General features: G+C 46.2%; 75 protein-coding genes and 2 pseudogenes. 47 read left to right on the forward strand and 30 right to left on the reverse strand.

Annotated features, from left to right (window positions below; translation table 11 throughout):
• Positions 1 to 66, reverse strand: a pseudogene (locus tag BHV73_RS11190) (30S ribosomal protein S6); the annotation flags it as partial.
• Between the two features lie 148 nt (positions 67 to 214).
• Between BHV73_RS11190 and BHV73_RS11195 the strand changes: the two are divergent.
• Both BHV73_RS11195 and BHV73_RS11200 read left to right on the forward strand, forming a co-directional pair.
• Positions 215 to 661, forward strand: coding sequence for a MarR family winged helix-turn-helix transcriptional regulator (locus BHV73_RS11195; RefSeq protein WP_009123072.1), 447 nt, complete (start codon positions 215 to 217; stop codon positions 659 to 661).
• A 247-nt stretch (positions 662 to 908) separates the two neighbouring features.
• Positions 909 to 1,085, forward strand: a complete 177-nt coding sequence (locus BHV73_RS11200) for a hypothetical protein (protein WP_005657360.1) — start codon at positions 909 to 911, stop codon at positions 1,083 to 1,085.
• Between the two features lie 82 nt (positions 1,086 to 1,167).
• Here BHV73_RS11200 and rprY read toward each other — a convergent pair whose 3' ends face one another.
• The 6 genes from rprY to mnmL form a co-directional block, all read right to left on the reverse strand.
• The gene (gene rprY, locus BHV73_RS11205) at positions 1,168 to 1,869 is read right to left on the reverse strand and encodes a response regulator transcription factor RprY (RefSeq protein ID WP_009123069.1); all 702 of its coding nucleotides are present in this window, start codon (positions 1,867 to 1,869) and stop codon (positions 1,168 to 1,170) included.
• A gap of 5 nt (positions 1,870 to 1,874) precedes the next feature.
• Positions 1,875 to 3,416, reverse strand: a complete 1,542-nt coding sequence (locus BHV73_RS11210; protein ID WP_009123068.1) for a sensor histidine kinase — start codon at positions 3,414 to 3,416, stop codon at positions 1,875 to 1,877.
• Between the two features lie 261 nt (positions 3,417 to 3,677).
• Positions 3,678 to 5,810, reverse strand: coding sequence for an elongation factor G2 (gene fusA2 / locus BHV73_RS11215; RefSeq protein WP_278423349.1), 2,133 nt, complete (start codon positions 5,808 to 5,810; stop codon positions 3,678 to 3,680).
• Positions 5,811 to 6,429: 619 nt separating this feature from the next.
• Positions 6,430 to 7,242 (reverse strand): glucosamine-6-phosphate deaminase, encoded by an 813-nt coding sequence (nagB, locus tag BHV73_RS11220; protein WP_009123066.1) that lies wholly within the window; start codon positions 7,240 to 7,242, stop codon positions 6,430 to 6,432.
• 40 nt (positions 7,243 to 7,282) lie between these two features.
• Positions 7,283 to 8,482, reverse strand: coding sequence for an FprA family A-type flavoprotein (locus BHV73_RS11225; protein ID WP_087412413.1), 1,200 nt, complete (start codon positions 8,480 to 8,482; stop codon positions 7,283 to 7,285).
• Positions 8,483 to 8,545: 63 nt separating this feature from the next.
• Positions 8,546 to 9,472: a tRNA modification radical SAM protein MnmL/YtqA gene (mnmL, locus tag BHV73_RS11230; RefSeq protein ID WP_087412319.1), complete on the reverse strand. Its 927-nt coding sequence runs from the start codon at positions 9,470 to 9,472 to the stop codon at positions 8,546 to 8,548.
• A 335-nt stretch (positions 9,473 to 9,807) separates the two neighbouring features.
• Here mnmL and BHV73_RS11235 point away from each other — a divergent pair, with 335 nt between their 5' ends.
• From BHV73_RS11235 to BHV73_RS11260, 6 genes are all read left to right on the forward strand, one after another.
• The gene (locus BHV73_RS11235; protein ID WP_009123062.1) at positions 9,808 to 10,767 is read left to right on the forward strand and encodes an ROK family protein; all 960 of its coding nucleotides are present in this window, start codon (positions 9,808 to 9,810) and stop codon (positions 10,765 to 10,767) included.
• Positions 10,760 to 11,911, forward strand: a complete 1,152-nt coding sequence (locus BHV73_RS11240) for an MFS transporter (protein WP_087412320.1) — start codon at positions 10,760 to 10,762, stop codon at positions 11,909 to 11,911. The genes BHV73_RS11235 and BHV73_RS11240 overlap by 8 nt, the downstream gene beginning before the upstream one ends.
• Positions 11,912 to 11,934: 23 nt before the next feature.
• Entirely contained in the window at positions 11,935 to 12,696 is a 762-nt protein-coding gene (locus tag BHV73_RS11245; RefSeq protein WP_009123060.1) for a sugar isomerase domain-containing protein, read from the forward strand.
• 185 nt (positions 12,697 to 12,881) lie between these two features.
• Positions 12,882 to 15,098 (forward strand): S9 family peptidase, encoded by a 2,217-nt coding sequence (locus tag BHV73_RS11250; protein WP_087412321.1) that lies wholly within the window; start codon positions 12,882 to 12,884, stop codon positions 15,096 to 15,098.
• The gene (gene lipA, locus BHV73_RS11255; RefSeq protein ID WP_087412322.1) at positions 15,099 to 15,968 is read left to right on the forward strand and encodes a lipoyl synthase; all 870 of its coding nucleotides are present in this window, start codon (positions 15,099 to 15,101) and stop codon (positions 15,966 to 15,968) included. It abuts the gene before it with no gap.
• Positions 15,969 to 16,022: 54 nt separating this feature from the next.
• A complete protein-coding gene (locus tag BHV73_RS11260; RefSeq protein WP_087412323.1) occupies positions 16,023 to 17,141 on the forward strand; it encodes a hypothetical protein in 1,119 nt (372 codons plus the stop codon).
• Here the strand turns inward: BHV73_RS11260 and BHV73_RS11265 are convergent.
• A complete protein-coding gene (locus tag BHV73_RS11265; protein ID WP_087412324.1) occupies positions 17,107 to 17,811 on the reverse strand; it encodes an SAM-dependent methyltransferase in 705 nt (234 codons plus the stop codon). The two genes, BHV73_RS11260 and BHV73_RS11265, sit on opposite strands and share 35 nt — an antisense overlap.
• Positions 17,812 to 17,948: 137 nt before the next feature.
• Positions 17,949 to 18,806, reverse strand: a complete 858-nt coding sequence (locus BHV73_RS11270) for an enoyl-ACP reductase FabI (protein ID WP_022218190.1) — start codon at positions 18,804 to 18,806, stop codon at positions 17,949 to 17,951.
• Between the two features lie 322 nt (positions 18,807 to 19,128).
• Here BHV73_RS11270 and BHV73_RS11275 point away from each other — a divergent pair, with 322 nt between their 5' ends.
• The 11 genes and pseudogenes from BHV73_RS11275 (at position 19,129) to BHV73_RS11325 (ending at position 37,293) form a co-directional block, all read left to right on the forward strand.
• Entirely contained in the window at positions 19,129 to 20,730 is a 1,602-nt protein-coding gene (locus BHV73_RS11275) for a glycoside hydrolase family 28 protein (RefSeq protein ID WP_087412325.1), read from the forward strand.
• Between the two features lie 108 nt (positions 20,731 to 20,838).
• The gene (locus BHV73_RS11280; protein WP_087412326.1) at positions 20,839 to 22,068 is read left to right on the forward strand and encodes a DUF4861 domain-containing protein; all 1,230 of its coding nucleotides are present in this window, start codon (positions 20,839 to 20,841) and stop codon (positions 22,066 to 22,068) included.
• Between the two features lie 23 nt (positions 22,069 to 22,091).
• A complete protein-coding gene (locus BHV73_RS11285; RefSeq protein WP_087412327.1) occupies positions 22,092 to 23,768 on the forward strand; it encodes a glycoside hydrolase family 43 protein in 1,677 nt (558 codons plus the stop codon).
• 54 nt (positions 23,769 to 23,822) lie between these two features.
• Complete coding sequence (locus BHV73_RS11290; RefSeq protein ID WP_087412328.1) at positions 23,823 to 24,473, forward strand: HAD family hydrolase; 651 nt, start codon at positions 23,823 to 23,825, stop codon at positions 24,471 to 24,473.
• Between the two features lie 7 nt (positions 24,474 to 24,480).
• Positions 24,481 to 26,961: a glycoside hydrolase family 95 protein gene (locus BHV73_RS11295; RefSeq protein WP_087412329.1), complete on the forward strand. Its 2,481-nt coding sequence runs from the start codon at positions 24,481 to 24,483 to the stop codon at positions 26,959 to 26,961.
• 194 nt (positions 26,962 to 27,155) lie between these two features.
• The gene (locus BHV73_RS11300; protein ID WP_229116230.1) at positions 27,156 to 28,628 is read left to right on the forward strand and encodes a pectate lyase; all 1,473 of its coding nucleotides are present in this window, start codon (positions 27,156 to 27,158) and stop codon (positions 28,626 to 28,628) included.
• Positions 28,629 to 28,662: 34 nt separating this feature from the next.
• The gene (locus BHV73_RS11305) at positions 28,663 to 28,950 is read left to right on the forward strand and encodes a hypothetical protein (RefSeq protein WP_286738355.1); all 288 of its coding nucleotides are present in this window, start codon (positions 28,663 to 28,665) and stop codon (positions 28,948 to 28,950) included.
• Positions 28,842 to 30,329: pseudogene (locus tag BHV73_RS11310) on the forward strand (pectate lyase); the annotation flags it as partial. The gene BHV73_RS11305 and the pseudogene BHV73_RS11310, both read left to right, overlap by 109 nt.
• Before the next feature lie 270 nt (positions 30,330 to 30,599).
• The gene (locus BHV73_RS11315) at positions 30,600 to 33,833 is read left to right on the forward strand and encodes a SusC/RagA family TonB-linked outer membrane protein (protein ID WP_164470620.1); all 3,234 of its coding nucleotides are present in this window, start codon (positions 30,600 to 30,602) and stop codon (positions 33,831 to 33,833) included.
• 17 nt (positions 33,834 to 33,850) lie between these two features.
• Positions 33,851 to 35,710: a RagB/SusD family nutrient uptake outer membrane protein gene (locus tag BHV73_RS11320; RefSeq protein WP_087412332.1), complete on the forward strand. Its 1,860-nt coding sequence runs from the start codon at positions 33,851 to 33,853 to the stop codon at positions 35,708 to 35,710.
• A gap of 20 nt (positions 35,711 to 35,730) precedes the next feature.
• The gene (locus BHV73_RS11325; protein WP_022218201.1) at positions 35,731 to 37,293 is read left to right on the forward strand and encodes a DUF5123 domain-containing protein; all 1,563 of its coding nucleotides are present in this window, start codon (positions 35,731 to 35,733) and stop codon (positions 37,291 to 37,293) included.
• A gap of 316 nt (positions 37,294 to 37,609) precedes the next feature.
• Here BHV73_RS11325 and BHV73_RS11330 read toward each other — a convergent pair whose 3' ends face one another.
• Positions 37,610 to 38,248, reverse strand: coding sequence for an HU family DNA-binding protein (locus BHV73_RS11330; RefSeq protein ID WP_087412333.1), 639 nt, complete (start codon positions 38,246 to 38,248; stop codon positions 37,610 to 37,612).
• A gap of 329 nt (positions 38,249 to 38,577) precedes the next feature.
• Between BHV73_RS11330 and BHV73_RS11335 the strand changes: the two genes are divergently transcribed.
• The 4 genes from BHV73_RS11335 to pelA all read left to right on the forward strand — a co-directional run bounded on the left by BHV73_RS11335 (position 38,578) and on the right by pelA (position 46,097).
• The gene (locus BHV73_RS11335) at positions 38,578 to 39,798 is read left to right on the forward strand and encodes a VapE domain-containing protein (RefSeq protein WP_087412334.1); all 1,221 of its coding nucleotides are present in this window, start codon (positions 38,578 to 38,580) and stop codon (positions 39,796 to 39,798) included.
• Positions 39,799 to 40,056: 258 nt separating this feature from the next.
• A complete protein-coding gene (locus BHV73_RS11340) occupies positions 40,057 to 43,266 on the forward strand; it encodes a SusC/RagA family TonB-linked outer membrane protein (protein ID WP_039951078.1) in 3,210 nt (1,069 codons plus the stop codon).
• Positions 43,267 to 43,278: 12 nt separating this feature from the next.
• A complete protein-coding gene (locus tag BHV73_RS11345) occupies positions 43,279 to 44,991 on the forward strand; it encodes a RagB/SusD family nutrient uptake outer membrane protein (protein ID WP_087412335.1) in 1,713 nt (570 codons plus the stop codon).
• A gap of 11 nt (positions 44,992 to 45,002) precedes the next feature.
• Entirely contained in the window at positions 45,003 to 46,097 is a 1,095-nt protein-coding gene (gene pelA, locus BHV73_RS11350) for a pectate lyase (RefSeq protein WP_009123040.1), read from the forward strand.
• A 302-nt stretch (positions 46,098 to 46,399) separates the two neighbouring features.
• Here pelA and BHV73_RS11355 read toward each other — a convergent pair whose 3' ends face one another.
• On the reverse strand, positions 46,400 to 50,878 hold the full coding sequence (locus BHV73_RS11355; protein ID WP_087412336.1) for a hybrid sensor histidine kinase/response regulator transcription factor: 4,479 nt from the start codon (positions 50,876 to 50,878) through the stop codon (positions 46,400 to 46,402).
• Between the two features lie 78 nt (positions 50,879 to 50,956).
• On the opposite strand from BHV73_RS11355, the gene BHV73_RS11360 reads away from it, so the two are divergent.
• Positions 50,957 to 52,120 carry a dienelactone hydrolase family protein gene (locus tag BHV73_RS11360; protein WP_087412337.1) on the forward strand — a complete coding sequence of 388 codons (1,164 nt, stop codon included), beginning with the start codon at positions 50,957 to 50,959 and terminating at the stop codon, positions 52,118 to 52,120.
• 46 nt (positions 52,121 to 52,166) lie between these two features.
• Here the strand turns inward: BHV73_RS11360 and BHV73_RS11365 are convergent, their stop codons facing one another.
• Together BHV73_RS11365 and BHV73_RS11370 are read right to left on the reverse strand one after the other, a co-directional pair.
• Positions 52,167 to 53,489, reverse strand: a complete 1,323-nt coding sequence (locus tag BHV73_RS11365) for an acetylxylan esterase (protein WP_087412338.1) — start codon at positions 53,487 to 53,489, stop codon at positions 52,167 to 52,169.
• A gap of 19 nt (positions 53,490 to 53,508) precedes the next feature.
• On the reverse strand, positions 53,509 to 55,275 hold the full coding sequence (locus BHV73_RS11370) for a pectinesterase family protein (protein WP_087412339.1): 1,767 nt from the start codon (positions 55,273 to 55,275) through the stop codon (positions 53,509 to 53,511).
• Positions 55,276 to 55,334: 59 nt separating this feature from the next.
• On the opposite strand from BHV73_RS11370, the gene BHV73_RS11375 reads away from it, so the two are divergent.
• Positions 55,335 to 55,682: a cupin domain-containing protein gene (locus BHV73_RS11375; protein ID WP_009123034.1), complete on the forward strand. Its 348-nt coding sequence runs from the start codon at positions 55,335 to 55,337 to the stop codon at positions 55,680 to 55,682.
• A gap of 7 nt (positions 55,683 to 55,689) precedes the next feature.
• On the opposite strand, the gene BHV73_RS11380 is transcribed toward BHV73_RS11375, so the two are convergent.
• Entirely contained in the window at positions 55,690 to 56,658 is a 969-nt protein-coding gene (locus BHV73_RS11380) for a pectinesterase family protein (protein WP_009123033.1), read from the reverse strand.
• Complete coding sequence (locus tag BHV73_RS11385; protein WP_039951076.1) at positions 56,658 to 57,881, reverse strand: glycoside hydrolase family 88/105 protein; 1,224 nt, start codon at positions 57,879 to 57,881, stop codon at positions 56,658 to 56,660. Before BHV73_RS11385 ends, BHV73_RS11380 begins: the two co-directional genes overlap by 1 nt.
• Positions 57,882 to 58,172: 291 nt before the next feature.
• Here BHV73_RS11385 and BHV73_RS11390 point away from each other — a divergent pair, with 291 nt between their 5' ends.
• The 3 genes from BHV73_RS11390 (at position 58,173) to BHV73_RS11400 (ending at position 62,135) form a co-directional block, all read left to right on the forward strand.
• Positions 58,173 to 59,546: a PTS galactitol transporter subunit IIC gene (locus BHV73_RS11390; protein ID WP_009123030.1), complete on the forward strand. Its 1,374-nt coding sequence runs from the start codon at positions 58,173 to 58,175 to the stop codon at positions 59,544 to 59,546.
• A 47-nt stretch (positions 59,547 to 59,593) separates the two neighbouring features.
• Entirely contained in the window at positions 59,594 to 60,550 is a 957-nt protein-coding gene (gene kduI / locus BHV73_RS11395) for a 5-dehydro-4-deoxy-D-glucuronate isomerase (protein WP_009123029.1), read from the forward strand.
• 142 nt (positions 60,551 to 60,692) lie between these two features.
• Entirely contained in the window at positions 60,693 to 62,135 is a 1,443-nt protein-coding gene (locus tag BHV73_RS11400) for an MFS transporter (protein WP_087412340.1), read from the forward strand.
• 296 nt (positions 62,136 to 62,431) lie between these two features.
• Here BHV73_RS11400 and BHV73_RS11405 read toward each other — a convergent pair whose 3' ends face one another.
• The 5 genes from BHV73_RS11405 to BHV73_RS11425 all read right to left on the reverse strand — a co-directional run bounded on the left by BHV73_RS11405 (position 62,432) and on the right by BHV73_RS11425 (position 70,534).
• A complete protein-coding gene (locus BHV73_RS11405) occupies positions 62,432 to 65,854 on the reverse strand; it encodes an AAA domain-containing protein (protein ID WP_087412341.1) in 3,423 nt (1,140 codons plus the stop codon).
• Complete coding sequence (gene tatC / locus BHV73_RS11410) at positions 65,851 to 66,675, reverse strand: twin-arginine translocase subunit TatC (protein WP_009123026.1); 825 nt, start codon at positions 66,673 to 66,675, stop codon at positions 65,851 to 65,853. The genes BHV73_RS11405 and tatC overlap by 4 nt, the downstream gene beginning before the upstream one ends.
• A 61-nt stretch (positions 66,676 to 66,736) precedes the next feature.
• Complete coding sequence (locus tag BHV73_RS11415; RefSeq protein ID WP_021939892.1) at positions 66,737 to 66,949, reverse strand: Sec-independent protein translocase subunit TatA/TatB; 213 nt, start codon at positions 66,947 to 66,949, stop codon at positions 66,737 to 66,739.
• Positions 66,950 to 67,082: 133 nt separating this feature from the next.
• Positions 67,083 to 69,569, reverse strand: coding sequence for a bifunctional UDP-N-acetylmuramoyl-tripeptide:D-alanyl-D-alanine ligase/alanine racemase (locus BHV73_RS11420; RefSeq protein ID WP_087412342.1), 2,487 nt, complete (start codon positions 69,567 to 69,569; stop codon positions 67,083 to 67,085).
• Complete coding sequence (locus BHV73_RS11425) at positions 69,545 to 70,534, reverse strand: GSCFA domain-containing protein (protein ID WP_087412343.1); 990 nt, start codon at positions 70,532 to 70,534, stop codon at positions 69,545 to 69,547. Before BHV73_RS11425 ends, BHV73_RS11420 begins: the two co-directional genes overlap by 25 nt.
• A gap of 169 nt (positions 70,535 to 70,703) precedes the next feature.
• Between BHV73_RS11425 and dxs the strand changes: the two genes are divergently transcribed.
• From dxs to BHV73_RS11495, 14 genes are all read left to right on the forward strand, one after another.
• The gene (gene dxs / locus BHV73_RS11430; RefSeq protein WP_087412415.1) at positions 70,704 to 72,611 is read left to right on the forward strand and encodes a 1-deoxy-D-xylulose-5-phosphate synthase; all 1,908 of its coding nucleotides are present in this window, start codon (positions 70,704 to 70,706) and stop codon (positions 72,609 to 72,611) included.
• Between the two features lie 91 nt (positions 72,612 to 72,702).
• A complete protein-coding gene (trkA, locus tag BHV73_RS11435) occupies positions 72,703 to 74,043 on the forward strand; it encodes a Trk system potassium transporter TrkA (protein ID WP_009123021.1) in 1,341 nt (446 codons plus the stop codon).
• A 5-nt stretch (positions 74,044 to 74,048) separates the two neighbouring features.
• Entirely contained in the window at positions 74,049 to 75,500 is a 1,452-nt protein-coding gene (locus BHV73_RS11440; RefSeq protein WP_286738368.1) for a TrkH family potassium uptake protein, read from the forward strand.
• A gap of 102 nt (positions 75,501 to 75,602) precedes the next feature.
• Entirely contained in the window at positions 75,603 to 75,974 is a 372-nt protein-coding gene (locus BHV73_RS11445) for a hypothetical protein (protein WP_022218226.1), read from the forward strand.
• Between the two features lie 75 nt (positions 75,975 to 76,049).
• On the forward strand, positions 76,050 to 76,400 hold the full coding sequence (locus BHV73_RS11450) for an NADH-quinone oxidoreductase subunit A (RefSeq protein ID WP_009123018.1): 351 nt from the start codon (positions 76,050 to 76,052) through the stop codon (positions 76,398 to 76,400).
• Positions 76,391 to 76,978 (forward strand): NADH-quinone oxidoreductase subunit B, encoded by a 588-nt coding sequence (locus tag BHV73_RS11455; RefSeq protein ID WP_022218227.1) that lies wholly within the window; start codon positions 76,391 to 76,393, stop codon positions 76,976 to 76,978. Before BHV73_RS11450 ends, BHV73_RS11455 begins: the two co-directional genes overlap by 10 nt.
• A gap of 2 nt (positions 76,979 to 76,980) precedes the next feature.
• Positions 76,981 to 78,576, forward strand: coding sequence for an NADH-quinone oxidoreductase subunit D (locus BHV73_RS11460; RefSeq protein WP_286738371.1), 1,596 nt, complete (start codon positions 76,981 to 76,983; stop codon positions 78,574 to 78,576).
• A 64-nt stretch (positions 78,577 to 78,640) separates the two neighbouring features.
• Positions 78,641 to 79,717: an NADH-quinone oxidoreductase subunit NuoH gene (nuoH, locus tag BHV73_RS11465; RefSeq protein ID WP_009123015.1), complete on the forward strand. Its 1,077-nt coding sequence runs from the start codon at positions 78,641 to 78,643 to the stop codon at positions 79,715 to 79,717.
• The gene (locus tag BHV73_RS11470; RefSeq protein WP_009123014.1) at positions 79,717 to 80,220 is read left to right on the forward strand and encodes a NuoI/complex I 23 kDa subunit family protein; all 504 of its coding nucleotides are present in this window, start codon (positions 79,717 to 79,719) and stop codon (positions 80,218 to 80,220) included. The genes nuoH and BHV73_RS11470 overlap by 1 nt, the downstream gene beginning before the upstream one ends.
• A gap of 29 nt (positions 80,221 to 80,249) precedes the next feature.
• Entirely contained in the window at positions 80,250 to 80,762 is a 513-nt protein-coding gene (locus BHV73_RS11475) for an NADH-quinone oxidoreductase subunit J family protein (RefSeq protein WP_009123013.1), read from the forward strand.
• Between the two features lie 5 nt (positions 80,763 to 80,767).
• Positions 80,768 to 81,076, forward strand: coding sequence for an NADH-quinone oxidoreductase subunit NuoK (gene nuoK / locus BHV73_RS11480; RefSeq protein ID WP_009123012.1), 309 nt, complete (start codon positions 80,768 to 80,770; stop codon positions 81,074 to 81,076).
• 76 nt (positions 81,077 to 81,152) lie between these two features.
• Entirely contained in the window at positions 81,153 to 83,069 is a 1,917-nt protein-coding gene (nuoL, locus tag BHV73_RS11485) for an NADH-quinone oxidoreductase subunit L (RefSeq protein ID WP_286738376.1), read from the forward strand.
• Positions 83,070 to 83,138: 69 nt separating this feature from the next.
• The gene (locus BHV73_RS11490) at positions 83,139 to 84,626 is read left to right on the forward strand and encodes a complex I subunit 4 family protein (protein WP_009123010.1); all 1,488 of its coding nucleotides are present in this window, start codon (positions 83,139 to 83,141) and stop codon (positions 84,624 to 84,626) included.
• 34 nt (positions 84,627 to 84,660) lie between these two features.
• The gene (locus tag BHV73_RS11495; protein WP_286738378.1) at positions 84,661 to 86,100 is read left to right on the forward strand and encodes an NADH-quinone oxidoreductase subunit N; all 1,440 of its coding nucleotides are present in this window, start codon (positions 84,661 to 84,663) and stop codon (positions 86,098 to 86,100) included.
• Between the two features lie 150 nt (positions 86,101 to 86,250).
• Here BHV73_RS11495 and BHV73_RS11500 read toward each other — a convergent pair whose 3' ends face one another.
• Positions 86,251 to 87,120 carry an AraC family transcriptional regulator gene (locus BHV73_RS11500; RefSeq protein ID WP_286738380.1) on the reverse strand — a complete coding sequence of 290 codons (870 nt, stop codon included), beginning with the start codon at positions 87,118 to 87,120 and terminating at the stop codon, positions 86,251 to 86,253.
• Positions 87,121 to 87,635: 515 nt separating this feature from the next.
• On the opposite strand from BHV73_RS11500, the gene uxuA reads away from it, so the two are divergent.
• Together uxuA and BHV73_RS11510 are read left to right on the forward strand one after the other, a co-directional pair.
• Positions 87,636 to 88,814, forward strand: a complete 1,179-nt coding sequence (uxuA, locus tag BHV73_RS11505) for a mannonate dehydratase (RefSeq protein WP_087425602.1) — start codon at positions 87,636 to 87,638, stop codon at positions 88,812 to 88,814.
• A 50-nt stretch (positions 88,815 to 88,864) separates the two neighbouring features.
• Positions 88,865 to 89,680: an SDR family oxidoreductase gene (locus tag BHV73_RS11510; protein ID WP_004289114.1), complete on the forward strand. Its 816-nt coding sequence runs from the start codon at positions 88,865 to 88,867 to the stop codon at positions 89,678 to 89,680.
• Between the two features lie 99 nt (positions 89,681 to 89,779).
• Here BHV73_RS11510 and BHV73_RS11515 read toward each other — a convergent pair whose 3' ends face one another.
• From BHV73_RS11515 to BHV73_RS11525, 3 genes are all read right to left on the reverse strand, one after another.
• Entirely contained in the window at positions 89,780 to 91,732 is a 1,953-nt protein-coding gene (locus BHV73_RS11515; protein ID WP_087412350.1) for a RagB/SusD family nutrient uptake outer membrane protein, read from the reverse strand.
• A 23-nt stretch (positions 91,733 to 91,755) separates the two neighbouring features.
• Positions 91,756 to 94,911, reverse strand: a complete 3,156-nt coding sequence (locus BHV73_RS11520) for a SusC/RagA family TonB-linked outer membrane protein (protein WP_087412417.1) — start codon at positions 94,909 to 94,911, stop codon at positions 91,756 to 91,758.
• A gap of 179 nt (positions 94,912 to 95,090) precedes the next feature.
• Complete coding sequence (locus BHV73_RS11525) at positions 95,091 to 97,517, reverse strand: sensor histidine kinase (protein ID WP_118467927.1); 2,427 nt, start codon at positions 97,515 to 97,517, stop codon at positions 95,091 to 95,093.
• 215 nt (positions 97,518 to 97,732) lie between these two features.
• Here BHV73_RS11525 and BHV73_RS11530 point away from each other — a divergent pair, with 215 nt between their 5' ends.
• A complete protein-coding gene (locus tag BHV73_RS11530) occupies positions 97,733 to 100,540 on the forward strand; it encodes a TonB-dependent receptor (RefSeq protein WP_286738384.1) in 2,808 nt (935 codons plus the stop codon).
• Positions 100,541 to 100,594: 54 nt separating this feature from the next.
• A complete protein-coding gene (locus tag BHV73_RS11535) occupies positions 100,595 to 102,112 on the forward strand; it encodes a beta-helix domain-containing protein (RefSeq protein ID WP_286738385.1) in 1,518 nt (505 codons plus the stop codon).
• 145 nt (positions 102,113 to 102,257) lie between these two features.
• On the opposite strand, the gene BHV73_RS11540 is transcribed toward BHV73_RS11535, so the two are convergent.
• The 3 genes from BHV73_RS11540 to BHV73_RS11550 are packed head-to-tail and all read right to left on the reverse strand — an operon-like array spanning position 102,258 to position 105,402.
• Entirely contained in the window at positions 102,258 to 103,511 is a 1,254-nt protein-coding gene (locus BHV73_RS11540; protein WP_009122999.1) for a mechanosensitive ion channel family protein, read from the reverse strand.
• 29 nt (positions 103,512 to 103,540) lie between these two features.
• Positions 103,541 to 104,545, reverse strand: coding sequence for a DUF4435 domain-containing protein (locus BHV73_RS11545; RefSeq protein WP_039951065.1), 1,005 nt, complete (start codon positions 104,543 to 104,545; stop codon positions 103,541 to 103,543).
• Positions 104,546 to 104,577: 32 nt separating this feature from the next.
• On the reverse strand, positions 104,578 to 105,402 hold the full coding sequence (locus BHV73_RS11550; protein ID WP_009122997.1) for an AAA family ATPase: 825 nt from the start codon (positions 105,400 to 105,402) through the stop codon (positions 104,578 to 104,580).
• Between the two features lie 97 nt (positions 105,403 to 105,499).
• Between BHV73_RS11550 and BHV73_RS11555 the strand changes: the two genes are divergently transcribed.
• Positions 105,500 to 106,411 carry a DMT family transporter gene (locus BHV73_RS11555; RefSeq protein WP_009122996.1) on the forward strand — a complete coding sequence of 304 codons (912 nt, stop codon included), beginning with the start codon at positions 105,500 to 105,502 and terminating at the stop codon, positions 106,409 to 106,411.
• Positions 106,412 to 106,544: 133 nt separating this feature from the next.
• On the opposite strand, the gene meaB is transcribed toward BHV73_RS11555, so the two are convergent.
• The 3 genes from meaB to BHV73_RS11570 form a co-directional block, all read right to left on the reverse strand.
• Positions 106,545 to 107,642 (reverse strand): methylmalonyl Co-A mutase-associated GTPase MeaB, encoded by a 1,098-nt coding sequence (meaB, locus tag BHV73_RS11560; protein WP_009122995.1) that lies wholly within the window; start codon positions 107,640 to 107,642, stop codon positions 106,545 to 106,547.
• A 13-nt stretch (positions 107,643 to 107,655) separates the two neighbouring features.
• On the reverse strand, positions 107,656 to 108,726 hold the full coding sequence (locus BHV73_RS11565; RefSeq protein ID WP_286738387.1) for a DUF1573 domain-containing protein: 1,071 nt from the start codon (positions 108,724 to 108,726) through the stop codon (positions 107,656 to 107,658).
• Positions 108,727 to 108,840: 114 nt separating this feature from the next.
• Positions 108,841 to 114,726, reverse strand: coding sequence for an alpha-2-macroglobulin family protein (locus tag BHV73_RS11570; RefSeq protein WP_286738388.1), 5,886 nt, complete (start codon positions 114,724 to 114,726; stop codon positions 108,841 to 108,843).
• Positions 114,727 to 115,343 lie beyond the last annotated feature (617 nt).

Raw genomic sequence — 115,343 nt, forward strand, 5'->3', positions numbered from 1 at the left:
CGCTTCCTTCATCTGAACATCAGACAAAACGGGAGTCAAAATGAAAACGGTTTCGTATTGATTCATACTCGTTTAATTAAATAAATAAATTATTCGTTTATTAAATGCGGGTGCAAAGGTAGACATTTTATTTTGAACTGCAAAAATAAGCGGACTTATTTTGTATTGTATCCAACTTATACTATATTTGCAAAGTTGTTTAAACAATAATTTCATGATAGAGCAATTTAACTTTGACATCCGGCTGATATTTGCCATCCTGAACGGCAAAGTATCTGCTGCCATTAACCGCAAATTATCACGTAACTTCAGGCAAAACGGTTTGGAAATCACTCCCGAGCAGTGGACTGTCCTCATCTTTTTATGGGAAAAAGACGGAGTGACGCAACAAGAGTTGTGTAATGCAACTTTTAAAGACAAGCCCAGTATGACCCGCCTCATAGATAACATGGAACGCCAGCATCTTGTTGTACGCATATCCGATAAAAAAGACCGTCGTACCAACCTGATACACCTTACCAAAGACGGTAAGGAGTTGGAGGAGCGCGCCCGCGTCATAGCCAATCAGACGCTAAAGGAAGCATTACAAGATATCACCATTGAAGAGTTAAGCGTCAGCCAGGAAGTACTGAGAAAAATCTTTTTCAATACGAAAGATTAAGAGAATGAAGAACGAAGGATGAAGAATTATTTGATGGGATATTGGCGCGGTGCAGTCATATGACATAGCCAAACTTTCATTCCTCATTCTCCATCCTTCATTCTTCATTTTTCATCCTTTATTCCTCATTCTTCATTAAATTAGGTCGAATAATAGTTTTTTTGCAAAAATAATTTCGCTTGTTAAAGAATTATGCTTTTCTTTGTGACAAGAATATGAAAATAATAATCTATTAAAATACACACACATGAAAGGCTTATTAAAAAATCTGGGATTGATATTAATCTTGGTAGGAGCTGTAATCTTGGTTGCATGTTCTTTTACCGGCAATGTAAACAACAACGCGATTCTGGGCACCAGCGCTGTTTTAATTGTGATAGGATTGATTTCTTACATTCTTATCAACAAGAGAATTGCGGATTAATACCGAGAAAAAGAAATAAAAAAAGGCGATTGCAATGCAACCGCCTTTTTTTATTTTCCGTTGTCCGAAAACCAAGTCCTGTTTAGGACTCGGCTTCCGGAGTAATCAGTTTATATCCCTTTCCGTGAATATTGATAATCTCGATAGACTCATCTTCTTTCAGATGCTTACGCAGTTTGGTGATATATACGTCCATGCTACGTGCATTGAAGTAGTTATCGTCAATCCAGATAGTCTTCAATGCAAAGTCACGTTGCAAAATCTCATTGGCATGCGCACAAAGCAAGCCCAACAATTCCGATTCTTTTGTAGTCAACTTAGTCTGTTTTTCAGGTGTTGACAGAATCTGCTTCTGGGTATCAAAGGTAAACTTACCAATCTTGTAGATACTGCTTTCCTTGTTCTTCTTGCCACGAACACGTCTCAAGATAGCTTCAATTCTGAAAGTCAGCTCTTCCATGCTGAACGGTTTGGTGATGTAATCGTCCGCACCGATTTTGAAACCTTCCAGAATATCTTCCTTCAAAGTTTTAGCCGTCAAGAAGATAACAGGGATTTCAGCATTTGCGGCACGAACTTCCTGCGCCAATGTAAAACCGTCTTTCTTCGGCATCATTACGTCAAACACACACAAGTCATATTTATTCTTCAGGAAAGCTTTGTATCCTGCTTCTCCATCGGGATATAACTCGGCAGCATAACCTTTGGCCTGTAAATATTCTCTTAAAAGCATGCCAAGATTCTCATCATCTTCGCACAATAAAATACGCAGTTTCTCATCCATATCAATCAATTTTTTAATAAAGGTAATGCAATAATAAATTTAGTTCCGACATTCAGTCCGCTTTCCGCCCGGATAGTTCCCTTATGGTCTTGAATAATCTTTCTTACATAAGCCAAACCAAGTCCGAAGCCTTTAACATCGTGCAGATTACCTGTATGCACGCGATAGAACTTGTCAAATATCTTTTTTAAGTTTTCTTTCTTAATACCTATACCGTTGTCTTGCACGGAAATCATCAGTTTGCCCGGTTCATTCCAGGTCTTCACCATTAATTGCAAGTCCACATCCGGTCTTTTATACTTCACCGCATTATCCATGAGATTGAAAATAACATTCGTGATATGCATTTCATCTGCAAAGATAATCGGGTCGGTCGCCGTCAAATCCGACTCAATTTTTCCATTGTACCGCTCCACTTTTAAAGCGAACGTATTGATTACTCCGGTAATCAGTTCATTGGCATCCAGTTCTTTCATTTTCAATGTCGCCTTCTGCCTGTCGAACATCGACATTTGGAGAACTTTCTCTACCTGGAACCTGAGTCGTTTCGTTTCATCATTAATGACGCCGGATATATGCTGGAACATTGCCGGCGATTTACCTACTGCCGGGTCCTTCAACATCTGTGCCGCCAACGAAATGGTTGAAATCGGCGTCTTGAACTCGTGCGTCATATTATTGATAAAGTCATTCTTCATCTCCGTCAGTTTCTTTTGGCGGAACACGATGTAAATCGTGAAGATGAACGTTATCAACAGAACGAAGGTAAATATCATCGACGGAATCATAAAGCTGACCGAATCGAAGATATAATCCCTTTTCCCCGGGAAATGTATCTTAACGATACTCATACGCGCAGGCGGATCGTTCAGGAATAAAGGCTGCGAGTAAGAACTCTCGCTACCGTCATCACTATAATCCGAACAGCGATAAACTTCCCTGCCGTCCCGGTCTATCACTTTGAAGTGATAGTTCAACTCGATACCGTTGTCAATCAGTCCCGATTTCAGATACTGGTCTAAATTCTTGAAATTCACCCGCTCCTCTATCGGCTTGTCACTGGCACGGTAAATCATCTGCCAAGCTACCTCATCCAGCAAAGCCCGTTGATACAGATAACGATTCTTGATGGCATCTGCCAGCGAACGTGACGTTTGAGGTATGGTTTTCGTTCCATGTTTACGCGAAATCATTGCCCTGGGCAGTTCCGACGCTTCGTTGGTAAATGTTTTCAGTTCGATAGCCGAATATCTGGTTCCGTCCGGCGATGTAACCGTAAAACGCTGCGTCTGCACCACTCCTTTACCTTGCGAGCTCTGCTCCCACGCTTTCTTCTCCGCTTCGGAGATATCCTCCCGCAACCAACGGTCAACCTCCGCGGACTCCACATCTTTTGAAGCAGCCATTAAAGCACGCTTCACCGATTCATCAAATTGCTCGTTACGCATCTTCACCATTTCCTCAATATAGCTGATCTGCAGATACAGCAAACTGATGAAAGAAAGGCCCATAACGACGCCTAATATCCATATTGTCGACTTTTTCATAGTCACAAAATTAACACTCCCTAATTAACACTCCTAACCAATTAACCTGATTTAACCGGGTGTTCTCGTTAATTAACCGTAGAAGGTTTTTTAAGTTGTATTACGAGCATTATAACAAAATGAGACACCTTTGGTTTGCAAATTTAATAAAAAATTAAATATTAACATTCACATTTCCCCATATTCTTAATCTGTGTTAATAAAAAAGCCGTCATTCCTCACGATGAGCGAACAACGGCTTCAACCATTTATTAAAAAATTCTATTCTTCAGCTTGTTTTGCTTCAAATTCCTTGATAAGTTTATCCTGTACATCACTCGGAACAAGCTCATAACTTGCAAACTTCATAATAAACGAAGCACGACCGCCTGTTAACGAACTCAATGCCGTAGAGTACGAGGACATTTCCTTCAAAGGCACTTTGGCAATCAGTTTTTCATAACCGGCTTCGCTGTTCATACCCATAATCATAGCGCGGCGTCCTTGCAGGTCACCCATCACATCACCCATCTTATCGGAAGGAACAAACACCTCTACATCATATATAGGTTCCAAAATCTTCGGACCGGCATTCTTAAACGCTTCACTGAACGCATTGCGTCCCGCCAGCATGAAAGAGATTTCATTGGAATCTACCGGGTGCATCTTACCGTCGTATACGATAACACGTACGTCACGGGCATACGAACCGGTCAGCGGACCTTGCTCCATACGCGACATGATACCTTTCAGAATAGCAGGCATAAAACGGGCATCGATGGAACCGCCCACAATACTGTTCACAAATACCAGCTTGCCGCCCCATTCCAATGGCACTTCCTCAACGCCTTTCACGTTCATCTTGAATTCCTGTCCGTTGAACTTATAAGTTTCCGGCATCGGCATACCTTCATAATAAGGTTCCACAATCAAGTGAACTTCACCGAACTGACCGGCTCCACCGGATTGTTTCTTATGGCGATAGTCGGCACGGGCAGCTTTCGTGATGGTTTCACGATACGGGATTCTCGGCTCTTCAAACTTAATCTGCAATTTCTCATTGTTCTCCAAACGCCACTTCAGTGTGCGCAGGTGGAATTCACCCTGCCCGTGCACAATGGTCTGACGCAGCTCCTTAGACTGGTCGATAACCCATGTAGGGTCTTCCTCACGCATACGGTTCAAGATAGCCATCATCTTTTCCGTATCGGCTTCATTCAGCGGTTTGATGGCACGGGAATATTTGGAATTCGGATATTTGATAAAGTTGAAACGATTTTCAGCGCCTTTGGCATTCAGCGTATTGCCCGTATGCACGTCTTTCAGCTTCACCGTACAGCCGATATCGCCGGCCACCATTTCTTCCACCTTGATACGGTTGGCTCCCGCACATGCGTAAATCTGCGCAATGCGTTCTTTCGAACCGCGGTCGGCATTGGTAAAGTCATCTCCTTCGTGTACTTTGCCGCTCATCACCTTGAAATACTGCACGTCACCGATATGCGGCTCAACGGCAGTCTTGAAGAAATACAAGGAAGTAGGTCCGTTGGAGTCGGGTTTCACCACTTCGCCGCGTGTATTGTGCACCGGCGGCATTTCGTCTACAAACGGAACAACATTACCCAGGAACTCCATCAAACGGCGCACACCCATGTCCTTTCCCGCACACACGCAGAATACGGGGAACATACCGCGAGAAGCCAACCCCTTGCGGATACCCTCACGCATTTCGTCTTCGGTCAGAGAATCCTGTTCGAAGAATTTCTCCATTAAAGTTTCATCGTGCTCGGCAGCAGCCTCTACCAATGCTTTATGCATGGCAGTCGCTTTTTCCATTTCCTCCGCGGGAACATCTTCTATAGTGGGCGCTCCGCCTTCCGGCCCCCACGAATATTTTTTCATCAGAAGTACATCAATCAACGAATTGAAATTCGGTCCGGTAGCCAACGGATATTGAACGGGAACTACCTTAGAACCGTAAATTGACTGCAACTGTTCCAGTACCATATCATAGTCGCACTTCTCATGGTCGAGCTGGTTTACAAGGAAAATAACCGGTTTGCCCAGCTTCTCCGTATAGCGGAAATGATTTTGAGTACCTACTTCAGGACCGTATTGCCCGTTCAGCAGCAGAATAGCTGTATCGGTTACATTGAGAGCCGTCATGGCCGCTCCCACAAAGTCGTCACTACCCGGACAGTCTATAATATTCAGTTTCTTACCGTTCCACTCCACATGATAAACGGTGGAAAACACAGAATAGCCATATTCCTGTTCCACCGGAAAGTAATCGCTGACCGTATTCTTGGCAGTAATTCTGCCGCGACGTTTTATAATACCACTCTCAAAGAGCAGCGCTTCCGTGAGAGTGGTTTTACCCGAGCCGTCATTGCCAAGGAGGGCAATGTTCTTAATTTACTCAGCATGCTTCCGTATGCCATTATTTTAGTGAGCCGCAAATTAGAAATTAATCAAAAGAAAAGCAATAAAACGTCTGTGTTACTAAACAATGTTATGTAACACATCAGCCATACGGATCTTTTTAATGAAGAATGAAGAATTATGAATGAAGAATTGCCATGCGGTGTAATCGCGCAGCTGATTCTTCATTCATAATTCTTCATTCTTCATTAAAAAAGGTTCACTGACATTGGTTGTCTCGGACAGAAGGCGGGATGACCGGTGAAGCAAGGAACCGCAAAGCATGTATAAGGCAGGAGTTTTGTGTGTTCTATCCCGATTACATAAATGACAATGATTATTCTCCGGGATGAGTCGGGATGAGCCTACGGGGGAGATATCATTAAAAGCCTTTTAATATCCTATTAAAAGGCTTTTTAATGATAGTTTAATAGGCTTTTAATTATAGCTCAACTTAGGAAAGAGATAAACAGACTCGGCAGAGGAAGGGGGATAAAGCGTACGATTTATCAATCAAGGGTATAAAGGCGGATAATCACATATATAAAAAGGCTGCCCGTTCTTCCCATGGTGAGAGGAACGGGCAGCCGTCTGTCTATATCATATCTCTTTGTTATTTCAGCAAAGAAGCCGGGTCAAGATGCTCCGCTTCGATATCTTTGAAGTAACGATATGTACCTACTTTCAGTTCTGCGGTAGCGGCATCGTCGCAAACGATGATTCCTTTTTCATGCATTTGCAGCGCGCTGATTGTCCACATCTGCATCACAGGTCCTTCCACTGCATGATAAAGAGCGCGAGCCTTGTTGTGACCGTTTACAATAATCATGACTTCTCTTGCGCTGAGCACGGTACCTACACCTACAGTCAAAGACGTTTTGGGAACTTTGTTGACATCGTTGTCAAAGAAGCGGGAGTTGGCGATGATAGTATCGGTAGTCAGAGTTTTCTGACGGGTACGTGACGACAAAGAAGAACCCGGTTCGTTGAAAGCGATGTGTCCGTCGGGACCGATACCACCCATAAAGAGGTCGATACCGCCGTAAGACTTAATCTTTTCCTCATAACGTGCACATTCGGCATCGAGGTCGGCAGCGTTACCGTTCAGGATGTTGGTATTCTCCGGCTTGATATCGATGTGACTGAAGAAGTTATTCCACATAAAAGAATAGTAGCTTTCGGGATGTTCCTTTGGCAAGCCTACATATTCGTCCATGTTGAAAGTCACCACATTCTGGAAAGATACGATGCCTTTCTTGTTCAGGTCAATCAAGGCCTTGTACATACCCAGAGGCGAAGAGCCGGTAGGGCATCCCAATACAAACGGTTTTTCAGGTGTCGGATTAGCGGCTTTGATTTTGGCAGCTACATAATGTGCCGCCCACTGTGATACGGATTGATAATCCGGTTGAATGATTAGTCTCATTACGATTATTTTATTAGGTTAATAAATTGGAGGTTTATTATCATTTTCTATCTTTTTTCAAACGCTCCGCCATGGCGCACGCCAGGTTTTCGCATTGTTCATAGGTAATGTCCTTCATGGCCTGCTTCATTTCCACCGGATCGCCTACGATTTCAAATTTGCTCTTCTCGGCAAATTCACCCATACGCTTCACGGCTGCGCCCGCCCAGCAGAACGAACCGAAATAACCCAGATAACGGCCCTTCACCTCGCGCACCAATATCTTGGAGAGCAATGACTCTATCTCCGGATAAATCTGGTTGCTATAAGTGGGGCTTCCGATTATCAGCCCCCGGTATTTGAATATATCGGCTATGATGTAAGACGGATTGCTCTTGCTGACGTTGTGCATCACGATGTTTTTGATGCCTTGAGCGGAAAGTTCCGCAGCGATTGCTTCCGCCATCTGTTCGGTATTGCCATACATAGAGCCGTAGGCTATTACAACACCCTCTTCGGCGGCATAACGGCTCAGGCGGTCGTAAATACCGATAACTTTGGAAATGTTGTCCGTCCACACCGGTCCGTGCGTAGAGCAAATGGTGGAGATGGGCAGCCCGCCCAGCTTTGCCAACGCCTTCTGCACGGGAGAGCCGTACTTGCCTACGATGTTGGAGTAGTAACGCACCATTTCGTCCCAATACTTATCCAGGTTGATGCGCGTATCGAGGAAACCGCCGTCAAGCGTACCGAAACAACCGAATCCGTCGCCGGAGAAGAGCACGCCCTCCGTTTCGTCAAAAGTCATCATCGTTTCGGGCCAGTGCACCATCGGGGTCATATAGAAACGGAGCTTGTGGTGGCCTAAAGCAAGGAAATCCTCATCCTTTACCATATATTGTTCGCCCGTCACGCCGTAGAAACCTTCTATCATGCCAAACGTCTGCTTGTTGCCCACGATGACGATGTCGGGGTAATGCTGCTTGATTAAGCGGATAGAGCCGGAATGGTCCGGTTCCATATGGTTGATGATAAGATACTGGATGGGGCGTTCGCCTATGATGCTTTTTATCTTCCGAAGGTATATCTCAAAGTAGCAGATATCCACGGTATCCACCAGCGCCACCATTTCATCGTCTATCAGGTAGGAGTTGTAAGACACTCCGTAGGGCAAGGGCCACATGCCTTCAAACAAATGCTTGTTACGGTCATTCACTCCCACGTAATGGATTTTTCCTTTTATCGCTGTTTTTGAGTTCATTGTCATTGTCCTCTAATTTAGATTGATTCCATATTTATCAGCGGCAAAAATAAGTTTTTTTTCTCACATTTCATACTTCTTCCCTTGATATGCATCAAGTTCTTTCATTCTTTTTTGAACCCGGTAGTTAAATTCATAATTTTTCAGTCCCCAGTCGGGCGCGATAAGCAGGTCTTTGGGAGACTGAGAGACAAAACGTTCCAAAACGATATCCGGACGAAGATGCTCTACATAATCTATCACAAGGTCGATATACTCTTCGACACCGAAAAGATGGAAATCTTCAGGATGCCGCTCATACTCCAAGGCCATACGGGTACCGCGTATCAGTTGCAACTGATGCATTTTCAGCGTAGTAAGCGGCAAGTGTGACAACTCTCGCGCCTGCGCCACAATGGTTGGATGAGTTTCGCCCGGCAGTCCCAGGATTACATGCCCGCCTGTCAATATTCCGCAAGCGGCAGTCCGCTGTACCGCGTCGACGGTAGTTTGAAAAGTATGCCCTCGGTTAATGCGGCGGAGCGTTTCGTCACAGGTGCTTTCGATACCGTATTCCACTAAAAGAAAAGTATGCTTATTGATGTTTTCCAGATACCGGAGCAGGTCGTCCGGCATACAGTCCGGGCGGGTACCGATAACCAGCCCCACCACATCGTCTACGGACAATGCCTCTTCGTACTTTCGCTTCAAGGATTCCAGCTCTCCGTACGTGTTGGTATAAGCCTGAAAGTATGCCAGATACCTCATTTCAGGGTATTTGTGGGCAAAGAAACGTTTACCTTCTTCCAGTTGCAGGCTTATCGGCTTTTCCGTACGGCAATAGTCGGGATTAAAAGTCTGGTTATTACAGTAGGTACAGCCGCCATATCCCTTGTTCCCGTCACGGTTGGGACAGGTAAACCCGGCATTCAACGAGATTTTCTGTACCTTATACGGAAAATAACGTTTCAGAAACGAAGGGAATTCATTATAAAGAGGTGTCGTACTCATAAGTTTATGTTATTTAGAAACAAAAATAAGACTTTTCTTCGGTTTTTGCTAATGGAAAACGGTTCAGATGTCTTAATAACTGCCATAGGCAAACTTTGCATTTGTTAATAAACACAAACGTATTCATTTTAGGCTGCACTAAAAAATGTTACACCAGTTGATTTTAAAGCAATTATGATATTAACCATACATTCAACCACCATCAAAGCAAACATATTTTAGTGATTAGTTACACTTTTTGCATACAAATTTATAGTTTTAAAAGCATGGAGATTGAAATAAATTCATAGCTTTGCATACGACCTTAGTGAATCAACCTATAAATACTATACGCCATGGCAACAATTGCACTCGACATAGGCGGCACCAAAATAGCCAGCGCCATTTTTCTTTCTGACGGAAGTATGATGTTCAACAGGAAACGTCTTCTAAAAGGCAGAACAGGGCACGAAGTCGGCAAACTCGCAGCAGATATTCTGGCCAAGCTACTCACGGTGGCACGTAAGAGCCGCATACAAATCGACGGTGTGGGCGTATGCATTCCGGGAATCGTCTATTCCCAAACCAACCGCGTATGGGCCCCCAACATACCCGGCTGGGACAATTATCCGCTGTACGAAGAGTTGCGCTGTGTCACTCCCCCTGAAGTAGACATCTATATCGACAGCGACCGTACTTGCTATATGTATGGTGAAATGTGGCAAGGCGCCGCAAAAAACTGTCACAGCGCGGTATTCATCGCCGTAGGTACGGGTATCGGCGCCGGTATCATTATTGACGGTCATGTGCTGCATGGCGCCAGCGATATTATCGGAGCAACGGGCTGGATGGCTCTTCAGCCGCCTTATAAAGAAGATTATAAGGCCTGCGGATGTTTCGAGTATTATGCATCGGGCAACGGAATCGGAGCACGGGTTCGCGATGCCGTACGAGCCAACAAGGCCTATAAAGGAAAATTACGCCAGAAACCTATTTGCCGCATCTCCGCCTATGATGTATTCAGCGCCTATAACGAGGGAGACCCCATTGCCGTATCGGTACTGCAAAAGGCCGTTGAGATGTGGGGTATGGGAGCAGCCAACCTTGTCAGTTTATTGAATCCTCAAAAGGTTATATGGGGTGGCGGCGTATTCGGCCCTGCCGGCATATTCATAGACGACATTTACAAAGAAGCTTGCAAATGGGCGCAGCCCATCAGCATCAGGCAAGCCGAATTTGTACCTTCTCAATTGTCCGGAAACGCCGGATTGATAGGAGCAGCATTTCTTGCCATCAAAAACCATTTGTATGAATAACGGCTATCATAAAAATCTCGTATTCACGGCAGCGTGTATCGGAATGTGTTTCTTCGGCGTTTCAATGATTACGCTGGGTTCGGTACTACCCTCTCTCGTCACCAAGCTTGGATTAAGCGGATTACAAACGACATCACTGGTAACGTTCCTTCCTCTCGGCATGCTGATAGGCTCGCTGATTTTCGGTCCTATTGTCGATCGTTTCGGACACAAGGCCTTGCTGGTACCCAGTTGTATCATTGTATTATCGGGACTGGAAGGATTGATATTTTTTGAGAGCATTCCGCTCCTGCAACTCTCCATAGTAGGTATAGGCCTGGGCGGCGGTATCCTTAATGGAGAAACCAACGCTTTGGTGTCTGATATTTCCGGTGAATCGGAAAAAGGTTCCCGGCTTAGCTTTTTGGGAATGTTCTACGGATTGGGAGCATTGGGTATACCAAGCCTGCTGGGAGTATTGTCCGAACACTATTCTTTTGAAACAATCCTGCAAGGCATAGGTATCATTATGCTGGCAGGCATATTGTTCTGTATTCCCGTACATTTTCCCGCGCCCAAACAAGCGCAAGGCTTTCCCGTAAAAGAGGGATTGGGATTGCTGAAAGAGAGCAGCTTACTATTGCTCAGCTCCATTCTCTTCTTCCAAAGCGGCATCGAAGGAGTATGCAACAACTGGTCTACAAGCTATTTCGGACAGGTGACCGACATCCCCGCCAATCAGGCGTTAATAGCGCTTACCTGTATGGTCGTGGGGCTTACCGCGGCGCGTATGCTGCAAATCGTGATTTTCAAAAAGATAAAACCGGCAACCGTACTTCCCTACAGTCTTATCCTCACTGCGATAGGCTTTGGCCTGCTGACAGCGTCTCCGGGATTTATACGGGCCGCAACGGGTATGGTCTTGGTAGGAATGGGATTGTCATCCACTTATCCGGTCATCTTGAGTATTCTCGGCACCCGCTATCCCGCATTGTCAGGAACGGCATTCAGCATAGCGCTCGCCATAGCTCTTGTAGGACAGGCTGCCATGAACGGGCTTATGGGAATGGTTTCCGTATATGCCGGCGGCATAGTATTTTATCCTTATATGATGATAGGTTCGCTCATTATCATGCTTATATTGTTTAAACGTTCACTCAAATAATTAACCCCCTAAAACAAAACATTATGTTAGCACTTGAATGGTTAAAAAATGCCCACGGCATCATGGAAAAGCTGGAAGCTACTCAGTTGGAGAACATTAAAAAAGCAGCTACCGTTATGGCGGATGCTATTGAAGCAGGCCGTTGGGTTCACACCTTTGGTTGCGGTCACGCCACTATCCCCGTTGAAGAGATGTATCCGCGCATCGGCAGTTTCGTAGGCTTCCACCCGCTTTGCGAACTCCCTTTGACGTTCTTTACGCAAATCATCGGTCAGATGGGTATCCACCAGTTCCTTTTCTTGGAAAGAGCAGAGGGCTACGGACAGGAAATCATGAAGAACTATGACTTTGATTCCAAGGATTGTATCTGGATATTCTCTCATACCGGCATCAACGCCGTGAACATCGACGTAGCGTTGGAAGCCAAGAAGCGTGGAATGAAAGTTATCGTGTACGGTTCGGCAGGTGAAACCGGAGACAAACCCAGCCGCCATTCCGGTGGTAAGAACCTCTTTCAGATTGCCGACATCGTAGTTGACTCCTGCGTGCCTTTGGTAGACGCTTCCGTTCCTTTGAAAAACCATTTTGACAAGGTGGGTCCTTTGTCTACCCTGAGTTTCGTAACAATGGTGTGGATGACTATCACCACCGTTGCCGAGATTCTTGCCGACCGTGGCGTGAAGTTGTATATACATCCTTCGCACAACGTACCCGGTGATACTACCGCACACGAACGCCTCGATGCCGCCATCGCCGAATACCAACGAAAAGTAAAGTGCCTCTAATATGTACTGATTCCAATCATCACCTATTCTAATCATCATCTTTGAATGACAGCAACCCGTTCTGCTCTAAAAAGGCAGAGCGGGTTTTCTTTTTACATCCATGTAAAATGGAATTTATCATTTATTAATTAGATTAGATTTCCGCTTTATCGTATCTTTGCAAAAAACAACCGAATTAAAAAGATATGAAAAAGATAAGTTTTGCACTTCTTTTCTGCCTTTGCACACTGGCAAGTCTTGCCCAAAGCGGCAAACCGCTCGATTTAAAAGAAATCATATCCGGAGAATTTACTCCTCAAAGCATTTCAGGCGTCATCCCTATCCCCGGAGATGGTGAACACTATTCACAAATGAATGCGGATAAGACGCAAATCATCAAGTACTCCTTCAAAACAGGTAAACCGGTAGAAGTGCTGTTCGATGCCGCTACCGCCCGCGAATGCCCGTTCAAGAAATTCGACAGTTACAGTTTTGCTCCGGACGGCAGCAAGCTGCTTATCGCAACAGAAACTACTCCTATCTACCGCCACTCTTATACGGCGGTACATTATATATATAGCTTAAAGCGAAATTTCGACGGTAAGATAAACAATGTAGTAGAGAAACTGTCGGATGGCGGACCACAACAGGTGCCCGTATTCTCACCCGACGGGTATCAGGTGGCGTTCGTGCGTGACAACAACATCTTCCTCGTCAAATTACTTTACGGCAACAGCGAAAGCCAAGTGACCGAAGACGGCAAACGTAATGAAATACTGAACGGAATCCCCGACTGGGTGTACGAAGAGGAATTTTCCTTTAATCGCGCATTGGAGTTCAGTCCCGACAGCAAGATGCTGGCATTCATCCGTTTCGACGAGCGGGAAGTACCCTCTTATACATTTCCTGTATTCGCCGGAGAAGCTCCCCATATTACTCCTTATGAGAAATACCCGGGAGAATATACTTACAAGTATCCCAAGACAGGCGAAAAGAACTCGAAAGTATCCGTACATACTTTTGACATCAAATCCAAAGTAACCCGCAAAATCAATCTTCCGTTGGAAGAGGGGGGATATATTCCGCGTATCCGTTTCACACAAGACCCTGGCAAACTTGCCATAATGACGCTGAACCGTCACCAAAACCGGTTCGACCTGTACTTTGCCGATCCCCGCAGTACTGTCTGCAAGTTAGCGGTACGTGACGAAAGCGACACTTATATCCGTGAGAATGTATTCGATAATATCATTTTCTATCCGGAGAACTTCAGCTTTGTCAGCGAAAAGAGCGGATACAACCACTTGTACTGGTATAGCATCGGCGGAAACCTTATCAAGCAAGTCACTTCCGGCCCTTACGAAATACAAGACTTTTTAGGTTATGACCCCGAAGACGGCAGTTTCTATTACAGCAGTAACGAAGAAAGCCCGCTACGCAGTGCTATCTACAAGATAGACCGTAAAGGCAAAAAGATTAAATTATCATCGCAAGCCGGCACAAACAGCGCGCAGTTCAGTACAAATATGAAGTATTTCATGAACCGCTATTCAAGTTCGGACACTCCGACCGTCATTACTCTGAACGACAATACCGGCAAGGCGCTGACTACGCTCGTTGATAACTCCGCTTTAAAACAGAAATTAAAAGGATATGCTATACCCAAGAAAGAGTTCTTCTCTTTCCAAACCTCTGACGGTATTACGCTGAATGGCTGGATGATGAAACCCGCAGACTTCTCCGCCGGTAAGAAATATCCGGTTTTGATGTATCAGTACAGCGGCCCCGGTTCGCAACAGGTGCTTGACAAATTCGGCGTGAGTTGGGAAACCTACATGGCATCCCAAGGCTATATCGTAGCGTGCGTAGACGGACGAGGCACAGGTGGACGCGGCGCGGAATTCGCCAAAAGCACTTATCTGAATCTCGGCATCAAAGAAGCCAAAGACCAAGTGGAAACCGCTCTGTATTTAGGACGCCAACCTTATGTAGACAAAGACCGTATCGGAATCTGGGGGTGGAGCTATGGCGGATATATGACCATTATGAGTATGAGCGAAGGAACTCCGGTATTCAAAGCAGGAGTTGCCGTTGCCCCGGTTACCGACTGGAACTATTACGATACCGTATACGGCGAACGTTTCATGCGTACTCCGAAAGAAAACGCCGAAGGCTACAAAGCCTCATCAGCCTTTACCCGTGCCAATAATTTGCATGGCAATCTGTTGTTGGTACATGGCATGGCGGATGATAACGTCCACTTCCAGAATTGCGTGGAATATGCCGAGCACCTCGTACAACTTGGCAAGCAGTTCGACATGCAGGTCTACACCAATCGCAATCACAGTATATTCGGTGGTAATACCCGCCTGCATCTGTATACCAAATTGACGAATTTCTTTAATCGGGAATTGAAAAAGTAAATGAGTGAAAGAGTACGTAAGCCGGAATGGCTTAAAATAAGTATCGGCGCCAACGAACGTTACACCGAAACAAAACGTATCGTGGAATCCCACTGCCTGCATACCATTTGTAGCAGTGGGCGCTGCCCCAATATGGGAGAATGTTGGGGAAGAGGTACGGCTACCTTTATGATAGGCGGAGACATTTGTACCCGTTGCTGCAAATTCTGCAATACGCAAACAGGCAAGCCCATGCCTTTAGACCCGCAAGAACCTGTACATGTAGCCGAGTCCATCGCTTTAATGAAACTCTCCCACTCCGTTATCACCTCTGTGGACAGGGACGATTTGCCGGATTTGGGCGCTGCCCATTGGGCGCAAACGATTTGCGAAATCAAACGCCTCAATCCGGAAACAACCGTCGAAGTGTTGATTCCCGACTTTCAAGGCAAAAAGAAACTTATAGACATGGTTATCGAAGCCCGGCCGGAAATCATCTCCCACAATATGGAAACGGTGAAACGTATCAGTCCGCTGGTACGAAGCGCCGCCCGTTATGAAACAAGCCTTGAAGTGTTGCGGCAGATAGCCAGAAGCGGTACTACCACCAAATCCGGCATCATGGTCGGCCTTGGAGAAACTCCGGATGAAGTGGCGGAACTAATGGACGACTTACGCAATGCCGGTTGCCAAATACTCACCATCGGACAATATTTACAGCCTACACATAAGCATTATGCTGTAGCCGAATATGTTACTCCCGCCCAATTTGCCGCTTACAAAGAGCTTGGATTGAAGAAAGGATTCACTCAAGTAGAAAGCGCACCTTTGGTTCGTTCGTCTTATCATGCAGAAAAATCAACCCAGTATCTACAAAAAAGGATGAAATAAAGAACATTTTATATAAGCCGTTTGTTAAAAAGGAAACGGCAAAATAGCGTAGTAATGGGCAAGCAAAGAGTTCTATCATCCAAGTTCAATATGTCGCTGGGATATATCCCCGTCATTATATCCATTATATTATGTGAATTCATAATACAAGACATAGCCATCTACATCGGTACAGGTGTGGGATTATTATCAAGTATTTACATGTGGCGGCGTAAAGGCTCGCATATCCCCCAGATTATACTGTACTGTACAACAGGAATGTTATTATTATTAACAATAACCTCTTTATTTTCCACCGATTATTGTCCGAAAGCCATGTTTCCATTCACATTGGAAATCAGTGCGATTATACCGCCGCTCATCATCTTCCTGAATAGAAGACGCTTTTTAAGCTACCATACCGCCCAAACCCATAAATGCTGCAAACAATTCTTTGCACAAGGTGCCGAAGCCGCCATTGTATCGGCACGCGTACTATTACTCATCGGCTTTTTACATTTCCTTATCATATCGCTTGCCATATTGCTCAGCCACCCGCTGAGTGATACGATGCGTCATGTCTTATTCCGCGTCATACCGCCTTGCGTATTTATATTGAGCATCTTATTCAATCAATTCGGTATCTACTACTTCAATAAAGTAATGAAACATACCGTATTCGTACCTATCGTGACAAAAAAAGGAGATGTTATCGGAAAAGCAATAGCATCCGAAGCCATCAACCGTAAAAACGAATATATCAACCCGGTTATCCGCGTTACCGTAGCCTCGCACGGCATGCTGTTTTTATTGCCGCGCCCCCAATGCAGCCTGCTCGAAAAAGGAAAGACGGATGTGTTAATGGAGAGCTACTTATTGTATGGAGAAACTCTGGAACAGGGCGTAGAAAGAATTTTACTGAGAACGTTGCCGACAGCACCACTGCAGAATCTTCATTTCAGTTTCATGTACCATTTTGAGAATGAGGCCACCAACCGTTTGATTTATCTCTTCACCCTTGATCTGGATGATGATTCCATCTTATGCAATAAAAAGTTTAAGGGCGGAAAGCTTTGGACATTCCAGCAAATAGAACATAATCTCCATCGAAACTTTTTCAGCGGTTGTTTCGAATGTGAATATGAGCATATAAAGGAGATTATTTATACAAGAGAAAAATACAAGGAATTTTAGACAAATCGGGAACCTTACCCTGCCATTCCTTCACCGTTTTCGTTTTAATATATTCTCCCTCACATGTGATATTGGCAGCAATACAAAGTTTGGTCTGAGGGCGGCAGTTATGCAGAATATCCTCTATCATTTTATTGTTGCGATAAGGAGTTTCTATAAAAAGCTGGGTCTGATGCTCATTATACACACGCTGCTCCAACACTTTCAGTTTCTTGGCACGCTCACCGGGCTCGATCGGCAGATAACCATGAAAAGCAAAACTTTGCCCGTTGAAACCGGAACCCATAACCGATAATATAATGGAAGAAGGTCCGACCAAAGGAATAACCCTCAGGTTCTTACGTTGGGCTATCGCCACTACATCCGCTCCCGGGTCGGCAATAGCCGGACATCCTGCCTCAGAAATCACTCCCATTGAGTTTCCTGCTTCAAGCGGCTTCAAATATCCGGAAATATCTTCCGGTGACGTATGTTTATTGAGCGTATAAAACGTAAGCGAATCGATATCTGTCTCCCTATCCACCTTCTTTAGGAAACGGCGTGCCGAACGCACATCCTCCACTATAAAATGACGGATACCCAAAATCACTTCTTTATTATAAGAAGGTAACACGGTTTCAACAGGAGTATCGCCTAAAGTAACAGGCAATAGATAAAGAGCAGTTTCCATGTGAATCAACTAAAGTGATAAAGCAATAGAGCGGTAAGATTATAAAGGGATAAAATAAAGCGATAAAGCGGTAAGGTGATAAGGCTATGAGCCTAAATTACGATCACCCCATCACTTTACCGCTTCATCATCCTTTTTTATCCGTAGATTATATTTCCGTTTTCGTCTTTGTACTCATCCAGACCTTTTTCATAAGTAGCCATAGCGCGCAAGCTCATACCTACACTGGAGAATCCACCGTCGTGGAACAGGTTCTGCATAGTAACCTTACGGGTTAAGTCGGAGAACATAACGATGCAATAATCCGCACATTCGTCAGCCGAAGCATTACCCAGCGGAGACATACGGTTGGCAAAGTCAAACAATTTGTCCATTCCCTTTACGCCCGAACCGGCAGTAGTCATTGTAGGAGACTGAGATATTGTATTGACACGTACATTGTGCTCACGTCCGTAAATGTAGCCAAAACTACGTGCAATAGACTCCAACAGCGCTTTTGCATCTGCCATGTCATTGTAACCGTAGAACGTGCGTTGCGCTGCTACATAACTCAGAGCCAAGATGGAACCGTATTCTGCGATGGCGTTCATCTTCTTGGCAGCCTGTATCATCTTATGGAAAGAAACCGCCGAAATATCCAGCGTCTTACCCAACATATCGTAATCGAGATCATCGTATGTACGCTTCTTGCGCACATTCGGAGACATACCGATAGAATGAAGAACGAAATCCACCTGGCCGCCCAATACTTCCATAGAACGTTTGAACACATTCTCCAAATCTTCCACACTGGTAGCATCCGCTGCTATGACTTCGCAATTCAGTTTTTCAGCCAATGCCGAAACTTCACCCATACGCACAGCGACAGGTGTATTGGACAAGGTGATCGTCGCACCTTCTTCTACTGCTTTTTCTGCAACTTTCCAGGCAATGGATTGCTCATTCAGAGCACCGAAAATAATGCCTCTTTTTCCTTTCAACAAATTGTAACTCATACCTTTTTTACTAAGTTTTGAGCTGCAAAGATAGTGCAAAAACCCCGAAAGCATGCAAAGAAAAGGCTAAAACCACAAAAAATACACTAAAACCAACAATTAGTACACATATTTTCAGCCAAAGCCCGATACTTTTGCAATTGGTAATTAAGAGGTTTTTTCATAATATTTATTTAAGGTTAGAATTAGGTTAACATGAATCAATTTATTATTTCTTTCGTAGGCCACTCGTGAGAGCAGCTTACGGGGAAGTAATAAAAATTAAGGAATACCGCTTAATCCATAAATCAGAATTCATAAATTCATTAACATAGTATCACGAATGAACACATTATTCAAAAAGCTATTTACGCTTACCGCATTTTCTTTTGCATTACTGCCTGTACAGTATGCCGTTCATGCCCAATGCAAAAATCCCATAGATGAAAACATCTATAAAGAGTTGCCTTTCAATATGCCAAAGGTTGAGCAGCCGTCATTTCCGGATTATACAGTCAGTATCCTGCAATTCGGAGCAAAAGGCGACGGAACTACCTTAAACACAAAAGCGATTAATGACGCCATTAAAACCGTCAACGCAAAAGGCGGCGGTAAAGTAGTCATCCCGGAAGGATTATGGTTGACAGGCCCTATCGAGTTATTAAGCAATGTCAACCTGTATACCGAAAAGAATGCCTTGGTGGTCTTTACAGATGATTTTAATGCCTATCCTATTCTCGAAACATCATTTGAGGGTCTGAACACCCGCCGTTGCCAATCACCTATCTCCGCACGCAACACAGAAAACATAGCCATCACAGGTCATGGCGTGTTCGACGGTTCGGGTGACAGCTGGCGTCCGGTGAAGAAAAGCAAACTGACCGCCGGTCAATGGGATGCGCTCGTTAAATCAGGCGGTGTAGTAGACAAATCGATATGGTATCCTACAGCCGGTTCGCTAAAGGGAGCATTAGCCTGCAAGAACTTCAACAATCCCGAAGGTATCGAAACAGACGAGGAATGGAATGAAATCCGTCCATGGTTACGCCCCGTATTACTCAATATCGTTAAGAGTAAAAAAGTCTTATTAGAAGGAGTCACATTCAAAAACTCACCGAGTTGGTGTCTGCATCCGCTATCATGCGAGCACATCACTATCAACCAAGTAAAGGTATTCAATCCCTGGTACTCTCAAAACGGTGATGCTTTAGATTTGGAATCCTGCAAGAATGCATTGATAATCAATAATATCTTCGATGCCGGTGACGATGCCATCTGTATCAAATCCGGCAAAGACGAGGACGGACGTAAACGCGGTGAACCTTGCCAGAATGTTATCGTAAAGAATAACACAGTATTGCACGGCCATGGCGGCTTCGTTGTAGGCAGTGAAATGTCCGGCGGCGTAAAAAACATCTATGTAACAGACTGTACTTTCCTCGGCACAGACGTAGGCCTGCGCTTCAAGAGCACCAGAGGGCGCGGCGGTGTTGTAGAGGGAATCTACATTCACAACATCCACATGATTGATATACCTCACGAACCGTTGCTCTTCGACTTGTTCTATGGTGGCAAAGCTGCCGGCGAAGAAACGGAAGAAGACCTGAAAGGCCGCATGAAGACAACAGTTCCCCAAGTAACCGTTGAAACACCTTCTTTCCGGGACATCCATATCTCCAATATTATTTGTAAGGGTTCGGGACGCGCCATGTTCTTCAACGGACTACCCGAAATGCCCATCAAAAATGTAACCGTAAAGGATGTAATCATCAACGATGCCAAAGAAGGCGTTGTCATCAGCCAGGCGGAAGGTGTAACGTTGGAAAACATACGTATAGCAACCAAGGGACACACATTGAACGTGAAAAACGCTAAAAATCTGAAAGTAGACGGAAAAGTGTATACCACTATCGGCACAGAAGGAAAAGTGTTGGATTTTAAGTAGAATTCGATAAGTTAAGAAGCTCAAAGCAGACAGTCTTTTTGCCAAAAGAAAGAGAGCTGTCTGCTCTTTTTAGTTTAATTTTGCCGCAATTAATTAAACACATTCCTTATGAAAACGACCTTTTTAACCGGTTTCCTGTTATTGTGCGCGTGTACTCTTACCGCACAATCTCAACCAAGTACCAAAACCATTTCGGTAGAAGTGAGCAACTCATGGAGCAAAGACAAAGCCGACGCTCCGGTAGTATTAAAAATCAAAGACCTGCAACCCGGTTTCCGTGTGCGTTCTGCCGTCGTAATGAACGGCAATGAAGAAATTCCTTCGCAGTTGGACGACCTGAACGGTGATTTGAAAGCCGATGAATTGGCCTTTGTCATGGATATTCCTGCCAAAAGCAAGAAAATGCTGACCATTACCTTGTCTTCCGCTAAAACGGATAAGACCTACCCGTCGCGTGTATTTGCCGAAATGCTGATACGCGATACAAAAAAACAGAAGCATGCCCCCATACAGTCGGTCACAGTGCCGGGAACTACCAACTTTTATAGCATGCTACATGGACACGGACCCATGTTTGAATCGGAATTAGTCGCTTACCGCGTCTATTTTAATCAAAAGCAAACCGTTGACCCGTACGGTAAATTCAAAAAGGGACTGGAAATCCAAGAAAGCCGGTTCTATCCTAACGACGAGCAGCTTGCGCGCGGATTCGGCGATGACGTGCTGATGGTTGGCAACAGTTGCGGTATCGGCGCCTTGAAAGGTTGGGACGGGACAAAAGCCACTCATATAGAGCCGATAGCGTTCCGTACAGAAAGCATTCTTGCCTACGGCCCCGTACGCACCATAGCCGATGTGACCGTCAAAGGCTGGGACTATCAGGGAAAAGAGCTGAATATGACCAACCGCTATATCCTTTATGCCGGACATCGTGACCTGTTGGTAGAAACGTTCTTTGACGAACCCCTGCAAGATGAAGTGTTCTGCACCGGCGTACAAAACATTATGGGTAACGAAACACTTTCGGAGTCCGATCATAAAGGCTTGGTAGGTAGTTGGGGAAGACACTGGCCGGTAAACGATACTGTAAAATATGCAAAAGAAACAGTAGGTATCGCCACCTATATTCCACAGAAATACATCCGCAAAGAAGTAAAAGACAAAGATAACTTCCTTTACACTCTTTCCGCACCGGGCAGCGACCGTTTCCACCATTACACCATGTTTACGTCATGTAAGGAAACGTTCGGCTATCCTACTCCCGAAGCATGGTTCGCTTATATGCGCGAGTGGAAAGAAGCACTGCAGCACCCGGTTCAGATAAAAATCAAGAATTAAAAATTAAAGAATTAAATCGTGACATGAAAACCAGAAACGCACTTTTAGGACTCAGCCTGCTGCTTGCATTACCGCTGGCGGCACAAGAAAAGAATTATGTTTCCGAGGTATGGGTAGCCGACCAAGGTAACGGTAAATACAAAAATCCGATACTCTATGCAGACTATTCCGATCCGGATGCCTGCCGTGTAGGAGATGACTTCTATATGACCTCTTCCAGTTTCAACTGCCTGCCGGGGTTACAGATTCTGCACTCCAAAGACCTCGTGAACTGGAGCATCATCGGAGCTGCCGTTCCTTATGCCCTCTCCCCCATTGAAACGCCGGAACGTCCGGAGCATGGCAACCGTGTATGGGCGCCCGCTATCCGCCATCACAACGGTGAATTCTATATTTTCTGGGGCGATCCCGACCAGGGCGCTTTCATGGTAAAAGCCAAAGACCCCAAAGGTCCGTGGACAGAGCCCGTACTCGTAAAACCGGGCAAGGGTATTATAGACACCTGTCCTTTCTGGGATGAAGACGGAAAAGTTTATATGGTACACGCTTATGCAGGAAGCCGTGCCGGATTGAAGAGTATCATATCCATTTGCGAGTTGAATGCGGATGCCACCAAAGCCATAACGCAGTCACGCATCATCTTCGACGGTCATGAAGCCCACCAGACTTGTGAAGGTCCCAAACTCTACAAAAGGGGAGAATATTACTATATCTTCCATCCGGCAGGCGGCGTACCCACCGGTTGGCAGGTTGTTCTCCGTTCCAAGAACATATACGGTCCTTACGAATGGAAAAAGGTGCTGGCGCAAGGTGACAGTCCCATCAACGGCCCTCACCAGGGAGCATGGGTAGATACTCCTACCGGTGAAGACTGGTTCCTGCATTTCCAGGATGTGGGCGCATACGGCCGTTTGGTACACTTACAACCCATGAAATGGGTCAACGACTGGCCTGTTATCGGCATCGACAAAGACGGTGACGGTTGTGGCGACCCGGTACTGGTTTATAAAAAGCCGAACGTAGGCAAGACATATCCTATCTGCACTCCGCAAGAAAGTGATGAGTTTGACGGCTATACCCTTTCTCCGCAATGGCAATGGCATGCCAACATCAACGAAAAATGGGCTTATTACGCAGGAGATCAAGGCATCGTACGTCTCTACTCCTATCCTGTTGTCAAAGACTGCAAAAACCTTTGGGACGTAGCCAACCTATTGTTACAGAAAACTCCCGCCGACAATTTTACCGCCACCATGAAACTGACTTTCAAACCGACGGAAAAGTACAAAGGAGAGCGCACCGGACTGGTAGTTATGGGACTCGACTATGCCGGACTTGTTTTGGAAAACACGGAAAAAGGCCTGGTATTGTCCCAGGTATCTTGCCCTAAAGCGGAAAAAGGTACTCCCGAAACAGTAAACGGTACAGTCGGTTTAAAAGACAATACCATCTACCTGCGTGCCAAGTTTACCTCTGACGGGAAAAAGATTTCCAAGAGCGAAGGCGGACACGACCTGTTGGTACTGTGCAACTTCAGTTACAGCTTCAACGGAAAGAAATTCCAGCCATTGGGCAAACCGTTCCAAGTGAAAGAAGGCAAATGGATCGGCGCTAAAGTAGGTATGTTCTGTACCCGCCCGGCCATTGTTACCAACGACGGCGGCTGGACAGACGTAGACTGGTTCAGAATTACAAAATAACAAGTTCCCGGCGAATTGTTATATCTTTGTGCCGAAAACCAAAAGAAAAGAACAATGAAGAAGCTTGTTATATTTGACTTAGACGGAACGTTATTAAACACCATTGCCGATTTGGCGCAAAGCACCAATCATGCCTTGAGCGTACTGGGTTATCCCATGCACGAGGAGTCGGCCTATAACTTTATGGTAGGCAATGGAATTAACAAACTATTTGAAAGAGCTCTTCCCGAAGGCGAAAAGAGCGAGGAAAATGTACTCCGCGTCCGTAAGGAATTCGTTCCTCACTACGATAGGCACAATGCCGATAAGAGCCGTCCCTATCCCGGCATTCCCGAACTGTTGGAACAATTACAGTTACAGGGGCTACAAATTGCGGTTGCATCCAATAAGTATCAGGCTGCAACTCAAAAACTGATAGCCCACTATTTTCCGAAAATAGATTTCGTCGCCATATTCGGCCAGCGAGAAGGGGTAAACGTGAAACCCGACCCCACCATTGTAGAAGATATTCTATCCATTGCCAAAGTAGATAAAAAAGACGTGCTCTATGTAGGAGATTCCGGTGTGGATATGCAGACTGCAATCAATGCCGGAGTAACTTCCTGCGGGGTTACCTGGGGTTTCCGTCCACGGACTGAGTTAGAGGAATTTAATCCTGACTATATTGTAGATAGAGCAGAAGAAATTTTAAAATTGACAAACTAAAAAAACGATGATAAAAAAGTGCTTCCTACTGTGCCTTACCATTTGTTGCATCAGCGGTAAGGCCACAGCACAAAGTAATAATAACTTAAAGCTATGGTATGACAAACCCGCCAAACAATGGGTAGAAGCCCTGCCCTTAGGTAACGGACGCATAGGAGCGATGGTTTTCGGCGATCCCGCACACGAACGGTTCCAACTCAATGAAGAAACCGTTTGGGGCGGCTCTCCTCATAACAATACTAATCCCAAAGCTAAAGAAGCGTTGCCCCGCATACGCCGGTTGATATTCGAGGGGAAAAATAAAGAAGCGCAAGAATTATGCGGCCCCGCTATCTGCTCACAATCGGCCAACGGAATGCCGTATCAAACTGTCGGTACACTGCATCTTGATTTTGAAGGAATCAATCAATACGATGATTTTTATCGGGATTTGGATATTGAAAAGGCAATAGCTACCACCCGTTTCACAGCCAATGGCATTACGTACATACGGGAAGCCTTTACCTCTTTTCCCGACCGGTTGCTCATTATCAAATTAACAGCATCAAAGAAGAAAAGTATTTCTTTCACAGCACATTATACCACACCATATACCGAAAATACAGAATTTTGCATTTCTCCCCGCAAAGAACTGCAACTAAACGGTAAAGCCAACGACCATGAGGGTATTGAAGGAAAGATACGATTCACCGCACTCACCCGGATTGACAATAACGGAGGTACGTTAAAAGTAACTTCGGACAGTACTTTGCAAGTCAAGAATGCCGACAGTGTTACTCTATATGTATCTATCGGTACAAACTTCATAAACTATAAAGACGTGTCGGGAGATGCATTGAAAGCAGCACGGCAATACATGAAACAAGCCGGTAAAAACTACACGAAAAGGAAAGAAGCCCACATTGCCGCCTATCAACAATACTTTAACCGTGTTTCACTGGACTTAGGCAGCAACGACCAAATCAAGAAACCGACAGACCGGCGTGTAAGGGAATTCAGCTCCGTCACCGACCCGCAAATGGCCGCCTTGTACTTCCAATTCGGACGTTACCTGTTAATATGCAGTTCGCAACCCGGCGGGCAGGCCGCCAACCTGCAAGGTATTTGGAACTACCAGTTACGAGCTCCCTGGGACGGAAAATACACTACCGATATCAATGTAGAGATGAATTATTGGCCGGCCGAAACAACCGCCCTGTCCGAGATGCACGAACCGTTCCTGCAATTGGTAAAAGAAGTGGCCATACAAGGCCGCGAAAGCGCCTCCATGTATGGCTGCCGTGGATGGACTTTGCATCACAACACCGATATATGGCGTACCACCGGTGCCGTAGACGGCGCTAAATATGGTGTTTGGCCAACTTGTAACGCTTGGTTCTGCCAGCACCTGTGGGATCGGTACCTGTTCTCCGGCGATAAGAATTATTTAGCGGAAGTTTATCCGATTATGCGCGGCGCCTGCGAATTTTATCTGGACTTTTTAGTGCGCGAACCTAAAAATAACTGGCTGGTGGTAGCCCCTTCCTATTCACCGGAAAACAGTCCGTCTGTTAACGGTAAGCGCGGTTTTGTAATTGTCGCCGGTACCACCATGGACAATCAAATGGTCTACGACCTGTTTTACAATACCATTCAAGCCGCCAACTTAATGAATGAAAACACAGCTTTCACAGACAGCCTGCAAACCGTAGCCAACCATTTAGCCCCTATGCAGGTAGGACGCTGGGGACAACTGCAAGAATGGATGGAAGACTGGGACAATCCTCAAGACCATCATCGACATGTATCCCACCTATGGGGATTATATCCAGGCCGTCAAATCAGCGCCTATCACTCCCCTGTCCTTTTTGAAGCCGCCAAGACATCACTGACCGCCCGCGGCGACCACTCTACCGGTTGGTCTATGGGATGGAAAGTCTGCTTATGGGCACGGCTGCTCGATGGCAATCATGCTTATAAACTGATTACCGAACAGCTTCACCCCACCACCGATGAACGCGGACAAAACGGTGGTACGTATCCTAATCTGTTCGACGCTCACCCGCCTTTCCAAATAGACGGCAACTTCGGCTGTACGGCCGGCATAACCGAGATGTTTGTACAGAGCCACGACGGTGCTGTCCATCTTCTGCCCGCGTTGCCCGATGTGTGGGAGCGTGGCGTTATAAAAGGAATTCGCTGTCGCGGCGGTTTCCTGCTGGAAGAAATGAAATGGGAAAAGGGGCAAATGCAAACAGCTACCATATGCTCCACCATCGGAGGTACCCTACGCATACGTACCGGCTCTCCCCTATATTTGAATGGAGAAAAACTCTCCCCTACTTCAGAGAAACTCTGCAAAAACCCATTTTTACAACCGCAAGCCATACGTAAACCGCTAATTGTAGCTAATTCATCTTTATCTACATTCGAACATACAATAACCTATGTGTATGATATAGAGACAAAGCCAGGAAAGAAATATATACTTTCAAGCAAAGCTTTATAATATTACTATTGCGTATAATAAATTTAAAAAAATAGGCTTACCAATAACGTTTATAATCAACAAAAAATATGCAAGTAAAAACAAATATTACACAAAACGCTCTTTATTATTAACCTATATTTGCGCCCATCAAATTAACCTTATGTATATCAAAGCATTTTTAACTAAGGTATGCAATAATAAAAGAGTATAATATGATGAGAACATTTTTCTTTGGACTACTCAGTACATTATTACTACTGTCTTCCTCCATCAGCCAGGCTCAAAACGCCACACCTGCCCCCGACCGTGGCAAAGTACCCGCATTTCCGGGTGCAGACGGTGCAGGTAAATATACTACCGGTGGTGCGGGCGGTACCGTTTATACCGTTACCTCATTGGCAGATGATGAAACGGAAGGGACTTTACGTTGGGCTATCCGCAAAAAAGGTCCTCGTACCATTGTCTTTGCCGTAAGCGGTATCATCGAACTGCAATCCCCGCTGAAAATAAATAACGGCGACCTCACTATTGCCGGACAGACAGCTCCGGGCGATGGTATCTGCCTGAAGAATTACACCATGAGCGTTCAGGCCGACAATGTAATCGTACGCTTCATCCGTTCACGTATGGGTGATGATATCAAGCAAAAAGGTGATGATGCCATGAACGGCTTCAAGCATCACCGCAACATCATCATCGACCATTGCTCCATGAGCTGGAGTACGGATGAATGTGCTTCGTTCTACGACAACAGCGACTTTACGATGCAATGGTGTATCATCAGCGAAAGCCTTGCCAATTCCATACACGAAAAAGGCTCACACGGCTACGGCGGATTATGGGGCGGACAGCCTGCCACTTTCCATCATAACCTGCTTGCCCACCACACCAACCGTACTCCGCGTCTTTGCGGTAGCCGTTATACCGGCAAACCTGAAGAAGAAAAAGTGGAACTGTTCAATAATGTTATCTACAATTACGGCAGCGACGGTGCATACGCCGGTGAAGGCGGTTCATACAACTTCCTTGCCAACTATTACAAACCGGGACCTTTCACCGCTACCAAAGGCTCATACAAACGTCTTTTTACCGCCTATGCCGATGATGGCAAGAATAAGAATGCAGCAGGTACACATGGCGTATTCTACTTCAATGACAACTATGTAGACCCGTCTTGTCCGAAACTCTCCGACAAACAAAAAGCCGATATATACAAAATACAGCGCGATAACAGCTACGGTCTCATCATCAAGAAAGACTTTGCTCCCGAAAAGGAGCTCCTCGCTGAAAAGCCATTCGATATTGCCGAACACACTTCCCTGCAATCGGCACGTAAAGCCTATAAGTCCGTCCTCGACTACGCCGGAGCTTCTCTGAAACGTGATGTCATTGACGCCCGCATCGTAGAAGAAACACGTAAAGGCAATTATACTCATGAAGGTTCGCACGGCAGTACCAACGGTATGATAGACCGTCCGACAGATGTAGGCGGCTGGCCCGTATATAAATCGGAAAAAGCCCCTCAAGATACAGATAAAGACGGTATGCCCGATGAATGGGAAAAAACCAACGGTCTGAATCCGAATGATGCAACTGACGGAGCCAAATACGGTCTGAACTCTCAATACACCAATCTGGAAGTGTATATAAACAGTCTTGTCAACCATTTATTCCCTCAGAACTAACCTTTCTGATGAGCCACTATATAAAAACAAAAAAATGAGATATATCAAAATCATACAAGCTGTCCTGTTCATTACTCTCCTTACAGGGGTAGCAGCAGCCTGCTCGGACGACACTCCTGCCGGTGAAGATAATTCTACGGAACAAGGGGGAAACGGAGCCACCGACAAAGATAATCCGGATAACAATGGGAACTCTGATACGGAAACTCCGACTCATCCGAATATCCCACTCCTGACCGTTCCGCTATTGCAGCCTTCCCGGGAGCCGAAGGTGCAGGTAAATATACCACCGGCGGCGCGGGCGGTACTGTCTATGTGGTAACATCGCTCGAAGACAGCAACGCACCGGGCACATTACGTCATGCCGTAGAGCAATCCGGAAAGCGTACTGTGGTATTCGCTGTAGGCGGAGTTATAAAGCTGAACAAACAATTGGTTATCAGGAATGATGATATCACAATCGCGGGACAAACCGCACCCGGTGCAGGCATTTGCCTGAAAGATTACACCCTGCGAGTCAATGCCAACAATGTAATCATCCGTTTTATTCGTTGCCGGATGGGCGACGAAGCGCAAACCGAAGATGATGCCATGAACGGTTACCAAAAAGAATATCCCGGAAAAAGAAACATTATCATAGACCACTGTTCAATGAGCTGGAGTACGGACGAATGCGCGTCATTCTACGGCAATACAAACTTCACCATGCAATGGTGTATCGTCAGCGAAAGTTTATGGCACTCCGTACACGACAAAGGGAATCACGGTTACGGCGGTTTATGGGGTGGAACGCCTGCTACATTCCATCACAACCTGGTTGCCCACCACAGCAATCGTACCCCGCGTCTTTGCGGCAGCCGCTACTCGAACCGTGCCGATATGGAAAAAGTAGATTTGTGTAACAATGTAATTTACAACTGGACCAGCGAAGGAGCTTATGGCGGGCAGGGCGGTTCGTATAACATTCTGAACAACTACTATAAACTCGGCCCGGCTTCCGTTGCAAACGGAACTCACGCACGTTTCTTCACCGCATACGTAGACAAAGGAAGCGAGGAATATCCGCAGGCAGCCGGAGTTTACGGACATTTTTATCTCAGCGGCAATGTGATAGACAATACCCGGACAGATTTGTCGAGTTCACAACAAGCTGAAGTTGCAGCAGCCAATGCAGACAATACTTCTTCTACCGCCTTTGTTGTAAAGGATGAAAGAAATGCTGCCGAAATTACAACAGCAGTGGAAGCCTCCGACCTGTTAGCCCCTGTCCGTTTCTCCACCTTGCCGGATTACAGTTTTGTCGAATCGGCCGATGCTGCCTACGAATCGGTACTTACATACGCCGGTTCATGGATTTGCGGTTGGACAGCCAATGGATACACCATCCCTAAACGAGACAAAATAGACATGCGCATCGTCAACGACACCCGCATGGGCATATTCTCCACTACCGCCTCCAAAGGTGGCGGTAACGGTTTGATAGATACTCAGAGTGATACACCTGAAAAATGGGATGACTATGTTGCAACGACATCCTCTCTTATCGACAGTGACAACGATGGCATGCCCGATGAATGGGAAAAAGCCAACGGACTTGATCCAAACGATAATAGAGACAGCGGCAAGTACAATCTGAATTCCCAATATACCAATCTGGAAGTGTATATAAACGGATTAGTAAAAACTCTATATCCTTTTTAATCCGGTCATAAAACAGCATATATTATAAGAAGCTTGTTCACTTTCTTTAATGGATAGTAAACAAGCTTTTTTATAAATTTATGTCCCAGAGCGTACTCATGAAGGGAGTTAACCCATTTATGTAAGACAGATAACAAAAATTACTAACCTAAAAACAAAAATTGCACATCTGCTTTTTTATATCAATTTACATTTGCGCTCAGGAATTAACAATATGTGAAAACACATACCATAATGGGAAACACTTTTTAATTTATAAATATGCAAAGAATGTCTAAAATGAAAAACATGCGCACTGTGTTACTATTTTTAATAGTAGCAATGATAACGCTTGGCGTATCAGCGCAGACTGTAACCGTAAAAGGTACCGTGACAGACAAAACAGGAGAAACCGTAATCGGAGCCTCCGTAGTTGAAAAAGGAAATACCGGCAATGGTACGATAACCGACATTGACGGAAACTTCTCCTTGAGTGTCCCCACCAATGCAACTTTAGTTTTCTCATACGTAGGTATGACAACACAAGAAATCGCAGTGAAAGGACAGCAAACTATTAATGTTGTTTTATCCGATGACGCACAAGCCCTGGAAGAAGTTGTAGTAATCGGATACGGCTCGGTAAAAAAGAAAGACCTGACAGGCTCCGTTGCCACGGTTAATTCCGAAACACTGGCTGCCGTACCCGTTGCTTCCGCTACCGAAGCTTTGCAGGGAAAAATGGCAGGTGTACAAATCACTACAACAGAAGGTTCGCCCGATGCAGAAATGAAAATCCGCGTACGCGGAGGCGGTTCTATCACAGGCGATAACACTCCGCTCTTCATCGTAGATGGTTTCCCGGTAGAATCCATCAGTGACATCCCCGCTTCAGATATCGAAGACATGACTGTGCTGAAAGATGCTTCTTCAACAGCTATCTACGGTTCACGTGGTGCAAACGGTGTTATCTTGGTTACTACAAAAAGCGGTAAAGAAGGCAAAGTCAGCGTTTCGTACAACGCTTATTATTCATGGAAACAAATGACCAAAACCCTAAACACACTAAGCGCCAGTGATTACGTAAAATGGCAACGCGAATACGCCCTATTAAGAGGAAGCGAAGATAAGTATACCACCCTTTTCGGTAATTGGCAAGATGCCGACCTCTATTCTACAGCTCCTACCAACGACTGGCAGGAACAGGTATTTGGCCGCACCGGACACACTTTTAACCATAATATTTCCATTAGTGGAGGTTCTGAGAAGACAAAGTTCAATATGAGTTATGCCCACATGAACGACAAAGCTATCATGTTGGGATCGTCTTTCCGACGCGACAACCTAAGTCTGAAACTTAGCCATAAAGTAAATGACAAAGTAAACCTTGACTTCTCCATGCGCTATGCCGATACAAAAGTAAACGGAGCAGGAGCCAACGAAAGTAAAACAGAAGTATCTTCCGCCGACTCTCGTATGAAGAATGTGATGATTTACCCTATGTTCAACTTTCCCGACTTGAGTGACGGCTATGACCCTGACCTGCAATTAACGAATCCGATTACCTCTGTATATGATACGGACCGTAAACAAAATCGTCAAACTTTCAACATGAATGGTAGCTTCTCATGGGAAATCTTTAAGAACTTCAAGTTTAAGACAGAATTTGGTTTGGATTGGTACTATAATACCGACAAAAAATACTATGGTAACTCTACCTACAATGCACGTACCAACAGTACCAGTACAGATGGTGTTCATCCGATGGCATACTTTGCCGATACCCAACGCAAAACCTTCCGCAACACCAATACGGTGAACTATGACTTCAAGGATATCATCAAGAATAAAGATCACAGTTTGAATTTACTCGTAGGACAAGAAATGCTGAACAAGCAAAGTTTACTGAATGACGACCGTCTGCGTCTGTATCCCACCGACTTTACAGCCGACCAAGCTTGGAATCTCTCCTCGCAGGGTACTCCCTATCAAGTAAACAAATACAATAATGCCGATGATAACCTCTTATCATTCTTTGGTCGCGCAAACTATAACTTCCAGGACAAATACTTGGTAAGTGCCACTTTTCGCGCCGACGGTTCTTCCAAGTTTTCAAAAAACAACCGTTGGGGATACTTCCCTTCAGCAGCAGTAGCATGGCGTATCTCTGCAGAGAATTTCATGCAGAACACACAAAATTGGTTGGATGATTTGAAACTGCGTTTCTCTTATGGTACTGCAGGTAACAATAATATTCCCTCCGACCAGATTTCTCCCGTATGGTCTTCCAACTCTACTACTTGGTTAAACCAATTCAATACTTATTGGACAAGCGGACTAGCTTCAGGGCAAAGTGGACTGTATGCCTCCAACCCCGACCTGACTTGGGAAACAACTATTACCCGAAATTTAGGTTTAGACTTTACACTCCTTGGTGGTAAAGTTTCCGGTAGCGTAGAATATTATTGGAATACAACAAAGGACCTTCTCATTGCCTTCCCTGTATCTGGTTCGGGCTATGACTACCAATATCGTAATCTTGGCGAAACTGAAAATAAAGGTTTGGAAATATCCGTTACATGGAATGCTATCAATACCAAGAACTATGGACTGACTATCAGCGGCAACGTAGGTCTCAACAAAAATAAAGTAAAGAACCTCGGCACATTGAGCGAATATAAAGCATCCTCTGGCTGGGCTTCCACACAAATTCAAGACGACTATGTTGTGAAACCGGGTCGCCCTGTAGGCGAAATCTACGGTTATATAAGCGCAGGCCGATATGAAGTGAGCGATTTTGAAGACTATTATGCATCTGGTGAAAAATGGGTGTTGAAAGAAGGTATAGCAAGTGATGCAAGTGTGATAGGGACCAGCTACCTTAGACCGGGTGCCATGAAGTTGGCAGATATCAGCGGTCCTGACGGTACTCCTGACGGTGTAGTAGATGATAACGATCGTACCGTTATCGGTAATACCAATCCTAAGGCAAGCGGTGGTTTCACCCTTTCCGGTCGCGTATACGGCTTCGACCTGAGTGCAAACTTCACTTACAGTATTGGTAATGATGTATATAATGCTAATAAGATTGAATATACATCGGCATCACAATACTACTACCGCAACATGCTTGATATCATGTCTGAAGGTAATCGCTGGACCAACCTCGACGCCAACGGAAACTTGGTGAATGACGCCGCACTGTTGGCCGAGATGAATGCCAATACCACCATGTGGTCACCTTACACCAACTATGTATTGAGCGATTGGGCTGTTGAAGACGGTTCGTTCCTGCGTCTCTCCACACTGACGCTCGGTTATACATTACCGCAGAACCTCACCAAAAAAGTAGGTATCAACAATCTGCGTTTCTACGCTACCTGTTACAACGTATTCTGCCTGACAGGATACTCGGGTTTCGACCCCGAAGTTTCTACCAGAAACAAAACAGCCCTCACACCAGGTGTGGATTACTCAGCCTATCCTAAGAGTCGCCAATTTGTAATAGGTCTTAACTTGAACTTCTAATAAATACGAAAGATAAAATGAAAAATATATTATTCAAATCCTTAGCAGTAGTAACCCTGATGGGTGCACTGTCTTCCTGCAATGATTTTCTGGAGCAGACTTCTCCATCCTCAATGGATAGTGAAAAGATTTTCAGCAGTCAGGAATTTGCCGAAGGAGCCATCGCTAATATCTACAATGAATTTGGACAACAAAACTACCGTGCACGTAGCGTATGGTACGGTTATAATACAGATATCGAATTGTTTAACGGTTCAAACAAAGGTGACGGAAAAGCAGACTTGGCAACCTATAATGCCAATACCGCCAACGACCAGATGAATGTAACGACCGGCACCGATTTATGGGCAAAGATATACGCCGCCATCGAAAAGGCCAATCTTGCTATTGAAGGTTTAAGAGCTAATGCAGACTTGACTGATGCCAACATGAAACAGTTACTTGGCGAAGCACTCACTCTGCGTGCGTTACACTACATCGACCTCATTAATATGTGGGGCGACGTGCCCGCACGTATGACTACCTTGAACTCCGAGAACATGTATTCCGGACGTGAAGACCGCGATGTCATCTACAAGCAACTTATCATCGACCTGCAAGAAGCACAAGATCTCTGCGCATGGCCTAACGAATTGGCTGCCACACAAACGGTAGAACGTGTAAACAAAGCGTTTGTCAAAGGATTTCTGGCACGCGTCTGCATGCAAGCTGCCGGCTACGCCCAGCGCCTTGACGGAGAAAACCGTCTGAGCACAGACGAGGAACTCACTAAAGAGAAACTTTACCCTATCGCTCTACAAGCTTGCAAAGATGTAATGGCACAAGAAGGAACATACGTAGCTTTGAAACCCAATTTCGAAGATGTATTCAACAACAACGGTATCTCGGGTGACGTGATTAACGCCGGCAGCGAGTCGTTATTCGAAATCGGATACAGTAATGACCCGGTGCGTGGACGTATGATGTATACGTTTGGGATTAGACACAGAAATGCAGACAACATGACGACAATGACACAAGGAAGTTCCGTAGGCCCTATGCCGACATTCTATTACGATTACTCCCCAAAAGATAAGCGTCGTGACATTACCTGTTGTCCTTTCCAGTGGGAGAAAGGAAAGCAAAGCCTTCAGGCTTTCAGCAGTTGGAGTTTTGGGAAGTTACGTTTTGAATGGGCAGAACGTATGATTTCCGGTGGTGGTACTGATGATGGTATCAACAAACTTTATATGCGCTATGCTGATATCATATTAATGCGTGCCGAACTGGAAAATGAATTAAATGGCCCCGATGCCGCAGCTCCCTGGCTCACAAAAATCCGCGAACGTGCATTTGCCCCTGCCGATTATGCCACAGAAGTAACCGATTATGTTACCGCAGCATCACAAAGCAGAGCAACAATGTTTCAAGCTATAGTCGATGAAAGAGCACTTGAGTTTGCTGGTGAATTTATACGCAAGGCTGACCTCATTCGTTGGGGAATGTTGAAAAGCAAAATGGACGAAGCAAATGCAAAAATGAAAGCCATCGTTACACTGACAGATTATGATGCTAAGCACCCGTACAGCCAGCTTTCCGGTCGTATATTCTATAAAATGGAAGATTTTAATTGGACGCGTAATGGTATCTTGAATATAGAAACTAATGCCAAACTTATACTTTACGGTCTGAACTATGGCGAAACCGGAAGTGCTCCAGCAGGTTATACTGAATATACCGACAGTAAAGGAGAAGTATCTACTTGGATTAAAGAGAATGTACTGAAAGATATTATCGACTATCTTTATGTGCAAGACCCAGACAAACGCCAATATTGGCCTATCTTCAATGTCAATCTGAATGATAACCCGAATCTGACAAACTACGAGTGGTATTAATTATTAAAAAAGACATAACAATGAGAAAATATATAATCGCAGCACTTGCTTTCGCCACAATACTGGCCGGAGGCTTAACATTCACTGCATGTGATGATGTGGACGATGTGAAAGATTTGACGCTGGACCGACTGCTGTCACCAACAAATGTAACGGCTTTCATCAGAAATAAGACAAATGTTGAGCTAAAATGGGATGCCATAAATGGAGCAACATCTTACACAATCGGAGTTTTTCAAGGTAACCCGAATGATGGTGCTTCCGCACTGATTACAGAAAGTACAGAAGATGTTACTTATACTATTACTGGTTTAGAAGGAGAAACAGAATATACTTTTGGAGTCAAAAGTGTTGCGGAAGGAAAGAATGACTCTAAATGGAGTCTCATTACTCGCTCCACTGATGCAGAACAGATATTCTACGATGTATCAGATGATGATTTACAAGCAACAAGTGTAACACTACGTTGGCCTGCCGGAGAAACTGCAACTACAATCGTCATCACTCCGGGAGAAATCACCCATTCAGTTACTACAGATGAAATTACAGCCGGAGCCGCTACAATCAGCGGCTTGGTTTCCGAAACGACATACACTGCAAAACTGATGAACGGTGAAAAGACACGCGGTACAGTAACATTCAAAACACTAATAGACTTTGGTGACGCAACAGTCGTTCAAGAAGGTGATAACTTAGTGGATATTCTGGATAATGCAGCAGAGAATGCGGCTATAGTCCTTGTTTCCGGTACGTTCGATCTTGGAGAGTATGCATTGACAAAATCTGTAAATATCTCTGGTTATAAATCATCTGACAAGCCAACTATTAACGGACGGTTCACTGTTGGTGCCACTACCATATCCTTGTCATTAACCAATCTGATTGTAGACGGACTCTATGAGCAAGACAATCTTTTGGAATTAAAAGACGCCAATGCTAATGTTTCAAACTTAAATATAATAGGATGTGAAATACGCAATACCAATAAACATCTGATCTATGCAAATAAAATAGGTAAGTTTGGTAATATTACCATTGATAATTGCATTATTGAAAATGTGAAAGACAGTGAAGGTGACGGCATTGATTTACGTGAAGGAAGCGAATTAACCTCCTTAGTCGTTAATAAGTCCACTTTTAGAAATGGTTTTCGTACATTTCTGCGTTGTCAAGTAACAAATACAGCGACAGTATCATTCAATGAATGTACATTCTATAACGTTTGCACATTAGATAACTCAAATAACAGTGGTCTTTTCCAAATGGATAAAACTACTGCATCCAGTCAACTGTCTGTCAAGAAATGCTTCTTCTATGGTGTTGGAATAGAAAATCCCCAAAATACCGCTTCTGGCGTTTGGGCTAAAAAAGGTAAAATGAAGGCAACATGTTCATACATACAAAATTATTATTATAACTGTCCTAATCTTTGGAACACTAGCAACAGTCAATATGCGGACGCTCACGACGACGTGGCAATGGAGACTGTCGACCCGCAATTTATAGATGCCGCCTCCGGTAATTTAACTATAGGAAATCAAACGGTTAAAGATTTGGCAGTCGGAGATCCACGCTGGTATTAAACAAAGAATAAGACTCAATTCTCACATTAAATTATTATTGCAGAAGGGGTTGTCCAGTATTGGGGCACCCCCTTCATCTTTCCGCCGACCAGTCTCACGGGCGAATTCCTCTTCCCAAGTTTGGCAAGCACTACCTATAAATAAATGACTATTTGCCCCCTATCCGGTAAAATAAAAGAATTAAAATAATCAATAGAAACAAAAGCAAAAAGAAAGAACGTAATGAAATCAACAAGCAAACTATCAGTAGCCTATAACCTCATTACTGGAATACAAATGTCTGCATGATGCAAACAGTTCGTAATATAAGAACAATTTATTGCCGTACAATCCTATCCCTGCTCACCCCGTAATACCCCGCTACGGGCACATATACCGGTTGCGTAGGTATTCCGATATTCTGAATCTTCCCTTCCGCCCTCAGCCTGCGGATATGCTCCATCGCTTTCGACTTCATAAATCCGCAAATCTGCTGGAAGTCCGCACGGGTCATTAATTGATGTTCGGTGAAATAAGTTCGCAAACGCATATCTATTTCCACATCCGATAGTTTGCGGGAATGCCCGTTGTGCCTGATATTTTTAAGCTTCACGGCTCCCACTTCGTTCTTCAACGCTTGGTCGGCACGAAACTTGATACCTTTTAAACGGACTTTCGTATTTTTGCGTTTCGTTTCCGCCGTCACCCCTTCTATACATTTCAGCGTAGGATGAAAATAACCTATCCCGTCCAGGTGCACTTGGCGACCGTCACCCAGCTCCTGCCCCAATACATGCGACAGCGCATCGAGTACAGCCGTTACATCCGTTTCCGTCAGCGAGCAACGCTCCTGAATTTTACGCCTCACATAGTCTGTTCCTATCTTTCCATTGTACGTGATGCGTGCATGGAGCTTTTTCTCGTCCGGCTGGTTCGGCGGTACCGGATTCTCATACCATTCAAAATGAATTGCCATAGTGCTGTATTTATTTATACTGTGTAAAGTTAACGCTTTCCCATGAGATAATCTATTTTTCCTACGAGAATAAATGGGTGCCGGCAACTGCCAACAGAGCCGTTGACGATTGTAAACAGAACCGCCGACAGCTATAAACAGACCTGTTGACTACTGTCAACACCCTGTTTCGCTACAAGATAAAACGAATTATCCCGCATTGAAAACGCAATAATGCAAGGACTTGGCACGTTCAACGCCACAAGCGATAATAGTGTGAAAAAGGCTTGCGAAAGGCTGTTTCCCGATAGTAACTTCGCGGCACGAAACTATCAATAAAAACAACGTGTATGATGAAAAAATGTATTATGAAACTTATCTCCTTTTTATTAAGGAACCGGAAACGCGAGAGACAGTCCCGCATAAAGAAATACAATCCGACAGAACAGGTTAACCGCTTCCTGCAAACCGGCTATGCCTTCCGTTACAACCGGCTGACAGAGGAAACAGAATACCGCCCCATTGGAATTGCAGACAAAGCGTTCCTCCCTGTCGGCAAACGGGAACTGAATTCCTTATGTCTCGAAGCCCATGCCCGGGGCATCCTATGCTGGGACAAAGATATCAGCCGCTTTCTTTTTTCCAAATACGTACCGGAATATCATCCTTTCCTGCTCTACTTTGAGCAGCTTCCCGCTTGGGACGGTATCGACCGGATTGACAATTTGGCACACCGCGTATCGTCCGAACCCTTCTGGATAAGCGGTTTCCACACATGGATGCTCGCTCTTGCAGCCCAATGGACGGGACGGACAGGCAAACATGCCAACAGCGTGGCTCCCCTGCTTGTCAGTTCCCGGCAGGGTTGCCTGAAATCCACCTTCTGCAAAAGTCTGATGCCCGACAGCCTGTCCCGCTACTATTCGGACGAAATAGAGCTCACGTCACGAAGTAATGTCACCCGCAAAATGTCGGAAATGGGACTGCTAAATCTTGATGAGTTCGACAAATACTCCGCCAAGCAAATGCCGCTGCTCAAAAGCCTGATGCAAATGGCTGATTTAAATCTTTGCAAAGCATATCAAAAGAACTTCCGTAATCTCCCCCGCATCGCTTCTTTCATCGGCACAAGCAACCGCTTCGACTTACTTTCCGACACTACGGGCAGCCGGCGTTTCCTATGCGTAGAGGTAAAGGATAAAATTGATTGCAGCCACATCGAACATAAACAAATCTATGCGCAACTGAAACAAGAGCTTGCAGACGGAGCCCGCTACTGGTTTACCGCCGAAGAAGAGCAGGAGCTCCAAGAACACAACCTTGCCTTCCGACATCACAACCCGGCAGATGAAGTGCTGCACAGTTGCTTCCGCCCCGCAACGGCTGAGGACTCAAAAGAAGAGGTAATCCACCTCTCCGCCGCCGACATCTTCAAAGAACTGAAAAGGCAAAATCCCGCCGCCATGAGAGGGACAAATCCAAACAGTTTTTCACAGCGACTCGTGCCCGACGGCTTCGTGCGGAAGCACGGACGCTATGGAAATTTCTATCCGGTAGTGCCACTCGCATGAAGAAACAAGCAACTTCCCGACTCAAGTTCACAAAACAGGGGTTCACCCGCAAACCCCGATGAATAGGAAGACATGAAGGGAGAAGGGGTGTCATGCACAAAAGAATTTCAGGGGTAAAAACTAATTTTTCCACAAAGAATACCAAAAAATACTATGGTGTTCACAGAGTATCACATATTTTTGTGTTCGATAACGGATGAAACCATCTCATTACAGTTGTCAGCCTTACTATATTTAATAACTATAAAAAACAAACTTATGAATCTAAAAAGACTTGCCAAAAGGGCATTAGCTACTCTATCATTGAGTATGTTGTGTTTAGTCGCTTTTGCACAAGGTCACCAAATCTCAGGTACCGTAATCGACGGTACGGGTGAACCAATTATCGGTGCAAACGTATTGGAAGTGGGCACTACTAACGGTGTAATTACTGACATCGACGGTAATTTTAAACTTAGCGTACAGCCCAACGCAAAAATCCAGGTATCATTTATCGGTTATATCACACAGACCGTTACAGTGGGTAGCCAGAGCAATATCAAGGTAACGCTGAAAGAAGATGCGCAAGCATTGGATGAAGTGGTGGTTGTAGGTTACGGTGTACAGAAGAAGTCGGATGTGACCGGTTCTGTCGGAAGTGTAAACAGCGATAAGATTATGGCTAAAGGTACCACTTCCGTTATGGAATCCTTGCAAGGTTCGGTTGCGGGTGTGGACATTTCGCAAAGCTCAAGCCGTGCCGGTGAAGGATTCAACATCTCTATCCGCGGTAAGAGTTCTATGGCCGGCGGTGAACCACTGTACGTTATCGACGGAGTGGTGTGCGACAATATGAACTTCCTGAACCCTGCCGATATAGAAAAAATCGACATCCTGAAAGACGCTTCTTCTACCGCTATCTATGGTTCGCGCGCAACAAACGGTGTCGTGATGATTACAACCAAGCAAGCCGGAACGAGCATTAAGGACGAAGCTAAGGTTCAAGTAACTTACGACGGATATTACGGTTACAAAACCGTGGCCAACATGCCGGAATTCATGAGTGGCGACGAATGGACCAACTATCGTTTCCAGCGTTATACAACCCTGAAGTCCACAGACGAATTCGGACATCCTACTTATCAGATGAAAGATACGGATTGGAGCGCTTTCTGGGGAAATAACAGCGCCAAAATCAAAGATATTTATGCCACCAAAGGTTATTATGACTGGCCGGATTTGATAACCACGGACGGTCAGCAGCAAAACCATTACCTCAACATCGCCGGTAATACAAAGAATCTTTCTTACCGCGTCGGTTTGGGTTATCAGAAAGACGACGGTATCCTGCACGACTCCTATGAACGTTGGAATGTCAAGGCTGCGATAGACCACAAAATCAACGACCGTTTCTCTATCGGCGCGTTGGTAAACCTTTCTACCTCTCTGAAAGACTACGGCAGCAAGAATTCGGTTATTACCGGTTTCCGTGCAAATCCGTACTGGGTTCCTTACTATTGGGAAGGCGAAAATAAAGGAGAATTAATACTCCAGCCGGCCAAAGACGAAGTGATATTCCCCGATGGCGGCGGTTTCACCTCTACATTGAACCCATTGGTGGATAGAGCAAATTCCACTGACGAGACACGCAGTTACGATGTTATGGGTAACTTGTACTTACAGTACTCTCCTATCAAGGAAGTTATTCTGAAAACCACATTCTCTCCTACATACAACCGCAGCAAGCGAGGCGAATTCTATGGTGTGAATACAGACAGCCAGTTCTCTTCCAAGAACCCGAGCACGGGCGACCCTTACAATACGGCTACTATCACCAATGTTGATTATTTCACATATACCTGGGATACGCAAGCCAATTATACCAAGACATTCGGCGACCACAGTATCAACGCGTTGGCATTGTTCAGCGTATATAGCGCAACCAAAGAAGGGGATGCCATTACCGCCAACGATATGCCTTTCGATGTAGACTGGTATAATACAGGTTCTGCCGGCTTCCTGAGCAATGCAGACAGTTATTACGAGAAATTGACCATGCTCTCCTATGTGCTCCGCCTGAACTATGCTTATAAAGGACGTTATTTGGCAACCGTATCCAGCCGTTGGGACGGAAGCTCCAAATTCCAGAAAGATAACCGTTGGGGCGCTTTCCCGTCCATGGCATTGGCATGGCGTATCAGTGAAGAGGACTTTGCGAAAGAACTCTCATGGATCAGCAACCTGAAGTTAAGAGCAAGTATCGGTCTGACCGGTAACAACGCCAATGTGGGACCTTATGATACACAATCGCTGGCAGGAACCAAATATTGGTATAATTACGGTGGCGCACCGGCCTACGGATACGGCATCAACGGTATTACCAATACTTTGCTGACCTGGGAAAAGACAAGGGAAATCAACGTCGGTCTGGACTTCGGATTCCTCAACAATCGCATCAGCGGTAGCATCGACTGGTACAACAAGGTTTCAAGAGACTTGCTAATGGAACAATTAACGCCGCTGGAACTGGGTTCTTCAACAGGAGCCATGATGAACAACGTAGGTAAGGTAAAGAATACAGGTGTTGAAATCTCATTAAGCACAGTAAACGTACAGACCAAGGATTTCTACTGGAGCACTACTTTCTCTTTTGCCAAGAACAAAAACGAAATATTGGAATTGAACGGCGGCAAAGAAGACTTAGTAGCCAATAAATGGTTCATCGGCCAGCCTATCGACGTTATCTACGACTATGAATACGCCGGAGTTTGTACTGCCGAAGAGGCAAGGGCTTATGCCACAAACGACGCTATCAAGACTAAGTTCATCGAAGGTGAAATGAAGCTGAAAGACCAGCAGCAACCCGGTGAAGAGGGCTACGGAGTAATTGATGAAAACGACTTGGTTGTTTTAGGCCATGCATTACCGAAATGGACAGGTAGCGTTACCTCAAACATGACCTATAAGAACTTCGACTTCTCTTTCTCCATCTATACCAAACAAGGCGGTATGGTAGAAAGTCCGTTCATGGCCGAATTCACAAACTACAAAGACCGCGGACGTAACAAGTTGAAAATGGATTATTATATTCCCGCAGGCACTCCCGTGCTCAATGCCGACGGAAGCGGTTATACCTTAACTACGGAAGCTCACATGGGCGCATATCCTTATCCTACCAATACAGCCAACAACAACTATGGCGGCGGTATCGGTTGGGGTACCGACAAACAGACGACTTATGTAGGTAACTCTTACGTAGACAACTCTTTCGTGAAAATCAAGAACATCACTTTGGGTTACACATTCCCCAAAAGCTGGATGTCCAAGATTGGTGTAGACCATTTGCGTTTGTATGTCAATGTATTGAATCCGTTTACCTTTACAAGTTATAAGGGCTTTGATCCGGAATGGGCGGATGCCGCCTTAAATGACGGAACAGGCGGACCGAGTTCACGTACATACCAAGTTGGAGTCAATTTAAAATTTTAATACCTGATAACGATGAAAAAAGCAATATACATCGCAACCTGCCTGTTAGGACTTAGCATAAGCAGTTGCTCAGACTTTTTGGAACAAGATAACAGATCGGATGTTCCCTCAAATGAATTCTATAATACCAAAACCGGTTTCAACAGCCTGTTGAACAGTACATATTCTTCTTTAAGAAGCATCTACGGCGGAGCTCCCTGGGTATTCAGCGCAGGAACGGACTTGTTTGCCGGCGGTAAACAAGGTGTGGACGCCATCGGTCTGTATGGCTCGTCTTACAATTCCGCCGACAAAGACGTGCAAGAGTTTTATACCGAATGCTACAAAGGAATACAACTGGCGAATTCCGTTATATATTATGGCGAATCGACAGAAGATTCTTCTGTAAGACTGCAATATGTAGACGAAGCGCGTTTCTTGAGAGCTTACTATTATTACTTACTGGTACAGCACTTCGGCGGGGTAGCTTTAAACACAACAATGTTTGAATCCGCAGTAATGAACCATGCACGCGAGAGTGCCGAAAACGTTTATCAGTTCGTTATAGATGAGTTCGCCTACCTGTCGTCCGACGACTCACAACTGCTGGAACGTTCGGAAGCTACCGGAGACAACTTCGGACGCGCCAACAAACGCGCCGCCATGCATTTCCTCGCCAAAACTTACCTGGCAAGAGGTTATGAAACTTTTGCAGACAGCAACGACTTTACCAATGCAGCCCAATATGCCGAGAAAGCCATAAACGGAGAAAAACCGACCATCGCTTTCAGTGATGTGTTCAGCATCAACAATGAAGAAAACGATGAAATCTTCTGGTCTGTACAGTACAGCAGCGCTACGTTGGAAGACTTGAGCAAAGACGGTAATATGCAACAATCGGTATTCGGCGTATACTTAGGCGGTGCCGAAGAAAAGAACAAATACAACGCCGGTTACCTTGCGCCGACCGTTCATCTGCACAATCTCTTTACGAAAGGTGACAAGCGTTATGAAGGTACATTCATGCTGGAACTGCATAAATTCTACTATGATTATTACACTGCTCCGACAACCTCTCCAATTAAGTATTTCTATGCTCCCGGCTGGATGTCGGATGCTGACATCACTGCTTGGAAGAACGAAAATCCGACTCTGCGCCAGAATGCGACTGTCATCAAAATGAGTGAGATGAGCGAGGACAGAAAAGGCAATATGACAGCATACGCCGATAAGTGTACGGATGATTACGGAGTGGCTTGTATAAGAAAGTTCGACGACCCCACTTCCGCGTTTTCTATGACCGGCAGCACGCATGACATCATCTTAGCGCGTCTGGGAGAAACTTATCTGGTAGCCGCAGAAGCTTATGTAAAACTGAATCAGCCCGACAAGGCAAAGGTTAAGATTAACGAGCTGCGCGAACGTGCTACGGAAGCCGGATATGACCTCTCGGTACAGGAAAGTGATGTGACCGGAGAACAAGGCATCGACTTTATTCTGGACGAACGCGCGCGTGAGTTGGCAGGAGAATATCACCGTTGGATGGACTTGAAACGTACCGGACGCTTAATTCAATATGTTGCCAATGGCACTTATGACGGACAAGCATGTTTCGCATATAATCACGATAACATCAAAGTCAGTGACTTTGTGGGCAATGACGGCAATTACAAAATACTCCGCCCCATCCCATTGGATGCCATCAACCGTAATAAAGAAACTGTAAAACAGAATCCCGGATTTTAATAAATTGCACTATGATGAAATTAAAGATATTCCTGATAGGCATTTTATTTCCCGCCGCTGTCTTTGCACAGAAAGCGCCTTCTTTAGATGCTTTGCAGGACGGAATACACCATTGGAACCTACTGCACCCTGACCGTACCTATGCCCGCTATGCCGAAAAGGATTACGAGAAGATTGCCGACAATCTGATTGCATATCAAAATGAAGACGGCGGCTGGCTGAAAAACATGGACTGGGCAGGCGTACTGAACATAGATTCCATAAAAGCCGGCCTGAAAGACGGGCAGAAGCGGAGTACGCTTGACAACCGGAATACATTCTCGCAAATAGAGTATCTGGCGGATGTGTACACATTAACCAAGAAACAGAAATACAGAGCCGCCTCGGAAAAAGGTCTACGCTATCTGCTCTCCACACAAAAGGACAATGGCGGCTGGAGAGGTTGGGATGTAGATGCCGTTACTTTTAATGATGATGTTACCACCGGTACTTTGGAACTGTTCAGAAACATACTGCAAGGAGACTCCAGCTTTTTATGGCTGGACTCCGGTATGCTCAATGCAATACAGAAGTCATACGATAAGGGGCTTGCCGTAGTACTGAAAACACAATATGTACAGAATGGTGTTAAAACGGCATGGGCACAACAATATGACAACGAAACCCTTGTTCCCGTAAAAGCCAGGACTTTTGAGCTACCGGGATTAACGGCATGGGAAAGTACTGCAATCACCATCTTTCTCATGGGAATAAAGAATCCCTCGGAAGAGGTTATCCAGGCGATAGAAGCGGCGATAGCATGGTTCAATAACTCTAAAATAGAAGGTATCCGGATTGAACGCGTTCCATTGCAGGGAAAAGATATCATAAACCATGAATATCCTTACGACAACGTAGTGGTTAAAGATGAAACCGCTCCCGCTATCTGGAGCCGTTTTTATGAACTGTCTGACAACAGGCCGTTTATGGCTAAACGTTCCGGTGAGAAAGTATGGAAACTGTCTGACGTAAACGCGGAAAGGCGAACCGGATATGACTGGTACGGTTATTGGCCGGTAGAAGCCTTGAAGATGTACAAGGAATGGAAAAAACAATTCAAGCATTAAGAAGTTTCCGATAAACCGAAAGGAAAATAATGCTATTTAAATCGAAAGATATTAGATAGGCATTCTTTGCAAGGAAGAGGGACATCATTTGGATGATGTCCCTCTCGTTTTTACTCTTTTTCTTGTTCATCCTCTCCCCACAATTCCGTATCCGAAGGGGCTTTCTTCAGGCTCCAGGCTATTGCCGAGCCTATAACAAGCAGACTAATTAAATATATAATCATAGTTATGGTTTGGTTTCTAATTATTCAAAGAAAACATATTCAAACGGTTTATGTTCATTTTGAATACGAAATAGCGGTTTATCTCAGCGATTTATCCCGATACTCTGTCGGCGTCATGCCCATTTTCTGCTTGAAACATTTACTGAAATAGCGCGGGTCGTTGATACCGACCATATAGGATATTTGCGTCATGGAATACTCTCCGGTTTCTATCAGCTGGACTGCACGGTTGATGCGCATTTCCTTGATGAACTCGATAGGCGCCAAACCCGTCAGGGTTTTCAGCTTTTTGAAGAAAACAGAACGGCTGACGGCCAGTTCCCGAACAAAATCATCCACCACCAAGTCACCATTATCCATATTCTTCTCCATAAGCTCTACAAGCTTATCCATAAACTTACGGTCGTTGGGCGACATCACCGGAGCTTTATCCGCTTCGGGAACATCCGTTATATTCTCGTCATTCTGCTCTCCGGAGGCGGGAACGGGCGCTGCAACTCCTGCCGGCATCAAGTCCTGACGGTACAGAGCCTGCAACTTCTGCCGTTGGGCAAGCAGATTCTTTACACGCGCTTTCAGGTAGGTAGCGCTGAAAGGCTTGGTTATATAATCATCGGCACCGTATTCCAGTCCTTCCAGCTTACTTTCGATGGACGACTTCGCCGTAAGCAACACAATGGGAATATGACTGGTAGTCATATCGGCACGCAGTTCACGGGTCATGGCGATACCGTCTTTTTCCGGCATCATCACGTCACTGATAATAATATCCGGCAGGAACTTCAACGCTTTGTCCAGCCCCTCCACACCATTGGCAGCCTCTACAATGCGATACTCGGAAGCGAAGATACTGCGCAGGAAGATACGCAGTTCGGAATTATCTTCTACCAAAAGCATCAAGCCTTTGGATGTTTCCTCAGCCTCTTGCCCTTGCGGAGCCTCTTCTGCCGGCGGTTGCGGGGAAACGGTTTCTTCCGTACCCGCCATATTCTGCCGACGGATTTCCAGACCGGCCGTTGTATCATCCTGCATAAATTCCACCGCCTCGTCATAATGCTCCTTACCTTTCATAAAGTCTATCTTGAAGCAGCTTCCTTCGCCCAATTTACTGTCTACCGAAATCAGCGCCTTATGCATTTCCACCAGCTCCTTCACCAATGAAAGACCGATGCCCGTACTCGGATTGAACAAGTTACGGTCTACCAGATTCTCGAACCGGACAAAGATTGATTTCTTCTTATTCTCGGCAATACCGATGCCCTGGTCTTGCACGCCGATGGAAACCGTCTCCTCGTCCTCATGGATGAACAGCTTAATCATCTTTCCGTTCGGAGTATACTTGAAAGCATTGGAAAGCAGGTTGAAAATAATCTTTTCATACTTATCCGCATCTACCCACAGATAAAGCTCCGCCTTTTCCGTCTCAAACAAGAAGTCTATATGATGCTCCTCGGCCACAGAATCGAAGTTCTCCATAATCTTACGGGTAAAAGCCACCACATCGATGCGCTGCACCTGCATTTTCATCTTCTTGTTCTGAATCTTCCGGAAGTCGAGTATCTGATTGATAAGACGCAGCATGCGGTTCGTATTGCGTTCTACCACCTGTAACTGCTCGCGGGCATCCGCCGGTAATTGCGTATTCGCCAGCACGTACTCAACCGGACCGGAAATCAATGTCAAAGGAGTACGCAGTTCATGAGAAATATCCGTAAAGAAGCGCAGTTTCATGTTTGTCATTTGCTGCTCCACGGATACCTCATGTTTCAAGCGATAGATTGTAAACAGGATATAAACGGCTGTAACGATAATCAGCAATACGAACAAGACATACAGGAAATAGGCGAAAGGAGTTTCCCAGAAAGAAGGAAGCACCTCTATATCGAGCAAGCGCGTATTTTCCGTCCATATCCCTTCGGCATTGGTGGAGCGGACCTTAAACACATAATGGCCTTTGGGCAGGTTGGTATAGGTAGCCATCCGTTGCTTGCCTACGTAGTTCCACGCCTTTTCAAAGCCTTCCAGAATATAGGCGTACTGTATTTCCGAAGGTTCCGTATAGTCGAGCGCCGCAAACTGAATGGTGAAAATATTCTCCTTGTGAGAGAGCGTCAACTTGCGGGTATCGTCCAGGCTCTGTCGCAGTATCGAATTCGTACCCGGTATCACATCTTCATTTGATATCAACAGTTTAGAGAAGACAATCGGCGGGACGTAGCCGCTTTTCCGGGTGGAGTCCGGATTGAAAAGGAAAATGCCGTCGCTCGTTCCATACATGAGGTCTCCCCATGAGGTATAAAGCGATGCCGCCTCGCTGAAACGTACACGGAACGAGATACGCTCGTCAGCGTAATTCTCGAACCGTTCTTCTCCCGGGATAAACTTACTGATACCGTTCTCGGTGCTCATCCAGAGATTTCCCCCGTTATCCTCACGAATGGAAAGCAATATATCCGAAGGCAGGCCATCCTCAACGCAGTATGACCGGAACCTTGCATGGCCGTCCGCGTTTACAGACAGCAGTTTATTCAATCCCCCGCCAAAGGTGGCCAGATAGAGTTCTTTTTTACGGGTGGACAAAATCCAATGCACGTCATTGTTGCTCAAACTATACATATCGTCCTGCACACGCAGATAATGATGGAATACGGCATCTTCCGGATTTTTGAAACTACCGTTGACCATCAGCGCCCCGACAGTAGTGGCAATCCATATATTACCCTGATGGTCGCCGGTTATGAAGCGCACCTTATGGCATTTGTCGATAGGAAAGCCTTTCAGGTTGTTGCGGTGATTGACAAATATCTCCTTACCGTCCCGGTTGCGGGTCAGATAATTTATCCCGCCGCCGAAAGTGGCAACCCAGATACGACCTTTATCATCCTCGTAGACGCAATACACATTATCATCGCTCAAACTGTAAATATCATCTTTCCGATGTTGATAACGTGTCAGTTTATAGCGCATCTCTCCCTGAGGTTCCGCTTTTACCAAGCCCTCTCCTTTGGTGGCAATCCAAAGGTTGTGTCCGCTGTCTTGAAAAATAAAATAGACATTCCCTCTTAGCGGAGTTCCCGTACGGGATACGACACCGGTTTCCGTCAGGTATCCGTATTCTGTACGGTTCTTATCATAAACCCTTAGCTTGCCGTCTTTTAATCCCACCCAGAGATTGTGCCGCGCATCTTCACACAACGCACGTACCTCATTGCTCAACGACTCGTACCGATGAGGTTCGGGCGTTATCATGCTGAACAGAGACGGCTGGAAGGTAATCTTTTCCAATCCTTTGGAGTGGGTACACATCCACAGGTTACCCTGCCTGTCAGAAAAAGCCGAATGAATCTTATTGGAAAAACGCCAGTCGGCATCCGACAAACCGTTGTAGAAAGCTCGCAGGCTATTGCTCGCTCTGTCAAAACGCGAAAAGCCACCGCCATAGGGATGCACCCATACCGTACCGTAAATATCTTCGTGCACATGAAACGCCGGACGCGAACGGTCTGTGCTGGTAGGCTCCACACGTATCACTTCCGTTTTCAGGACCTTCGTTTTCGTATTGAAATGCGCGACGGTGCCCGGCACTTCCTGCTCAAACCATATTTCCGAGTACTTATCCACATAGATGGAACGTACCGGCGCTTTTGGCAAACGGGACGCCTCATAATGCTCGGTTGCTCCGGACGGTATGTTGTAAGTGAAGAATCCATCGGTTTCCGTCACAATCACAAGGTCGTGCTCATCGATGTTCTTTATCGCCACGATACGGGAAGTACCGGGTAGCTGCAATAAAAGGAATTGCCCGCCTTTCTTTTGATAACGCCATACACGTCCGTTATCCGAACCGAAAAAGATTTCATTTCCGCACTCCCGGGCAGTATAAAAGACTTGGCCGGACGTTTCTTCCTTATTGGCTGTTTCCACAAAATAAGAAACGAGTTCACGGCTGCCTTCGGCAAGCATCCCCAATCCGTTATTGGTCAGCATCCACTCGTTTCCGGCAAGGTCTTCATAAATATCATATACATGGGTGGCCGGAAACAAGCCCGATTTGTCAGAATACCACTCCGAGGTGAGACGATAGGTGGCCGGATCCGTTTTCACACGGATAGCCCCCTCATTCTCCGAAAGCAGCCATACAGAACCGCATGGCAACACCTTGACGGAAGCTATGACCGCTTTGCCGCCTTTCTCCTCCGTAGCGGGAACGCTTTCAAAGGTTTCGGAACGGGTATCAAAGCGATAGACTTGATTATCATACGTCTGCAACCAAAGGAAGCCGTATTTGTCTTCATACATATGGTCGGCGCGATTATTCGTCAGGTTAATCCGGTTATCGAACTTTGCCTTATAGGTTCTGAAAACATATCCGTTAAATTTATTAATGCCGTCCCATGTGGCAAACCACATATTCCCTTTCCTGTCCTGCAAAATACACATTACCGTATTCTGGGAAAGGCCTTCTTCGGATGAATAATGGGTAAACAGGCAGTCCGGCTGCGACTTAACCGGCAGTACGCATATCAAACCGACAATCAGATATAAGATTTTTCTCATAATATATTCATTCTGTGGCGTAAAGATACATATTTCGTTGAAAAATCTTGTATCTTTGTTTTTATTTTAAATATCGGCATGAGACTATTTGTTATTCTTTTTTCCTTTTTACTTTTCGCCAACCGGACTGTAAAAGCACAGACAGATACAATAAGCTACGGGGTGATAAAGAATATGCCCGCTTTTTACGAGCAACTGAAACAACAACTTACCTATCCCGAAGCATGGGGAAATTCCGCAACAAAAGACTTCGGAAAATGGAGAGCGGAAGCACGGAAAACGGTGATGGAATGTATGCAGAATCTGCCTCCCGCTCCCAAAGAGTACGATATGTCCGTTGTCGGAACGGAGCAACGGGCAGGATATGAAGCCCGCAAAATATGGTTCAATGTTTCGGAATGGTCTCGCATACCGGCCTATTTATTGGTTCCTGACGGAAAAGGGCCTTTTCCGGCCATAATAATGCTGCACGACCATGGAGCGCACTTTTCCATCGGCAAAGAGAAAATGGTGTGTCCTTTCGGTGTTTCACCGGAAATATCGGCCGATGCCGAAGACTGGGTGGTTCGTTGTTACGACGGGCAATATACAGGGGATTACTTTGCGCAAAACGGTTATGTGGTATTATCCATTGACGCCTTGTTTTGGGGAGAACGCGGACGAAAGGAAGGGATAAGTTATGACGGGCAACAGGCACTGGCTTCCAATTTTATGCAAATGGGGGCGTCCTGGGGAGCCTTTATCAATATAGATGATGTACGCAGCGCTGAATTTCTGGCTTCTCTGCCAATGGTGGATAAGGAAAAGGTCGGTTGCTTGGGATTCTCCATGGGAGCTTACCGTTCATGGATGTTGGCTGCGCTGACCGATTGTGTAAAGGCATCCGCTTCCATCTGCTGGATGAATACCACGGAACATCTGATGACGCTGACCAATAATCAGAACAAAGGCGGTTCGGCCTACTCCATGCTTATTCCAAATTTAAGGCGTTATCTGGATTACCCGCATACGGCAAGCATCGCGTGCCCCAAACCCTCTCTTTTCTTCAACGGAGCTAAAGACAAGTTATTCCCGGTGGCAGGGGTGAAAGATGCGTATCAAGCGATGAGGAAAGTATGGGAAAGCCGGCACGCCGGCGACAGGCTTGTCACTAAAATATGGGAAGAGAAGCACTTCTTTAACAAAGAGATGCAAAAGGAGGCGCTGGAGTTTTTTAATAAAGAAATGAGAAACAATGATTAACGGCTGGGAGTGTTCAAATACATTTTGACACACTCCCAACCGTTAATCACTGTTTCAGATGTTTCTTTATCCAGACCAAATGTCCATACTCCGTATCTTCGGATGTCCAATGTTCGTTAACGGGAGTAATAAGCGCTTCTTTGGGACAATCCAATACATTGTATATAATATAACAGGTAGTAGGCGGACAGGTATCATCGTTGTACCCCCAAGTCATGTAAGTAGGGATCTTTATCCGGCGGGCAAAGTTTACTACATCATAATAGGCCATTGTATTCAGCTTATCGGCAGTATCCATGCCGGCCACACGGAAGAAATGCGGATAACCGCCGGCTCTGCCAGCCTTATATCCTGCCATATCGCTTAAAGCCGGATGATTGGCAACGCATGCTGTCACACGGGTATCCAATCCGGCGGTAATCAGCGCCAAAGCGCCACCCTGGCTACCGCCTTGCACGATAACATTTCTGCCATCCCATTCCGGTAAGGAAGTCAGGAAATCAATACTGCGGACGCATGCCAGATACACACGCTTCATGTAATAATTGTCCTTGTTATCCAAGCCGTTGGACAGGTATCCGTTCTCTCTGCCGTTGAACGCATTGCTGATTTCCTTAAATTCGGCTTCGGGCATCTCCGGATTGAGTCCATGTATCTCTATCTCGAAACGGATGCAACCCTGCTCTGCATAGTATTTGTGGCGAAGAGGGGCTTTGATGGTTTTGATTCCTGCTCCCGGTGGGCAAAGCACTACCGGGCAGGCACCTTTCCGCATATTCTTGGGACAAGTCAAATAACCATAGATACTCTGTCCGCGGCCGTTAAGCCGGAGCTTAACCAAATAGCAATCTATCTCATCGGTGGAATACTTTTCAACCCGCTCTTTCGTATATGCCAAAGGGAAAGCCGCGGCTTCGGATTTATTCTTATCCCAAAACTCATCAAAATCGGCAGGTGTTTTCGTATAAGGTTGAAGCTTCTCGGGTGAGAAGCCTACCTTTACATGGTGCTTATAAGTCTTTCCGCCAATAGTGGCTTGCAGACGGCAATCCCGAAACCCGGGCTGCTTCATGGTACCGATAGTAACGACGGCCTTGCCGTTCTTCAATATAACGGAACCTTTTGTATCGGAAGGCATCATATCGTCTCCGAGTTCGTAATTGACTGTCACGCCGTCTTGCGGAATACCGTATTTGTAGAACTGCACCTCTACGGTAGCTTTCTCGCCTGTCCGATAGAGCCAATCGGCATGATTAGGAACGGTTACCCAAAGCACATCGCTCCTGTAAGGATAATTCTCTGCGGCGGCAGTCAATGCCATCCCCAGCAGCAGAGTGATAACTCCCAGAATTGTTTTATTCTTTACCATTTCAGACTTGTTTTATCAATCAACGTTTGATGTCTACCAGCGCATTACCGTTGGCAACCGGATTCCAACCGTCGCTACCGGCAAGAACTGTCTCAATTTCATATCCTTCCGTGTCTTTCAACTGATGAGAGAAAGCGGCACGGGATTTAGGATTGGCTCCCGGACCATAGCTGTCATATTCAGCATAGAAAACCGTTTTCTCGGCATCTTTCTTGTTCCAATTGTGCCAACCGGCGGGAAGAATATGCTTTCCTAAATCACAATGAATAAACACGGCCCGGGCAAAAGGACGCCACGGACGGGATAGATAAACGTTCTTCACGTCTGCATCCGCAGTCAGTTTGCAGTCATAGAATACATAGCCGTATTTCTGCCCTTCATCGGTAGAAGGAGCCGTGACATAACCATCGCGTTTACTATGGATATGGCAGCGATTGAATACCGCCGTAGACCAACCGAATATAAAATCGACCGTACCTTCTACATAACAGTCCTCATAATACTGCCGCATTCCTTTTCCGTAGGTGTAGAGCGTATCTTGAAAACCGAGGAAACGGCAGTTTTTAAAATAAGCGCGGTCGGCGCTGATAAAACAGGCAACCGCCTGTCCTACCGGACCGGATGTATTTTCAAATGTAATATTCTCCGCATAAAAGTCGGGTGCATAGATATAGCAGGAAGACGAACCGGACGTACCTTTATTTTCACCAAAAACGTTCGGCTTGCCGGCATAATCGTCGTATGATATGACAGCCCCTTCCTGGCCTATCAAGGAGACGTTAATCTTGCTTTCGGGCACAATCAGCTTTTCTTTGTATACGCCTTTACGCACCAGTATCGTGGTACGGACATTCTTGCGGAAATCGGGTACGGCATTGATAGCCTCCTGTACGGTAAAAAAGTCGCCGCTACCGTCTTGCGCTACCACGAAATCATAATGGCGAACATATTTTGCCAACTCAGGCACTTCCCGGGCAATGACATCTACCGTAATACCGGCAATGACACGTGCGCCGTATATGTTGAGATGAGTATTGTCTTCGCGCCCTTTAGGCATGGCGGAGATAGTATTGGCAGGTACCCACATGAAAAGCTTCTTCGATTCTTCCGGTCCCAGTCCCTCTACCAGGTCGTGGGTGAGCTTATTCATATCGATAAAAGGAACATTCAGTTCCTTCGCTACATTACGCGGAGAATCCAGATAGGCTCCATGCGTATCAATCAGTTTGTCTCCTTCCACCACGCTGTGTTTTTGAGAAGCATCCTGTTTGGCATCAGGGTTGATTCCTTTACGGATATCATCCTGAAGAATAGCTTCTGCTACGGCTTTATTGTCGGCTGTGCCGAAGTTACGGCGTACGATGGAATTGAACAAAACGGGGATGCCGCCTTTCGCACGGGTTTCATTAACGAACTTACGCAGGTTGGCATCGAAAGTTGTTCCCGGATCTGTATGGCGGTCTGCTCTCGGCTTCTCGTCATTATGTCCGAACTGGATAAACACATAATCGCCTTTCTTCATCTGTGAAAGAACTTTGTCCCAACGTCCCTCATCAATAAAACTCTTGGAACTGCGCCCGTTCATAGCATGATTATCCACCCGTATATCTTCTGAAAAGAAACCGGGCAATACATGCCCCCACCCTCTTTCAGGGTTACCGCCCGCCAACGACTTATTTGCCATTGTGGAATCACCAATCATAAATATCGTGATTACCGGCTTATCAGCCGTGAAAGCGGAACACAGAAAAAATGCTGCCAACAGCAGAATCAATTTATTTTTCATGGTTTTCAAACTTATTATTTAATATCGTATATTTGCCAAAATAAAATATCTTCCACACAATGAAAAAGACTAGAAGCAATACATTCGTTCTCGAAAACGAGAAAGTATGGGAACCCGCCGGTGAAGGCGTTGTTCGTCAGATTTTGGGGTATGACGGTCAGGTAATGCTCGTTAAGGTTAAATTTGAGCAAGGCGCCGTAGGCACACCGCACACCCATTATCATACCCAGACAACTTATGTGGCAAGCGGCAAATTTGAATTCACCGTTAATGGTGAAAAACAAATCGTGTCGGCAGGCGACGGAGTTTACATTGAACCGGACGCCGAACACGGATGCACTTGTCTGGAAGCCGGTATATTAATCGACTGTTTCAGCCCCATGAGAGCGGACTTTCTGAAACCGTAAGTTTAGCTTACGGTTTCCACTCACTGCATATCTTGAAAAGGTAGCTCATATCTTCATACTTTGCAACATCCTTTTGGGTCAGCCGCTTTATCCATTTCACCCGGTTGGTATCATCAGCCCCCTCTCCCGTATTGCCGAATTCGGCATAGCGGGCTGTCTTCTCATTTTCGGGATTACGCCAATTATTCCAGCCTGCCGGACAAATATGCCTGCCCAATTCACAGTTGATAAATACGGTAGCCGCATACGGGCGCCACGGACGTCCCAAATAAACCTTATCGACGCCCGGAGCAGCAGTCAGTCTGCAATTCTTAAACACATAACCCACTTCAATCTCCTTTGGAGTAGAGGCGGCCGTTATGTATGAATTGGATTTACTATGAATAATGCAATCCTTGAATAATGCGGTAGAAGGACCAAAGATAAAATCGGTAGTACCCTCGATATAACAATTCAGAAAATAGAGACGGGTACCTTTCGCACCGGTGTAAACGGTATCCTGGTTTCCCAGAAAACGGCAATTGATAAAGACCAGACGGTCGCCTTCCGTATGAAGCGCAACAGCCTGCCCCAATCGTGCGGCGTTATTCTCTATCGTCAAGTTCCTAAAAGTAATGGAACTTCCCTCCACTTTTAAAGTATAGGTACGAAAAGTACCCATCTTGTTTATATTGGCATGGTCGTCATAGGTAATAATCGTATTCTCTACATTCTCACCGATAAAATCGACGTTTTCCAGCCAGGAAGGAAGAACGACCTTTTCTTTGTATACTCCCTTTTTAACCAATACCGTCACCTTATAATCCATGAAAGCACGGATACCTTCCATCGCTTCGGTCAGCGTACGGTAATCTCCCGTACCGTCACGTGCAACCACAATCGTATCTTTCCATTGCTGTGCCGCAGATAAAGAACCGATTCCGCACAGCAAAGTCATCACAAAGCAACACAATGTTTTCACAGTAACTTTCATCATCACTTCTGATTAACGATTGCTTTCACGTCCTGAAGACGTTCCCACTCCAATGATGCAAGAATAAACGGACCCACGGCTTTAGGATCGTTGTTGCGGATTGTTTCATTGATGTAATAATCATAATCGCCCGAACGATACACTTTTCCACCAAGACCGGCTACGGCACAAGCTTTTGTGATACTTACCACACCGTTCTTATCCACTTCTATAAAGTTATCAAGAATGCCTTTATATCCTTTAACAGCCACTTCCAGATAGGATTTATCGATATATCCCTTACGTACGCCCTTAAACAGGGAATATACAAACATGGTAGAGCAGGAAGATTCCAGATAATTGCCCGGGGCCCCGCTCTTGTCCAATACCTGATACCACAAACCGGTCTTGGAATCTTGCAGACGTTTTATCTGAGAAGCTATTTTATTGAAGATAATCAACATGGAGTCACGTCCCGCTTCATGTTCCGGAATAAAATCCAAAGCATCGACAAATGCCATAGCGTACCAGCCCATAGCACGTCCCCAGCTATGTTTGGATTGTCCGGTAACCGGATCTGCCCAACGCTCTTTGCGGCTTACGTCGCAAGCATGACGGTAAACATCGTTCTTCGGGTCGTAAGTATGGCGCGCAGCCATCAGGAATTGATTGATGACATCGGCATAATCATTTACCCGATTGTTACGGAAAGCATATTCCGCATAGAAAGGAGCTCCCATATAAATACCGTCCAGCCATACTTGGTTTGGGTAAATCTTCTTATGCCAAAAACCGCCGTCAGCATTTCGGGGATGCTCATCGAGCTGGCTTCTCATCAAAGCAAGCGCTTTCTTGTATTTCTCATCCTTTGTCTGTTCGTAAATACGGAACATAAATTTACCGGAGTTTATACGGTCAAGGCTGTATTCTTCACGTTTGTACATTTTGATAGTTCCGTCGGCATTTACCATCGTATCGGCATAGGCCAATGCATAATCATAGATTTTCTGATCACCGTAACGGTCATATACATCCAGCATAGATTGCAGCTCCAGACCGTGGCAATAGTCCCATTTCAGCTTCGGCTGAAAATCCAGCTGCCAGGATTCCGGGCAACGAATCATTTCGGATTCCACCATACGTACCGACCACGGCAGGTTTGTGCTTACACCCTGCGCAAACATACTCAAAGGAGAAAACAACAATAAACCGGATACAATAAAATTACAAATAGAGTTCTTTTTCATGAAGTTGTTCTTTTTTGGTATTAGACCTTATAATTTTTCACGAAACAAAAGTAGAGGTTTCTTTTCAAACACCTGTGCACTTTTTGGCGCAGAGGGTGTATTTTTTGATTTTCGTGTACGGAAACAAACAAAATTGTGCACGATAACGACAAATTTGTCCAAAATCATCCTTATTTACTATTTATTATGCCTTTACAGTTTGATTAATTGGGAAAAGGTCTTATTTTTGACCCCGATTTTCAATTCATACTATTGTAAAACATAATCATTTATCAATTAAATCACAAAAGAATGGAACAAGTTTTCGGTTACATCATCGCTTTGGGAGCGTCTGTAATGATGCCTATTATTTTTACAATCATAGGCATGTGCATCGGAATGAAATTTGGAAAGGCTCTGAAATCAGGTCTCTTCGTCGGAGTCGGATTCGTAGGTTTAGGTGTAGTCACCGCCCTGCTGACAACAAACTTTGACACTCCCTTGAAAGCCATATCCGATTTGTATCACCTGCAACTGAATGTATTCGACATGGGATGGCCTGCAGCCGCCGCCGTAGCTTACAATACCGCCGTTGGTGCACTCATCATTCCTATCTGCTTAGGCGTTAATTTCCTGATGCTTATCACTAAGACCACGCGTACGGTAAACATAGACTTGTGGAACTACTGGCACTTCGCTTTCATCGGCGCTGTGGCCTATTTTGTTACCGGCCAAAACTTGGCATGGGGTTACTTCGCAGCCATCATCTGCTACGTTATTACATTGGTTTGCGCAGACCTCACTGCAGAAAAATTCCAAAAGTTCTATGATTTGGACGGAATCTCCATTCCTCAGCCTTTCTGCCAGAGCTTTACACCGTTTGCCATACTTATCAACAAGGCATTAGACAAAATCCCCGGTTTCTCCAAACTGGAAATCGATGCAGAAGGCATGAAGAAAAAGTTCGGCGTAATAGGCGAACCGTTGGTATTGGGAGTTATCGTAGGTATGCTGATAGGTTGGGCTGCGCAGCTCGACATCAAGAAAGTACTCTTCCTGGGTATTACGATGGGAGCCGTAATGGAACTTATTCCCCGCATCACTTCTCTGTTTATCGAAGGATTGAAACCTATCTCCGAAAAGACTTCGGAGCTGGTAAAAGCTAAATTCAACGGTAAGAAAGTACATATCGGCATGAGCCCTGCATTGGTTATCGGTCACCCCGCTACACTGGTGGCGTCGGTTATCCTGATTCCCGTTATTCTGGCGCTTGCCGTATTCCTGCCGGGTAACCAGTTCCTGCCATTGGCTTCACTTGCAGGTATGTTCTACTTGTTCCCCATGATATTGCCCTTCACCAAAGGTAATGTGTTAAAAACTCTCATCATCGGTCTTATTACTTTGATATTGGGTCTGTACTTCGTAACGGACATGGCGCCCGACTTCACATTGGCCGCCAATCAGGTATATGCCGAGACACACGATCCTACGGCGCACATTCCCGAAGGTTTCGATGGTGGAGCCATTGACTTTGCCGCTTCTTTCTTCGGTTGGACCATATACAGAGGTATAAAACTCTCGTATGCAGGTGCTGCAATTCTGGTTGTGATAGCAATCGCCATGATGCTTATCAACCGCCGCATCATCATCCGTAGCGAAAAAGAAGCCCAAGCAAGCGCTAAATAAAAGAAAATTCAATCACAGCATATTAATATTTAAAGTTTATATCAGACATGAAAAAATTAGCAATTGCCCTGATGTTGGGTGCCGCCGCAATTACGGCTTCCGCCCAAGTAAATTACACTGTGCAGACTGCCTGCCATCCGTTGGACGTAAAGCACTATGATACAGAACGTCTTCGTAGCGCCTTTATGATGAGTAAAGTAATGGCTCCGGATGAAATCAACGTTACTTATACTCTCTATGACCGTTTGATTTACGGAGGTGCAATGCCTGTAAATAAAGTTTTGAAACTGGAAACCTTCCGTGAACTGGGTCCTGAAATCACTTACTTCCTTGAACGCCGCGAACTGGGTGTTATCAATACCGGTGGTGACGGAGTAGTTACCGTAGACGGTAAAGAATACCCAATGAAATATAAAGAAGCGCTTTATGTAGGTTGCGGTAACAAAGAAGTTACTTTCAAAAGCAACGATGCCGCCAACCCTGCTAAATTTTATATCAACTCGGCTCCGGCTTACAAACCGTACGTTACTCAGTTGATTACAACCGATGCCAAACTTCAAAAAGCCAATCCTAAGAAATATGCTCTGGGTATCTCCGATCATTACGGAAAAATGGAGGACAGCAACGACCGTATCGTAAACCAGCTGATTGTAAAAGATGTTTTGGAAAGAGTAAAAGACGGCGGTACAAACCAATTACAGATGGGACTTACCGAACTTGCTCCGGGTTCTGTATGGAATACTATGCCTGCTCATACTCACACACGCCGTATGGAAGCATATTATTACTTCAACCTGGCTCCGGGAAATGCAATCTGCCACTTAATGGGTGAACCTCAAGAAGAACGCCTCGTTTGGTTGCACAATGAGCAGGCCATCACTTCTCCTGAATGGAGCATCCACGCTGCCGCAGGTACCAGCAACTATACTTTCATTTGGGGTATGGGAGGTGAAAACCTGAAGTATAGTGATAAAGATGAAATCAAATACACAGATATGAAATAATATCCGTAGACAAGGAGATAGGCATGGTTGTTCGCAACTATGCCTATTTTTGTCATTTTCTCCATGATTTCTACCAAATATTACACACACACATAACACGAGAACGCGTATTTTTGCAACATTAAATAATAAATCTATTATCATGAGTACAATTCAGAACACACTGGGCAAGATGTCCAATTATCGTTGGACCATTTGCGCCATGTTATTCTTTGCGACAACAGTTAACTATCTCGACCGCCAGGTACTATCACTTACCTGGGATGAATTTATCAAACCGGAGTTTCACTGGGACGAATCACATTACGGTACAATTACAGCAGTCTTTTCATTTGTATATGCAGCTTGCATGTTGTTCGCAGGCCGTTTTGTAGACTGGATGGGGTCTAAAAAAGGATATTTATGGGCCATCGGCATATGGTCTTTAGGAGCTTGTCTCCACGCTTTCTGCGGTATTATCACAGAACATTTCGTAGGGCTGCACAGCGCGGCCGAATTAATGGGCGCCACAGGTGATGTAGTTGTAACCATTGCTACAATCAGTATGTACTGTTTCCTTGCAGCACGATGCGTACTCGCATTGGGAGAAGCAGGAAACTTCCCCGCAGCCATCAAAGTTACGGCTGAGTACTTCCCTAAAAAAGACCGTGCGTACGCAACTTCCATCTTCAATGCAGGCGCGTCAATCGGAGCTTTGATCGCACCTCTCTCTATTCCTTTGCTGGCAAAAGCCTGGGGTTGGGAAATGGCATTTATCGTAATCGGTGTGCTTGGTTTCATCTGGATGGGTTTCTGGATATTTATGTACACAGCGCCGGCTAAGAGTAAACATGTGAACAAGGCTGAATTAGAGTACATTGAACAAGATAATTATGAAAAAGAAGGAAACGCGGTACCGCAAACAGAAGAAAAGAAAATGAGTTTCCTGCAGTGTTTCAGCTATAAACAGACTTGGGCATTTGCCATTGGTAAATTTATGACTGACGGTGTATGGTGGTTCTTCCTTTTCTGGACTCCTTCCTATCTGAACACACAGTTCGGTATCAAAACTTCCGATGGCTTGGGTATAGCTTTGATTTTCACATTGTATGCTATCACGATGCTCTCAATTTACGGCGGAAAACTACCTACTATCATTATCAAGAAAACAGGTCTGAATCCTTATGCGGCACGTATGCGCGCCATGTTGATTTTTGCTTTCTTCCCTCTGTTGGTATTGCTGGCACAACCTTTGGGCACTATCTCTCCCTGGTTCCCGGTTATACTGATCGGTATCGGTGGTGCAGCTCACCAGTCATGGTCGGCTAATATCTTCTCTACCGTAGGCGATATGTTCCCGAAAACCGCTATTGCAACGGTTACCGGTATCGGTGGCATGGCAGGTGGCATAGGTTGTATGGTACTTCAATACGTTGCCGGCGAACTTTTCGTTTATGCCGGAGAAACCAATATGGCATTTATGGGCTTTGAAGGAAAACCTGCCGGATATTTCGTTATCTTCTGTGTATGCGCTGTAGCATACCTAATCGGATGGTGTATTATGAAAGCATTAGTTCCGAAGTACAAGCCTATCGTACTGAACTGATACGAAGAAAATATATAGATACAAAAAAAGCTCTTTCACATGAAAGAGCTTTTTTTTGCCCTCTACTGCAAATTATAATAGTGAGGGCAATCTTAAAGATAAAAAAAGGGAAGTCTCACGACTTCCACAATTCTTCTAACCTTAAATCTAAATCTCTATGAAAAAAACGTGTTGCAAATATAAAGCTTTACTAAACACCTTGTTATTAATAAAGTATATAAAGAGAAAGAAAATATTTAAGATTTATTAAATGAAGAGCCGATAACGGGCCATGAGAAAAAGCACAGCTTTAGTCCTTATGATTCACAACTTTGCAATAATCGGGAATAGATTGAATTCTGCTTCAACAATTGGGGAACTCCGGTTATGAACATCTGTTTACGGGCTCTGGTCAAAGCTACATTAAGTTTACGGTCTATTTGTACCCCGTTCTCTTCTGTCAGATTAGCAAGAAGTTTCAACTGGGATACTCTGTTCACACAGAAAGAATAAATGATGACATCACGCTCGCTTCCTTGAAATCGTTCCACCGTATCTATCAGAACATCATTCAGTTCTTTAATTCCTAAATCTGCGATTTCTTTCTTTATCAAAGCTATTTGGCTACGATAAGGGGTTATTATTCCCAAAGTGGAAGCGGCATCGAAACAACCCGTGGCAAAAATATATTGTCGATAGACAGCAGCAGCCAATCGGGCCACAATCTTCGCTTCCGAATGATTGATTTTTGCCGACTGCATAGGCTGCTCCGGAGTAGACGGAATGAAAGCGACACGACGTGTCAGCAAAGCAGCAAATTCATTAGTAGAGAGCTCCGGAGACAGCTCAATAGTACCTGTTTGATGCTCCAGCCCTACCGGTTGTAGTAATCCGCCATAGAAGGCATGGTTCGGAAAGGCGGCAACTTCCACATTCATGCGCCCTTGACGACAAAGGATATCAAAGGAGTTGAAAGCGGAAAGTTGAGAGTTGAAAGTTGAGGCTTCTTCTCCACAGGCCAAAGGTTGCTTAATGGCATTCCGATAAAGGCGTTCAAAAAGAGAGTCCTTTAAATTACACAAACCGATAGCCCGTAGACTTTCATCCTGAACTTCTGACTGTTCCGATGATTGAAGTACTACTGCCGGAAGCTGTTTATGGTCGCCTATCAAAACAAACTTTCCGATAGCATTCCCACCGGCAACGCTACGCATGCACAACAGTCCCAACAGTTGCGGTTCCAAGATTTGAGTGGCTTCATCTATCAGGGCTACATCAAAAGTCTTTAAACGGAATAGTTCAGTCTTGGCGGAGAGCGTAGCGACCGTCCCCACAAAAATCCGGCAACATGCCATGCGCTCCTGCACTTCACGGCGGGTAGAACAACTCTCCAACATATTCTCTATCAAATGCGGACGGTAAACCTCATCACAGGAAAGTTCACTGCCGATACGTATAAAATCGACTTCCGGTGTAATAGCTGTCAGCATTTTACATATCTCATCCACTGCCCGATTGGTATATGAAAGTAACAGAATTTCCTTACCTTCCCGATAAAAGGTTTCCACCATACTACGCAAAGCACGAGAGGTCTTACCGGTACCCGGCGGGCCTATCAGCAAGAAATAATCTTTAGCTGCCTGCGCTTTCAAGGTAATACGCACAAAGTCATTGTCAGCAGCTGCTATGGCACCATTAAAAGCGCTATCGAATTCCGGCTCACGCCGATTCAGCAATAAATCCCGACGGTCTTTCGTAGCAGATAAGAAAGCGGACAATCCCCAATACATACAACGAAAAGAGGTATCCATATAATCATGCTCTATTGCATAGCGGCTATTCATTGGCAGAACCTCGACATTCTGTTGTGCAGCACGAAGTCTGACTCGAATATCAGAATCGGAAATCGTCTCGATATTTCCCTTAAACACCATCTTGTTGGTAACATTATCTTCACTGACATTCCGTTCGTACAGAACAATGGCATCTCCTTGCCTAAAATTAGGCAAAGTACCGGTATCCGTATGCGTACGTTCCAATAACAAATAGGGTTTGTGAATATCCGCCGCACAATTCTGCTGTATCACCAAATCATATAAAATCTCCCCGTTCTCGTTTTTCTCCTCCAAAGTAGCAAGCCATAAAGCGGCTGCGCCGGCACGTCCTTCATACTCTATATCACCGGATTTTGAAGTGTAGAGTTCTTTGGTTATAAAGTTGTACAAGGCATAAAAATACGACTGTTCCAACGGTGACAGCGCATGAAGCTTTTGCGTCACTGCATCAATGGAAGGATATAAATAACGCTTCCACAATATATTATCCAGTTGCCGTTCGTTCAAGGTTTCAGGATTAATATCACGCAAGCGCTCTGCCGTATATTGCGGGGTATTACGCAACTGAATGCCATATTCGTTCGCCACGATACGGTTTCGGACATCCATTACCCGACGTAACATCGCCCATGAAGGACGTGCCGGATAAAGCAACGGATAACGCGTATAAAGCAAATACGATTTCACCCGACGGTGATCCTTTCCCATAGCATACTCCAAGACAGCCTGATACAGCAACATCTGTACCTTATTATTCTCTTTGGGTTCTATCTTGCCCCGTATAGTATATTCATCCGCTTTGCCCGACTTCATTTCGATGAAAGACGACATATCACGTTGCATATAGTCCAAACGTCCTTGCAGGCCTAATGCCTCACAAATATAAGACGGTTCCAGTACAGCGTCTGTTTTATCCAGTTCGTAGCCCGAATCCCGGAAAGTTTCCGTAACAGTTTGCCGAATATTATCAAAATGCCGTCTGCAATCGGCAAAAAACTCACGTTCCTTTTCGCGGTCGCGCAAATCAGCGCAAGCAGCCAGCTCAATGGGATACGAACGGAACGCTTTTTTCATGCATGCCAAATAGTCGGGCTCACTTTCCGCATGAATCCATTCATCTAAAAAGAGGTTGGCGATATTACCCAATAGAAGCGGACGGGTATTATCGGGTGCCTGCAATCTCGCCAGCATATAGTTTGCCGGATGATGTCCGTATTCTCTGAAACACTCTGCCAGCGAACTGATGTCGAGCAGATAGTCAGGTTCCAGAATAATAAAAGAAGGCGTAAGAGTACCAGACTCATCTACAGCCACATCCAGTAAATTAATCTGGGCATGCCGCCACAGCAAACCACATGTTTCGGCAAACTCATCATTAACTTGAGGCACATTGTAACGTACACGTAGCGGTTCATCCGCCACAGTATCTACCGGCAGGACATATAGATAATCCGTATCGGCATACTGAAAACTGACACGCATACGTCGTACTCGCTCCTTTGCCATAGGAGCTGCAATATACGTAGCATCGGCTTGCGGTAACAGGCGATACAACCCGGTCGGAATATCTTTACCCGTCAAACGTTTTATAAAGAAAGATAAAGTCTTGGCATCACGCAACAGTTCGTCCCGAGAAGGAATTGTCCGATGATTGAGAACTGCATTAGAAGTAAGCCGGAAAGTATGCAGGCGGTTTTGCTCCGTAACAGTCAGTCCGAGTTTGGAAGATACAAAATTGATACGGGCGGAGAGGTCTGTCATTTGCAGGCTACTATCCGTCATTTGCGTACGGCACAAATGTTCAAGCAATCCCCTCAATTGACGGTAAGCAATTCCCAAAGAAGGATATTCCGCACGGCATACTTCCTTCAATAAATGAAAATATTCCTTTATTTCAGCGTTCATTCCTCTTCCGTCTCTACTATCTCTTCGGTCTCATCGGTTTTCTTATCCTTAATCATCAGGATACTCATTTCATAAAGAAGATAAAGCGGAACAGCGACTACGGTCAGCGTAAACGGGTCGCCCGTAGGTGTTATGACAGCAGCGGCAATAACGATGATTACCACTGCGTGACGGCGATACTTGCGTAAGAATGTTTTATGTACCAGCCCCAATAACGAAAGCAGCCACGTCACCAGCGGAAGTTCAAAGGCAAGCCCCATACAGAGTACCAGCATCATAAAGTTATCGATGTACGAATTGAGAGAAATCTGATTCTCTATCGCCGCACTGAGCTGATAAGTGGAGAGAAAACGTAATGTAAGCGGATAAACCATGAAATACCCCAGCAACACTCCGACAAAGAACATCACCGTACCTAAGCCGAGCGCCTTCTGTACCCCCCTGCGTTCACCCGGATAGAGCGCGGGGCTGATGAACCGCCATATTTCGAAGAATATATACGGTGCAGCCGTCACTACCGACATCCAGAAAGCCGTAGATATGTGGATAAAAAATGGTGCGGCCAGATTAATATTTATCAGTTTTATTTGAAACTCTTGCGTAAAGAACTCATCGTGCAAGTCGAATTTATTACCGATATAACGCAACAAATCATAGAAAATGAAATCATTATGGCAAGGAGCCAACACTACATTATCAAATAGATAAGGCATTGCAATGAAATAACCCACAGCCAATACAAACCATACGCCGAGAACACGAAACAGCACCCGGCGCAGCTCATCCAAATGGTCCCAAAAGGTTAATTCTTTATCTGCCATGATTATAAACAGTGATAGGATGATAAGAGATAGGATATCACTCCATCACGTTATCGCCTCATTACTTATCTGCAGGTTTATCTACCTCTTCCTTGGCTTTATTGATTTCGTCTTTAGCCTCATTCACACCTTCTTTGAAGCTCTTTACGCCTTTACCCAAGCCACGCATCAATTCTGGGATTTTTTTACCGCCAAACAACAGCAAGATAACCAGTGCGATAATAATCCATTCGGAACCGCTGGGCAGGAAACCTAATAAAAGTAAGTTTGTCATAGTCATATCGGATTAAATTTGATTGCAAAGATAAGAAGATTTATGAAATATGAAGTATAAAGTATAAGGTATAAAGTGTAACTCATTATAGTAAGTGTTGAAATATTTTAGACCTTATACTTCATACTTCTTCTCAGTCCTGATAATATACTCTCTTCACACGTGTCGAAACACTTGTCAGCACTTCGTATGGAATGGTACCAAGCACATCGGAAAGAACGGTTATAGGAAGATGATCTCCGAAGATTTCCACACTGTCACCTTCTTTACAATCAATATCCGTAACGTCAATCATGCAGACATCCATACAAATATTCCCCACATAAGGAGCGCGCTGCCCGTTCACCAGACAATAGGCATGACCGTTACCCAAATGCCTGTTCAATCCGTCGGCATAACCGATAGGAATGGCTGCAATACGGGAAGGGCGCACTAAATGTCCCTTACGGCTATATCCCACCGTATCTTCTTCGGGTACATCACGTATTTGCAGAATAGTAGTCTTCAGCGTACTGACATTATTCATTATAGAATTATCTATCGGACTGACACCATACAGCCCGATTCCCAATCGTACCATATCAAACTGTGCTCCCGGAAAACGCTCTATACCTGCCGAGTTGCAGATATGGCGAAGTATTTTATGCGGAAACGCCTCCTGCAACTGCATGGATGCTTTCTCAAAAATCTCTATCTGTCTGCGTGTAAAGGCATCGAACTGCGGAGCGTCGCTTCCTACAAAATGGGAGAATACCGAACGGGGAATGACTGCATTTTGTCCCTTCAGACGTTCTATAAGCAGGGGCATATCATCCGGAGCGAACCCCAACCGGTGCATACCGGTATCCAGCTTTACATGAATGGGGAAATTGGTGATACCTTCTTTCTCGGCTTCCTTAATCAACGCCTCCAGTAAGTGGAAGCTGTAAACTTCCGGTTCCAGTTTATAATCGAACATCGTCTTGAATGCCGTCATTTCCGGATTCATAATGATGATGCTTGCCGTAATTCCCGCCTTGCGCAAGTCCGAACCTTCATCGGCAACGGCAACAGCCAAGTAATCCGCATGATGTTCCTGCAAGGTTTTGGCAATCTCATACGATCCTGCGCCATAAGCGGAAGCCTTCACCATACATACCATTTTTGTTTCAGGCCTCAGTTTACCGCGATAATAATTCAAATTGGCAATCATCGCACCGAGATTCACCTCCAATATCGTTTCGTGCACCTTCTTCTCCAGAACCTCTGTCAACTCATCAAAGCCGAACTTACGCGCACCTTTAATCAGGATTATTTCATTCTCCAAGCGGAGTTCGCCTTTTCCAATGGCTTCAGTCAGCGCAGCCGTATCCGGATAAAAAGCTTTCTCGATATTAAACCGTGCGGCACACGAAGATATTTCATTTCCCACACCGATAATACGTTCTATTCCCCGGCTGTTCACCAATTGCGCCACCTGCCGGTAAAGAGTAGGCGTATTCTGTCCCGTCTCCAGTATATCCGAAAGAATCAGTGTCCGTTTCAAGCCCTTGCTCTGTGAGCGGCGATACAAGAAATCAAGCGCTATATCCAGCGAACCGAGGTCAGAATTGTAACTGTCGTTTATAAGCAAGCATCCGTTTTTGCCCTCTTTCACCTCCAGGCGCATCGCTATCGGTTCCAGTTTTGCCATACGCTCCGTAATCTGTTCGGCAGGCAGCATCAGATACAGACAGGCCGCCAAACAATTCAACGAATTCTCGATAGAAGCATCATCAATGAACGGCAGTGTAAATGTATTGTCCATATCCAGATAACGATAAGAAACAACAGTGGAATCCTCTTGCTTTTCCACCTTACTTATATATAACGGACGCTCCATATCTTTCCTGCTCCATGCTATCTCACGGGCGGAAAGCATGGATTTGCCCACGCAGTTATTGATAAACTCGTCGTCACCGTTATAAATCACCACATCGCAATTCTTAAAGAGCGCCAGTTTCTCCATACATTTCTCCTGCAAAGAGAAGAAATTCTCCTGATGCGCGCCTCCTATATTTGTCAGGATACCAATTGTAGGTTTGATAATATTCTGCAAGGCACGCATTTCTCCCGGTTCCGAAATGCCCGCCTCCAATATGGCAAGCTCCGTTTGCCCATTCATCTGCCATACGGACAAAGGCACTCCAATCTGCGAATTGTAACTGCGGGGCGAACGGGTGATTACACGCTCCGGACTCAACAACTGATGCAACCACTCCTTCACAATGGTTTTTCCATTACTGCCCGTTATGCCGATAACAGGTATTTGAAAGCGGTCACGATGTTGTTCCGCCAACTTCTGCAATGCTTTCAGCGGGCTTGGCACGACTAATAAGTTAAAAGTCGAAGGTTGAAAGTTGAACGTTTCAACTTCCTTCAAGCCTTCTTCGCTGACGACAAAATTACGAACGCCGCGCGTATATAAATCACGGATATAACGTGCTCCGTCATTCCGTTTGGTAGTCAAAGCAAAAAACAAGGTTTCCTCCGGGAAACTCAGGGAACGGCTATCTGTAAGCAGCCAGTCAATAGCGGCCGGCGTATCGCCTATCCGCCGCGCACCAATTATTCGGGCTATATCTTCAATCGTATATGACATAATTCTCTCTCCTTTTGGAAGTCTAAGTACGGGTATTTTCCGTTAAGTCGGTCTATTTTTAACACAATTTGTCCTAAAAAACGCTTATACTCTTCAGAATCCGGGTGAAAAGGCTTATGAGCTAATCCTCTACGGATATTTTCACTTTCCTCTATTATCTGTAACGTCTCCTCCGAGAAACACGCAGACGAAAAACGCTCCCACACATATTGCACAGCCATATCGGAAGGATGTACCATATCTTCAGCATAGAAACGATAATCGCGTAGTTCATCCAGAATCAATTCATAGGCGGGAAAATAGAATACGCTTTCCTGAAAAGCGGCTTGCAACCTGTCTATAGCCAGCAACAAGGTAGCTTTACTAAGTTGGTTGGCGTGCATACCATCCCTCGCATGACGAATGGGACTGACTGTAAGTATCACTTTCAGTCCGGAATTTCGCGCCAACAACCCGGACAACAATGAAGTATAATCCGATACGATTTCATCGACCGTCAATCGTCGGAGGATAAATTCTTTTCCCGGCAGCTTATGACAATTTCCTACGATGCGTCCTGTATTCTTTTGCTCGTACACCCACGATGTACCGAAAGTCAACAACAAACAGTCCGAACGAAAAATCCGCTCATGTGCACGGGCAATCCGTTCATTTATCTTCTCCAACGTTTCATCTGCTGACAGTGATGAGAAATCCCCGTGGTGCATGGGGCTGTGCCAACAGTCACGAAAAAAAAAGAGATCTTCCTTTCCGTACACCTTTCCGAGTATGATTTCGCGCAAAGCGGCAGATATGGATAGAGGGTTGTAAAGTACACCGTAAGGATTGATGTCACACGAGAATTTAGCATCCGCAAGCCTTGTACCCATATTAGTCGCAAAACAAGAGCCGAGCAGCAACAAATGGTCCGTGTGCCGCAATCGGGGCAGGTTGGCAGGGAGTTCAACAGGGGTAGTGAAGTTCATACACAAACTTTATTCAAATCTTTGCAAAGATACAAAGAAATACCATAAACGGGGAAACTGCAACTTTAAAATCCCGTAAAAGGCGGACGACGGAACAAAAAACAGACAAAATGATACAGCCATCCGTTTTCTTTTGCTATTTTTGCATTTTGTAATCTTCAGTACAATGATGAAAACAGAACCAACAACATATAACTTGTTAGACTCCATTTCCTATCCGGAAGACCTGCGTAAATTAAGCGTGGAACAGCTCCCGGAAGTTTGTGAAGAATTAAGACAAGACATCATTCAAGAACTTTCGTGCAACCCGGGACATTTTGCAGCAAGTCTGGGTACAGTGGAACTTACCGTCGCGCTGCATTACGTCTACAATACCCCTTACGACCGTATAGTATGGGACGTAGGGCATCAAGCCTACGGTCACAAGATGCTGACCGGACGTCGCGAGTCTTTTTGCACCAACCGGAAGTTCAAGGGCATACGCCCCTTCCCCACTCCTGTGGAAAGCGATTATGACACCTTCACCTGCGGACATGCCTCAAACTCCATTTCGGCAGCCTTAGGCATGGCTGTTGCCGCAGCTAGAAAAGGTGAGAAAGACCGTCATGTAGTAGCCGTCATCGGCGACGGAAGCATGAGTGGCGGACTGGCCTTTGAGGGCTTGAACAATGCCTCGTCCACCGCCAACAATCTGTTGATTATCCTTAACGACAACGACATGGCAATAGACCGCAGTGTAGGCGGCATGAAACAATACCTTTTCAATCTGACAACCTCCAACCGCTACAACCAACTGCGTTTCAAAGCCTCCAAGATGTTATTTAAAATGGGCGTACTGAATGAAGACCGGCGTAAAGCGCTAATCCGCTTTTCCAACAGTCTGAAATCAATGGCGGCCCAGCAACAGAACATCTTCGAAGGGATGAACATCCGATACTTCGGTCCGATAAACGGACATGACGTAAAGAACTTGGCCCGTATTCTGCGGGATATAAAAGATATGCAAGGACCTAAAATCCTTCATTTGCACACTGTAAAGGGTAAAGGCTTCGAACCGGCCGAGAAGGAGCCGGGCATCTGGCACGCACCCGGCAAATTCGACCCCGAAACCGGAGAGCGCATCACTGCAGACACCAGCAATCTGCCTCCTCTATACCAAACCGTATTCGGCGAGACGTTAGTGGAATTGGCAGAGAAGAATCCGAAAATCGTCGGGGTGACGCCCGCCATGCCCACCGGATGTTCCATGAACATATTGATGCAAGCCATGCCCGACCGGGCTTTCGACGTAGGCATCGCCGAAGGACACGCCGCCACATTCTCCGGCGGTATGGCAAAAGAAGGTCTGCAACCTTTCTGCAACATATATTCGTCCTTCATGCAGCGGGCTTATGACAACGTGATACATGACATTGCCATCCTGCGGTTGCCCGTAGTGCTCTGCCTGGACCGCGCCGGATTGGTAGGTGAAGACGGACCGACACATCATGGCGTATACGACCTCGCTTATTTCCGTCCTATCCCGAACCTGACCATATCCTCACCCATGGACGAGCACGAACTGCGTCGCCTGATGTACACGGCACAGCTGCCGGACAAAGGTCCGTTCGTAATCCGTTATCCGCGTGGACGTGGCGTGTTGGTGGACTGGAAATGTCCGCTGGAAGAAATCCCCGTAGGCAAAGGTCGGAAACTGAAAGACGGGAAAGACCTTGCGGTCATCACCCTCGGTCCGATAGGAAACATTGCCGCGCGCGCCATCAAACGGGCGGAAACAGAGAAAGGACTCTCCATAGCCCACTACGACCTGCGTTTCCTCAAACCATTGGATGAAACACTGTTACACGAAGCGGGACGCAACTTCAAACGCATCATCACCATAGAAGACGGTGCGCGAAAAGGCGGTATGGGAAGCGCCGTACTGGAGTTTATGGCAGACAACAGCTACACCCCGCACATAGAGCGCATCGGTGTACCCGACACATTTATAGAGCATGGTACGGTACAGGAGTTGTATCAGTTGTGCGGAATGGATGAGGAAGGAATCTATAATATATTAATTAAGAATGATGAATGATGAATGAAGAATCGGGTTACACTCGCTATGCAAACCATCCGCAAGGAAATTCTTCATTCATCCTTCTTAATTCTTCATTTCTAAAAGCATTGTGAAGATAATCATTGCTGGTGCCGGCGCAGTAGGCACACATTTAGCCAAGCTATTGTCTCGCGAGAAGCAAGACATTATATTAATGGACGACAACGAAGAAAGGATGAGTACACTCAGCTCCAACTTCGACTTGATGACTGTCACTGCCTCTCCCACTTCCATTAAAGGATTGAAAGAAGTAGGGGTGGGAGAAGCCGACCTCTTTATCGCCGTTACTCCCGATGAAAGCCGTAACATCACTGCCTGCATGCTTGCTACCAATCTGGGTGCGGTAAAGACCGTAGGCCGCATTGACAACTACGAATACCTGTTGCCCAAGAACAAGGAATTCTTCCAGAAGCTGGGGGTGGACTCGCTTATCTACCCGGAAATGCTTGCGGCAAAAGAGATTGTATCTTCTATCCGTATGAGTTGGGTACGCCAATGGTGGGAATTCTGCGGCGGCGCGCTGATTCTGATAGGCGCCAAGATGCGTGAGAAAGCAGAGATTCTGGATATTCCTCTGCATCAACTGGGCGGACCTGAACTGCCTTATCACGTGGTAGCCATCAAACGCGGCAACGAGACACTGATTCCCCGCGGTGACGATGTCATCAAACTGCATGATATTGTTTATTTTACAACTACCCGCAAATTCGTTCCGTACATCCGTAAGATAGCCGGCAAGGAAGATTATGCCGATGTGCGCAATGTCATGATTATGGGTGGAAGCCGCATTGCAGTACGTACCGCACAATATGTTCCCGACTATATGCAAGTGAAGATCGTGGACAACGACCTGAACCGTTGCAACCGCCTGACCGAACTACTGGATGATAAAACTATGATTATCAACGGAGACGGACGGGATATGGACTTGCTTGTAGAAGAAGGATTAAAGAACACCGAAGCCTTTGTGGCGCTAACCGGAAACTCGGAAACAAATATCCTCGCCTGTCTGGCGGCAAAGCGCATGGGAGTAAGCAAAACAGTGGCGGAAGTAGAAAACATAGATTACATAGGCATGGCGGAAAGCCTCGATATCGGTACGGTTATCAACAAAAAGATGATTGCCGCCAGCCACATTTACCAGATGATGCTGGACGCCGATGTCAGTAACGTAAAATGCCTGACCTTTGCCAACGCCGATGTAGCGGAATTCACCGTCAAACCCGGCTCGAAGATAACCAAACACCAGGTAAAAGACCTCGGTCTGCCTAAAGGAACGACCATCGGCGGACTGATACGTAACGGCGAAGGCGTTGTAGTTATGGGTAGCACGCAAATATTACCCGGAGACCACGTGGTAGTATTCTGCCTGAACATGATGATTAAGAAAATCGAAAAATACTTTAATTAGCGAACGTGATTAACTTTAAAACAATTATACGGATTATCGGTATCCTGCTATTACTGGAAACAGTCATGCTGCTGGCATGTTCGGCAATATCGTATTACTATAATGACGAAGCCCTGCTCGACTTCTGGAAATCGGCAGGTATCACTGCCGGAGCCGGCCTGCTCATGACTATTGCCGGAAAAGGCGGTGAAAAACAGCTGACCCGCCGTGACGGTTACGTACTGGTCAGCCTTGCCTGGGTGGCTTTTTCCCTTTTCGGCATGCTGCCTTTCTATATCAGCGGATACGTTCCCGACATCACGAACGCTTTCTTCGAAACCATGTCCGGTTTTACAAGTACGGGAGCCACCGTACTGGATAATATAGAATCGCTTCCTCACGGATTACTGTTCTGGCGCGGTATGACGCAATGGATCGGCGGTTTGGGAATTATCATGTTTACGATTGCGGTATTGCCAATTTTCGGGGTCAGCGGCCTGCAGGTATTTGCCGCCGAAGCCAGTGGTCCCACACACGACAAAGTGCATCCGCGCATCGGCATCACCGCCAAATGGATATGGAGTATCTATACCGGCCTTACCCTGATTCTCGTAGTCCTGTTAATGTTGGGCGGTATGGACTGGTTCGACAGTGTGTGTCACGCCTTTGCCACCACAGGAACGGGAGGATTCTCTACCAAACAGGCAAGTGTGGCCTATTACAATTCCCCCTATATAGAGTATGTCATCTCTATTTTCATGTTCATTTCCGGTATCAACTTTACACTGTTACTATTCTTCGTCAACCGGAAATTCAAAAAGGTCATCGACAACGCCGAGTTAAAATGGTACTTCTGGTCGGTAGCCGGTTTCACCGCCGTCATAGCCGTTGTCCTCTACTATACCAGTTCGATGGGCGTGGAAGAGGCTTTTCGTAAATCATTATTCCAGGTTATATCTCTGCAGACCTCTACGGGCTTTGCCACAGATGATTACATGTTGTGGACGCCTATGCTTTGGGGATTGCTAACCGTCGTCATGATCATGGGAGCTTGCGCAGGCAGTACCACCGGAGGACTGAAATGCATCCGGATGGTAATCCTTGCCAAAGTATCACGTAATGAGTTCAAACATATTCTGCATCCCAATGCCGTACTGCCGGTACGCGTAAACAAACAGGTAATATCTCCTTCCATCGTTTCCACGGTGCTGGCATTCTTCTTTTTATACATCATCATCATCATCGTCGGCATATTAATCATGATGGGAATGGGGATAGGAGCCGAAGAATCCATCGGTTGCGTCATATCCAGCATCGGTAATATGGGCCCCGGATTAGGTGATACAGGTCCGGCCTATTCATGGAACGCCCTGCCTGATGCAGCCAAATGGTTACTGTCATTCCTCATGCTATTGGGACGTTTGGAATTATTCACCGTCTTACTTTTGTTCACCCCGGAATTCTGGAAACGGAATTGATTTAGGATAAAAAGTGTAAAAATAGTCATTTTTTGTTATGCAGAGATAGCAAAATGAGAGATACTTATTATATCTTTGCGCCCTGAAAAGAGATATGGAGATATGAAACAGTGCATAAAATATTGTATAATAGCCATACTCGCAGTTTTATTACACAACGGTGCAATAGGGGCTGCGGATTTTTTGTGCACTCCGGTCAACTGTAAAGCAGAAAGTTGCGTCTTAACTCAGGCGCCTACCGCCCAACAAGCTATCCAGAACTATTACAACCATTTATCGTCTACATCTTCCTGTCTGGAATATGTGGAACATATGCAAGTGCCAAGTAATAAAGGTTCTCTGCTGCGTGTCGATATTATCCGTATGCAACAATTGCTGCGCGCACAAAGTTACGACCCTATGCCGGACTTACATTACCCTCCCGTTCCCGACCCGCATTACTACGTATTCGGGCTTAGAAAGATTATCAGATAAAAGGGTGGCCTCTGCCACTTTATTGCCTTTATTCAGCATATCTATATATTATATATCTAAAATCTTATCAGATTTATGAACTTTACTTTGTTAGTAGTCGTCTTGCTGACGGCAATTGCTTTCGTGGGTATTGTTATCGCGCTGTCCAATGCGATAGCCCCCCGTTCGTACAATGCACAGAAAATGGAGCCGTACGAGTGTGGTATTCCCACCCGCGGTAAATCATGGATGCAGTTCCGGGTAGGTTACTATCTGTTCGCCATCCTGTTTCTGATGTTTGAAGTGGAGACCGTATTCCTGTTTCCGTGGGCAGTCATTGCACGCGAGCTTGGAGTAGCCGGGCTTTTCAGTATTTTGTTTTTCCTTATTATATTAATTCTGGGTCTTGCTTATGCCTGGAGGAAAGGAGCTTTGGAATGGAAGTAACGAAGAAACCCAACATAAAATCCATCCCTTATGAGGAGTTTACAGACAACGAAACGTTGGAGAAATTGGTTCGGGAACTCAATGCGGGAGGCGCTAATGTGGCTCTCGGCGTACTGGACGATTTCGTCAACTGGGGACGCAGCAATTCGCTGTGGCCGCTTACGTTTGCAACAAGCTGTTGCGGTATCGAATTCATGGCCCTCGGCGCAGCCCGCTATGACATGGCGCGCTTCGGGTTTGAAGTAGCCCGTGCCAGTCCGCGCCAGGCAGATATGATTATGGTGTGCGGAACAATCACGAACAAAATGGCGCCGGTACTGAAACGTTTGTACGACCAGATGGCCGACCCTAAGTATGTGATAGCCGTAGGCGGTTGCGCTGTCAGCGGCGGCCCGTTCAAGAAATCTTATCATGTTGTCAACGGAGTGGATAAGATTCTGCCGGTAGACGTATATATCCCGGGATGTCCTCCCCGCCCCGAAGCATTCTACTACGGAATGATGCAATTGCAACGTAAGGTAAAAATAGAGAAGTACTTTGGTGGTGTAAATCAAAAAGAAGAAAAACCGGAAGAATAAATATGAATGCAATAAGATATATAGAGCCCGCGGCTTTGCATGACGAGATGCTGCGCCTGCGGCAAGAAGAGCAGATGGACTTTCTGGAATGCCTCACCGGTATGGACTGGGGCGAACCGGATACTGCAAAAGATACTCCCGATACTCCGCGCGGACTTGGCGTAGTGTATCAGTTGGAGTCCACCGTTACCGGCAAACGGGTTGCGGTTCGCACCGCCACTCTCGACCGGGAACATCCCGAACTCCCTTCCGTTTGCGACATCTGGAAAGCCGCAGACTTCCTGGAACGTGAAGTGTTCGACTTCTATGGCGTAGTGTTCATCGGACACCCCGATATGAGACGCCTCTATCTGCGCAATGACTGGGTAGGCTATCCGATGCGTAAAGACGATGACCCGGAGGCACAGAACCCTCTGCGCATGGATAACGAAGAAACCATCGATACCACCACCGAGCTGGAACTTAACCCGGACGGAACCGTAAAGAACAAAGAGTCACAACTCTTCGGCGACGACGAATATGTGGTAAACATCGGTCCCCAGCACCCTGCCACCCACGGCGTAATGCGTTTCCGCGTATCGTTGGAAGGCGAAATCATCGAAAAGATAGATGCCAACTGCGGATATATCCACCGTGGTATCGAGAAAATGTGCGAAAGCCTTACATACCCGCAGACACTGGCTCTGACCGACCGTCTGGACTATCTGGGCGCTCACCAGAACCGCCACGCCCTGTGTATGTGTATCGAAAAGGCCATGGGCATAAAGGTAAGCGAGCGCGTGCAATACATCCGCACCATCATGGACGAGTTGCAGCGTATCGATTCTCACCTGCTTTTCTACTCCTGTCTGGCAATGGACCTCGGTGCGCTGACCGCTTTCTTCTACGGCTTCCGTGACCGTGAAAAGATTTTGGACATCTTTGAAGGCACCTGCGGCGGGCGCCTCATCATGAACTACAACACGATTGGCGGCGTGCAAGCCGATATCGCTCCCGACTTCCAGAAGAAAGTGAAAGAATTCATCCCTTACCTGCGCGGCATCCTGCACGAATACCACGACGTGTTTACGGGAAATATCATTGCGCAGCAACGTCTGAAAGGCGTAGGCGTACTGTCCCGCGAAGACGCCATAGCTTTCGGCGCCACCGGCGGCACAGGGCGCGCCAGCGGTTGGGCGTGCGACGTACGTAAACGTATGCCTTACAGTGTATATGATAAGGTGGACTTCAAAGAGATTGTCCGCACCGAAGGAGACTCCTGGGCACGCTACCTCATCCGTATGGATGAAATCATGGAAAGCTTGAAAATCATCGAACAGCTGATAGACAATATCCCCGAAGGCGCATACCAGGAGAAGATGAAGCCGATTATCCGTGTGCCGGAAGGCACTTACTATGCCGCCGTAGAAGGCAGCCGCGGTGAGTTCGGCGTATTCCTCGAGAGCCATGGCGACAAAACTCCCTACCGTTTGCACTTCCGCAGTACGGGTCTTCCGCTGGTATCTACCGTAGATACGATTTGCCGCGGCGCAAAGATTGCCGACCTTATTGCCATCGGTGGAACACTGGACTATGTAGTACCGGATATCGATAGATAAAGGAGTAGATAGCAAACATACACCAAACTATCAAATAGTAAATCGTAAAATCGTAAATAAACAGATGTTTGACTTTAGTATAGTAACCAATTGGATTCACCAGATGCTGACCTCCTTCATGCCGGAAGGTCTGGCGGTGTTTCTCGAATGTGTAGTGATAGGCGTATGCATCATCCTGATGTATGCAGTGCTTGCCATTATCCTGATTTATATGGAGCGCAAGATATGCGCCTTTTTCCAATGCCGCCTCGGACCGATGCGTGTGGGAAAGTGGGGATTGCTCCAAGTGCCCTGCGACGTTATCAAGATGTTGACTAAAGAAATCATTGACCTGAAGTTCTCCGACAGATTCCTCTACAACCTGGCGCCGTTCATGGTCATTATAGCCTCGTTCCTCACTTTCGCCTGTCTGCCCATCAGCAAAGGACTGGAAGTGCTTGACTTCAACGTGGGCGTGTTCTTCCTGCTTGCCGCTTCAAGTATCGGCGTGGTAGGTATCCTGCTTGCCGGCTGGAGTTCCAACAACAAGTTCTCGCTTATCGGAGCCATGCGAAGCGGCGCGCAAATCATCAGTTACGAACTTTCCTGCGGGCTGAGTATCCTGACAATGGTAGTCCTGATGGGCACGATGCAGTTCTCCGAAATCGTAGCCGGACAAGCCGACGGCTGGTTTATATTCAAAGGGCACATCCCGGCAGTTATAGCGTTCGTCATCTATCTTATTGCGGGTAATGCGGAAACCAACCGCGGCCCGTTCGACTTGCCCGAAGCCGAAAGCGAGCTGACCGCCGGTTATCATACGGAATACTCCGGTATGGGTTTCGGCTTCTTCTATCTGGCAGAGTACCTGAACCTGTTCATCGTAGCCGGTATAGCCGCCACTATTTTCCTGGGTGGCTGGATGCCGTTGCACATCGTCGGTCTGGACGGTTTCAATGCGGTCATGGATTACATTCCGGGCTTTGTGTGGTTCTTCGGCAAGGCATTCTTCGTAGTATTCCTGCTGATGTGGATTAAATGGACATTCCCGCGCCTGCGCATCGACCAGATTCTGAACCTCGAATGGAAATATCTGGTTCCTATCAGCATGGTGAACCTGATTCTAATGGTATTAATCGTAGTATTTAAATTACATTTCTGATGAAAGATAATAACTCCTACATAGGCAGCCTCATCAATGGTATCACTTCCCTGCTCACGGGTATGAAAACCACTATGACCGTTTTCTGCCGTAAGAAGACTACCGAACAATATCCGGAAAACCGGAAGACGCTGAAACTCTCCGAACGTTTCCGGGGTACGCTGACAATGCCCCACAATGAGCGGAACGAGCACCATTGCATCGCGTGCGGCCTGTGCCAGATGGCTTGTCCCAACGACACCATCAAGGTGACGAGCGAAACCGTAGAAACGGAAGACGGCAAGAAAAAGAAGATACTGGCGAAATACGAATACGATCTCGGCTCCTGTATATTCTGCCAGCTTTGCGTCAATGCCTGTCCGCACGATGCCATCACATTCGACCAGAACTTTGAGCATGCCGTATTCGACCGCAGCAAACTGGTACTGACGCTGAATCATCCGGGCAGTCACGTAGAAGAGAAGAAGAAACCCGCCGCTCCCCAACCCGAAGTAGCGAAGTAATTAGTAATTCATAATTAGTAATCAATAACATGGAATTTAATCTTGAAACAATAGTATTTTACTTCCTTGCGGCTTTTATTACCGTATTCTCCATACTGACGGTAACCACCAAACGTATGGTACGTTCGGCCACATACCTGCTGTTTGTGCTGTTCGGTACAGCCGGCATCTACTTCCTGCTGGGATACACATTCCTCGGTTCGGTACAGATTATGGTATACGCGGGCGGTATCGTCGTGCTTTACGTCTTCTCCATCCTGCTCACCAGCGGTGAAGGCGACATGGCGGGAAAGCTGAAACGCAGCAAGTTCCTCGCCGGACTGGGCACTACCGTAGCCGGAGCTGTCATTGTACTGTTCATAACCCTGAAACATAAATTCATCGCCACCACCGACGTAGCACCTCTTGAAGTCAACATCAAGACTATCGGCCACCACATGCTGAGCGGTGACAAGTACGGTTACCTGTTGCCTTTCGAAGCCGTCAGTATTCTGCTGCTGGCATGTATCGTAGGCGGATTATTAATAGCACGTAAAAGATAAGAATTATGATACACATGGAATATTACCTGATAGTCTCGGCTATCATGTTTTTCGCCGGTATCTACGGGTTCTTCACCCGCCGCAATACCTTGGCGATATTGATTTCAATCGAGTTGATACTGAACGCTACGGACATCAACTTCGCGGTATTCAACCGTTTTCTGTTTCCCGGCGGGCTGGAAGGCTATTTCTTCGCCCTGTTCTCCATCGCCATCTCGGCGGCCGAGACAGCTGTGGCCATCGCTATCATGATTAACATCTATCGCAACATACGTTCTATCCAGGTGAACAAGCTGGACGAACTCAAATGGTAATCACTAAATTTAAAATTAAAAGAGAAATGGAGTTTCATTTTTTAATTCTCAACTCTTAATTCTCAATTTAGAAATTATGGAATATACGATTCTAATCCTTCTTCTTCCCTTGCTCTCGTTCCTTGTGTTGGGATTGGGCGGCAAATGGATGTCGCACCGCACCGCCGGAATCATCGGCACGGCGGTACTGGGTGCAGTGGCGGTACTCTCCTACCTCACCGCAATACAATATTTCGCCTCTCCCCGGCTGGCAGACGGCACATACGCCACGCTGATGCCTTACAACTGTACATGGCTGCCGTTCACACCGTCGCTCAGCATTGACCTGGGCATCTTGCTCGATCCCATATCGGTGATGATGCTGATTGTCATAAGTACCGTATCATTCATGGTACACCTCTACTCTTTCGGCTATATGAAAGGGGAACGCGGTTTCCAACGCTATTATGCTTTCCTCTCGCTTTTCACCATGTCCATGCTGGGGCTGGTGGTAGCGACCAATATCTTCCAGATGTATCTGTTCTGGGAGTTGGTGGGTGTATCTTCCTACCTGCTGATCGGCTTCTACTATACGAAACCCGCGGCAATCGCCGCCAGCAAGAAAGCGTTTATCGTGACCCGTTTTGCCGACCTTGGCTTCCTTATCGGTATTCTGGTTTACGGTTACTATGCCGGAACCTATACTTTCCAGCCCAATGAAATGGCACTGCTGAAAGGCGGCGCAACAATGATTCCGCTGGCGCTGGGACTGATGTTCATCGGTGGAGCCGGCAAGAGCGCCATGTTCCCGCTGCACATCTGGCTGCCCGACGCTATGGAAGGCCCTACTCCGGTCAGCGCGTTGATTCATGCCGCTACCATGGTCGTCGCAGGCGTCTATCTGGTGGCACGCATGTTCCCGCTGTTCATCGACTATGCACCCCATGTGCTGCACCTCGTTGCCTATGTAGGTGCATTCACAGCGTTCTACGCCGCCAGCGTAGCCTGTGTGCAAAGCGACATCAAGCGTGTGCTCGCCTTCTCCACCATCTCGCAGATAGGCTTTATGATGGTGGCTCTCGGCGTATGTACTTCCATGAACCCGCACGAAGGCGGGCTGGGCTATATGGCAGGTATGTTCCATTTGTTTACGCACGCCATGTTCAAGGCATTGCTGTTCCTCGGCGCAGGCAGCATCATCCACGCGGTGCACAGCAACGAGATGTCCGCTATGGGCGGGCTGCGCAAATATATGCCGATTACGCATATCACTTTCCTGATAGCCTGCCTTGCCATCGCCGGCATTCCCCCGTTCTCCGGATTCTTCTCCAAGGACGAGATATTGACGGCCTGCTTCCAATTCAGCCCTGCCATGGGTTGGATAATGACAGTGATTGCCGCAATGACCGCATTCTATATGTTCCGCCTCTACTACGGCATTTTCTGGAGCGACAGGAAGTCGGCGGTTAGCGACGAGCACGCGCAAGACACCGAGCACGCGCACCACACTCCCCACGAAAGCCCGTTGACGATGACCGTCCCGTTGATGTTCCTCGCCGTTGTTACAGTGGTTGCCGGATTCATTCCTTTCGGACACTTCGTCAGTTCAAACGGCGAAGCCTATACCATTCATCTGGACTGGGGCGTGGCAGGTACAAGCATAGCCATCGCCGTTATTTCCATCGCTTTGGCAACCTATATGTATAAAAGCGGAAAGCAACCCGTCGCCAATGCGCTCGCCCACCGCTTCAACGGTTTGTGGACGGCAGCCTACCACCGCTTCTATATCGATGAAGTTTACCAGTTTATCACCCACCGCATCATCTTCGGCTGCATCAGCCGTCCCATTGCCTGGTGGGACCGTCATGTGGTAGACGGCTTCTTCGACTTTCTGGCCTGGGGCGCCAATGCCACCAGCGACGAGATACGAGGCCTGCAAAGCGGACGCATCCAGCAATACACCTTCGTATTCCTGCTGGGTACGCTCATACTGATATTGCTGCTGTTGCTGTAAACGAGAAACGGACATTGATATCGATGTATCAATCCATAGAACAATAACAATTAATACAATACTATAAAGATGAATTTCTTATCCATATTCGTACTCATCCCTTTGCTGATGCTGCTGGGTCTTTGGCTCAGCCGTAACATAGCACAGATACGCGCGGTGATGACAACCGGCGCTTCGGCACTGCTCATCGCTGCCGTCGGACTGACTATCGTCTATCTGCAAGCCCGTCATGGCGGCGCTACGGATGAAATGCTGTTCCGTGCCGACGTAGCCTGGTATCCCGCCCTCAACATTCACTATTCCGTAGGTGTGGACGGCATCTCGGTAGCCATGCTGCTGCTCTCGGCCGTCATTGTCTTTACGGGAACATTCGCCTCCTGGCGTCTGCAACCGCTGACCAAAGAATATTTCCTGTGGTTCACCCTGCTGTCAATGGGTGTGTTCGGCTTCTTTATCTCCACCGACCTGTTCACCATGTTCATGTTCTACGAGGTAGCGCTTATCCCGATGTACCTGCTGATTGGCGTATGGGGCTCGGGACGCAAGGAATATGCCGCCATGAAACTGACACTGATGCTTATGGGCGGTTCCGCCTTCCTGCTGATCGGTATCTTGGGTATCTACTTCGGCAGCGGCGCCACCACCATGAACCTGCTGGAAATAGCCCAACTGCACAATATCCCTATCGAGCAACAACGCATCTGGTTCCCGCTTACCTTCCTTGGTTTCGGTGTGCTGGGCGCTCTGTTCCCTTTCCACACATGGAGCCCCGACGGTCACGCATCCGCACCGACTGCCGTTTCCATGCTGCATGCGGGCGTACTGATGAAACTGGGCGGTTACGGATGTTTCCGCATCGCCATGTATCTGATGCCCGAAGCCGCGCAGGAACTCGGCTGGATATTCCTCGTACTGACAGGTATCTCCGTTGTATACGGCGCATTCTCCGCCTGCGTGCAAACCGACCTGAAATATATCAACGCCTACTCTTCCGTATCGCACTGCGGTCTGGTGCTTTTCGCCATTCTGATGATGAACCGGACGGCCTGTACGGGCGCCGTGCTGCAAATGCTTTCCCACGGATTGATGACCGCCCTGTTCTTCGCCCTTATCGGTATGATTTACGGACGTACGCACACACGTGACGTACGCGAGCTTAGCGGACTGATGAAGATTATGCCTTTCCTGGCCGTATCCTACGTCATCGCCGGTCTTGCCAACCTCGGTTTGCCGGGACTCAGCGGCTTCATCGCCGAAATGACAATCTTCAACGGCGCTTTCCAGCATCCCGATACATTCCACCGCGTATGGACCGTCATTGCCTGCACAAGCATCGTGATTACCGCGGTCTACATTCTGCGCCTTGTCGGTAAAATCCTTTACGGAACCTGCACCAACAAGCACCACCTGACATTGACCGATGCCACGTGGGACGAACGTACCGCCGTAATCATCCTTATCGCTTGCGTAGCCGGCCTCGGTCTTGCCCCGCTGTGGATAAGCAACATGATTGGAGACAGCGTGCTGCCGGTAGTCAACCTATTAGCCACTCACTAATCATTAATCACTAAACAGTTAATCACTAAATAACATGGATTACTCCCAATTTCTCTTAATGAAGGAAGAGCTGTCGCTGATAGCGGTTATCGTTATCCTCTTCATAGCCGACCTCTTCATGAGTCCGGATGCGCACAAGAACGACGGCAAGCCGATGTTGAACACCATGCTGCCCGTTGTTCTGCTCATTATCCATACGCTTATAACCATCATTCCCGGCCCGGCAGCCGACGCTTTCGGCGGGATGTACCATAACCAGCCGATACAGAGCATCGTCAAATCCATCCTCAGCATAGGTACGCTTATCGTATTCCTCATGGCGCACGAATGGATGCGCCGCCCCGATACGGCAATCAAGCAAGGCGAGTTTTATGTGCTGACACTCTCCACGCTGCTGGGTATGTACTTTATGATTTCCGCCGGCCATTTCCTGATGTTCTTCATCGGACTGGAAACCGCCAGTATCCCGATGGCCGCACTGGTGGCTTTCGACAAGTACCGCCACCACTCCGCCGAGGCAGGAGCCAAATACATTCTTACCGCACTCTTTTCCAGCGGCCTGCTGCTTTACGGCCTTTCGCTGATATACGGTTCGGTAGGTACGCTCTACTTCGCTGATATTCCGGCACGTCTGGACGGAAACCCGTTACAGATTATGGCGTTCGTATTCTTTTTCTCCGGCATGGGATTCAAGATTTCATTGGTGCCCTTCCACTTGTGGACGGCCGACGTATACGAAGGCGCCCCGAGTACGGTAACCGCTTACCTGAGCGTTATCTCCAAAGGCGCGGCGGCATTCGTGCTGATGACCATACTTTATAAAGTGTTTGCCCCGATGGTGGCGCAATGGCAGGAAGTGCTTTACTGGGTTATCATCGCCTCCATCACGCTTGCCAACCTCTTCGCGCTGCGTCAGGAAAACCTGAAACGACTGATGGCGTTCTCCAGTATCTCACAGGCCGGTTACATCATGCTGGGTGTCATCAGCGGAACGTCACTGGGTATGACGTCACTGGTGTACTACGTATTGATTTACCTGTTTGCCAACCTCGCGGTCTTTACCGTTATCACGATTGTGGCATTACGTGCCAATAAGTTTACGCTGGAAGATTACAACGGATTGTACACCACCAATCCCAAGCTGGCTTTCCTCATGACATTGGCGCTGTTCTCACTGGCGGGTATCCCGCCGTTTGCGGGCTTCTTCTCGAAGTTCTTCATCTTTGCGGCAGCCTTCCAGAGCGGTTTCCATCTGCTGGTATTCATTGCGCTGATCAACACGATCCTGTCACTTTACTATTATCTGAAGATTGTAAAGGCAATGTACATCAACAAGAGCGACGAGCCGATTACCGCTTTCCGCAGCGACAACTACACGCGCGCCAGCCTTGTCATCTGTACGCTGGGCATCGTGGCGCTGAGCATTGCAAGCGTGGTATACCAGTCCATCGACAAGTTCTCGTTCGGCATGTAGCGGTTGGTTTTCCGTAAAACAACGTTTATCACATATCCCCCTTCACTTTCCACGCTCCCCTTTCCACGGGAGATAGAGGGTGAAGGGGGATTAATATGTCAAGGGAGTTGAGGAGCCAGGAGCTTATCAACGCTTCGACAGCCCTTAATTCTACTTCATGATTTGGTTTCTGTACTGCGTCGGCGTCAGCCCCGTCAGTTGCTTAAAGGTACGGTTGAAATGCGAGATAGAGTCGAAGCCGCACTCCACCGCTATCTGCGAAATCTCCATGTCACCGATGGTCAGCAGCTTGCACGCATAGCCGATGCGCATATCCGTTACATATTGCAGGAAAGTCTTTTCCGTGACCTCTTTGAAAAAGCGGCAAAACGCGCTGCTGTTCATATTCGCCATTTCGGCAATCTCGTCGAGCTTGAGGGAACGGGTGTAATTGCTGTTGATGAAGGAGATGATTTTATCAATCCGTTTGTTGCCTGCCGTGGGGAACTTCTCGTAGTAGAAAGGGCTTGCCAACATCTTCTTTTGGGAGGACACGGACAATCCCTGCAATAAATCCAGCAATCCCGTTATCTGCCCGAAGCCTTTCAGTTCGGGGAAAGCGGATACCATGTCACGTGCCGGGCTGTCGTCGGCGGTGTGAAAAACTACTCCCCGTTTGGCCTCTTTCAGCAGCAGCCGTATCTGATGAAACTGCGGATAATGGTCGAAAGAGTATTGCATGAAGTTCTCCTCGAACTGAATGATGGTGCCTTGCACCCGCAGCAAAGGATTACCGCAATGATAAGCATCGTCACTCCGCATGTAATGAGGCAGGTTGGGACCGAACAATATCACATCGCCGTCCGAAAACCGCTCTATGCAATCGCCCACAAAGCAGCGGCCGCTACTGTTCCTCACATAGATTATTTCGTACTGGCTGTGGAAGTGCCAGGGATAAGTGAAACGGTCGTAGTCGTAGTAACGCGCCTTTATCGGGTTGGATTCCGATATCTGAAGTTGTTCGTTTATTATCTGTCTCATAACGCTGCTTGCTATCAGTCCGGCATCTGCCGGCTTGTCCGTAGAACAAAGATACGAATAATAATAATAAGTACACCGGGAAGAAAGAAATTACAAAGAGGGGATAACGGAAATAACAAGGGGGAACAACGAAAATACCAATAGCCGGTACACGGAATACCAACGCTTGGTAGCGGTTGTACCAAAGCATGGTACGAGCCGTACCTTAGTGTGGTATGAGATGTACCAACCGTTGGTATAGGCCGTACCAGATGCCGGTACTATATTGGTACTTATATGCTATTGATTTAAAGTCGTTTACTTCTCTGCGCCGGCTACTATCCCATCTTTCTTCCGATATATGCAAATATCCGCAAATATCCTGCAAATATCCGTTCATATACGGAGTGTTTTAGTGCCTATATTTGCACCGGATAAAGATGTGCATAGTTAGTTCATACTATCTGTCATTCAGAGAATACAGGCTTGCAACATCTGTTCAAATAATCATTTTAAATCATTAATACAAAGGAAGTATGGAAAAGACTTGGAGATGGTTTGGTAAAAAAGACAAAATAACGCTCGATATGCTTCGTCAAATCGGTGTGGAAGGTATAGTCACCGCTTTGCACGATGTGCCCAACGGCGAAATATGGACAGAGGAAGCTATCAACGATTTGAAGGCATATATCGAGTCCTACGGTTTGCGCTGGTCGGTTGTAGAGAGCCTGCCCGTATGCGAGGCCATTAAGTACGCCGGACCGGAACGCGAACAGTTGATAGAGAATTACAAAATCAGCCTCGCCAACCTGGGTAAATGCGGCGTAAAGACCGTATGCTACAACTTTATGCCCGTTATCGACTGGATACGTACGGATTTGCAGCATCCCTGGGCGGACGGTACATCATCACTCTATTTCAACCGGGTACGTTTTGCCTATTTCGACCTGCGCATTCTTCAACGTGAGGGAGCCGAGAAAGACTACTCTGCGGAAGAACTGGCTAAGGTGGCCGAGCTGGACAAAACCATCACCGAAGCCGAAAAAGAGAGCCTTATCGACACAATCATCGTAAAGACACAGGGATTCGTAAACGGCAACATCAAGGAAGGCGACAAGAACCCGGTGAATATCTTCAAGAACCTGCTGGCCTTGTACAAAGGTATCGACCGCGACGCGCTCCGCGAAAACATGCGGTATTTCCTTGCCGCCGTCATGCCGGTGTGCGAGGAATACGGAGTGAATATGTGCGTACATCCCGACGACCCTCCTTTCCAAGTATTGGGTCTGCCGCGTATCGTTACCAACGAGGAGGACATCGCATGGTTCCTGAACGCTGTGGATAATCCTCACAACGGACTGACCTTCTGTGCCGGCTCACTCAGCGCGGGAGAGCATAACGATACCCGCGAACTCGCCAGAAAGTTTGCATCACGCACCCACTTTGTACATCTGCGCAGCACCGCAGCCATGCCGGGCGGAAACTTCATAGAAAGCTCCCACCTGACGGGACGCGGGCACCTCATCGACCTTATCCGTATCTTCGAGCAAGAAAATCCGAACCTGCCCATGCGTGTAGACCACGGACGGATGATGCTGGGCGATGAGAACAAAGGATACAATCCCGGCTATTCATTCCACGGCCGCATGCTGGCGCTGGCACAGGTGGAAGGCATGATGGCAGTGGTGCGGGATGAAATGGGGATTGAGAATTAAGTATGAAGCATACAGTATAAGAACGATAAATAATAAAAGAAAGAAAAACTATGAACGAACAATTCAGTATTGCAGGTAAAGTAGCGGTCATCACCGGCGCAGGTGGTGTATTGGGCGGCAGCATCGCCAAGTGTTTTATGCAACAAGGCGCTAAAGTTGTAGCGGTGGACATCCGTCAGGAACAACTGGACAAGCGCGTAGAGGAACTGAAAACGTATGGTGAAGATGTTATCGGTATCGTAGGTAACGTACTGGACATCGCCAGCCTTGAGAAACTTGCCGATGACATCGTTGCCAAGTGGGGACGTATCGACATTCTGCTCAACATCGCCGGCGGAAATATGCCGGGCGCAACTCTGGCTCCCGACCAGCACTTCTACGACATGGATATCTCCTGCTGGGAGAAAGTTACCAACCTGAACATGAACGGAACCGTTTATCCGTCTTTGGTGTTCAGCAAAGTGATGGCAAAGCAGGGTAAAGGATGCATTGTCAACGTATCTTCCATGGCGGCATACAGCGCCATCACCCGTGTTCCGGGTTACTCGGCCGCCAAGACGGCCGTTGCCAACTTCACGCAATGGCTGGCAAGCGAACTGGCTCTGAAATACGGAGACGGTATCCGTGTCAACGCCATCGCCCCGGGCTTCTTCATCGGCGACCAGAACCGTGCCGTACTCATCAATCCCGACGGCTCACTGACCGACCGCAGCAAGAAAGTATTGGCCAAGACTCCGATGAAACGCTTCGGTGACATCAACGAGTTGAACGGCGCCGTACAATTCCTGTGCAGCGATGCCGCCAGCTTCGTTACAGGCGCATTGCTCCCTATCGACGGTGGTTTCAGCGCATTCAGCGGAGTATAATCCGGCAGAGGTTTTCCTCTAAGGAATGAATAAAGAAGGCTCTCTACCTTGCGGTAGAGAGCCTTCTTATTTATTATAAACTTATAAAATGGATATTGCTTAATATCCCGGATTCTGCTCTGCTTTCTTTTCTTCCGGAGTCAGTGCGTGACCGTTCTTCTGGATAGCATCCAGGTAGGTTTGCGGAATAGGACGCAGATTATGGCGTTCTTGAATATTAGGTGCAGCATCCGGATTGAATGCTTTGGTACGTTCAACCAAAGTCAATGTTCTTGATAAATCCTGCCAACGATGGAATTCACCGCAAAGCTCGCGAGAACGCTCATTCAATAACAGACACATCATACGGTCATAATCCGTGCTATAACCTAACTTACTGATAATCGCCTCATCTTCGGCCGGCAAGTTATGAATATCCGTAATTTGCAAGTTCGTAGCATCCTTCATTGACTTATCGATGTTATTGGACTCATAATAAGAATTCTCGGCATAATATGAATTCACACCGTCGTCCTTATATCCCAAAGCTTTATCATTGTAAGCAGCGCCACCGTCACAATATACAGAACGGTCTTCTCCACTTTTATAAGCGGCACGTGCGCGAAGGTCATTGATATAACCTAAAGCATCCGAATATTTACCTTGACGAATCAACACTTCTGCGGCAATCAGATAAGTTTCACCTAATCGGGCAAGAATACCGTCACGGAAACCTACACGACTGTCTCTCGATTCACGGGAGCCGTCAATATACTTATTCAGTGTACAATAACGAGTAGTATAATCATACAACGCTTCATCATCTTGCCCATTACGATCTTTCGGGTAAGCAACAAATACAGTCGGAATTGTTTTTCCCGTCTTATCGTAAACCACCTCATTGTTCAGTTGTACAGCATTAAAACGAGTATCACCGGGACGGTTAATTACGTACATAATACCTAAATCACCATGTACATATCCGGAACCTTTCTGCGGGTTATTCACTGCATATTTTGTTTTAAAGCTTTTCCAGAAACGAGAGTCTTTCACCATATCATATACATTGTACATATAATAGGTAGTTCTGAGACGCTGGTATTCGCGTTCACCCGCAATATCACGCTGCATTTGAGGCAAATCCTTGTATACAGAAACATAATAGAGATGACACTGATTACCATTGGCTCCCTCCGTTGCCTTATCAGAAGAGAATTGAGCTGCCAAGATTATCTCATCCAATTGCTCATTTGCACCATTCGGTTCGGTATAATTCCACAAATCCGCATAATTCGGAGCTAAATTATGATGAGATATAACCTCCCGCGCCAAACGTAACGCTTCTTTCAAGTCTTCCTCTTTCGTAGCGCCATTCCAATCATCATTTATCTCACTGGCACGCAGCAAATATGCTTTAGCTAGAAAATGCGCTGCCGCGTCTTTCGTCATCTTTCCCGTCATGGAAGCCGTTTCGGGTAGATACGTATAGGCATCTTTCAAGTCATCAATCACTTGTTGCAATGTTTCTTCGGCAGTGGCACGAGAAAACTCACGTTCCGGGGTTTCGCTCGGAGTAAGTTTCAAAGGAACTCCGCCGTATTGAGATACCAGTTTCAAATAATTGAATCCACGAAGGAAATAAGCTTCACCCATGTAGGTATTCTTATTGGCCTCTTTATAACTGTCCGGAGTAACTTTGCTTAGCAGCAAGTTGGCATTGTTGATGCCGATATACATACCATCCCATACCTCATACATATTGGTTGAGTTACTGACTATTGATGACTGGAAATTACCGTCATAATTATTCCAGGAAGCATTAGAACCGTCACCACCTACACGAAACTCATCCGTACCATAGTTCGTCGTGGCACATGCCCACTCTTTGGAAAAATGGAAACGCAAATTATAGTAAAGACTGACTTCCAAACGGTCAATACCTTCTTGGGTATCGAAGAAATCCGTATTCTGCTGAGTAGTCAACTCCTCATCCAGAAAATCACTGCACGAAGTCATCGGACCTACTAAAGTCAAGGCTAACAAGCCAAATGTTATTTTTTTATGTAGTTTCATAATCGTAATACTTTTAATGACATTTAAAATCCAACATTCAAACCAATTGTAAATCCACGGTTCCAAGTAGAAGTAAATGCTTGCGAAGCATCCAATTCCAAGAAATCAATATTAGAGAAGATTCGTCCCGGGTTCTTAGCTTGTACATAAACTTTCAGATTGGATAAATTCCACTTCTTGATAAGCGTCTGCGGGAAAGTGTAACCCAAAGAAATATTACGTACCTTCAGGAATGAACCGTTCTTATAACCTACAATACGATAGTAAGGGTCTCCACCACCAATATTGTAAATAGGTTTCTGATATTCTGCATTCTTGTTATTTTCGTTATAATAGTTTATCTTACGCTGCATATAACGTCCGCCCTGCCATTCGCCGCCGGTATCTACCATATAATCGAAACGGCCGTACATCATAACAGAAAGGTCAAAATTCTTATAAGTAAACGTATTCGTCATACCAAAAGTCCAGCGAGGACGAGTGTGTCCTATGATTACACGGTCATCATTCGGATCGATTTTATAGTCACCATTCTGATCGACCGGACGTACCATACCTGCTTGGAAAGAATGCCCCTTAGCATTGAACTTAGCCATTTCAGCAGCATCCTCTTCTTTCCAAAGGCCGCCGCACTCGTAACCGTAGATTACGCCCAATGCCTGTCCTATAAACCAATTATTATTGATATCATCTTCTTTACCATTTGCCAACTCATCAATCTTGTCCTTCTGCCATGCAGCATTAATGCTGGTAGACCACTCAAAATCACGCGTTTTGATATTAACGGTATTCAGTGTTATATCCACACCGATATTGGATGTCTTACCTACATTGGCATATGTATTAGTATAACCGTTCAATGAAGGTATTGTCATTGCCATCAGCAAGTCGGTAGTACGTGAAGTATAGAAATCAAGAACTCCGGAAATTCGTCCATTTAATACCGAGTAATCAAGACCGATATTATATTGGGTAGTCTTTTCCCAAGACAAGTCTTTATTAGCCATAGCTACGGCTCCATCCTTAATCAAAGGTTCTGAAGCGGCATAACCGGGAGCAAGTGTAGCACCAAACGGATAATAGAGCGAAACGATGGCACCCTTTGTTTGATAAGGGTCAATGGCAGAGTTACCGGTAACACCGACACCCAGACGGAACTTCAATTGATTCAACCAGGTAACGTCTTTCAGGAACTCTTCCTGATCGAGACGCCAACCCAAAGCCGCGCTAGGGAAGAAAGCCCACTTATTACCTTCTGCAAGCTGTGAAGCACCATCCCAACGACCGGAAACCGTCAGCAAATACTTATTATTATAATCATAGTTCACACGGAACATATAAGAAAGAAGCTGTTTCTCAATCAGCCCGCTGTTCCACTCATCCAACAAAGAAACGTTCTCTTTCGACAATGCATTCCATTTTGCACTCTCCAAAGGAATGCCTTCGGCTGCCATAGAAGATTCTTCATAATGATAACCCGTAGCACTTTGCAATAAAGTAAGTCCGAATGAATGTTTGCCTATTTCTTTATCATAGTAAATCAAGTTGTCCAATGTCCAAGAAAAGTCTGACTGATTGGATAATGAAGCACGATTCTTACCTTCACTGCTGATTGACTCTTCATTACGGAATGTACCGTTTCTATAATAGCGGAAATCCGGTCCGAAATTAAAACGATATCTAAGCCCTTTTAAAGGAGCATAAATTTCACCCAAATCCAACTGAGCATACAAACTACCAATAGCACGGAACATACGGCGTTCATTCTGGCTATTGTTCCATTCGTTCATCACATTCTTTACTTTATCATCGCCACCGGGATATTCAATGCGGTTACCATTCTCATCATAAGGTGACGCGTAAGGGAACAAGCTGGTAGATGCCGCATACAAGTTAGAGGGCATTCCCTTGATTAACTGTCCAACAGAACTTGCAGACGAACCGTATTGCTGTTCGCTGAATGTACCATTAACATTCAATCCTAAATTGAACCATTTAGTAGGCTTCAAATCCAAACTCAACTTTGTGGTATAACGGGTATAAGCCTGGCCTTTCACCGTACCCTCATTATCCAAATAACCGATAGATGCATAGCCCTTCATTTTATCCGTACCGCCACTGGCACTCAATGTGTGTTCATGAGTAATTCCTGTTTGCGTAACCATATCACACCAATCCGTATTAGGAACACGAGAACCGTCCCAAGTACCACCGGCCCAACCCATTTCGATATTCTTCCAAGCTGTCGGATCAGTGGCACCCAAAAAGATTTCGTAGTCATTTTCCTTAGTAGGCTGGTCTCCACGAGGATATTTGGATGGATTCAGATAGTAATAAGACCAACGACGCCAATCGATATACTCGGCAGAGTTCATCATTTCGGAATAGTCCTGCAAATTTTCGATAGTAACCGTACCGGAGTAGTTCAAGGACATTTTACCTTCTTTACCGGATTTGGTAGTAACCAGAATAACGCCATTGGCACCACGGGAACCGTAGATAGCTGTGGCAGAGGCGTCTTTCAACACATCAATAGATTCGATATCCTGCGGATTCAAGGTTTCAATACCGCTATTGGACATCAAAGGGATACCGTCCACTACATACAGCGGGGTATTGCTGGCGCTCAAAGAACGCACACCGCGTACGTTAATTGTTCCGACTTCCCCCGGGCGCTCATTGCTGACAATGTCCACACCGGCTGCCTTACCCTGCATGGCTTCAAAAGCATTGGCTACCGGACGTGAATTCAGTTCTTCGGAACCTACGCGAATCATGGCGCCGGTAACATCCGATTTCTTCTGAACGCCATAACCCACTACCACTACTTCATCCAGCATTTCATTGTCTTCCACAAGCACCACTTTAAGACTGGTCTTGTTCTTCGCGGAGATTTCCTGAGTCTTGTAACCGATATAACTGATCTGGATAACTCCCGCTTCGGGCACGTCATTCAGCGTGAACTTACCGTCGATGTCAGTGATGATTCCGTTCGTTGTCCCTTTGACAAGAACACTGGCACCGATGATAGATTCACCGTTTCCGTCCACTACAAGTCCTGTGATTGTTTTGTTTTGCGCGAATGCGCATAAGGTTGCTGCAAAAGCAAAGAGCACAAACAGCACCTGACGCTTAAGTATACTCATAGAATATACTCCTTCTTTCTTCCTGCTTCTCATAGAATAATCTTGGTTTAACAATTAGTTTAACATTAGCGTTTTTCTAACACAGTGTTTGATGCGGACAAAATTATTAATCTCAAAGCAGTTATAGCATAACCGTTTTGATACAATTCATTCTTTTTTTGCTATAAATGAGTGGGGAAAAGATAGAAGATTATCCGATAATATCGCTCCTATCAAGCGATAGGTAATGTAAACCAAAAGCACGCCCCTTTGCCCGGTTCGCTCTCTACGCCGATGGTTCCGCCCAGTTGCTCAACGATGCTCTTACTGATGGACAAACCCAATCCGGTTCCATGCACAAAAGAGTTCAACTTGACAAAACGGTCAAATATTTCGGTTTGCTTTTCCTGCATGATGCCGATGCCGGTATCGGCGACATAAAAGCGTAAATGGCCGGCATCTATCCGGTCATATCCCAAACGTATGCTACCGGTAGCGGTAAACTTTATCGCGTTATTAATAAAGTTGGCGATGACCTGGTTCAAGCGGTTGCGGTCGCTCGCTATGACGCACTCCGGCAGGTGACGGTCGAAGACGACCTCTACTCCCGGCTTGGCTTTTAGCTTCATCACACGCACCATGTCTTCACATAGCAGGTTCACATCCAGTTCCCGTTCGACGAAGTCAAAGGTTCCGGCTTCCATTTTAGACAAGTCCAGAATATCGGATATCAGTTGCAGCAACAGTTCGTTGTTTTCTTCTACGATTGCCATGTACTGCTCCCGTTCTTCCGGATTCTCTTCCTGCACCAGCAGACTGGAGAAGCCGACAATCGCATTCAACGGAGTACGTATCTCATGGCTCATATTGGCGAGGAAAGCGCTTTTCAGGCGGTCGGCCGTTTCGGCTTTCTCTTTGGCATCGATCAGTTTGGATTCGGTTTCTTTCAGCTCCGTGATATCATAGTTTATGCCGATAAGCTCGATTACTCCGTTTTCCGGCTTAAACTGGTTGACTACCACGTTGGTGCGTATCCAGTTCCATTGGTCTTTTGTTCCCGGACGCAAGATACGCATCTCTCCCTTGAAGTCTTTCACTTTGCCGAGACGCGCCTTATAGAAGAAGTCCAGCATCTGTTTTCTATCCTCCGGATGCATCTTGCCATATACTTCTACGACTTCCGGCAAGGAAGCGTTTTCATCTTCTCCCATATTCTTATACCATTGCTTGATGGCATAACCTTTCTTATCCAGCAGATTCAACTTTGCATAACCCACTTTCGCATAATCGGAAATCAACAGGAAGAAGTTCTCAAAATCGCATATGCGGCTCAAAGCGTCTATACGCTCGGTATTATCAATATTGATTAGGGCATATCCGGTAAAGTATCCTTTACTGTCGTATATCTTACTTACTTTGGTGTACAGATTAATCTTATTACGCCTGTCGGAAGGATAATACCCCTCTATACTCCCGAATTCATAATCCAGACGGAAATCCACGACATCCTGCTCGCGTATCCGCTCTATCAGTTGAGGGGACAGATTCGGATTCTCAAACAGGTTGATACCTATTACATCGGCTTTGTCGCGGATGCCGAATATCTCCATGTTCTTATTGTTAATATCTACCAGAATACCGTTCGTATCATAAATCTCCACTCCGGCCGGTATATTGGTAAAGATATTCCTGAACAGTTTCTCACTGCGGTCTAAAGCCTGGCGCTCATGTATAGCCTCATCTTTCGCTTTACGCAACTCAACGCAAATACTGATGATATTCGCCAACGAGCTCAACCACTGGTAGTCTTCATTACTCCACAAGATGGTACGGTCTACCAAATCCACTCCCATAAATCCTTTCACCGTATCATCCGCCACCAATGGAACAACCATCAGCGCCTTGATGCCCTGCCGGTCCAATAATTGGAATTCGCTTTCTTCCATTTCGGGCAGCTTATACAATGACTCGAACAATATAGGTTTCCCGGATAGAATCTGCGAAGCCCACCATGACATGGAAGTCACCGGAATATTCTGGAGTGTTTCTATGGCCGGCATTACTCCTTCGGCTACAACCTCGTACGTACAAGTCTGGGAAGTATAATCCTCGTTATACTCAAAGATATAGGCGCGCCCCGCACGGAAGAAATCCAGAATATCTTTCAGGATTTCGTAAATGCCGGAAGCCACCGATTCATCTTTCAGAAAATGGGACAAGGAATGGGAAATGGAATTCTGACGGTACAACAGATTATTGATATGGCACATTCTGTCCTTATCTTCTTTATTCACGGGTTCCGTTACGCGTTGCAGAATTCCGAAGACTTTTAAATGTCCGTCAGGCGTAATCTCCTTAAAACCCATACGGGAATGTACCCAAATCACTCCTGCCGCAGTATGAATAGGAAAGGTCTGTTCGTAGACTTCCACTTCTGTAATGGCAAGAAACTCTCTGGTAATGCGCCCCCGATAGTCTTCACGAATCATCCGGCCGAAATCCATGAAAGAAAGTGACTCTCCTTTTACTCCCAACAAATCGCATACATATTCGGAACAAAGATACTGCTTAGCGGAGAAGTCGGCCTCCCACCAACCAATCCGTCCAAGCAGGGATAGGCGGCGAAAACGTTCGGTGTCATTGTGAAGGGGAACGCCCATAATGTGTCTATTTTTTTAATGATTATACAAATGTAGAGATAAAACTTCAATAACCAAGTACCTTATATTCTTTTTTAAGTTGCACGGCATGACAAAATCATACAGATTGTGTAACAGAGCCTTAATAAAAACGAAAATGTATTGTATAAGGTATGTACCACTCTTGAAATATGCCCGGCGCATCTTTGCAGCGAACTAAGAAACGTATAAAAGCGATGAGTATGAAAGTAGATTTAGGAAAGATTTTCTTCCTTATTTTATTCCTTACACTTTCTGTCATGACGGCCATGGCAGGCACCATCAAAGGTACTATCACCGACAAGCAGACCCGGGAACCGCTGACCGGAGCTACCGTGCAGATAGCAGGAACCACGCAAGGCGCCATCGCCGATATGGACGGCAACTACTCCTTGGATGTGAAAGACGGTACTTACACATTGCACATTAAATATGTGGGTTACAAAGATATCGTACTGAATAATGTAAAAGCAGGCAATACCGACGTCGTACTGAACTTCGAGTTGGAAAGCGACGCACAAGCGTTGAGTGAGGTATCCGTAGTAGCCGCAGCAAAAAAGAACAATGAAGTGTCCCTGATGCAGGAACAAAAGCGCAGTTTAGTGGTACAAAGCGGCGTATCCGCCCAACAGATTGCCAAAACACAGGACAAAGATGCCTCCGAAGTTATCAAGCGTGTACCGGGTGTATCCATTATAGACGAGAAGTTTGTCATGGTGCGCGGACTGTCCCAACGTTACAATAATGTATGGATGAACGGTAGCGCCGTTCCCAGTTCGGAAGCCGACTCACGCGCTTTCTCTTTCGACATCATTCCCAGCTCCCAACTGGACAACATGGTTATTGTAAAAAGCCCTGCCCCCGAATATCCCGCAGACTTTACCGGTGGTTTTATTCTTATCGACACTAAAGATATGCCAAGCGAAAACGGCTTTAATCTTTCTATCGGAGGCGCAATCAATGACCAGACCCATTTTAAAGATTTTCTAAAAGCCAAAGGGGGAAACATGGACTGGCTGGGATTCGGCACCGGTTTCCGCACACTCGACGCCGGTATGAAAGGAGCATTGAATACATATCCGAACTATACCAACGGCAATACCGCCCGTATAGACATCCTTAACAACGGCCTCAACAACGACTGGACACTAAAGACCATAAAGCCTGTCGGAGACCTTAAAGTAAATCTGTCTTACAACCATAAATGGGAAACCGAGAGCGGACGTACCTATGGTATGCTGGCAGCCGTAAATTACAGTAATACTTATAAAACGTATCTGGATATGGAGAATTCCCTTTACGGTCCGTACGATACATCCAATGACAAAACCGTATTCCTACGCAAAGCAACAGATAACCAATACAGTAATGATGTGCGTCTGGGCGCTATGCTGAATCTCACCTTTCAGCCGAGAGACAGCCGTCACCGTTATGAATTTAAGAACATTTTCAATCAAATAGCCAAAGACCGCTATTCGGAACGTACCGGATTCAACGCCCAGCCCGATAATATCAATAATATGGAATACTACTATTCCAGCCGTACTACATACAACACGCAATTTACCGGCAAACATACGTTTGATGCCAATAAGCTCGACTGGAGCATCGGTTATGCGTATGCCAACCGTAATCTGCCCGACCGCCGCCTCATCGAGCGTACCGACCGTACAGACGAAACCATGAGTATCTATCGTATCAGCCGTGAGTTCACCAAACTGGACGAGCATATCGCGTCGGCTAATGTAAACTACCGTCATGATTTCCAGTTCGGAAACATTGAACCGACTTTGAAAACCGGTTTGTACGGCGAATACCGCACACGTACCTATAATACCCGTCAGTTTCAATACAGCTGGGACCCTGATAACGCTTTGCCGGATCGGTTTGAGTTCGACACTGACGTTGTAAATAACGTACTGATTGACTCCAATTACGGAACCGACAAACTCTATATGCAGGAAGAAGTGAACTACATGAACAACTACGAAGGAAAGAACACTCAAATTTCCGGTTATGCAGGGATCAACATCCCCGTAGGCGCTTTCAGTTTATATGCCGGAGTACGTTATGAGCACAACCGCCAGGAACTCATCATGAATACCCGGCAATACGAGGAGAGCAAACGTAGTACTTTCTACGATTATAACGACCTCTTCCCCTCTTTGAATGCCACATACAAGCTGAACGAGAAGCAGCAGTTCCGCCTGGCTTACGGCAAATCCGTGAATCGTCCGGAATTTCGCGAACTTTCCACTTCCGTTTACTACGACTTCGACCTCGGCAGTGACGTGATGGGTAACTCCGGTTTGAAAGCAGCCTATATACAAAATGTAGACCTGCGTTACGAATGGTATCCCGACAATGGCGAACAAATCTCCGTGGCCTTATTCTACAAACATTTCAAAAACCCTATTGAATGGACATACACCATGTCCGGCGGTACCGACCCGATTTATTCCTATATTAATGCCAAAGGAGCCGACAACTATGGTATAGAAGTGGATATCCGCAAAAACCTCGACTTTATCGGTATGAAGAACTTCAGCCTTTCATTCAACGGGGCGCTCATCAAAAGTAAAGTTCAGTTTGCGGCGGGAACTAACAATATCGACCGGCCTATGCAAGGGCAATCACCGTACCTCATCAACACAGGATTATTCTATAACAACACAGAGAAAGGCTGGAATGCCGCCATCCTCTACAATCGTATCGGTAAACGCATTATCGGTGTAGGCAACCGCTACGGCAGTTCTTCCGAAGGTGATGCACGCAATATTCCCAACTCCTATGAAATGCCTCGTAACAGCATTGACCTCTCTGCCAGCAAAAAGTTTGGCAATCTGGAAATAAAAGCCGCTATACGCGACCTTCTTGCAGAGCGCTATTACTTCAAACAGTTTGAGGATGTAGTAGTAAACGGACAAGCCCGTACCATTGAAGAAATAACGCGCAGTTATAAACCCGGACGGAGTTACAACCTGACAATCGGTTACAGTTTTTAAATATACAAGAGAGACTAACAGATTAGAAACAGAAATCCAAAACAAAAAAGAAGTATGAAAATGGAAATTAAAAAGTTTGGCTGGGCCAGTATGATATGCGCAGCCATTGTAATGGGAAGCGGATTAACATCCTGCTCTGATGATGACAATACCGGAAATGGCAATACCGAAGAACCGAAAGTAATTTACGACGGAACGACAGCCATCAGCGAAGGTATTCTATTCAACAAAGGTACAGAACTGGGTAGTGGCGACCAAGAATTTGTATTTACCGGTGACGTAACACTGGAAAAAGGAACTTACCTCTTGAAAGGTTGGGTATACATTGCCAGCGGAGCCAAGCTGAGAATTCCCGCAGGTACAATCATTAAAGGCGACAAGCAGACCAAAGCCGCCCTTATAGTAGAACCCGGCGGTTACGTAGAAATGAAAGGAACCAAAGAAGCTCCTATCGTAATGACTTCCGAAGAGGCTCCGGGTAACCGCAAGCCCGGTGACTGGGGTGGCCTGATAATCTGCGGTAAAGCCAAGAACAATGAGGGAACCAAACAAATAGAAGGTGGTCCGCGTACAACTTTCGGTGGTGATAACGACAGTGACAATTCCGGTATCTATCAATACATCCGCGTGGAATTTGCCGGTTATCCGTTCAAAACAGACCAGGAAATCAACGGAATCACTTTTGGTTCTGTCGGTAGCGGTACAACCATCGACCACTTACAAGTATCTTATTCCAACGATGATTCTTACGAATGGTTCGGCGGTACGGTAAATTGCCGGTACCTGGTGGCCTACAAAGGTTGGGATGACGAGTTCGATACCGACAACGGTTTCAGCGGAACAGTACAATACTGTCTTTCAATCCGTGACCCGCGCATTGCCGATACATCTCAGTCCAACGGCTTTGAGAGCGACAACAACGCAAGCGGTACGGAAACGGCCCCATTTACTACCGCCACTTTTAAGAATATAACTTTCATCGGTCCCAAGACCGCCTTGAATACGGACTTTGCCAACACTTCAGACTACATCACCGGCGGTAGCGTATATCCGGACAACGGCTCTAAACTCGGTAAATTCCAATCTGCCATGCAAATCCGCCGTAGCAGCAGGTTGAATTGTGAAAACTCATTGGCAGTAGGTTATCCTATCGGCCTGATTATAGATGGCGAAAAAGGCAATACACCGAAGTATGCCAAAGAGGGCGGCTTCACATTGAAGAACATCATCTTCGCAGGTATGGATATTATCGGCTCCGACGGTAACAAAATTTATGAAGACCACTTATCCGCCGACGGCAAAAATATAACAGACGACAGCCGTATATCTTTCTCTCACGAGTTCTTTGTAAACGACGGTTCTTTGGGCATTACTTACGCCAATTCCATCAATAATGCGGTGAAGAGCGAATCCGAATTAGGCCTGACCGACCCGATGAATACCGGCCAGAAATATTGTCCGGCTTCAATCCTCTCCGATGGTAATAACGGTTATATCGGAGCTTTTAAAGACGCCAACGACGACTGGATGAAAGGTTGGACCAACTTTGACCCGCAAAATACCGTATATTAGTTAAACGGAAATCCGGTTAGGGGATATTCAGATAAAAACAGCCTGTATCAGAATAAGATAATAGCTCATTCTGATACAGGCTGTTTCTTCTACTTCAAAAGCAAGACCAATAGGGATAAATCCACCGGTAACCAATCATTGACAGCTAAGAAAGCACCCGTTGGAAGTCCCTTCCCGACGGCGACTGGAATACCTGTAAATCGAATTCGGGAATGATAGCCAGAACATGGTCGAATACATCGGCCTGTACCCCCTCGTAAGGAATCCAATCCTTGATGGCACAGAAGAAATAAAGCTCCATAGGAATGCCATGGTCTGTGGGTTGCAGTTGGCGAACCATACAGACAAGTTCCTGATTTACATCAGGAAGGCTTTTCAGATAGGCAGTCAGATAAGCCCGGAACACACCCAAATTGGTTTGGCGACGACCGTTGACGAGAATGGAGTTGTCGATATGATGTTCTTTATTGTACTCCTCTATCACCGCTTCGGTATGCTCCACATAGTCCTTCAGCAAACGAATTTTACGATACTTGTCCAACATCTCCGGAGTACAGAACTTCACGCTGTTCATATCGATGTTAATGGAACGCTTGACACGCCGCCCGCCGCTCTCGCGCATACCGCGCCAGTTCTGGAACGAGTCGCTGACCAGCAGATAGGGTGGAATCGTAGTAATGGTATTATCCCAGTTACGCACCTTTACCGTATTCAGCGTGACTTCTATCACCGTACCGTCGGCGCCGTATTTGGGCATCGCAATCCAGTCACCCACCTTCAGCATATCATTGGCGGATAGCTGTACCCCCGAAACAAATCCCATAATCGAATCTTTGAATACCAGCATCAGGATAGCGGCAGAAGCGCCCAGTCCTGCCAATAGCGACAACGGAGACTTATCAATCAGAATACTTACCACGATGATAGCGCCCACAAACCAGAGAATCACCTGTACCGTCTGCAACATTCCCTTCAAAGGGCGGTCGCGAAGCTGTTCTTTCTCGCTGTACACAGTATAAACCGCTTTCAGGAACGAATTGATAAAACTTAGGAACGTGATAAGAATATAGATAAGGCAGACACGCTGGATGAATCCCAAAGTGGAAGAACTCGTCTCGGCAAAAGCAACCGGAATAAAGATATAGATGATGACAGGAGCCACCATCCGGCTAAGGTGAATCAACACCTTACGGTCGAAAACGATATCATCCCATGTCGCTTTCGTTTTCCTTATCAGATGCGCCACCACCTTTAACAAGATATTCCGGCAAATAGCGTCCGCCAGAAAAGCGACTATAAGCACAAGCGCAAAAGCTATAAATTGATCGAGCATATCGGCCAGAGAAGGGGCTATTCCCCAGGAAATCAATAATTCGTCGATATTCTTTAATATGTCCATGATGTTTAAATATAAAGTATAATAGGTGGTCAGAGCTTCTCCCGTTCGAGGAACTCCCGGATATCTTCTTTCAACCACTGATAGAGATAAAGGTTCTTGTAACCGCTGTTTTTCTTCAACATGACGGCTACATTGACCTGGCTGTTCTCATAGCCCGTCAGTTCATTGCGGAACTGTTCGTTATGCTCCGCCAGACGTTTAATTTCCTGTTCACGCTCACGACGGAGTACGGTACAAACGGGTATCAGCAGCTTCAACACCACACAGTCCATAATGTGATGTCCCTGTATATAGAGATAGGTATTGTCGGGAACTAATCCTAATTTACGCAGTTCTTCTCCCAACTTGTCAACGTGCTCTATGTAGTGCGGAAAACGGACTTGCATTTCGGACAACTTGGCAGATACCGTACGCTGCATAGCATCCAAAGCGCTATAAGGATGCCGCAGGCTTATTTCCTGCAAACGGACACAGGCATTAAAATCGTACATAGGGAAGGTATGCGTATCATGCTGGCGATAAAACCATACGTTCCACAGAAACAACGGATAGGCTATCTGTGAATAGCGTTTCAGGAAAGCGGGAAAATCGAGGATATGACGGTCGTTCAACGTTGCCTGCACACAAACTTCATGAAGGCTCTCGGCAAAACAATGGAAGTTCTCAATGGCATATCCGTAAGTCTGGAAGATATAAGGATTGCGGTTTATCTTCCGCGACACATTGGTAGCCCCTTGCAGCAGGAAATCGTAGTCACTGTCCACACAAGCTATCAGGCTGCGTCCCAGCTCCGTTGTATTGAGCGTATTCATCAGCACCATCTTCTTACCCTTCGCCAATGAAGTGGCGGACGGAAGCATTACTTGGAAATAGCGTTCCTCGTTCTCGAACTCTGCCAAAAGAGTACGCCAAAAAGCTATATCATCATAGCTTTCCACGTACGCCACAATGCGCCTGCGCCCTCTCTTCGATGAGAATTTATGTGCGGCGTCCAGATAAGCGGAAGTCAGATTATGTCGTAAAGATGTTGCCAAAACAGTGATGAATGATGATTTTAATGAATCATTTAATTTATAATCGTTGAAATATCTTCCACTTCCGTCACTGCATCCAGCCATCCTTCCATGATAACGGCAGGCGAATGGGTCGTGAGGATAAGCTGTACATTCGGATTTAAATCACGTATCATACCGATAAGCTTTTGCTGCCATTCAATGTGCAATGACGCTTCCGGCTCATCCATAAAGAGTACACAATGGTCTTCGTCGCGCACGAGGACAGTCAGCAGGATTACCAGCATCTGTTTCTCACCGGATGAGAGTTTATAGGGAAGCAACCGTTCTCCATCCTGGAAAAAGACGATATCATTGCTCTTGCGGTCAATCTTCTTGCGGGTATAACTGAACAGTTCGTCAACCATATCCTGGAACTTCCGTTTAGGTACGGAAAGAGCCGGAGCCATACTCCGCTGTTCCTCGTCACCGCTCAACAATTCAATCATTTTGTTACCGATATTCACTTGGTAATCAAGATAACGGCGTTGGAGCAGATAGAGCTGCCAGTCCAGTTCGGACTTTACGTTCGGGTCTGCCATGCGGGCGGTGAAATCTCCCATGATAAGGGGACGGTCGTAACTGCGGATTACATCATAAGGGATGAAAGTCGCTTCCGGATTATCGAAAAAAACGTGTACTCCGTTCTTCTCATCACTCTTCACTTCTCCGGTGGTTTGCTCCAGATAACCCACCGAACGGTTCAGAATCGTAGTCTTTCCTACCCCGTTAATACCGGAAAGTATGTTGACATCGGGACGCAACTCCCAAGCTATATTATATCGATGCCACAATCCGTGTATCTCGATACGTCTGATGTAATTGGCTTGTACTTCCATGATTCCTTTATATTCGTGTAGCAAATATAAAGAAAGAGATTGAGAATTTAATTACCTTTGCGGCGTTTTTCACCACAACCAATACATATTTTACAATATGAACAAGAACATACAAGGTCACCTCTTCGCTCTGACCGCCAATATTCTATGGGGACTAATGGCACCCATCGGCAAATCCGCATTAGTTGAGTTCTCCGCTTTGTCTGTCACTACTTTCCGCATGGTAGGCGCAGCGGCTTGCTTCTGGCTGCTCTCACTCTTCTGCAAACGCGAGCAGGTAGACCACCGGGATATGTTGAAGATATTCTTCGCCTCTCTTTTTGCATTGGTGTTCAATCAGGGAGTCTACATCTTCGGACTGTCCATGACTTCCCCCATCGATGCCTCTATCGTAACTACCACCCTTCCTATCGTCACCATGATTGTAGCGGCCGTTTATCTGAAAGAGCCCGTTACCAATAAAAAAGTGCTGGGCATTTTTGTAGGGGCAATGGGGGCATTGATACTTATTATGAGCAGCCAAAATGCAAGCAGCGGTAACGGAAGCATCATAGGCGACTTACTGTGTCTCGTCGCCCAAATCAGTTTCTCTATCTACCTGACCGTATTTAAGGGATTGTCCCAAAAATACTCTCCCATCACCCTGAACAAATGGATGTTTGTGTATGCATCCATGTGCTACATTCCTTTCTCCTATCACGATGTGGCCGCCATTCAGTGGACGGAAATCTCTACTGCGGCACTGTTACAAGTAGGCTATGTAGTGGTAGGCGGCAGTTTCTTTGCCTATATATGTATCATGACGGCGCAAAGGCTGTTGCGCCCCACAGTAGTAAGCATGTACAACTATATGCAACCTATTGTAGCTTCAATAGTTACAGTCATAATCGGTATGGCGGTATTCAATCTGGAAAAGGGAATTGCCATTGCGCTGGTATTTCTCGGTGTATATATCGTTACACAAAGCAAATCGCGCAAGGACTTTGAGAAAGAAGGAAAAGAGGTATAGGGAGCAAGAGGTTATCAAAATATGCTTGAGGATTTCTTTCAGGCACGGATTACACAGATTTACTTGATTCTTTTCCGTGTAATCCATGCCTAAAAAGGAACAAACAGCAAGTGTCTTCTACTTTGAGACCCCACTAATTCTTTAATTCCGTAAAATAAGTATCCAGCAAATTCTTGGCAGCGACAAAGGATGTCAGGTTACCTTTTAATACCTGGCTCTCTTTATCGGTCAGCATCGCTTCAATCGTTGGATTATGATAGAAACTGTCACGGAGTTGTTCATTAATGGTTTCGTACATCCAATATTTGCTTTGCTCGTTGCGGCGATATTCAAAGTAACCGTTCTCTTTCACAAAATCGATATATTTGTAGACCATATCCCATACTTCCTGTACCCCGAGGTTGTAAAAGCCGGAATAGGTCAGTACCTGCGGCGTCCAGCCGCTCTCCGGAGCCGGGAAAAGATGCAGCGCATTACGGAACTGAGTGGCGGCCAACTTGGCACGTTCCAGATTATCCCCATCCGCCTTGTTGATGACGATACCGTCCGCCATCTCCATAATGCCGCGCTTGATGCCTTGCAGCTCATCGCCCGTACCGGCAAGCTGGATAAGCAAGAAGAAATCCACCATTGAATGTACTGCGGTTTCACTCTGTCCCACACCCACTGTTTCTACAAATATCTTATCGAATCCGGCGGCTTCACAAAGCACAATCGTTTCACGCGTCTTACGCGCCACACCGCCCAGCGAACCTGCCGAAGGGCTGGGACGGATAAAAGATTTAGGATGAACGGAGAGCTTCTCCATACGGGTTTTATCACCCAAAATACTGCCTTTGCTGCGCTCGCTGCTGGGGTCGATAGCCAATACCGCCAGTTTGCCGTCGTATTTCTCCAATACGTGCAATCCGAATACATCGATAGACGTACTCTTGCCAGCGCCCGGTACACCGCTGATACCTATACGGATAGAGTTGCCAGAATATGGCAGGCACTTTTCTATCACCTCCTGGGCAATGGCCTGATGTTCGGGCTTTACGCTTTCCACCAATGTCACAGCCCGGCTTAATATCGTAACATCACCTTTTACAATGCCCTCTACGTACTCGGCAACGGAAAGCTGGCGTTTCTTCGGCTTCCGCTTCAAATAAGGATTGACGGACGACGGTTGTTCAATGCCTGCATTGACAACCAAACCTTTATATTCTCTGCTATTTTCAGGATGTTCCATGGTAAGATTTATATTATTTCGCTTTAATATTAATCTCGACTTTCGGCTGCATCGGGTCATTCGTAATCATCAGCAAGCGCAGATGACGGCGTTTTTTGCCGATATTCCGTTTCGCCACCGTTACACGGAGACGGGTACTTTCTCCCGGTTGCAGCACACTTTTCTTCAAGCTGGCACCCACAGCCGGGTGGAATACCTGCAGTTTGCTGATTTGCAAAGGAGAACGGCCTGTATTCGTTATAATAATGTCCTGACGCGCCTTCGACTTCTTTGCCAATACCGTACTCATATCGATATCCTTAATGGAAAGATTGATGGCAGGGGCATTCGCCTTTTCCGTCTCGGTCATGCCCGAGAAGTCCGGCAGAAGAATGGCGGACACAGGAATTTCATTTTCATCCCCCACCTTGTCACCCGCAAAACGTGCCAGATAGACAGAGGCTTGCGTCAGTCCGAAGTCCGTCAAGCGTTCGGAGTCCAACGTAACGGTGATGACACCCTTTTCTCCTTTTTGCAAGACATTGGGTTTCACTTCCGTTTGCAGATAAGGCGGTAGATGCATCAGCACAGGTTCGTACGGACGGTCTGACAGATTCACGACTCCTATGTGCATAACAGGCTTTTCACCGGCCTGCACATCGGGGAAGTCAAGACTGTTCTTATCAATGCGTATCTGCCCGATGAGATACGGATGGGTTTTAGTAAAATCCTTGATTTCACGCACTACCTCACCGTTGAACTTCAAGTAAACCAAATGAGGTTGCGCATTACTGTAAATGGCTACGGATTTGTTGAAGTGCCCCAGAGCCTCTGCGTCAAAAGTCACATTGACCACTCCCTTTGCACCCGGAGCGATAGGAGTTTTTGTCCACCGTGCTACGGAACAGGCACAATCGGGCTCCACACCGGTAAGCACCAAAGGCTGGTTACCGGAGTTCGTAATGGAATATTGCACCGTTACCGGATGCTTCCATTCAATCTGCCCGAAATCATACATTTCCGTATTAGAGGTGAAACGCGGTTGCGCTACGGCCGTTAATGCCGTAGCTGCAAGCGCATATAGAGTGATAAAACCATGTCTCATTTATATTGCTTCTAAATTAGTCGTACAAATGTAAAGTTTTTAAGCGAGATACACAGATTTTCTTTCCGCTTTTTATAACCTGTAAACATTCGATAGCAAGTAAATCCATCTACCCTATTTGATTACAACAGTTCCACCCGCAGAGTGTGAAGCATATTCCGGCGCATAAGCACACTGCACGGTAGCCAGTCCGGTTTCGTACATACCGCCGCGAGCCACCCGATAGCTATGTTCCAGTACATAAACGCCTTTACCCAGGTGGTCGAAGAAGAAATTGGCTCCGGCATCTTCCACCTCTGCGTAATATCCGAAACCGTTGCTCCAACGATAGCCCGAAAGCGAGTTTACCGGTTCGAAGCAGGCGCCACGTTGGTCTTTCAGCTGAATAAAGTCCATGGCACGGTCCAAGCGGAGAGTAAGCCGGGACACGACCTTATCACCTACGGAAAGCTGTGCGGCATCCGCCAACGGTTGCAGAGATTTCTGTCCATCGGCCGAGATACGCTCTACAAAGAGTTTCTTATCGATATCCAGTTCACCGCCTTGTTGCTTCACATCGGATATGGGCGACAAGTATTGCGCATAAACGGCTCCCCACGCGATACCCGCATCCCTCTTCTCTACGGTAACAGATGTCGCCTTCAGTTCAGGACTGCCTTGCGTGAAGACTTCCTTGATGTATCCCAATCCCGGTACAACGGTCTTTGCCGGAGAAAGCGTTTCCAGCACTTTATTACCTAAAGTGATGCGGACATCTCCTTCGCTTTCCAGCAAATCGCTACCCTGGCAAAGCAATGCATAAACCGCATCAGCGGTAGCCACCGGAGAATTCCAAGCCGTCGTCTGTTTCTGTTTCAACAACCAAAGCTTCATTTCTTCTATCAAAACATCATTGCCGCCCGCCTTACGCAAGGCCGTCATGACGGCCACATGGGCAGGAACCGGCATCATCCCCCAAGTATAAGGATTGGCATGGAAAGCAAAATGCGCTCCCATTTCATCCGTTTGTACAAGATGCTCTTTTATGGAAGCTATAAACTCATTCGCTTCCGTCCTGCGTCCCACCGTCTGCAGGATAACGGCTGTCTGCGCTTTACGAATCATTGTACCGTTCTCAAGATTACCTCCCAGCTTGGTAAGGAAGTAATCGAACGCTTTTGCATATTCGCCGGACAGTTTTTCCGAACCGAGAGCCACCAGATACAAATATTCCATAGCGGCATCCGACAAAACGGTAATCTTACTCCCATTCTTCTCAGCCTTACGGATATCCCGGTATTCTTTCAGAGCTTCCTTATTCAGATAATCAAAAGCCTTATCCTTCATCCCCGCCACTTCTTCCGGCAGTGCCTTATCCGTAAGTAAAGAAAGGCGGACAAGTAGTCCGGTGATATAACTTGTGACATAACGGTTGCCGGACATACCGCCAAACCAACTCCATGCGCCTTCCTCCTCCTGTAACTCTTTCAATTTGAGCAAAGACGACATATTACGGTAATTTAATTGGTTAACATCGAACAGGGTAGCGATGCGTTGTTGCTGTTCCGCCTCAGTAGTAGCCTCCAACAACCAGGGAGACTCATCCAGCAGAATGTTTTTCACATCCTGGTTCTTCTCCAATTGGCTGAGGAAAGTTTCTTTTGTCCCACCCGTCAGACGCCAGTTGTCGAACACCGCTTTAATGCGCGGCTGGCTATTGGCAATATAGCCCGCCAAACTGTTGGCATAGAAAGCGGTTGCCCAGGAAATGGCATTATCGGTTGCAGGCTGGCTCAGTATAGGCAGGGCTTGTACGGCATACCATGCCGGATTACCTGTAAATTCCACCGTCAGGCGACGGTCGGTTGCCGTACGGCTGTTACCGTTGAACAAGCTGTCCAGCGAGAAAGTACGCGTTTCTTCACCACGGATAGGCAGGGCAAGCGTTTCCGTAATATACTCCTTATTACTTAAAACAGGCAACAGATGTTGTTCCCCGTCACTGAACGTGCCGCCGTCCGCCACCATACGTACACCAAGCAGGTCATAACGTTCCGTTACATCAAACCGGAAATCAACCGATACCGTCTTTCCGGCCTCCACCGAGAACTTCTGACGCCGGGTGGAGATAATCTTCTCCGTCATCGGGTCGAAAAGGGTGAATACGGCTGTGCCTTTTACCTCCTTCCCTGTCAGGTTGGCAATACCGGCAGCTATCCGTGTCTTATCACCCACCCGTACAAAGCGCGGCATATTCGGAGTAAGCATAAACTCTTTGGCGGTGACAGCCGTAGCGTCAAGCATACCCGTCATCATATCCCGGGTATGGGAATACCCCCGGAAATTCCAACGTGTCAAACTCTGCGGCATAGTGAAGGAGAAAGCGACCTCGCCCTGTTCATTCGTACGCAGTTGGGGATAGAAGAAAGCCGTTTCTGCAAAATTAGTACGCAAATCAGCCACCGGCTGTAACGTCTGTCCGTCAAGAGGAATAGTTTCCGATTCAAAAACAACATCCGTCACCGCTTCTTCTACCTGTGCCGGAACATATTTCACTTCAACCGCCTGTCCGGCTTCTTCTGTCGCAGAGAGGGCGGCATTACTGCTCTGCGGACTATATCCGCGTATCTTCAGCCCGCCCGTCGCAGCCTTGCTGCGTGCTCTTCCGTATCCGACGACCGTCACCCCGTTGATAGCCGCATTATCTTCGACAATTTGCAAAACCTCCGCCACTCCGTTATAGGGCGAAGTGAAATAGTCAAAATGCCAAACAGGAACTCGCCACGACTTCGTGGGGAAATAAGGAGAGTAACTCTTTCCGTTATTATTATTGATATCCCAATAGTAATAAGGAATATACCGGTTGTAATAAACGCTTAACGACTGGCTGCGGCTATAAATCCGGTCTAATGAAGCGTCGTACATCATTGCCAGCATCTCGGCTGCGGCAGGAAACCCTTGCGGAGTTTTGATAACCAGCTTCCACTCTTCCTCCTGTCCCGGACGCAAACGGTCGCGGAAAACCTCCCACTTCATATCCAACGTCCGCTCAGGCAGGCGTTTCCGCAATTCCACCCTACGTGTATATAGCTGTCCGTTCTTTACAAAGGTAAACTGCACGGCAACCCCGTCTCCATACTCTTCGCGATAAGGATACTCCATACGGAGAATCGAATCGCTCAATGACAGGGTACGGCTTTCCAGCCTTCCCTTTTGTCCGAAAACATCTGCCAAGACATAGGCATCCTGCATGGAAGTGCCGAAGTAGAAAAGTGCCGGATGGGTTGCATCGAACTCAGTATTCTTTTCATAGAGGAAGGTTTCCATAAACATAGCCGGACGCGCATCTGCCAATGAGAACAACACAATATTCACCGTATTGTCCGCATTGCTGACTTCCTTGCCGTCACAGTCACGAACCGACATGACAAAACGATACTCTCCCGACGGCAGTTGTTTCCAAGCGGTGAAGTCTTTCGTTTCACCCGACATAAATGTGCTTTCATAAACCGGCCTGTCTGAGACTTTTCCTGTTTTAGAGTCGAGAATCGGATACAGACGGCACATACCTTCCATGGACAACGTCTCATTCACGGCATTCATCACTGCCAGCCTTCCCGATATGGAATCTTCCTTGCATAATTCCCTGTTAATATCAGGCATAAAGAAATAGGCTCGGCGGGCTGCACTCAGGTTATACTGCGAAGTCTGCGTTTCACCCGCATCACCCGTTACCGACACTTCTATCTGATAGGAAAAACGTTCCCCGCCCATTCTGTCCGTATCGGCACCCGGCTTCAGGACGACAGGTATGGAGAAGTTACCTTTCGCATCCAGTTGTACCGTATCCGAGGCAAGCGGCGCGGCAGCTTGTCCCCAATATCTCCAATTGTTACGACGGGTAACGGTATATACCAACGGCACATCCTGAATGGCCATACCGTTATATGCCTTGACATTGCCCGTCACATCTACCGTGTCTCCCAAACAGAAGGCTTCCTTCAACGGATTAAAAGTAATCTCAAAGGTAGGTCGTTTGTAATCCTCCACCCGTACGGAAACGGAAGTCTTATTTTTTACTCCAACCGTAAAGTTGCCATTCAAGCAAACCGTCGGCAGCACCAATTCCGTTGTAAAGGAACCGAATTCGTTGGTATTGACATTCTTCTGTACCAGCTCTTTTCTATTTACGTCCAGCAAGCATATCTGATAGCTCTTTCCGGCCAAGACATGCGCCTTATCCGCTTCCTGTTCATAAGCGATACCCTTGACATAAACGGTCTGACCGGGACGATACAAAGAGCGGTCTGTCAGCAGGGTGATATGTTCTTCCGGACGCGACTCACCGCGCTCGTAATATCTGTTCAAATAAATATGCTGGGGCATCATGGCCGTATCCGTCCCTTTACGTGCCACATAGCTGCGGATGGCTTTATTCCATTCCACAACAGCCTTACCACCGGCATCGGTAGTAACCGTCTGCACCGGTTTACGGTCTTTCTCATTGTACGTGGAATAGAAGCTGACCGTTGCATCGGAAATGGGTTGTCCGCTACGGCTATCCACCGTAACCACTTCCATTTTGTTATCCGGCAGAGACAGTGTCAATACCTTGAAACGGGTTGAGACAAGAAAGGAATCCGCCGTACGGGCAGTCGCTACATCCGGTACAATCTGTAATATATAAACGCCCGGTTCATCCGGCACATAAAACTTCAAATCCGTACGTTGCAGGTTGCCCGATGCCTCTCCCCGCCTCTCGTCTTTCCCGGCCGGAGCATCCAGTTCAAAATGAGTTGCGGACAATTTACGGGCATGCTTCTGATAGAACGCCCTGTTTATTCCGGTATCCATCCAAGGTACTTCGGACAGATTCGTACGGTACAGGTTCAGCGTAAATCCTTTCAGATTACGATAAGCTACGTTCAGTTCCAATGAATCACCGGGATAAATACTACCCTGGGTATTAATATCCAGATAGGGCCGCAGAATATTTTCCCGTATGTTTCGCAGTTCATTGATACGCTTATAAGCAGGGTAGCGTTTCACTCCTTCATCACAGGTCTGCAAAGCCTCATCAATATAAGTTCCTCCCAAACCACGAAGTCGGTCGGCTTTACAGATATAGGTTTCCGCACAGATTTCATGCGTGCCGTATTCCCGGATCAGACTATCCAGAACTTCAAGATACTCTTTGTTGAGTTGCTCTTGCCTCTCGCGATAAGTAGCGTAGGGCTCACGGCTTATACCACCGCCTGTTACTTTCCATTTCCAATAATCAAGCGTTGCCAGCACCACCGCATCTTCCGCCCCGGCACGATGCCGGTAAGCATTTATCATACCTGTATAAATACCCTCAATCCGGGAGAGCTGCAATGAGTCCACCCGAAAGCCGTCCAACAACCGGTAGGTATCGATGGCACGGGCTGCCAGCAGATGATACATATCATGACCGTAAAAACGGCTTCCGTCTTCCAGCACGACAAAAGGCACGTATTCTTTGGAAGAAGCCCCAAGCAAGCGGATAGAATCCCGCAATGAAGCCAGATTATGTTCGTCTACCTTAGCGACAAAAAGGTTATTGCTCCACTCACGAATGTCTGTCGGGGCTTCGTCTGCGTCCAAAGCCGTGCGTTCCGACAACAGCCGCCGGTTACCCCGCATATAATCCGCATATTCGCGGGCAAGCAATGAATGCAGAATAGCTTTGCTTACCGGATTTCGCTCCGATTTCGCCCAACTTTCCAGATTCTTCAAATTGGTATACAGGCTATCCGGAGTCAGTCTTTCCTGATAGGCCTCCCGACAGATATATGCCTTGAGCATCTGCGGAGCGTTCTTCTCCAGCTCGGCTTTCCGGTAGATTTTCCCCGTCAGCTTCACTACCGTTTGCGGCAAACTCTTCTTTTGAGCTTGCTCTACCTGTTTCCACAGTTTTTCATAAGACTGAGCATGCAAAGCGGAAAAGCACAACCCGATCATCAGCAGAAACAATGTACAAAATCTTTGGATTTTCTTCATAGCTATTCTATTGTTATTAGTTTTTGTTTTTTACGCGAATCAGGAATCAAATAATAAAAACTTATCCGTACGGCTATCTGCATTCATATTCCGGTACGGCAGTTTGTACGTTTTATCTTCATTCCCTTATCGGGCCTGTCAGCCTCTTACCTATGACGAGCTATTATTAAAAGGCTTCTAATTGCATATTAAAAGGCTTTTAATATGCAATTAGAAGCCTTTTAATGGTACTTCAACCGTAATGTCATGCCGGCGCCCATCTATACAAACGATTCATATCTCCGCCACATGAATGCACACTGCAAAAATAACAAATTAATAGCCACATTGTGCCGGCTTTTTAGAAAAAATAAAAAAACAAAGCATATACTGACATAAATACCTGCGGTAATAAAAAAAGCGGGGGATACGTTCTCAGAACATATCCCCCGGTCTCTTATCAATCACTACACTCATCTCGGGTAGTTATAATACTTCATCGCTTCAATCCAATTCTCGCCAACTTTGGCAAGAATACCTTTGAAAGAGTTTACAATCTTTTTTCCCATAATCTTAAAAATTAAACTAATACCCTGAAAACATTTTCTCTCTATTTCTTGATGGTGTATCCCATCATC

It is taken from the genome of Bacteroides sp. 44_46, from assembly GCF_001915465.1.
Classification (GTDB): domain Bacteria; phylum Bacteroidota; class Bacteroidia; order Bacteroidales; family Bacteroidaceae; genus Bacteroides; species Bacteroides clarus.

What these genes read in the sequence shown, in the direction of transcription:
- BHV73_RS11195 (WP_009123072.1), top strand. Translation starts at nt 215, where the DNA reads ATGATAGAGCAATTTAACTTTGACATCCGGCTGATATTTGCCATCCTG.
- BHV73_RS11200 (WP_005657360.1), top strand. Translation starts at nt 909, where the DNA reads ATGAAAGGCTTATTAAAAAATCTGGGATTGATATTAATCTTGGTAGGA.
- rprY (WP_009123069.1), bottom strand. Translation starts at nt 1,869, where the DNA reads ATGGATGAGAAACTGCGTATTTTATTGTGCGAAGATGATGAGAATCTT.
- BHV73_RS11210 (WP_009123068.1), bottom strand. Translation starts at nt 3,416, where the DNA reads ATGAAAAAGTCGACAATATGGATATTAGGCGTCGTTATGGGCCTTTCT.
- nagB (WP_009123066.1), bottom strand. Translation starts at nt 7,242, where the DNA reads ATGAGACTAATCATTCAACCGGATTATCAATCCGTATCACAGTGGGCG.
- BHV73_RS11225 (WP_087412413.1), bottom strand. Translation starts at nt 8,482, where the DNA reads ATGAACTCAAAAACAGCGATAAAAGGAAAAATCCATTACGTGGGAGTG.
- mnmL (WP_087412319.1), bottom strand. Translation starts at nt 9,472, where the DNA reads ATGAGTACGACACCTCTTTATAATGAATTCCCTTCGTTTCTGAAACGT.
- BHV73_RS11235 (WP_009123062.1), top strand. Translation starts at nt 9,808, where the DNA reads ATGGCAACAATTGCACTCGACATAGGCGGCACCAAAATAGCCAGCGCC.
- BHV73_RS11240 (WP_087412320.1), top strand. Translation starts at nt 10,760, where the DNA reads ATGAATAACGGCTATCATAAAAATCTCGTATTCACGGCAGCGTGTATC.
- BHV73_RS11245 (WP_009123060.1), top strand. Translation starts at nt 11,935, where the DNA reads ATGTTAGCACTTGAATGGTTAAAAAATGCCCACGGCATCATGGAAAAG.
- BHV73_RS11250 (WP_087412321.1), top strand. Translation starts at nt 12,882, where the DNA reads ATGAAAAAGATAAGTTTTGCACTTCTTTTCTGCCTTTGCACACTGGCA.
- lipA (WP_087412322.1), top strand. Translation starts at nt 15,099, where the DNA reads ATGAGTGAAAGAGTACGTAAGCCGGAATGGCTTAAAATAAGTATCGGC.
- BHV73_RS11260 (WP_087412323.1), top strand. Translation starts at nt 16,023, where the DNA reads ATGGGCAAGCAAAGAGTTCTATCATCCAAGTTCAATATGTCGCTGGGA.
- BHV73_RS11265 (WP_087412324.1), bottom strand. Translation starts at nt 17,811, where the DNA reads ATGGAAACTGCTCTTTATCTATTGCCTGTTACTTTAGGCGATACTCCT.
- BHV73_RS11270 (WP_022218190.1), bottom strand. Translation starts at nt 18,806, where the DNA reads ATGAGTTACAATTTGTTGAAAGGAAAAAGAGGCATTATTTTCGGTGCT.
- BHV73_RS11275 (WP_087412325.1), top strand. Translation starts at nt 19,129, where the DNA reads ATGAACACATTATTCAAAAAGCTATTTACGCTTACCGCATTTTCTTTT.
- BHV73_RS11280 (WP_087412326.1), top strand. Translation starts at nt 20,839, where the DNA reads ATGAAAACGACCTTTTTAACCGGTTTCCTGTTATTGTGCGCGTGTACT.
- BHV73_RS11285 (WP_087412327.1), top strand. Translation starts at nt 22,092, where the DNA reads ATGAAAACCAGAAACGCACTTTTAGGACTCAGCCTGCTGCTTGCATTA.
- BHV73_RS11290 (WP_087412328.1), top strand. Translation starts at nt 23,823, where the DNA reads ATGAAGAAGCTTGTTATATTTGACTTAGACGGAACGTTATTAAACACC.
- BHV73_RS11295 (WP_087412329.1), top strand. Translation starts at nt 24,481, where the DNA reads ATGATAAAAAAGTGCTTCCTACTGTGCCTTACCATTTGTTGCATCAGC.
- BHV73_RS11300 (WP_229116230.1), top strand. Translation starts at nt 27,156, where the DNA reads ATGATGAGAACATTTTTCTTTGGACTACTCAGTACATTATTACTACTG.
- BHV73_RS11305 (WP_286738355.1), top strand. Translation starts at nt 28,663, where the DNA reads ATGAGATATATCAAAATCATACAAGCTGTCCTGTTCATTACTCTCCTT.
- BHV73_RS11315 (WP_164470620.1), top strand. Translation starts at nt 30,600, where the DNA reads ATGTCTAAAATGAAAAACATGCGCACTGTGTTACTATTTTTAATAGTA.
- BHV73_RS11320 (WP_087412332.1), top strand. Translation starts at nt 33,851, where the DNA reads ATGAAAAATATATTATTCAAATCCTTAGCAGTAGTAACCCTGATGGGT.
- BHV73_RS11325 (WP_022218201.1), top strand. Translation starts at nt 35,731, where the DNA reads ATGAGAAAATATATAATCGCAGCACTTGCTTTCGCCACAATACTGGCC.
- BHV73_RS11330 (WP_087412333.1), bottom strand. Translation starts at nt 38,248, where the DNA reads ATGGCAATTCATTTTGAATGGTATGAGAATCCGGTACCGCCGAACCAG.
- BHV73_RS11335 (WP_087412334.1), top strand. Translation starts at nt 38,578, where the DNA reads ATGATGAAAAAATGTATTATGAAACTTATCTCCTTTTTATTAAGGAAC.
- BHV73_RS11340 (WP_039951078.1), top strand. Translation starts at nt 40,057, where the DNA reads ATGAATCTAAAAAGACTTGCCAAAAGGGCATTAGCTACTCTATCATTG.
- BHV73_RS11345 (WP_087412335.1), top strand. Translation starts at nt 43,279, where the DNA reads ATGAAAAAAGCAATATACATCGCAACCTGCCTGTTAGGACTTAGCATA.
- pelA (WP_009123040.1), top strand. Translation starts at nt 45,003, where the DNA reads ATGATGAAATTAAAGATATTCCTGATAGGCATTTTATTTCCCGCCGCT.
- BHV73_RS11355 (WP_087412336.1), bottom strand. Translation starts at nt 50,878, where the DNA reads ATGAGAAAAATCTTATATCTGATTGTCGGTTTGATATGCGTACTGCCG.
- BHV73_RS11360 (WP_087412337.1), top strand. Translation starts at nt 50,957, where the DNA reads ATGAGACTATTTGTTATTCTTTTTTCCTTTTTACTTTTCGCCAACCGG.
- BHV73_RS11365 (WP_087412338.1), bottom strand. Translation starts at nt 53,489, where the DNA reads ATGGTAAAGAATAAAACAATTCTGGGAGTTATCACTCTGCTGCTGGGG.
- BHV73_RS11370 (WP_087412339.1), bottom strand. Translation starts at nt 55,275, where the DNA reads ATGAAAAATAAATTGATTCTGCTGTTGGCAGCATTTTTTCTGTGTTCC.
- BHV73_RS11375 (WP_009123034.1), top strand. Translation starts at nt 55,335, where the DNA reads ATGAAAAAGACTAGAAGCAATACATTCGTTCTCGAAAACGAGAAAGTA.
- BHV73_RS11380 (WP_009123033.1), bottom strand. Translation starts at nt 56,658, where the DNA reads ATGATGAAAGTTACTGTGAAAACATTGTGTTGCTTTGTGATGACTTTG.
- BHV73_RS11385 (WP_039951076.1), bottom strand. Translation starts at nt 57,881, where the DNA reads ATGAAAAAGAACTCTATTTGTAATTTTATTGTATCCGGTTTATTGTTG.
- BHV73_RS11390 (WP_009123030.1), top strand. Translation starts at nt 58,173, where the DNA reads ATGGAACAAGTTTTCGGTTACATCATCGCTTTGGGAGCGTCTGTAATG.
- kduI (WP_009123029.1), top strand. Translation starts at nt 59,594, where the DNA reads ATGAAAAAATTAGCAATTGCCCTGATGTTGGGTGCCGCCGCAATTACG.
- BHV73_RS11400 (WP_087412340.1), top strand. Translation starts at nt 60,693, where the DNA reads ATGAGTACAATTCAGAACACACTGGGCAAGATGTCCAATTATCGTTGG.
- BHV73_RS11405 (WP_087412341.1), bottom strand. Translation starts at nt 65,854, where the DNA reads ATGAACGCTGAAATAAAGGAATATTTTCATTTATTGAAGGAAGTATGC.
- tatC (WP_009123026.1), bottom strand. Translation starts at nt 66,675, where the DNA reads ATGGCAGATAAAGAATTAACCTTTTGGGACCATTTGGATGAGCTGCGC.
- BHV73_RS11415 (WP_021939892.1), bottom strand. Translation starts at nt 66,949, where the DNA reads ATGACAAACTTACTTTTATTAGGTTTCCTGCCCAGCGGTTCCGAATGG.
- BHV73_RS11420 (WP_087412342.1), bottom strand. Translation starts at nt 69,569, where the DNA reads ATGTCATATACGATTGAAGATATAGCCCGAATAATTGGTGCGCGGCGG.
- BHV73_RS11425 (WP_087412343.1), bottom strand. Translation starts at nt 70,534, where the DNA reads ATGAACTTCACTACCCCTGTTGAACTCCCTGCCAACCTGCCCCGATTG.
- dxs (WP_087412415.1), top strand. Translation starts at nt 70,704, where the DNA reads ATGAAAACAGAACCAACAACATATAACTTGTTAGACTCCATTTCCTAT.
- BHV73_RS11445 (WP_022218226.1), top strand. Translation starts at nt 75,603, where the DNA reads ATGAAACAGTGCATAAAATATTGTATAATAGCCATACTCGCAGTTTTA.
- BHV73_RS11450 (WP_009123018.1), top strand. Translation starts at nt 76,050, where the DNA reads ATGAACTTTACTTTGTTAGTAGTCGTCTTGCTGACGGCAATTGCTTTC.
- BHV73_RS11455 (WP_022218227.1), top strand. Translation starts at nt 76,391, where the DNA reads ATGGAAGTAACGAAGAAACCCAACATAAAATCCATCCCTTATGAGGAG.
- BHV73_RS11460 (WP_286738371.1), top strand. Translation starts at nt 76,981, where the DNA reads ATGAATGCAATAAGATATATAGAGCCCGCGGCTTTGCATGACGAGATG.
- nuoH (WP_009123015.1), top strand. Translation starts at nt 78,641, where the DNA reads ATGTTTGACTTTAGTATAGTAACCAATTGGATTCACCAGATGCTGACC.
- BHV73_RS11470 (WP_009123014.1), top strand. Translation starts at nt 79,717, where the DNA reads ATGAAAGATAATAACTCCTACATAGGCAGCCTCATCAATGGTATCACT.
- BHV73_RS11475 (WP_009123013.1), top strand. Translation starts at nt 80,250, where the DNA reads ATGGAATTTAATCTTGAAACAATAGTATTTTACTTCCTTGCGGCTTTT.
- nuoK (WP_009123012.1), top strand. Translation starts at nt 80,768, where the DNA reads ATGATACACATGGAATATTACCTGATAGTCTCGGCTATCATGTTTTTC.
- nuoL (WP_286738376.1), top strand. Translation starts at nt 81,153, where the DNA reads ATGGAATATACGATTCTAATCCTTCTTCTTCCCTTGCTCTCGTTCCTT.
- BHV73_RS11490 (WP_009123010.1), top strand. Translation starts at nt 83,139, where the DNA reads ATGAATTTCTTATCCATATTCGTACTCATCCCTTTGCTGATGCTGCTG.
- BHV73_RS11495 (WP_286738378.1), top strand. Translation starts at nt 84,661, where the DNA reads ATGGATTACTCCCAATTTCTCTTAATGAAGGAAGAGCTGTCGCTGATA.
- BHV73_RS11500 (WP_286738380.1), bottom strand. Translation starts at nt 87,120, where the DNA reads ATGAGACAGATAATAAACGAACAACTTCAGATATCGGAATCCAACCCG.
- uxuA (WP_087425602.1), top strand. Translation starts at nt 87,636, where the DNA reads ATGGAAAAGACTTGGAGATGGTTTGGTAAAAAAGACAAAATAACGCTC.
- BHV73_RS11510 (WP_004289114.1), top strand. Translation starts at nt 88,865, where the DNA reads ATGAACGAACAATTCAGTATTGCAGGTAAAGTAGCGGTCATCACCGGC.
- BHV73_RS11515 (WP_087412350.1), bottom strand. Translation starts at nt 91,732, where the DNA reads ATGAAACTACATAAAAAAATAACATTTGGCTTGTTAGCCTTGACTTTA.
- BHV73_RS11520 (WP_087412417.1), bottom strand. Translation starts at nt 94,911, where the DNA reads ATGAGAAGCAGGAAGAAAGAAGGAGTATATTCTATGAGTATACTTAAG.
- BHV73_RS11525 (WP_118467927.1), bottom strand. Translation starts at nt 97,517, where the DNA reads ATGGGCGTTCCCCTTCACAATGACACCGAACGTTTTCGCCGCCTATCC.
- BHV73_RS11530 (WP_286738384.1), top strand. Translation starts at nt 97,733, where the DNA reads ATGAGTATGAAAGTAGATTTAGGAAAGATTTTCTTCCTTATTTTATTC.
- BHV73_RS11535 (WP_286738385.1), top strand. Translation starts at nt 100,595, where the DNA reads ATGAAAATGGAAATTAAAAAGTTTGGCTGGGCCAGTATGATATGCGCA.
- BHV73_RS11540 (WP_009122999.1), bottom strand. Translation starts at nt 103,511, where the DNA reads ATGGACATATTAAAGAATATCGACGAATTATTGATTTCCTGGGGAATA.
- BHV73_RS11550 (WP_009122997.1), bottom strand. Translation starts at nt 105,402, where the DNA reads ATGGAAGTACAAGCCAATTACATCAGACGTATCGAGATACACGGATTG.
- BHV73_RS11555 (WP_009122996.1), top strand. Translation starts at nt 105,500, where the DNA reads ATGAACAAGAACATACAAGGTCACCTCTTCGCTCTGACCGCCAATATT.
- meaB (WP_009122995.1), bottom strand. Translation starts at nt 107,642, where the DNA reads ATGGAACATCCTGAAAATAGCAGAGAATATAAAGGTTTGGTTGTCAAT.
- BHV73_RS11565 (WP_286738387.1), bottom strand. Translation starts at nt 108,726, where the DNA reads ATGAGACATGGTTTTATCACTCTATATGCGCTTGCAGCTACGGCATTA.
- BHV73_RS11570 (WP_286738388.1), bottom strand. Translation starts at nt 114,726, where the DNA reads ATGAAGAAAATCCAAAGATTTTGTACATTGTTTCTGCTGATGATCGGG.